Source organism: Nocardiopsis sp. CNS-639, assembly GCF_000381685.1.
In the GTDB taxonomy this organism is placed as follows: domain Bacteria; phylum Actinomycetota; class Actinomycetes; order Streptosporangiales; family Streptosporangiaceae; genus Nocardiopsis; species Nocardiopsis dassonvillei.
The window spans coordinates 1-114739 of the sequence record NZ_KB906856.1 but is presented as its reverse complement, the minus strand read 5'-3'; the positions used below and the strand labels follow the sequence as shown (position 1 = coordinate 114739).

Sequence of the window (114739 nt, the reverse complement as noted above, 5' to 3'; positions counted from 1 at the left end):
TGATCTCCGAGCTACACGAAGCGGTGTTGCCGAACCCCGGGTCCAGGGTCGTCATCCCCGTCGACCCCAGCAGGGTCTTCAGCTCGATGGTGCGCTCACCCTCGGTACCGGTGAACACCGGCAGCTTCAGCACGCCGCCCTCGTAGTGGAGCTCCACCGTGCGCTCTTTGTCGTCTTCGCTCATGCCCGAGGTCAACCTTTCCAGGCGGGGGATACGTGAGGTGCGTCATACGCGGGGCGGTCCGCCGCCACGTTCCTGCTTCACTCGTTATTGTTCTGTTTTGTTAAACGACAGTTAAGCAAAAGCATATAAGTTTCACCGATTCACGAACAGGTGACATGCAACACATACCCACACGTGCATCTAATTACCGCCAGGTGAAGATTTACAAACTTTGCCAGCCGTCGATTATTTCGTGATCGCCCTGAGACGTCGCAGCCGGAACCGGAAGGTCCTCCCGGCGCCCCGCTGCCTCCTTGTACCGGTCCCCTGGGCGGTCCGACATCCGCCCGAACCCTCCCCCTTCGGCCTGTCCTTCACAGAAGTGGACAGAGCCGGACGAAGCTCGGTGCGGCCGGGTGTCCGAACACGCCCTAGTGGCCTTCCCTCAGGGTACCTTCGCGCTGTTCACGGGGCCTGAGGCGGGGTACCCGCGCGCTGGTGATCTTGGCCTCTGCCTGGGCCTCGGGGATCACGGCGACCCCGCCGACCGCGGCGAACCGGGCCCGTCGTGGCAACGGACTGTGCGTGCGCCACGGGAGTTCACACCCGGCGGGCGCACAGCTCCGCCGCACCGCCGGGACGCCCTCCGGGAGGCGTTCCGCGAAGCGGCCAATTTCCCCGGGATCCGGGCCCGGTAACGACAGTGGGTAACCGCTATTCACCCGGGGTAAACGGCCCGGGCGCGCTTTGCCGTAAAGGGCGGCGGCCCGGACCGGTTCCTCCGGTCCGGGCCGCGGCGCGGCCGAGGGGCCTCGCCGCCCGGGGCCTCACTCGGCCTCGTCGACGCCTCCGGCCAGCAACGGCTCCATGAACAGCGTCGGGTGGTCGCGCTCGATCACCCTCAGGCGCCACTTGTTGTGCACCAGTACCAGAAGCTCGCCGTCGCCCCGTCGCCGCAGCACCTCCGCGCCCGACAGCGCGTGCAGGGCGGGCGCCGACTCGGCGTCGGTGCGCCGCGCCACGGAGTAGTCCAGCGGCGAGGCCTCGATCGGGGCCCGGAACTCGTGCTCCATGCGGTGCTTGACCACGTCGAACTGGAGGGGGCCCACCGCCGCGAGCACCGGCGCCTGCTCACCGCGCACGTCCGAGGACAGCACCTGCACCACGCCCTCGGCGTCCATCTGGGCGATGCCGCGCTGGAACTGCTTGTACTTGCTCGCGTCCTTGGCCCGCGCCACCACGAAGTGCTCGGGGGCGAAGCTGGGGATCGGCGGGTAGGACACCTTGGGGCCGTCGTAGAGGGTGTCGCCCACGGCCAGCGCCTGGGCGTTGACCAGCGCGATCACGTCGCCGGGGTAGGCCGTCTCGATGGTGGTGCGGTCGGATCCGAACACCGCCTGGGTGTACTTGGTGGCGAACGGACGGCCCGTGGGCGCGTGGGTGAGCACCATGCCGCGGTCGAAGCGGCCCGAGCTGATGCGCACGAAGGCCATCCGGTCCCGGTGGTTCTTGTCCATGTTGGCCTGCATCTTGAACACCTGGCCCGAGAACGGGTCGGCCACGGCGCGCGGGCGCTCGCGGTCGTCCTCCTTGGGCCCGGGGGCCGGGGCCAGGCCCACCACGGCCTCCAGCAGCTGACCGACCCCGAAGTTGGGCAGCGCGGCGCCGAAGAGCACCGGGGAGGACTCCCCCGCCAGGAAGGACTCGGCGTCGAAGTCGGCGCCCAGCGCCTCCAGCAGCTCGATCTCCTCCTGGGCCTGGACCCAGGCGTCGGCCTCCACCTCGGCGGCGCGCTCGGGCTCCAGGACCTCCTCGATGGCCTTGTGGGCCCCTCCCGGGGTGCGCGACATCTTGGTGTAGACGCCCTCGCGGCGGTCGATGAGGCCGCGGAAGTCCCCGGCGATGCCCACCGGCCAGTTCATCGGGGTGGGGCGCAGCCCGATGCGCTGCTCGATCTCGTCCAGCAGCTCCAGGGGCTCGCGGCCGGGGCGGTCCCACTTGTTGACGAAGGTGATGACCGGCATCTTGCGGGCCCGGCACACGTCGAAGAGCTTGAGCGTCTGCGGCTCCAGGCCCTTGGCCGAGTCCAGCAGCATGATCGCGCAGTCCACCGCGGACAGCACCCGGTAGGTGTCCTCGGAGAAGTCGGCGTGGCCGGGGGTGTCCACCAGGTTGAGCACCCGGTCGTCGTAGTCGATGCGCAGCGCGGCGGAGGTGATGGAGATGCCGCGGTCCTGCTCCATCTCCATCCAGTCCGAGGTCACGCCCTTGCGGTCGCCCTTGCCGTGCACGGCGCCCGCCGAGGAGATCGCGGCGGCGTGCAGCGCCAGGGCCTCGGTCAGGGTGGACTTTCCGGCGTCGGGGTGGGAGATCACCGCGAACGTCCGCCGCCGGGAGGCCTCGCGTACGACCTCAGACTCCTGCTTGGTGGCGCCCGCCGTGTCCACGCTCATTTCCGCTGTCCGATCCGCCTCGTGTGACTACCCGTTTCCCGGCCCACCAGCCTACGCTCGTCGGAGCGCCGCCCCGACCGCGCGGGGCCCGGCCCCTCGAACCCCCTACGCCTTCGCGGGTCCCTCGGTTCCCTCCACCCTCTCCGGTTCCTCGGACTCCCGGACGGCCTCGGCGACACGGCGGAGCAGCTCCTCACGGCCGGTGCCACCGGGGTAGACCGCCACGAGCACCCGGTCGCGCCGCGGCTCCGGCGCGGTGTGCAGCATCGGCTCGGCGGCCCGGCGGACGAACTCCATGGCCTCGTCGAAGCGCGCCCACACCTCGCGGACGTCCTGCTCCGGGCCGCGCAGCCACCCGCGCAGGACGTGGTTGTGCGCCGCGATGAGCGACGCCGCCACCACCCCGGCGGCCAGTGAGCGGTCACCGCCTCCCCCGCGCCGCGCCAGGTAGCGGCTGAAGGCGGCCTGGTAGCGGGCGGTCATCGCCACCTCCCGGTCGCGCAGGCGGGCGTGAGCGCGGACCAGGCGGTAGCGGGGCACGGTGATCTCCGGATCGCCCAGGTACCCCTGGAGCACCAGCCGGGTGGCGGAGAGGACCGACGTCAGCGGGTCGTCCGGGGAGGCCTCCAGGAAGCCCTCGACCGTGGCGAACAACTCGTCGTGCTCGGCGAAGAGGATGTCCTCCTTCGAGCCGAAGCGGCGGAACAGGCTGCGTCGGCTCACGCCCGTGGCCGCGGCGATCTGGTCCATCGTCGTGGCCTCGAAGCCGTCCTCGGTGAACAGCCGCACCGCGGCCAGCACCACGGCGCGGGTGTCCCCGCGCGCCTGACCGCCCCGGCCTCCCGAGTTCTCCATGGGCCGCGCCCCCTTCGTCCGGTGTCTGGGAGGGCTGTGCGCCCCCATCTGTGTACTTCATCCCTTCCACCCCTTATCCTGGCACTGGATGCCAAAGAATGGCACGCGGTGCCATCTCCCGGGACCGCCGCCAGGGGAGGAATGCAGATGAGCGACTTCGACCTGTTCAGAACCACCGAGGAGCACGAGGAGCTGCGCGAGGCCGTACGCTCCGTCGCCGAGGACAAGATCGCCCCGCACGCGGCGGAGGTGGACGAGAGGAGCGCCTTCCCCCAGGACGCCCTCGACGCGCTGGTGGCCACGGACTTCCACGCCCCGCACATCGCCGAGGAGTACGACGGTGTGGGCGCCGACGCCCTGGCCACCTGCATCGTCATCGAGGAGGTCGCCCGCGTGTGCGCCTCCTCCTCCCTGATCCCCGCCGTCAACAAGCTCGGCACCATGCCGCTGATCCTGGGCGCCTCCGAGGAGGTCAAGCGGCGCTACCTGCCCGAGGTGGCCAGCGGCGGGGCGATGTTCTCCTACGGCCTGTCCGAGCGCGAGGCCGGTTCCGACACCGCGAGCATGCGCACCCAGGCCGTCGCCGACGGCGACGGCTGGATCCTCAACGGCCAGAAGTCCTGGATCACCAACGCCGGGGTCAGCAAGTACTACACGGTGCTGGCGGTGACCGACCCCGAGGGCGCGCGCGGCCGCAACGTCTCCGCCTTCGTGCTGCACGCCGACGACGAGGGCTTCACGCTGGGCGAGCCCGAGCGCAAGCTCGGCATCAAGGGCTCCCCCACCCGCGAGCTGTTCTTCGACAACGTGCGCGTCCCCGGCGACCGCATCGTCGGCGCCCCGGGCGAGGGCCTCAAGATCGCGCTGCGCACCCTGGACCACACCCGCGTCACCATCGGCGCGCAGGCCGTCGGCATCGCGCAGGGCGCGCTGGACCAGGCGGTGGCCTACGTCAAGGAGCGCAAGCAGTTCGGCAGGCACATCGCCGACTTCCAGGGCGTGCAGTTCATGCTCGCCGACATGGCGATGAAGCTGGAGACCGCGCGGCAGATGGTCTACGTGGCCGCCGCCAAGTCCGAGCGCGGCGACGACGACCTGCCGTTCTACGGCGCCGCCGCCAAGTGCTTCGCCTCCGACGCCGCCATGGAGATCACCACCGACGCCGTGCAGCTCCTGGGCGGCGCGGGTTACGTGAAGGACTTCCCCCTGGAGCGCATGATGCGCGACGCCAAGATCACCCAGATCTACGAGGGCACCAACCAGATCCAGCGCATGGTCATGGCCCGCCAGCTGCTCAAGTAGCGGCCCGGAGACACGGGAAGACCCTGCTCACGGCCGGTCTCCGCGAAGACGCGGGCCGTGGAGCGGGGTCTTTTCCGTGTGCTGCGCCGTGCCGTCGCGCGAGTCCGCCGGAAGCGGGCTGTTCCGGCCGTGTTCCGCCGGGAGTGCGCGAGCCCCCGTCCCACCGCGCGCCGGTCCCCCGGCGCGCGGCCGGGGGCCGCGTGAGGGGCCCGGCTCTCAGGAGCGGGAGGTCAGAGCGTGGCCTCGCGGACGAAGCGGCCCAGCGGGATGGGGTCGCGGCCGAGCGCCGCGCGCACGTCCTCGGTGACCTCGGCCGCCCTGCCCCGGACCGCGGCGGCGAAGCGCTCGTTGAGGGTGTCGATGAAGCGGTCGTTCCACCCCCGGTCCGCGGCGCGGAAGTAGAAGCCCGCCTCGTCGACGGCCTTGAACCGCCACACCGGGCTCTCGGTGCCCCGGGTCTGCTTGACCACCTCGCGGAAGGTGAGCGGCTGCGGGCCCGTGAGCGTGTACTCCCTGCCGCTGTGGTCGTCCAGCAGGGCCGCGACGGCGGCGTCGGCCACGTCGCGGGCGTCCACGAAGCTGACCTCGGTCCTCTTCTTGACCGGCAGTTCGAGGCGGCCGTTGCGCGAGCGCGCCAGACCGGCGAACATCCCCTCGGTGAAGTCCTGGAAGAGCCAGTTGGACCGCAGCACGGTCCACCGGCCGAACAGGTCCCTGGCCCGCAGCTCGGCGGCGCGCTGGTCGGAGTCCGACGGCGCGTACTCGCTGCCCATGGCGGTCAGGACCACGGCGTTGACGGCCCCGGCCGCGGCGGCCCTCTCCAGGAACCCGGCGACCCGGTTGCCCAGCGCGCTCCCGACCGGTGTCACCACGAGGACGTTCTTGACGCCGTCGAGGATCTCGTCCCAGTTGGAGGTGTCGGTCCAGTCCAGACGGGTCTTCGAGGTGCGGGACGCGCCCGTCGCGGGCAGGCCGCGACTCCTCAGCTGGGTGAGGACGCGGCGGCCCACCATTCCGGTGGCTCCGGTGACCAGAGTGCTCATCGTCTACAAGGTACCGACGCTCGGACCGGACACGAACCGTCCTCGCCGCGTCGGGCCCGGCGCGGACCCGCGCGGGCCGGCCCCGCCCTCAGGCCCGGCTCCGCGGCCGCCGCGCCTCCATCCCCAGGACCAGGACGGCGCCGACGGCGGCCACGACCAGGTTGGCGAGCACCTCGTGGCCCTCGAAGGCCGCCACGCGGGGCACGACGAAGCGGTTGAACGAGTTGAGGGCCACACCCAGGAACGGCTGGTACCAGAGGTGGTCGACGGCGCCGCTGACGCCGACGAGGACGAGCAGGACGCCGACGCCCTGGATGACCTTGCGCATACCCCCGACGCTAGAGCCGGGGCGCGCGCGGCGCATCGGCCGACCGTCCAGTCCCGCCCGGCCGCCCGCCGGGCGCGCGTCGGCCGAACGGCCGAGGGCGCTCGTCCCGCGCCCCGACCGCCCCCGCCCTCCGGGAGCGGTCCCGAACGTAGACTGCACGGCGATGAACGCTATGGCCGGGCGGTGCGGCGCGCGCGACTGGATCGTGGACTCCTCCATCTTCCTGATCGCCCTCCTCTCCGTGCTGATGAACGCCGCCGAGTTCCCCCACCTGCCCGTCCGGGAACCGGTCCTGCCCGTGTGGCTCAAGGCCGCCGACGCGGCCCTCTCCCTGCTGGCCTGCCTGGCGCTGTGGTGGCGGCGGCGCTGGCCGGTCCAGATCGCCGTCGTGCTCGTCCTGTACTCCGCCGTCTCCGGTCTGGCCTCGGGCGCGATGCTCATCGCCCTGTTCTCCCTGGCCGTGCGCCGTCCGCCCCGCACCAGCCTGGCGGTGTACGGGCTGAGCGTGGGCGCCTCGCTCGTGCACGCCGCGCTGTGGCCCGACCCGCACGCCCCGTTCCTGGTGATCCTCCTGCTGGGGGCCGCCCTCCAGGGCGCCGTGACCGGCTGGGGGCTCACCGTCCAGCACCGGCGCGAGCTGGTGGAGTCCCTGCGCGACCGGGCCCTGCACGCCGAGACGGAGGCGCAGCTGCGCGCCGAGCACGCCCAGCACCAGGTCCGCGAGGCCATGGCCCGCGAGATCCACGACGTGCTCGGGCACCGGCTGTCGCTGCTGAGCGTGCACGCGGGCGCCCTGGAGTACCGGCCCGGCGCCCCCGCCGAGGAGGTGGCCCGGTCGGCGAAGGTGATCCGCGAGAGCGCCCACCAGGCCCTCCAGGACCTGCGGGAGGTGATCGGCGTGCTGCGCGCGCCCGTCGGGGAGCTGCCGCAGCCGACCATGGCCGACCTGCGGCAGCTGGTGGAGGAGGCCGACGAGGCCGGGACCCGGGTGGAGTTCGTGCAGGAGTGCGCCGGGACGGTCCCCGAGCGCACCGGGCGCACCGCCTACCGGATCGTCCAGGAGGGGCTGACGAACGTGCGCAAGCACGCCCCGGGCGCCACCACGCGCGTACTGGTCCGGGGAGCCCCGGGCGACGGCCTGCTGGTGGAGGTGGGCAACGACCCCTCCCCCGGCGCCCCTCCCGCGGCGTCGGGCGGGGACGGCGACGGCCAGGGCCTGGTCGGGCTCGCCGAGCGGGTGTCCCTGGCCTCGGGGCGGCTGGAGCACGGCCCGGACGGTCGGGGTGGCTGGCGGCTGGCGGCATGGCTACCGTGGCCGACATGAGCGAGACGGAGCGGGAGATCGGGGTCGTGCTCGTCGATGACGACGCGCTGGTCCGGGTCGGCCTGGTGATGATGATGGGCGGCGCGCCCGACATCCGGGTGCTGGCCGAGGCCGAGGACGGGAGCGCGGTGGTCGACCTGGTGGCGCGCCACTCCCCCGACGTGGTCCTGATGGACATCCGGATGCCGACGGTGGACGGGCTGACCGCCACCGAGCGGCTGCGGGCCCTGGAGAACCCGCCCGAGGTGCTGGTGCTGACCACCTTCGACGCCGACGAGCACGTGCTGCGCGCGCTGCGGGCGGGCGCGGCCGGGTTCCTGCTCAAGGACACCCCTCCGGCGGAGATCGTGGAGTCGGTGCGCCAGGTGTCCCGGGGCATGTCGGTGCTCTCCCCGGCGGTGACGCGGCGGCTGGTCGAACGGGTGGGCGCCAACGACCGCGGCGAGCGGGCCCTGCGTGCGCGCGAGAGGCTCTCGGCGCTCAACGGCCGGGAGTTGGAGGTGGCCGTGGCGGTCGGCGAGGGCCGGTCCAACGCCGACATCGCCTCGGCCCTGTTCCTGAGCGTGCCGACGGTCAAGACGCACGTGTCGAGCATCCTCACCAAGCTCGGGCTCAACAACCGCGTCCAGGTGGCGCTGCTCGTGCACGACGCCCAGCTCCTGGACGGGAGGGGCTGACCCGCCTTCCGCCGCCTCCGCGGCCGTCCAGCGCCGCCTCACGGCCCCCTCCCGCCCCGCCGCGGCCGTCCCGAGCCATGCCCGGGCCCGTCCTGGGTAGCCGGGGGGTGAAGGGACACCGACACGGAAGGGGGCTGCGGCCGAGGTGAGTGACCGCGACGACTACGCAGAGGTGCTCGACGCCGTCATGGAGAGGGTGCGGTCGCACATCGGCGAGGGCCGGGTCGCCGACTACATCCCCGAACTGGCCAACGTGGACCCGGACGAGTTCGGGTTCGCCGTGGCCACGGTGGACGGCGACCTGTACAGCGTCGGCGACCATTCCCGGACGCGCTTCTCCATGCAGAGCATCACCAAGGTGTTCACCCTGGCGCTGGTGATGAGCAGGTCCGGGGACAGCGTGTGGAAGCGGGTCCACCGGGAGCCCTCGGGCAACTCCTTCAACTCCCTGTACCAGCTGGAGTTCGAGAGCGGTGTGCCCCGCAACCCGATGATCAACCCGGGCGCGCTCATCGTCACCGACCAGCTGCTGTCCGACACCGGGGACGCCGTCGGCGCCCTGGGGGAGCTGCTGTGCGCGGAGACGGGCGACCCCGACCTGCACACGGACAACCTGGTGGCGCGCTCGGAGGACGAGCACGGCGACCGCAACCGGTCGCTGGCCTACCTCATGTCCAGCTTCGGCAACATGCGCAACCCGGTGCCGGAGGTGCTGGACCACTACTTCCGGCAGTGCGCGATCACCGTCAGCTGTGAGGAGCTGGCCCGGGTGGGGCTGCTGCTGGCGCGCCACGGCAGGCGCGCGGACGGCTCCCAGCTGCTCAGCCGCTCCGACGCGCGCCGCGTCATGGCGGTGATGCTCACCTGCGGCACCTACGACGCCGCGGGCGAGTTCGCCTACCGTGTCGGCCTGCCCTGCAAGAGCGGGGTGGGCGGCGGCATCCTCGCGATCGTGCCGGGTCGCTGCTCCGTGGCGGCGTGGGGGCCCGGCCTGGACGCCAAGGGCAACTCGGTGACGGCGGCGCTGGCCCTGGAGGCCTTCACCGACATCACCAACTGCTCCGTGTTCTGACCGCTCCGACCGCTCAGTCGTCCCGGTCGGCCGGTTCGAAGCTGCGGGACATGTGGTCCAGCAGCGCCCGGTTCTGCTCGGGGTCGTCGTTGTCGGCGACCAGGAACAGGGCGTAGCCGATGTCCTCGGTGTGGAAGCCGCGGTTGACGGCGTGCATGTCGCCGTTGCCGAAGGTGAACTCCCAGTCGGCGGCGCTGACGTAGTCCTCCGCCCAGTCGGCCTCCACGTCCTCGATGCCGATCAACTCGTAGCCGCTGAAGTTGTTGCTGCCGACGGGCTCGAACTCGCGCCAGTCGTCCCCGGCGTCGGGGTTGGGGTCGTCGGTCTGGTCCACCAGCAGGTAGCCGCCGTCGGGGTTGCGGAAGTAGACCATGTGGCCCTCGCGCTCGACGTTCCAGCCCTCGGGGACGTCCACGGAGAAGCCGCTGGGGTCCTCGTGGCGGGTGAGGGGCCCCCAGACCTCCTCCACTGCGTCCTCGTCCCGCTCTTCCTCCGACTCCTCGTCCGAGGGCTGCGCGGACTCCCGCGGCGTCTCCTCGGCGGCGGACGCGCTCTCCTCGGCGGGGGGCGTCGGCTCCTCCGCGCCGGGGTCGGCGGCGGCCTCCTGGCCCGAGCCGTCGACCAGCCCGGTGTCGGCCCCGCCCGAGCGGTTCATGCTCACCAGGAGGCTGGTGGTGGCGCCCGCGACGAGGAGCACGAACACGGCGGCGGCGACCAGCAGCGTCCGCCGGACGGAACCGGGGCGCCCCTCACGGCGGGGGGCGGCCGGGCCGGGGACCGGCGGTTCGGCGCGGACGGCCGCCTCCGCGACCCCCTCAGGCTCCGGCGCGGGCACGGTGGTGACCATCGCGGGGGCGGCGGTCTCGGGGGTGTCGTCCGCGTCCCGGATCTCGCGCAGCAGGGCGCGCACCTCGCCGACCGACGGCCGGTCCTCCGGGCGCTTCTCGCACAGGGCCTCCAGGACCGGGCGCAGCGGACCGGCGTTGACCGGCTCGGGCAGGTCCTGGGTGACGATGGCGGTCAGCGTGGCCATCGGGGTCGGCCGCTCGAAGGGCAGGGCGCCCTCGACCGCCTGGTAGAGGGTGACGCCCAGGGCCCACATGTCCGAGGCCGGGGTGGCCGAGTGCCCGTGCGCGACCTCCGGGGCCAGGTAGCTCGGCGAGCCGATCAGCAGCCCGGTGCTGGTCAGGTGGGTGGCGCCGTCCAGGTGGGCGATGCCGAAGTCGGTCAGGACCGCGCGGTCGTTGCCCGCGATGAGCACGTTGCCCGGCTTGATGTCGCGGTGCACGATGCCGCGGGCGTGCGCCTCGGCCAGCCCCGCCGCCATCTGCTCGCCGATCCCGGCGGCCCGCCGGACCGGCAGCGCGCCCTCGTCGCGGACGAGGTCGCCCAGGGAGGGGCCGCGGACCAGTTCCATGACGATCCACGGACGGCCGTCCTCCTCGGCCACGTCGAACACCGTGATGATGGCGGGGTGGCTGAGCTGCGCCGCGCTGCGCGCCTCGCGCAGCATGCGGGTGCGCAGCACCTCGACCTCGTGCGGGGGCAGGTTCGGCGGTGTGGTCAGCTCCTTGACGGCGACCGGCCGGTCCAGGAGGGTGTCGGTGCCCTGCCAGACCCGCCCCATGCCTCCGGAGCCGATGACCTCGTCCAGACGGTACCGGTTGACCAGGAGGCGACGGGGGTCGGCTTCGGAACTGTTCATGAAGGCGCTGTTCCTCTGTGCGGAGGGGCGGTGCGGGGAGTACGGGGCGCGGCTGAGGAGGAGCCCCTGGGCGTTAGCGAGTCTAGGATCCCCCGGCCACTGTTGGCGCTCCCCGCCACGGTGTCATGTGCCTTCCCCCGGCGGGGGAGTCCGGGAGCACGCCCCTGACATGGGCGGATTCCGTCGGAGGCACCGCGCGGCGCCGGACCGGCGGGACGGGGATCACCGGGCGTGTCCGCCCGGCCCGCGCCGCACGGACTCGTGCGGGGGGCGGCGTCGGCCGTCGCCCGGGTCGTCGGGCGACACGGGCGTGCGGGGGCCGCCTCAGGACCCGCGCAGCAGCCGCGCCAGGAAGTCCGACAGGGACGACGGGCCGCCGGACGCCCGTCTCCCCGGCCCGGGCCCGTCGGCGGGCGGGAGCGGCGCCGCCTCCCCGGGCCCGTGCGGCAGGGGCTCCCGCGGGGCGAACTCGACGGGGAGCCGGACGGGGGACCAGGACAGGGCCGACAGCCGCCAGCGCAGCTGGTCGGGCGGGACGGCCAGGCGCAGCCCGGGCAGGCGGGTGAGCAGGACGCGGACCGCGACGGCGACGACGGTGGTCGCCTCCTCGATGGCGGGGCACCGGTGCGGCCCCGCGCCCCAGGCCACGTGCGCCCGGTTGGCGGTCTCCTCCATCCGCTCGGCGTTCTCCAGGGCGAAGAAGTGGTTCGCGGCGGCCAAGGCCATCAGCACGGGGGTCCCCGCCCCGATCACCCGGCCGTCGTCCAGGGGCACGTCCACGCGCGGGTAGAGGACGGGGAAGTTGGTGATCGGAGGGTCCCGCCACAGCACGCGGTCGAGGGTCTCCGCCAGGGAGGCGTCGGAGGGCGGGGGCGCGGCGGGCCCGGAGGGGCCGGTCAGGCAGGCGCGCAGGACCGCGTCGATCAGGTGCGCGGTCGGCTCGTTGGCGGCGGCGACCAGCAGGAGCTGCATGACCGACTCCTCGTCGCTGAGGGCGGCGCGGTGCCGGATCATCCGCGTCGTGAGGTCGTCGGCGGGTTCGCGGCGCCTGGCCGCCACCGCCTCCGACAGCACCCGCTCGGCCTCCGCGCCGGACCTCCGCGCGTCCACGCCGAGCCACAGGTCGCGCACGGCGGCGGCCAAGCGCGTGCCCTGGTCCTCGTCGAGGCCGAGGAGGTCGTTCATGACCAGCCGCGGCAGCACGCGCGCGTACTCGCCGAGGAGTTCGGCCCGCCCCCACGCGCAGAACCGGTCGATGAGCCGGTCGGCGCAGCGGCTGGTGGTCCGGCGCAGGCGTTCGGCGCCGACGCCGCCGAGGACGTCGGTGACGACCCCGCGGTAGCGCTCGTGCTCCGCGCCGTCGACGTACAGGGCGCTGGTGCGGGGGGCCAGCATCGGTGTCAGCGCGGATTCCGGGCCGACCCGCCCCTCGTTGAGGTCGCGCCACAGCCTGGAGTCGTGGCTGAACGCGGTGGTGTCCCGGGACCAGGAGATGAGGGTGGCGTAGTCGGTGACCAGCCACCCGTGCACGCCGGGTTCGATCTCGACCGGGACCACGGGCCCGTGGTCGGCGCGCATCCCGGCGTACACGGAGTAGGGGTCGGGGTGCGGCTCATCGCGGTGCAGCGCGGCTCGGGGACATCCAGAGGACACGGGTACCTCGGCGGGGGATCGGGTACGGGCTCGGCCCGCGTCCCCCACGCGGGAGGTCGGGGGCGGGGGGACTCGGCGGCCGGGGCGGGGACCGCGCGTGCGGGGCGTACGGGCACGGCGCCGCACGGGCACGCCCGGACCGTGCGGCCTCGCGCAACCCTAGCCGCCCGCCCCGGACGGGCGCGAGACCCGCCCTCGCGTCCTCCACCGGGGCGGAGGGCCCCTCGGAACCGAGACGGCCCTCCACGACCGGGGGGAGGGTCGCGGATGCTCCCCGCGCCCCTCCCCCTCGCCGTCCTCCGGTACTCCGGTCAGGAGTCGGCGGCCCCGTCCCGCGCCAGCGGGCGGAACCGGCGCAGCCGCTGGCTGTTGCTGACGACGAAGACGCTGGAGAAGGCCATGGCGGCTCCGGCGATCATGGGGTTGAGCAGCCCCGCCGCCGCCAGCGGGATCGCGGCGGCGTTGTAGGCGAAGGCCCAGAACAGGTTGCCCTTGATGGTGCTGAGGGTCCTGCGGGAGAGGCGGATGGCGTCGGCGGCGGCGCGCAGGTCGCCGCGCACCAGGGTCAGGTCGCTGGCCTCGATGGCCACGTCCGTCCCCGTGCCCATCGCCAGCCCCAGGTCCGCCTGGGCCAAGGCGGCGGCGTCGTTGACCCCGTCTCCGACCATCGCCACCGTGCGCCCCTCGCCCTGCAACCGCTGCACGACCTCGACCTTGTCGCGGGGCAGGACCTCGGCGACCACCTCGTCGATGCCGACCCGGTCGGCCACCGCACGGGTCACCGCACGGTTGTCCCCGGTGAGCAGGATCGGGGTGAGCCCCAGCTCGCGGAACCTGCGGACGGCCTCGGCGCTGGTGGGCTTGACCGTGTCGGCCACCACCAGCACGCCCCGGACGCGGCCCTCCCAGCCCACCGCCACGGCGGTGCGGCCCTCCGCCTCGGCGTCGGCGAGGGCGGTGGCCAGCCGGTCGGGCAGGACGGCGCCGTCCTCCTCCAGCAGCGCGACCCGGCCGACGGCCACGGCGCGGCCCCCGACGGTCCCCCGGACTCCCAGGCCCTCGGCGTTGGCGAAGTCCTCGGGGGACGGGAGCGCGCCCACGCGGTCGGCTGCCCCGGCGGCGACCGCCCGCGCGATGGGGTGCTCGGAGGCGTTCTCCAGGGCCCCGGCCAGGCGCAGGACCTCCTCCTCGTCCTCGCCCTCGGCGGTGAACACGCCGGTCAGGGTCATCCGGCCGGTGGTGACGGTGCCGGTCTTGTCCAGCACGACCGTGTCCACGCGCCGGGTGTCCTCCAGCACCTCGGGGCCCTTGATGAGGATGCCCAGCTGGGCGCCGCGCCCGGTGCCCACCATCAGGGCCATGGGCGTGGCCAGGCCCAGGGCGCACGGGCAGGCGATGATGAGCACCGCGACCGCGGCGGTGAAGGCGGTCGGGGCGGACGCCCCCAGCACGAGCCAGACGACGAGCGTGGCGAGCGCGACGAGGATGGCGATCGGGACGAAGACCCCGGAGACGCGGTCGGCCAGGCGCTGGACCTCGGCCTTGCCGTTCTGGGCCTCCTCCACCAGGCGCGCCATCTGGGCGAGTTGGGTGTCCGAGCCGACCCGGGTGGCGCGCACGACGAGGCGCCCGCCCGCGTTGACGGTCGCGCCGACCACGGAGTCGCCGGGGGCGACCTCCACCGGCACCGACTCACCGGTGAGCATGCTCATGTCCACGGCGGAGGTGCCCTCCTCCACCACGCCGTCGGTGGCCACCTTCTCCCCCGGCCGGACGAGGAAGCGGTCGCCGACGACGAGCCGGTCCACGGGCACCGACTCCTGCCGCGAGTCCGCGCCGCGCAGGACGGTGGCCTCCCTGACCCCGAGTTCGAGCAGGGCGCGCAGGGCGGCGCCCGCGCGCCTCTTGGAGCGGGCCTCGAAGTACTTGCCGAGGAGGATGAAGGTGGTAACCCCGGCGGCCACCTCCAGGTAGATGTTGCCCGACCCGTCGCCGCGGGCGACGGTGAACTCGAAGGGGTGGATCATCCCCGGCATGCCCGCGGTCCCGAGGAACAGCGCGTACAGCGACCACAGGAACGCCGCCGACACCCCGAGGGAGACCAGCGTGTCCATGGTGGCGCTGCCCAGCCTGAGGTTCTTCCAGGCGGCGACGTGGAAGGGCAGCGCGCCCCAGACGACCACGGGCGCGGCCAGGGTCAGCGAGGCCCACTGCCAGTGGGTGAACTGCAGGGCGGGGATCATCGCCATCGCGATGACCGGTACCGACAGGACCGCGCTGACGATCACCCGGTCGCGCAGCGCGCGGGTGGGGTCGGCGGGTTCCGCGGCGTCCTCGGCCGCCTCGGGTTCGGCCCGGGGGACGGTGGCGGTGTAGCCCGCCTTCTCGACCTGGGCGACGAGGTCCTCCACCGGGGTGGGCGTGCCGTCGAAGGAGACGCGGGCCCTCTCGGTGGCGAAGTTGACGGTGGCGGTGACCCCGTCGAGCTTGTTGAGCCGTTTCTCGACCCGGTTGGCGCAGGCGGCACAGGTCATGCCGCCGATGTCCAGTTCGACCGGTGCGGTGTCGGCCCGGCCCGCCGCGGCTGCGCTGCTGCTCATAGCCCTTCCTCTGCCCTGCGTGTCGTCCCCGTGCTCTCGTGGACGGTCCTGCGTTCCGGGGCCGGGCGGCCCCGGAGCCCGGTGCGGGCGGACGTCCCGCCCGCGCTCCGGAACTCCCCCGCGGGCCGGGGTCGGCGGTGCGCCGTTCCCGTCCGGACCGCGGGGTCCGGTGTGCGCGTCAGCCGCGCACCTCGTACCCGGCCTCGTCGATGGCGGCGCGGACCGACGCGTCGTCGACCGGGCCGTCGCTGGTGACGGTCACCTTCTTGCTGTCGAGGTCGACCTTGACGTCGGTGACCCCCGCGACCCCGCTGACCTCCTCGGTGACGGAGTTGACGCAGTGTCCGCAGCTCATGCCGTCAACGGTGTAAACAGCGGTGCTGGTGGCAGCCATTTCGCCTCCTGGGGCATGTGTGCTGTACCGGTCCTGCTGGGACCGGTCTCCGATGCACTCAACATACCCCTTGGGGGTATGGTGCTGTCAAATGTCCGCCGAGCGCGCCGCCCCCGGAAACGACGAAGGCCCCCGCACGCGACGTGCGAGGACCTCGGGCGGCGGCCACGGGGACCGGGGAGGCGTTCGGCGCCCCGGCGGGCGGTCCGGATACCCTCCCCCCGTTCTCCGGGGGCGGCCCGTGTTCGGACCGGAGAGCGGGGCGGTGGGTGCACCGGACTGCGCGCGGCGGGGCGGCCGGAAGCTGGAAGGGGGGACGGGGGGTCGGGGGCGGGACGCGGATCAGGAAAAGGGGAAAGAGGAGACGGGGACTACTCGGTTTTGAGTTCCAGGCGTGCGACCACGCGTTCGCTCACGTGGTGGTTGTTCAGCGTGAACCCGGCCCTGCGGAACATCTCCACCGTCCCGGTGTAGACCTCGGCGCTGGGCGCCCGCCCTCCGGCGGTGTCCACCGGATAGGCCTCCAGGACGCGCGCGCCGTTGGCCCGGGCGTACTCGATCGCCCCGTCCAGCAGGCGGCTGCCCAGGCCGCGCCTGCGCCGACGGGGCGGGAGCCAGAAGCAGACCAGCGACCACACGCCGGGCTCACGGGGATCGGCCGGGCGCAGGGACCGCGACCGCGACAACCGGATGAAGTCCTCCCGGGGCGCCACGGACACCCACCCGCAGGGGCCGTCCTCGTCGTAGGCGAGCAGGCCGGGCACCCGCCCGTCCAGGGTCAGGCGCCGCAGCTCCTCCTTGTTGTCCACACCGCGCTGGGAGCGGTCGCAGGAGGTGCTCGCCGTGTGGTCCTTGGCCCGCCTCCGGAAGAAGGTGCACCAGCAGTGCCCGTAGGCTCCGGTCGGTCCGAACAGGTTCTCCAGGTCTTCCCACCGCTCGGCGGTGGCGGGCTCGATTGAGACGATGGACATCGGACTCCCTCGACGAGACACACGGGCCGCCACAACTGTGATCCAGCACACTAGCGATTATTCGCCGTGACCGAAAGAACACAGATGCACTGAAAAGCCTTACCTGATGGGTTCTGTCATCGAATGACCCGTTGAAGACGCCGGTGGGGCGGGGGATGCGTTCTCCCCCGCCCCACCGGCGAACGGACCGGAACCCCGTCCGGAGCACGGGACGGCTCGGGGCCCGTGCGGCGCGGGCCCCGACCAGCGGCCCTCAGACCTTGTCGGTCTCGGCCGCCGCCTCCCTCTCCCTGGGCTCCCAGCACTCCACTCCGCGCAGGTCGGGCAGCCGGTCCCGCGTGAACACGGGGTCGATGCCCTGGCGCCGCTGGTCGTTGTAGTCCTTGAGCACCCGTGCCGCGATCGCGGCCAGCGGTGTGATGGCCACGAGGTTGATCAGCGCCATCATGCCCATGGTCGTGTCCGCCAGCGTCCAGACCAGGTCGATCGAGCCCAGCGAGCCGAGGAAGCTGGCCACGAGGAAGACGATCTTGTAGCCGAGCATGACGCGCCGGTCGGTGGTCAGGTACTCCAGGTTCGATTCGCCGTAGTAGTAGTTGCCCAGCACCGACGTGAACGCGACCAGGAGGATGATCAGCGTCATCAGGTGCAGCGCCCAGGGGCCCAGGGCCTCGGTGACCGCGATCTGGGTGAGGTCGCCCTCCAGCTCGCGTTCGGAGCCGCCCTCGTAGCCGATGAGGATGATGAAGGCCGTGATGGAGCAGACCACGAGGGTGTCGAAGTAGACGCCGAGGGTCTGCACCAGGCCCTGCTTGGCGGGGTGGGTGACGGCGGCGCTGGCCGCGGCGTTGGGGGCCGATCCCAGGCCCGCCTCGTTGGAGAACATGCCCCGGCGCACGCCCTGGATGATCACCGTGCCCAGACCGGCGGCGGCGAACTCGCGGATGCCGAAGGCGTGCTCGAAGATGAGCGCGAACATCCCGGGGACGCGCTCGAAGTTCATCCCCACGATGATGACGCCCATGATCAGGTAGATCAGCGCGAAGGCCGGGATCAGCGCCTGCGCGGTGTTGGCGATCCTGCGCACGCCGCCGAAGATCACCATCGCGGTGACCGCCACGAGCACGACCCCGACCGCGGCCGACAGCCCCAGGCCCGCGTCCACGTTCATGTTCTGGGCGGAGTTGGTGACGGCCCCGGCGATGGTGTTGCTCTGCACGGCGTTGAAGACCATCGGGAAGGTCAGGATGAGGACGATGGCGAAGAGCACGCCCATCCAGCGCTGGCCCAGGCCCTTCTCCATGTAGTAGGCCGGTCCGCCCCGGTAGCCGGTGGAGTCCCTGACCTTGTAGAGCTGGGCCAGGGTGGACTCGACGAAGCTGGCCGCGCAGACCACGATCGCCATCGTCCACATCCAGAAGACGGCGCCCGGGCCGCCCAGGGAGATGGCGACGGCCACGCCGACGATGTTGCCCGTGCCGATGCGGGCCGCGGCCGAGATCATGAACGCCTGGAGCGAGGAGACGGCCTTGCCCCCGTCGGGGGCGATCTCGGGCTTGCTCTTGAGCACCCGGAACATCTCCGGGAGCATCCGGATCTGGACGACGCCCGTCCGGACGGTGAGGTAGAGGCTCACCACCACGAGGAGCGGGATCAGGATCCAGGACCAGAAGAAGTCGTTGTTGAACGTCGCGATGGCGTCTGTCAGACGCGCGTCCAGGGTGGGCGCTTGGTCGGCAGGCAACACGGGGAGGGGCTCCTTCACTCCATAAGAGGACAACCGCTCCCACATACCCCTGAAGTACGCGGAATCACCATCCGGAACACGCCGTGCCCGGATGGTGATGTCCCCGTTATCCGCCTCCGGTCCGCGGAGCCGCCCCGGAGGACCCCGCGCGCGGCCGCGGGCTCAGCCCTCGTGGACCAGGTCGGCGTAGGACGGGTTCTTCTTGAGGTACGCCTGCGCGAAGGGGCAGATCGGCACGATCTTGAGCCCCCGCGACCGGATGTGGTCCAAGGAGTCGCGCATGAGGCGGCTCGCCACACCCTTGCCCTCGAAGGAGGGGTCGACCTCCACGTGCGGCAGGGCGTACACGCCCTTGTCGATCAGGTGGTAGGCGGAGAACCCCACCACCGCCCCGTCCGCGCTCACCTCGTAGCGCGAGCGTTCCGGAACGTCGACGACCGTCAGGTCCATGGCACTCTCTCCCACTCCCCGTGTTCGCGCACGCGGTGTGCGCGGGCCAATGACCACGTTCCCACACATAACCACCGCGCACACCCCGGTCACGCGGTCACCGTCCGTGACCGGGACGGGCCGCGGTCCGCCCGGACCGCCCCGGCCGGACGGACGGCCCGGGCCACACGGGGAACCGAGCAACGCGGGGGACCGGACCACACGGGGGCCCGATCCCCACAGGCGGCCGGGTCACACGGCGGGCCGCACGGACGGCCTCGGCGTCACGGGAGACCGGACCGCACGGGAGACCGGACCGCACTGGCGGGCCGCACGGGAGACCGGACCGCACTGGCGGGCCGCACGGGCGGCCGGGTCACCAGCCCCGGCGGGCGGGCCGCTCCGCCTGCCCCGAGGCGGTCGGGTACCGATCCCGCGTGCGGTAGACGACGTAGGGACGGAAGAGGTAGCCGATCGGCGCGCTGAACGCGTGCACCAGGCGGGTGAAGGGCAGCAGGGCGAACAGCCCCAGGCCGACGAGGGCGTGCAGCTTGTACGGGGCCTCGGCGGCGGACATCGCCGCGACATCGGGCTGGAGCACCCAGATGGAGCGGAACCACGGCGACACCGTCCGCCGGTAGTCCTGGGTGTGCCCGCCCGCCACCTCCACCCCGGCGAAGTAGGCGGTCATGCCCAGCCCGGTGACGATGGCCAGGACCAGCACCAGGTACATGAGCTTGTCGTTGCGCGTGGTGGCGCTGAACACCGGCCCCGTCGTGCGGCGGCGCCAGATCAGCAGGACGATCCCGCCGAGCGTGCACACCCCCGCCACGAGCCCGAGCGACAGGGCGGTGACGTGGTAGACGGTGTCGGACACCCCGAGCGCCCGGGTCCAGCCCTCGGGCACGAGCAGTCCCACCGCGTGGCCGCCGATCACCAGGAGCAGGCCGATGTGGAACAGCGGGCTGCCGATCCGCAGCAGTCTGGACTCGTACAGCTCCGACGAGCGGGTGGTCCAGCCGAACCGGTCGTACCGGTACCGCCAGACGAGGCCGCCCACCACCAGGACGAGGACCGCGTAGGGCAGGACGCCCCACAGCAGCAGGTCGAGCGCGCCGTACCCGTTCACCGCTCCTCCCGGTCGTGCCCGGGGGCCTCGGTCCGCGGCAGCGGCGCCCGCACCCCGTACGGTTCCAGGCCCACGTCCTCGGCGGGCGGCCCCTGGGCCGCGAGCCTGCGCACGGCCTCCAGGTCCCCGCGCTCCTGGGCGGGCAGGGTCATCCGGACCGCGTCCACGATCCGCGCGTAGGGCGTGCCGTGGTCGTGCAGGGTCCGGGCCATCAGCTCCAGACCCGGCCGGAAGCGCAGCAGCAGGGCCTCGCCCGCGCGCGCGTCGCCCCGGGCCGCGAACTCCAGGACCACCGCCAGGTGGTCGGGCAGCTCGCGGTTCTCCACCCGCCACCCGGCCTCGGCGTAGACGCGCTTGATCTCGGCCAGGGCGTGCCCCCTGCGGCGGGTGTCGCCGTCGGTGTAGTAGGTCATGTGCAGGGTCCTGCGCCTGCGCAGGTCGAACACGTCCACGTAGTGCTCGCACAGCTCCAGTTCGGAGACGGTGGAGGCGTGGTCGCAGAACTCCCGGAGCGCCGCGCGCACCCCTCCCCTCGGCAGCTCGGCGACCGCGCGGGCCACCAGCGGCAGGCGTTCGAAGAAGGCCTGGTCGGGGTAGCCGAGCAGGACCGAGGCGGCCTGGTGGGTGACCGCCACGCGGTGCGCCCGGCGGATGGCGCGCGCCTCCCCCAGCCACCCGGTGCCGCTCCGTACCGTCCCGTCCGCTCCCCCTGCGTCAGCGGTGGTGCTCATCCTCTCCCCCTCCTCGGCGGCGCGGTCTCGCCGCCACCGCCGCCTTCGTCGTCACCACCCCGTCGGGGTGGGAAGAGCCCTGCGGGTCGGCCGTTGCCGTCCCAGTTGAGGAGGTTGACCCGGCCGCTCGTGTCCGCCTGGGAGTCGCTGGTCTGGCGGGTGCGCAGGGCGTGGAAGTTCTCCACGGTCGCCGCCTGGGGCTGCCCGGAGGCCTCGCCGAAGGGCACGCCCCCGCCCATGCCGCCCATGCCCGGCCCGCCCTCGAAGTCGAGGCTGCACCCGATCTCGTCGATGACCCCGCGGTCGGCCTCGTCCACCCCGTAGGCGGTGGGGATGACGTAGCGCTCGTCGTACTTGGCCAGGGCCAGGAGCCGGTACATGTCCTCGATCTCGGTGCCGGTCATCCCGACGGAGGCGGCGATGGAGTCGTCGCGCTCCCGGCCCAGGTTGATCCGGCGCATGTGGGAGCGCATGGCCGCGAGCCGCCGCAGGACCAGGTCCACGGGGCCGGTGTCGCCCGCGGTGAACAGCTCGGCCAGGTACTCCACGGGGATGCGCAGGGTGTCGATGGCGGCGAAGAGGTTGTCGGCGTCCTCGCCGTCGTGCCCGGTGGAGGAGAGCGCGTCCACCACCGGCGACAGCGGCGGGATGTACCAGACCATCGGCATCGTGCGGTACTCCGGGTGCAGCGGCAGCGCCACCCGGAAGCGCTTGGCCAGCGCGTAGACCGGGGAGCGGGCGGCCGACTCCACCCAGCGGTCGGGGATGCCGTCGCGTCGGGCCGCGGCGCGCACGGCCGGGTCGGTGGGATCGAGGAACACGTCGAGCTGGGCGCGGTACAGGTCCCTCTCGTCCGCCACCGACGCCGCCTCGCGGACCCGGTCGGCGTCGTAGAGGACCACGCCCAGGTAGCGCAGCCGCCCCACGCACGTCTCGGAGCAGACGGTGGGCATGCCCACCTCCACCCGCGGGTAGCAGAACGTGCACTTCTCGGCCTTGCCCGTCTTGTGGTTGAAGTAGACCTTCTTGTACGGGCAGCCGGTGACGCACATGCGCCAGCCCCGGCAGCGGTCCTGGTCGACCAGGACGATGCCGTCCTCGACCCGCTTGTACAGGGCGCCGCTGGGGCAGGCGGCCACGCACGACGGGTTGAGGCAGTGCTCGCAGATGCGCGGCAGGTAGAACATGAAGGTCTCCTCGAAGGAGAACCGCACACTGTCGCCGAGCCTGCGCACGATCGGGTCCCGCCGGGTCAGCTCCGGTCCGCCGCCGAGGTCGTCGTCCCAGTTGGCGCTCCAGCTGACCTTCATGGGCTCGCCGGTGAGCGCCGACCGGGGCTCGGCCACCGGGAAGTCGTCGCCCAGGGGCGCGTTGGTCAGCGTCTCGTAGTCGTAGGTCCAGGGCTCGTAGTAGTCCTGGAGGGAGGGCATGACCGGGTTGGCGAAGATGGTGGCCAGCCGTTTGAGCCGCCCGCCCGCGCGGGGCTTGAGCCGCCCCCTGGCGTCGAGGACCCAGCCGCCCTTCCAGCGCTCCTGGTCCTGGTAGGTGCGCGGGTAGCCCTGCCCGGGCCGCGTCTCGACGTTGTTGAACCACACGTACTCGACGCCGCTGCGGTTGGTCCAGGCCTGCTTGCAGGTGACCGAGCACGTGTGGCAGCCGATGCACTTGTCCAGGTTCATCACCATGGCGACCTGCGCCATGACCCTGCCGACCGGCCGCTCCCCTCCGGAGCCGCCGGTCCCGCCCCCGCCGCCGTGGGCCTGTGCCATCAGTAACGCACCTCCGTGGTCCGCTTGCGCACGACGGTGACCTCGTCGCGCTGGTTGCCGGTCGGGCCGAGGTAGTTGAAGGCGTAGGAGAGCTGCGCGTAGCCGCCGATGAGGTGGGTGGGCTTGACCAGCAGGCGCGTGAGCGAGTTGTGGATGCCGCCGCGCCTGCCGGTGGTCTCGGACTTGGGCACGTCGATGGTGCGCTCCTGGACGTGGTACATGTACACGGTTCCGGCGGGCATCCGGTGCGAGACCACCAGCCGCGCCACCACCACGCCGTTGCGGTTGACCGCCTCCACCCAGTCGTTGTCGGCGGCGCCGATCGCCTCGGCGTCGGCGGGGCTCATCCAGATCGTGGGGCCGCCGCGGGAGAGGGTCTGGAGCAGCAGGTTGTCCTGGTACTCGGAGTGGATCGACCACTTGGAGTGCGGGGTCAGGTAGCGCACGACCACCTCGCGCTGGCCGGTCGGGCCGAGGCGGGGCTCGCCGAACAGGCGGCTGATGTCGAGCGGCGGCCGGTAGACGGGCAGTGCCTCGCCGAACTCGTGCATCCAGTCGTGGTCGAGGTAGAAGTGCTGGCGGCCGGTGAGGGTGTGCCAGGGCTTGTCGTGCTCGACGTTGATGGTGAACGGCGAGTACCGGCGGTCGGGGGCCTCCTTGCCCGACCACTCCGGGCTGGAGCCCACCGTCGTGGGGCCCCGGCTCGCGTCGGAGAAGACCACCCGGCGTTCGGCGGCCTGGTGGATCAGCTCGTCCATGTCGGTGCCGGTGCGCTCGGCCAGGAGGCGGAAGCCCTGCGCGGCCAGGCGGCCGTTGCTGGTGCCGGACAGCGCCAGGATCATCTCGCAGGCCTTGACGTCGGTGTCCAGGGAGGGGCGGCCGTCGGCGACCCCGCCCCGGACGGCGCCGTTGCGCTGGCGCAGCCACTCCACCTCCTTGTCCGGGGTGAAGGACACGCCCTTGACCGGCAGCCCCTTGGACTCGGCCAGCGGCCCCAGGGCGGCCAGCTTCTGCGCGACCTCGGAGTAGTTGCGGCGCACGGGCACGACGGCGGGCATGGTCCGGCCGGGGACGGGCCGTACTCCCTCCGCCTTCCAGTCCGTCGGGACGCCGTGCGGCTGGGCCAGCTCGCCGGGGGTGTCGTGCTGGTGGGGTACGGCCACCAGGTCGGTGACCTCGTCCAGGTGGTCGGCGGCCAGCGCGCTGAACGCCTTCGCCAGGGCGTGGAAGGCGTCGAAGTCGGTGCGGGTCTCCCAGGGCGGGTCGATGGCCGGGTTGAACGAGTGCACGTAGGGGTGCATGTCCGTGGTGGACAGGTCGTACTTCTCGTACCAGGTCGCGGCGGGCAGCACGATGTCGGACAGCAGGGTCGTGCTGGTCATCCGGAAGTCGATGGACAGCAGCAGGTCGAGCTTGCCCTCGGGGACCTCCTCGCGCCAGGTGACGTCGGCGGGCCGGTCCGCGGGCCCGGCGGGTTCGGCCAGCAGGTTGGAGCGGGTGCCGAGCAGGTGCTTGAGGAAGTACTCGTTGCCCTTGGCCGAGGAGCCGAACAGGTTGGACCGCCACACGGTGAGGACCCGGGGCCAGTTGGCGGGGGCGTCGGGGTCCTCTGCGGCGAAGCGCAGGTCACCGCTGTGGAGCTGGTCGGCGACGTACTCCGCGGGGTCCTGCCCGCGCTCGCGCGCCTCGCGTCCCAGGTCGATCGGGTTGCGGTCGAAGGTCGGGTAGGAGGGCATCCACCCCATGCGGGCCGATGCGGCGACCAGGTCGGCGGTGTGCTGGCCGCGCACCCGCCCCGGGCCGAGCGGCGAGGCGAGGGCGTCGGCGCGGTAGGTGTCGTAGCGCCACTGGTCGGTGTGCAGGTACCAGTAGGAGGTTCCGGCCATGAAGCGCTGCGGCCGGGTCCAGTCCGCGGCGGAGGCGAACGCGGCCCACCCCGCGGAGGTGCGGCACTTCTCCTGGCCGACGTAGTGGGCCCAGCCGCCGCCGTTGACGCCCTGGCAGCCGGTGAGCAGCAGCAGGGACAGGAAGGCGCGGTAGGCGTTCTCGCCGTGGAACCACTGGTTGGTGCCCGCGCCGAGGATGATCATGGCCCGGCCGCCGGACTCCTCGGCGGTGGCGGCGAACTCACGGGCGATGCGGGCCGCCCGGTCGGCGGGCACCCCGGTGAGTTCGGCCTGCCAGGCGGGCGTGCAGGGCTCGGCGGCGTCGTCGTATCCGGTGGGCCAGCTGCCGGGCAGGTCGTGGCGGTGCACCCCGTACTGGGCCAGGACCAGGTCGAAGACGGTGGTGACGAGGCGTCCGCCGACCCTGCGGACCGGGACGCCGCGGGTGAGGACCCCGGCCGTGCCGCCGGGGGTGTCGAAGCGGTTCAGGGCGACCTCAGCGGCCTCCCCGCCCTCCGCGTAGAGGGTGAGGGCGGGGACGCGGCCCTCCAGGTCCAGGTTCCACCGTCCGGTCCCGGCCTCGCCCCAGCGGTGGCCGACGGTGCCGTTGGGCGCGACGGGGGCGTCCTCGCCCTCCGGCCAGAACACCGGCTTCCACTCGGCGTTCTCCCCCGTGTCCCCCAGGTCGGCTGCGGTGAGGAACTTGCCGGGGACGAGGCGGCCGTCGCGGCTGTCCAGGGCCACCAGGAACGGCAGGTCGGTGTAGCGGCGCACGTAGTCGTCGAAGCGCGGCGTGGTGCGGTCGACGAACCGCTCCTTGAGGATCACGTGCCCCATGGCCATCGCCAGGGCCCCGTCCGTGCCCGGGTGGGGCGCCAGCCACTCGTCGGCGAACTTGGTGGCGTCGCTGTAGTCCGGGGAGACGACCACCACCTTCTGGCCCCGGTAGCGGGCCTCGGCCATCCAGTGGGCGTCGGGGGTGCGGGTGACGGGGACGTTGGAGCCCCACAGCACCAGGTAGGCGGCGTCCCACCAGTCACCGGACTCGGGGACGTCGGTCTGGTCGCCGAACACCTGCGGCGAGGCCACGGGCAGATCGGCGTACCAGTCGTAGAAGGACAGCATGGAGCCGCCGAGCAGGTTCACGAAGCGCGCGCCCACGCCGTGGGAGACCATCGACATCGCGGGGATCGGCGAGAACCCGGCGACGCGGTCCGGTCCGTACCTGCGGATGGTGAGCACGTGCGCGGCGGCGGCGATCTCCAGGGCCTCGTCCCAGCTGATCCGGACCAGACCGCCCTTGCCCCGGGCCCGCTGGTAGCGGGCGCGCCGGTCGGGGTCGGTGGTGATCTCCTCCCAGGCCGCCACCGGGTCGCCCAGACGGGCGCGCGCCTCGCGGTACATCCGCACGAGAACGCCGCGCGCGTAGGGATAGCGGACGCGGGTGGGCGAATAGGTGTACCAGGAGAAGGCGGCGCCGCGCGGACATCCGCGCGGTTCGTATTCGGGGCGGTCCGGGCCGACCGACGGGTAGTCGGTGGCCTGCGTTTCCCAGGTGATGATTCCGTCCTTGACGTAGACGTCCCAGGAACACGAACCCGTGCAGTTCACGCCGTGCGTGGAACGGACCACGCGGTCGTGGCTCCACCGGTCGCGGTAGAAGGAGTCGCCCTGGCGTCCACCCTTCCTGACCTGCGCACGGTCGCCGTCCAGCGGCTCGGAGCGGGTGAGGTGGTTGCCCAGCGCCAGAAGGGCGTTCCCCGCGCCGCCTTTTTTGCTTTCCGCCGCCATACGGACAACACCCCATTTACCGTTCCTTGGCCCCCAGCGGGGACGCAGGGCCAGAACCCACTGCATTCCGCCAACAAATATGCCTTCTCCGGCGTGAAAAAGACGCATCCCACACCGGATCGGGTGACAATCGCCTGGAACGGCGGAGGAAGGAATGCGCATATGCGTACGGAATCGGGAAAAAGGGTGTCGCACCGCGGCACGGCCGGCGGCAACCTCGCGTTGGCCACGGCGGCGTTCACGCTCACCTTCTGGGCGTGGAACCTCATCGGCCCCCTGTCGCGCACCTACACCGAGAACCTGGGGCTGACACCCACGCAGACCTCGATCCTGGTGGCCTTCCCGGTGCTGGTGGGGGCGTTGGGGCGCATCCCCGTGGGCGCGCTGACCGACCGCTACGGCGGGCGGCTGATGTTCACGGCCCTGTGCTTCGCGAGCATCGTGCCGACGTTCCTGGTGGGGGTCTCGGGCGACTCCTACGGGATGCTGCTGCTGTGGGGCTTCGTCCTCGGTGTAGCGGGCACGTCGTTCGCGGTCGGCATCCCGTTCGTGAACGCCTGGTACCCGGCGAACCGGCGCGGGTTCGCGACGGGCGTGTTCGGCGCGGGGATGGGCGGCACCGCCCTGTCGTCCTTCCTCACCCCCTGGCTGGTGGGCGCGGTGGGGCTGTTCACCACCCACCTGCTGCTGTGCGCGGCGCTGGCGGTCATGGGCGTGGTGATGTGGCTGATGTGCCGGGACTCGCCGGACTGGCGGCCGCGCACGGAGCCCGCGCTGCCGCGCATGGGGGAGGCCGTGCGGCTGCGGGCGACCTGGCAGGCGTCGCTGCTGTACGCGGTCGCCTTCGGCGGTTTCGTGGCCTTCTCGACCTACCTGCCGACTCTGCTGACGCTGGCCTACGACTACGCGCAGACCGCCGCGGGTCTGCGCACCGCCGGGTTCGCGGTGGCGGCCGTGGCGGCCCGGCCGGTCGGCGGCGTCCTGTCGGACCGGATCGGCCCGGTGCGGGTGTGCCTGATCTCGTTCCTAGGCACCTGCGTGTTCGCGGTCGTGCTGGCCCTGCACCCGCCCGCGGAGTTCCCCGCCGGCGCCGCGTTCGTGCTGATCGCGCTGTCGCTGGGTTTGGGCACCGGTGCCGTGTTCGCGCTGGTGGCCAAGCTGGTGGAGCCGTCGAGGGTGGGCACGGTCACGGGCCTGGTCGGCGCGGCCGGCGGGCTGGGCGGCTACTTCCCGCCGCTGCTCATGGGGGCGGTGTACCAGGCGACCGGGGCCTACACGCTGGGCTTCGTGCTGCTGGCGGCGGTCGCCCTGGCGGTGGCCCTGTACACCTGGCGGGCCTTCGCCCACGTGCGGGGATGAGGCGGCCGGAAGCGACCCCGGTTGTCAGGACGCCCCGCGCCGCGCCGGGGAGCCGTCCACGAGACCGGGAAGCGGAGGCCGCGCGCGGAATCGGGTGGGCCCGCGCGGAAGCAGAGGGATGCCGCACGGAAGCGGACGGGGTACTGCTCAAAAGCGGGCGGGCCCAGCGCGGAAACGGGTGGGCCCGCGCGCAAGCGGTCAGGGAGCCACGCGGAAGCAGAGGGGCACCGCACGGGAGCGAGCGGGCCCCGCACGACCGTCCACAGCCTGTGGACGAACACCGCAGTCGAAAAAGACAGGTGTCAGGTGACCGCGAAGGCTCGTCGGCCCCGCCCTCCGCCACCGCAAGTCAGGAACCCCGTGTCACCCCAGCGACGGTTCCGGCGGCCCGGCTCAGGGCGCGATGTCGCGGGCGCGCACCAGCACCGCGGCCCGGTTGCCCACCTTCACCCGCTCCAGCGCGCGCACGCCCTCGGGCAGGGAGACCCGCCGGGTGCGGGCGGTCACCACCACGACGGCGTGCTCGGGCAGCACCCGGCCCAGGGAGGCCAGCAACCCCCGCATCGGCTCACCGGCGCCGCCGGGAACGTTCCCCTCCCACCGCGTCATCTCGCCGTAGGGCACGTCCGTCACCACCAGGTCGGCTTCCACGCCCTCCTCCAGGGAGAACACGTCGGCCACGGCCGCCTCGTGGGGCAGGTCGCCGCCCTGCGCGGCCAGCCCCGCCGCCAGGTCGCGGGCGGCCTCGGCGCGCTCCACGAAGGCCACGCGGCCGAAGTCCCGGGCGGAGCGGCGCAGCTCCTCCTCGCGTTCGGCGAGCCCCTCGGCGGTCAGCAACCGGAGGTTGCGCGCGGCCAGGGCGACCGCGTCGGCGTCCACGTCGGTGGCGCGGACGCCGGTGAGCAGGTCGCGGTGGAGCAGGCCCAGCACCGTCGCCAGGTACCCGCTGCCGCAGCACGGGTCCCACAGGCGGACGGGCTCCCCTCCGGTGTGCACCATCGCGCGCTGGAACAGCTCACTGGCCAGCCGCACCGGAAAACCCGGAAAGCCCGGCGCGGACCGCAGCACGTGTCCGCCCGCCAGGGCCGAATGGTCGGTCCGCTCGACGGCGTACCGGTAACCCAAGGTCCCTCATGCCCTTCCGTGTCCGTGTCGGCCGCAGAACGCCGAAGGCCCGGTGTCTGATCGACACCGGGCCTCCATCATGCGGTCCTGACGGGATTTGAACCCGCGGCCTCCACCTTGACAGGGTGGCGAGCACTCCTAACTGCTCCACAGGACCTCGCTGCATGGATAACTCTAGCGCGACTTCGGAGTGCTTCGTACCGGCGGCCGCCTAGAGTGGCGGGAAACGCCCAGGAGAGTGGAAGGAACCGGCGTGAACGAGTTCTCGGCGCCCCTGCCGTCGGGCCCGGAGAGCACCCGGGTCGACCGCTGGCTGTGGGCGGTACGCCTCACGAAGACGCGCTCGGACGCGGCCCAGGCCTGCCGGGGCGGGCACGTGCGCGTCAACGACCGCCCGGCCAAACCCGCCACCACGGTCAAGGCCGGCGACGAGGTGCGCGTCCGGCTGCACGGGACCACGCGCACGGTCGATGTGGGCCATGTCATCGAGAAGCGCGTGAGCGCGCCGATCGCCGCGCGCTGCTACACCGACAGGACGCCGACGCCTCCGCCGCAGGCGGCCACGCCCGTCATCAGGCGCGACCGGGGAGCCGGACGGCCGACCAAGCGCGACCGCCGCATGCTGGACAGGCTGCGCAGCGACTTCCCGCCGGGTCCGCCCGCTCCGTAGCGCACGGTCGGTGAATGCGGTCGGCGGTCCTGGCCGGCGGGAACGAGCGCGGTCTGCGGGAACGTCCGCGCCCGGGGTCCGGACCCCGCCGGCCGGTCCCGCCGACCAGCCCCACCGGTCAGTCCCGCGCGGGAAGCGGGTGCTCCGCCAGGAAGTCCAGCACCTCGCGCGTGGCCTTGGCCGCGTCCTCGTGCAGGTAGCCGTGGCGCATGCCGGGCAGGACCAGCAGCCGGGCGTCGGGGACGCGCTCCGCCAGCAGGGCGGCGTTGCCGACCGGGGTGAGGACGTCGTCCTCACCGTGCACGACCAGCGTCGGCGCCTGGATGGAGGGCAGCAGGTCCCAGCCGTCGTAGCCCGAGCTGGCGCCGAAGTGCAGGCGCTGGGCGCGCAGCGGTCCGCGCGGCAGGACGCGGGTGACCGTGTCGGGGTGGGCGGCGGCCCACTCGGGGCCGTAGAAGAGTTCGGCGATCAGGTCGCGCCCCTCGGCCGTACTGGCCCGGCGCAGCGCGAGGGTGGCCGACCTGAAGCGTTCCACCTCGTTGCTCCCGCCCGGCGCCGTGGAGCCCAGCACGAGCGCGCCGAGGCGTCCGGGCCGGGTGGCCGCGAAGGTCTGGGCGACCTTCCCGCCCATGGAGAACCCGTAGACGTGCGTGCGGGGGATGTCCAGGGCGTCCAGGACGGTGAGGGCGTCGTCCACGAACAGGTCGAAGGTGTAGGGCTCGTCCAGGGGCGCGTCGCTGCCGCCGGTCCCCCGGAAGTCCATCCGCACGACCCTGTGGCGCCGGGCCAGGTCGGCGTGCACCCCGTCCCACATCTCGTGGTCGAGGGACTGCCCGTTGAGGAGCAGGAGCGGGTCGCCCTGCCCGAGGACGTCGTACCAGATCCGGGTTCCGTCAGCTGCGGTCACGTGGCTCACGGGTCCGGACACTACCCGAGGAGCCCCGCGCACGCCGTGGTCGGCGTCACCCTCGCCGCAAGGACCTTCCGTGCGCTCGGGGCGCGGTGCCCGGGACGGTCCCGGCCGTCCGCCGCCCCGAGCACGGGGCCGGGCGGTGTGCGGGTCAGTCGAAGGTCAGAGGCCGGGCGGGGTGTGAAGGAGAAGGTGTCCGGGTCCGCGTCCGGGTACTGCGGCTTGTCCTCCCCGAAGAAGGACGCGAAACGCAGGACCCCTCCCGGCGCCTCGTGCGCGCCCCGAGCGAAGTCGGCCACGTCGGTGTTGCCCGTGGAGAGGTTGGCGTCGACGTAGTAGACCATGTCCAGGCCCGTGCGGAACACCGTCTCCTCACGGGGGCGGGGGTTCCTTTCTACACACTGCCTGCGACGCTCCGGGGTCGCGAACCCTGGGAATCAGGAAGACCCGTACTTCGGAACTCCCGGAGTACGGGGCTTCGCGAGAGGGCACGAGCATGCAGCGGGCAGCCGCCGGAGGCGCCCACCGACCAACGCAAAGGCCCCGCCGCCTGCTTCCGCAGGTGGCGGGACCTTTTTGCATGTCTGCTGGTTGTGGCTAGGGGCGGGGTCGAACCGCCGACCTTCCGCTTTTCAGGCGGGGTAAGTGTGGAGTGGCCGTGCTGGCCTGCGGGATAGATGTCCGCTCGGGTCCGGGTGAGTCCATCCCCGGTTGCTGTCGTTGCTGTCACCACTGCTGTCACTTCGAGGTGTCTCCGGTCTGCCCTGACGTAGGGGAAGGCGGTCCGCCACAGCGGTGCCGCGCGTGCGCTCCCCCGTCTGCCGCCGCTCCCCCGGCCACGGGACTTCGGCAACCGCGGTTCCGGGCCGAGGTGCCCGATAGCGACGCGGCGGTTACCCAAGACAGTCGCACTCCGCTATCGGGTGCCTCGGGATCTGAGCACGTCAGAAGGCGATTTCCCCGAAACGGCAACCGTTCGTCGTCTGCCCGCGTCAAGATGCCAACCAGGGCGGCCATCGGCCGCGCTCGGGACCGGGCGGCAGCCCGCAGTCCGAGCGGCGGCCGGAGGCCGCTGCGACGGCGCTCGCGCCGTCGCCTTGATCCCATACAGCCCAACTCGGCAATCGCAATCATTCGGTTATAGATCGACCTCGAGAATCCCGCTTCTTTTTTGTCCCATCGAGCGTGACTCCCACGATCCCCATAAAGAGCGAAGGGATTAGGACTACCAGCGCCACGAGCCACCATCCACCAGCGCTAATAACCCAGATTCCACCAGCAGCGGAAAATATGATGAAACTCATGCCCAGAACAAGACCAAAAGGTTCGCGGCGATAGTTTTGCTCTTCACAAACCTGAACCACCATTGCATCGACATGCTGCAAGAGCTTGTCTTTTGCAGATCCATCGGGAAGGTTACTCGCTATCTCAAGATCTTCCTTTATATTGTCTCGAAGTGACCTATTTTGTCGCCTTGGGATCAACGGAAACACCACGCCAAGGAAACCAAATATCGCAATTATTATTTGGGATGCAAGTTCAAAGGTCATGAGGGAATTCTACTTGGATCCCAGGCCCCACATGGGAACATTGACCAAAGAACCGAGGGTCAGCTGCATTTGATATGCAACCAGGTCTTGCGGCCGGAGAGGGTGGCGTGGCTGCCCCATGAGGTGGCCAATGCGTCAACGAGGAACAGCCCTCGGCCGTGTTCGGCCTCGGGTTCGGGCTGCGCCACGTACGGGGCGTCGAAATACGAACCGCCGTCGTGCACGGTGACGCGCACGCTGCGGCCGTGCTCGTGCTCGATGAGGACGCCGAACCCCGCACCGGGAAGATTGGACGGCGTGTGCTGAACCGCGTTGGTCGCCAACTCGCTCGTGAGTAGTACGGCATCGTCCACCATCGGGCAGTCCGCCAACCGCTCGGTGACGAACGCCCGCACTGCGGCGATCTGGTCGAGTCGGCCGTAGAACCATAACGAGAGCAAGTTTCCGACGGCGTACCGCCCGGATCGGGGGTCATGCGGCGTCGGATCGAGAACGCCATCTTCACTCTGACCCCACGAGGCCGCTCGGTCGGCTTCGCAGTCCTGACCTCATCGCAGAACCCGCGCAACCTGTTCCCGGACAAAGTCACCCTGAGGTTGGACGAGGCCTCCGGCGTGAACACGGCCTTCGAAGAGAGTGCCGGGAACGCGGCGCTGGGGCGCACCTGACCGACCCCGTGCTTCCCGATGTCGGTCACCTCCGAGTGGAGATCCATCTTTACCTGTGTGGGTTCGCGCCCCTCGCGTCTTCGAGGACGAGATCACCGCGACGACGAAGAGCTACGGGAGTGACTCTTCCGCAGGTAGGGAGGTGGCCCGGCGGTGCTTCGAGCGACGGTGCCACCGCCCCAACCCGACCAGAAGGGCGAGAAAAACCATCTGCCCCAGGGCCACGAACAGGTTGGTGAAGAACCACATCGCGAGGAACACATAGGCGAAGATCAGGGACCAGCCGACGATCACGTTCCAACGAGGCTTTGTCACGATACGAGTCTAGAGACGGCCAGGCATCACGCCACGGGCGGGCGGTGGGCTGACACCGACGCCTACCGGAGTCCACGGGCTTGGCACGGGACTCCCCCAGAGAGCTTCCAGAAAGCCTGAGGCCCTCTCAGCGCCCGGGAGACGAGGGGCCGTCTCCCAGGGCCCGTCCGGGCGCGGCACGAGAGCGCTGAGGACGTCCCCATGCCACACGCCCCACGTGTGCGGACAGAACCTCACCAAGCGGAGGATCGAGGAAGCACACCTACTCCACCGAGACGCCACCGCTCAACGTCGCCAGTCAGTCTCTCCACCAGGACCCACGAGGACGGGATCGAACCCGAAGCCGGTCAGACACCACGACTCGTAGTTGGGATCCGGGTCCACCCCCAGCCCCGTGCCGTCGTCGAAGCCGAGGCGCAGGGTGCCGTACCCCGTGACCTCGACCGCGGTGACGATCCTGGTGAACAGGCCGAGCAACGGAGCCAGACAGGTACCGGTCCCCGGGGCCAGGGCGACCTGCCTTCCACCCGCGTCCGTGAGGGACAACGCGGTCTCGATGACGAGTTCGCCGTCGAGACGGACCCGGCCGTCGGGGCCGTGACCGGTGAAGGTGATCCTGACCTGGTGGTCGAAGGCCGTTCGCGTGACCTGGGCACCAACCAGCTCCACAGGGATCTTCACCGTGCCTCCGGCAGTGTGGGCAGGCGCTCGAACGTGGCCGCGCATTGGCCGTGGACATCCACCGGGGACCGCCGCCGTCCACCGACAACCACCGACCAACGCAAAGGCCCCGCCGCCTGCTTCCGCAGGTGGCGGGGCCTTTTTGCATGTCTGCCTGGAGTGGCTAGGGGCGGGGTCGAACCGCCGACCTTCCGCTTTTCAGGCGGACGCTCGTACCAACTGAGCTACCTAGCCGCACTCGCCGATCTCTCGGCGACGGCGGTCCTGACGGGATTTGAACCCGCGGCCTCCACCTTGACAGGGTGGCGAGCACTCCTAACTGCTCCACAGGACCTTGTTCAGTTGTCGCACCGGGCCTGGGCCCCGTGCTCTCGCTGCGGTTCTCATTCTGCCAGATGTCCGGGAGTGCTCGAACCGCCTCGTACCCCCAACGGGATTCGAACCCGCGCTACCGCCTTGAAAGGGCGGCGTCCTAGGCCGCTAGACGATGGGGGCCCGTGTGACACGTCAAGCATAGGGGAGATTCGCAACCAACACCAAAGTGATAAGCACGGCCAGTCGCCACCTCCTCCACCTGCGCTGACGCGCGGGTCAGGGAGTCCGCTGCCCGTCGCCGGCCTCCTCCGCGGGTTCCTCCTCCGGTTCCTCGGAGGGTTCGCCCACCGGGCGCTGCGGGTCGGTCTCGATGTGCCGCTCGACCTGTGCCGACGTCAGCCCGATGCCGCCCAGGTCGATGTCGTCGCGGGCCTGGAGGCGCCCGGTCTCGGCATCGAAGTACAGCACCGACGCCTGGTAGGGGGTCGGGCGGCCGGGACCGTGGTCCAGCCCGCGCAGACCGGCCCCTCCGGTGGACCCCTGCACGAGGAACCTGGTGCCCAGGTCGGTCAGCTCGGTGGACCTCAGGTGGTCGTCGCCCGTCAGCACCAGCGGCACCACCCCGTCGAAGGCCTCCGCCTGCGTGCGCGTGTGCATGACGACCACGTCCACGTCCTCGCGGGAGTCGACCACCTCCTCGGCCTCCTCCTCGCCCCGGGCGGCCACCTCGGAGGCGTCGGGGTTGAGCCGGGTCGCGTCCGGGACGTAGCGGGGGTCCCCCGACCCGTAGAAGGTCAGGCCGCCCACCTCCTGGACCTCGCCGTCCAGCACGACGGCGTTCTCCTGCGCCGCGACCGCGCGCTGCGTCCCCATGGAGTCGTGTCGGCCGCGCACCCACACGTACGGCACGTCCAGTTCGCCGATCTCGTCGGCGAAGGCGTCCTCGGCCGCGCTCCCCCGGTCGGTGAGGTCGCCCGAGTCCACGACCATGTCCGCCCCGTACTGCTCCCGGAGCGTGCGGATGATGCTCCACGAGGCCGGGTTCAGCTGGATGTCGGACACGTGCAGCACGGTGATGACCGACTCGTCCTTCTCGTACACGGGGAGGGTGGAGGTCGCCTCGTAGATCATCGCGACGTTGCCGACCAGCCCGGCCAGCTGTTCCTGGTACTGGCTGAACCGGCCCACCACCTCCTCCGCACTGCCCACCACCTGCGGGGCACCCGCGATCAGCCCGGTGTAGCGGGGCTCGGCGATGGCGCTGGGGTTGAAGGTGTTGGCGGCCACGGCCCCGGAGGCCACGAGCACGCCCAGCGACACCAGGGCGCTGGCCAGGGCCCGCCACACGTTGCGGAAGAGCAGCAGCCCCACCACGGCGGCCCCCAGGGCCGCGGCGAGCACCGCGCGCACCAGCAGGCCGATCACACCGGCGCGCAGGTCGGAACCGATCCCCGCGGCCATGCGGTTGATCGCCTCGGGGTCGGCGAACACCTCCTCGGCCGCGGACAGCCGGATGTTGGAGATCCTCGCCTCCAGCTTGATCGGGGCGCTGTGGGTGTCGAAGGCCAGCTGCCCCAGCGGGGCCACGTCGACGACCGTCTCACCCCGCCACTGGGGGCTCAGGCTCATCGTGACGTCCGCGGGACCGATGGGGGTGACCACCTGGCCGCCCAGGGCCAGACCCAGCCAGCCGCCGACCAGGCCCGCGACGACGACGCACCCCCACCGCCACGCGCGGCCGGAGCGCAGCCGGTCGAAGGTGCCGCGGAGCCGTCGGAGGGCTCCGCGAAGGTCGTATCCGCGGATCGCTTCCCAAGACAACACACCCCCATCATGCCCCTCCCGGGGAGACGTTCCCGTGTTTCATCCCCTTCGAGAGTGTTATGTCGCTTCCGGCGCGTCGCGGGGAGGCAGCACAATGGCAGGTGTGGTGGAACTGACGCGCAGGGACTTCGAGGAACTGGTCGCCGACGCCCTCGACCAGATCCCGCCCGAGCTGGCACAGCTCATGGACAACGTGGTGATCACCGTCGAGGACGAGTCGCCGGAGGGGCTGCTCGGCCTGTACGAGGGCATCCCGCTGACCGAGCGGGGCGACTCCTACTTCGGCGTGCTCCCGGACCAGATCTTCATCTACCGGCGCAACATCTGCGCCTTCTGCGAGACTCCCGAGCAGGTGGTGGAGGAGGTGCTCGTGACAGTGGTCCACGAGATCGCCCACCACTTCGGGATCGACGACTCCCGTCTGACCGAGCTCGGCTGGGGCTGAGCCCGGGACTCCCCCGATCCCCCGCCCCCGGATCGCGGTCTCCTTCGAATCACGCTTTTCGTCACTCTTCGCACATGTGAATCCACATTATGCTCATCAACAACATTCCGGCACAGCGGTACGTCTCCGCGCGCACGCGCCGCGAGCAGTGGAAACGATCCGTCCAAGGCGACCTGACAACACGGACGAATCCACCTGGCATTCCTTACCCACAGCAACGAATCAGACACGAATTTCCCCAAACGGCTTGCGACGAAGCTCACCATCCGGAACTGTTGGTTATTGGGACACGACACAGCGTGATTACAACCCTGTAACAGTAAGGGAGTGCCGGGTGGCCAATCCGCGCCTCGACAACACACCTGACAACGGAGACCACGAGTCTTCGAGCGCCCCCAACAACGACGACTGGCGGAGCAGCTACCGCGACGTCATGGCGATCGCCGAGTTCCGGTCCGTCTGGCTCGCCCACGCGCTCTCGGTGATCGGCACGAACCTGCTGAACATCGCCACCAGCGTGCTCGTCTTCCAGATCACCGGCTCCGCGCTGGCCGCGGGCGTCACCCTTGCCCTGACCTTCCTGCCCCCGGTCATCAGCCCTCTCATCTCCGGACTCGCCGACCTCCTGCCGCGCCGCCGCGTCATGATCGCCTGCGACCTCGCGCGCGCGGCCGTGATCGTGCTCATCGGCATCCCCGGCATGCCGATCTGGGCCGTCTGGATAATGCTCTTCTGCTCGGTGGTGCCGTCGGTCCCCTTCGCCGCGGCCCGCGCCGCGATGATGGCCGAGATCATCCAGGGCGAGCGCTACGTCGCCAGCACGGCCATCATCCAGCTCACCTCGCAGCTGGGCATGCTCGCCGGTCTGGTCGCCGGCGGCCTGATCGTCGCCGCCATCGGCCCCAACATCGCCGTGATGTCGACCGGCGTCCTCTTCGTGCTGTCCGCGCTCGTCGTACTGCTGGGTGTGGCCGCGCGGCCGGCTCCCCGCGGGGAGCGGTCGGACCGCCCGGGGTTCGTCGCGATGACCCGCGACGGGGCCAAGCTGGTCTTCGCCGACCGCAGGCTGCGCACCCTGGCGCTGCTCGCCTGGCTCGCCGGCCTGTACGGCATCCCCTACGGACTCGCCAACCCGATGGCCGAGGAGATCGGCGCCGGAGCGGCGGCGGCCGGGTTCATCATGGCGGGCTCGGCGATCGGCGGGTTCGTCGGCGGGTTCGTCCTGACCCGGTTCGTCCCGCCGCCCATCCGCATGCGCCTGCTCGGCCCGCTGGCCGTCCTCGCCTCGGCGCCGCTGCTGCTGTGGCTGACCGAACCGCCGCTGTGGCTGATGGTGACCGCCCTCGCGCTCTGCGGCGTCGCGGGCTCCTACCAGTTCGTGGCCAACGCGGCGTTCGTGCTGTGCGTGCCCAAGGAGGGCCGCAGTCTGGCCTTCGGGCTGGTCGCGGCCGGGCTCCAGGCCGCCCAGGGCGTGGGCATCCTGGTCGCCGGGTTCTTCGCCGAGAAGTTCGGCACCGGTGTCGTCATCGCCGCGGCCGGTGCCCTCGGCGTGGTCTGCGCGCTGCTCCTGGCCCTGCCGTGGTCGCGGATGGTCGGCGAGACCATCGACCGGATGAACGCGACCGGGGGCGGCGCCTAGGACCCCCAGCGCACCGTGTCCCTAGCGCTCCTCGCCGCGCTCCGCGGGGGCTTCGCGGGTCTGCTCGACCTCGCGCTCCTCCCGCGGGGTGCGCAGCTCGCGTCGCTTCCAACCCGGTTGTGCTCTGAGGGTCCACATCAGCTCTGGCTCGGCTTTCCCTGGAAGTTGCGGATGATCTGCTCCAGCAAGGAGCGCTTCTCGTTCTCGGCCGGCATGATCAGCCAGGCCAGGATGTAGACGAAGACGCCGCTGAACCCGAGGACCGTCAGGACCACGAAGACCAGGCGGACCAGCGTGGAGTCGACGTTGAGGAACTCGGCGATCCCCCCGCAGACGCCGGCGAGGTAGCGGTCGCTCCCACTGCGTCGGAAGCGCTTGCTCTGGAAGTTCTGGTTCATGTCTCCACCCTGCCCCCTCCTGACGACGATTCCCATCCGGGACAGCCCTGGGCGTCCCCTGACATCCCCCCGAGCCCCCGGAGGGGCCGGGCACGGGGTGCTGGCCCGCCCCGCAGGGGTTGGACGCGGACCGGGGCGCACGGCGTTCCGGCCGGGCGCTGAGGCGTGGGGCACACCGCGGGCGCGGACCGTGCCGCCGGAGGGGTCGGGCCCGGATCCCGGATCGGGGTCCGGCCCCGGGATCCGGGCGCGGAGCCGGGCGACGCGGGGTTCGGGCGAGGGCCCCGATCAGTCAGCGGTCCCGGACCGCCCGTAGACCTCGCCCAGGAAGCGGAAGTCGGTGCGAAGGCTGGCGCGGACGTCCGACGCCTCCTCGTTCTCCGAGAAGCGCAGACGCCTCATGGTGTGGCGCATCACCGCCATGGCCGCCGCCGCGACCACGACCGAGCGGTCGTCCTCGGCGGGGACGCCGGTCCGCTCGGCGATGGTGGCGGCGAGCTCCGTCTCCACGGTGTGGAAGCGGGCGAGCATCCTGGGGACGAGCTGGGGCTCGCGGTCCATGAGCTGTTTGCGCAGGCGCATGTCGTCGCGCTGGGTGTCGAGGTCGTCGGTGCTGACCAGGAACGCGATCAGCATGGTGATGAGGTCCTCGACGAAGTCACCGGTGGGGCCGCCCTCCGCGAACTGCCTGCGCATGTCCTCGTCGGGGCACCGCGGGACCTCGCCCAGGAGGGCGTCCTCCTTGGTGGCGAAGTAGTTGAAGAACGTCCGGGTGGAGACGTCGGCCTCGGCGGCGATCTCCTCGACGGTCACGTTCTCCAGGCCGCGCTCCAGCGTGAGGCGGACGGCCGCGTCCTGGAGGGCACGGCGCGTGGCCTGCTTCTTGCGTTCGCGAAGCCCCAATGGTCCTCTCCCGTACAAGGTCGATCCTTGCAGTCCATGCAAAGTTTCCCACAAGTATCCCCCAGGAACGGCGAACACGCGCGCCGGAGGGCGCGACCCCGCCGGGAGGCGGGGCCGCGCCCGTGTCCGAGGGCGTGTTCGGGGATGCCGCCCGTCGCGCAGCAGGGTACGTGTCCGCCGGGCACGCCCTAGCGGCCGACGAAGCGCTCCGGCCGGACGTAGACGATGACACGCTCCTCGTCGGGGCTGTCCCACGGGTAGGGGGTTCCGAGGTACTTCTGCGCCATCTCGTTGATGAAGGCCTTGTCCGGGTCCTCCTCCACCCGGTCGACCACGCCGCGGACCTCGACGTACATGTAGGGGTCGTCGGGGTCGGTGGCCGAGACCGAGATCCGGCCGTCGCGCCTGAGGTTCTGGAGCTTCTGCCGCGTCGTGGTCTGACTGAACCTGAGGAACTCGCCGTCCCAGTCGATCCACACGGGGCTGGACTGGGGGGAGCCGTCCGGGCCGAGCGTGGCCACGTGTCCGAACGCCGGTTTGCGCAGGACCGCCTGCTGCTTCTCCGAGAACGCCATGTCACTCCTTGTCGTCGGTTGACGCCGATGGTCTCGAGTACACCAACACGCCCCGCGGCGGACGCGGAGACGCGCCCGAGCCGGACGGACCGTATCGGAGAACGCCCCGGGGCCCGGGGACCGGCCGGTGCCCCGACGGCCCGGGACCGCCGGGAGGGCCCGCGGTCCCGGCCGCTTCCGCGCTCCCCCGCAGGGGCCGTGGCCCGCCGCGACCGCGCCCTCGCGGCATCCTCTTATTGCAGTTATTACTGCAATGACTGTAATCTCGTCGCATGAACGAACCCCCGGGCGAACCCCCAGAGGACGAACTGGCCTTCGTCGACGAGGTCGCCGTGTTCTTCGAGCGCGAGGGCCTTCCCCTCATCGCCGGGCGCGTCGTCGGCTGGCTGCTGATCTGCGATCCACCGGAACAGAGCGCCGCCCAGCTCGCACAGACCCTCCAGGTCAGCCGCAGCTCCATCAGCAGCGCCACGCGCCTGCTCACCCCCAGCGGCCTGGTCGAGGGAGTGCGCAGGCGCGGGCAGCGTCAGGAGTACTTCCGCATCGCCGCGAACGGCTGGAGCCGGATGCTGGAGCGCCGGTACGCCCAGACGGCCGCTTTCCGCGAGGTCACCGAGCGCGGGCTCAGCATGCTCCGGGAGGCCCCGGACGAGCGCCGCGAACGCCTGGCCAACGTCCACGAACTCTACGGATTCCTGGAGTCCGAGCTGCCCCCGCTCTTCTCGCGGTGGCGGAGCGAACGCGAGAGGAGCGATCGGCGCCCGTGAACCCTCCGCCGTCGGACCCCTTCCACCGCGTCAGCGTCGAGCAACCCGAGGGCGCCCTCAGCGTCATCACCGCGGGGCGGGGCACGAGCACCGTCCTGCTGCTGAGCGGCGCCGGTCTGGACAACGCCCTGCTGAGCTGGCGTCACATGATCCCGGCCCTGGCCCCCGACCACAGGGTCCTCGCCCTGGACTGGCCCAAGCAGGGGCACAGCAGGCCCTGGAACGGCACCGCCGACCACACCCGGATGCTCGCATGCGTCACCGCGGTCCTGGACCGCTTCGAGGTCGAACGAGCCTCCCTGGTGGGCCTGTCGCAGGGCGGCGCGATCGCCCTGGCCTACGCCATCGAGCACCCCGACCGGATGGACCGGCTCGTCGCCCTGGCTCCGGCCGGGATCATCTCGTTCCCTCCCCTGGCGCACCAGCTGCTGTGGCTGACCGCCAGGAGCCGCCTGCTCAACCGCACACTTCCCACGTGGCTGTTCCACAGCCGCGAGGGGGTGGCCCGGTTCGCGCGCACCAGCCTGTTCGCGGGTCCGGTCGACGACTTCGACGACATCGTCGAGGAGATCATGCCCGAGGTCCGGGCCAACGGCGCGGGCTCCTCCGACTGGCAGAACGCCTCCATCGGCCCGTGGCGGATGAACGTGGACCTGCGCCCCCGTCTGGGCGAGATCCGCTGCCCCACCCTGTTCGTCCAGGGGGACCGGGACGCCGGCGTGCACCCCAGGCACACGGTGGCAGCCGCGAAACGGGTTCCCCGGTCGCGTCTGGAGGTGCTGGAGGGTCACGGGCACTGGGTCAACCGGCAGTCGCCCGAGCGGGTCAACGCGCTGGTGCGCGACTTCCTCACCGGGCCGGGGGTCTGACCGGCCCGGAAGCCTGAACGTACCGGCCACGCCGACGCCCGTTCCGCACGGTACGCCTGCCAACCCCCGGACTCCCGGCCCCGGGGCGGCGGCGCGAGCGCCCGAAGCGCCCCGCCGCCGAACCCCGCGGGGGCCGCCGGGCCCGCCGGAGCGCCGTGTCCGGCTACGGGACGGCCGGGCCCCCGACGGGCGACACGGTGGTGGGAGCGAGCCGGGGAAGGTCCGCTCCCCGGACCTCACCCGCGGACGGCGGCCGCGACGATGTCCTCGACCTGGCCCACGATCGCCGCGCGGTTCCGCTCGAACTCGGGGTCGGTGACGCCGTCGCCGGGACCGAAGTCCAGGACCGGGGTGTGCACGTGACCGGCGGGGATGTCCAGGCCGGTGGCGTCGCGCAGCAGGGTGTTGCGGTAGGCGATCTCGTTGGAGAGGTAGTCGCCTCCGCCTCCGGCCCGCGCCTCGGAGCCGGGCGTGGGACCGTCCACGCGCACCACCGGTTCGGTCCCGCCCTCGGGGATCTCGGTCACCGTGGTGTTGTCGACCACGGGGAACGGCGCGCCGCTGGTCTGCTCGACGATCGCGGGGTGGTCGAGGGAGGAGTCCGACCACTGGGGCTGCGGCGTGACGGTGGGGACGCCGTCGGGGACGGGGACCATCTCCTCCGTGCCGACCGACTCGTTGTCCGCGGCGCCACCGCGCCAGGCGCCGTTGTGGGCCTCCAGATCGAACCGGCCCGGTCGGCCCTGGCTGACGGTGATGACCGTGTCGGCCGGCCGGTCGCCGGTGTAGTGCGGCAGGAGGGCCTCCTCGACCATGCCGTCGGTGAAGTCGCGCCAGCGCACCGGGAAGAGCATGGTCTCCACGACCGCGACCCCGGCGTCGGTCTCGATCACCGCCCCGTCCAGGGCGAGGGCGGCCGCGCCGGAGGGGTTGGCCTGGCGGATGTCGTTGTCGAGGCGGAACGGGTCGAACCCGGTCACGACGACGTGGAGGGCCTCGGGCTCCCCGGGGACCTCGGCGAAGTCGGTGTCGTCGTGGCCGCGGGAGCGGCGGTCCATGTCGGCCACGAGCCCGGCGCGGTCGACCTCGCTCAGCTCGAAGTCCGGCTGCCAGCGGTTGAGGGCCGAGGTCATGGCGAGCCGGGCCCAGTAGACCGGACGGTCGTCCCCGGCGCTCAGGCTCCCCTGGACCCCCGCGTTGCCCTGGACCCGGTCCACCGCCTCGCGCCAGAGCGCGTCGCCGTGGCGTTCGACGACCGCGCTCGCCTCCTCCGGGCCCGACGCCGCGCACAGTTCCCGCGTGAAGCGGTCCACGGTCATGACGAACCCGGATCTGCGCAGGATCTCCTGCGGGACCTCCTCGGTGACCCGCGCCTCCTCGACGGTGGCGCCGTCCCGGCTGAGGCAGCCGGTCGCCTGCTCGGCCTGGGCCGGGGCGCCCAGGGCGAGGACGGGGGCCGCGATGAGCGCCGACGCCGCGATGCGGGGGATGGTCTGGTGGATGCGCACGCTGGCTTCACTCCGTAGTTCGATGTGTTCGACGAGAGGGGGGGAAGTAGGAGGTTCCCTGTTTCACAGGAGTCACACCGCCCCCACGTCTCGAACAGGACCGGTCGGCGTCGCCTGCCGCGTCCGTGCGCGGATCGGGGCAGGTCGGGGCGGGTAGGGGCGGGTCGGGTCAGAGCGCGCGCGGGACACCGGTCCGGGCGGCTGGAGCGCCCCGTTCACGCCCACGGTCAGCGGGGCGGGTCCGGCCCGGGGCGCGACGGCCCGCCGCCCGCGGAGCGGACGGAGGAACGGGGTTACTCCAGGAGCGGGGTTACTCCAGGAGCAGGTCCGTCGCCTGTTTCCGCCGGGAGTAGGAGAGCGCCGTGGCCATCTCGTCCATGGCCAGCCGGACCCGCTCCAGCACCGCCGGATCACGGAACTCACCACGGGAGTCCACCCGGCTGGGAGCCCCGGAGACCGTGACCGAGTCGACCAGGACACTCCCCATCAGTGTCAGCGTGGGAACCAGCGCGAGGTGACCGCGCATACCGCCCGCCTGTCCCGGTGACGCGCTCATGAGGAGGGTCGGTTTCCCGGCGAGTCCTCCGGAGCCGACCAGCCAGTCCATGGCGTTCTTGGTGGCTCCGGAGGGGCCGTGCGCGTACTCGGGGTCGCGATGATCACGCCTTCGGCCCGGTCGGCGCAGGACCGGAACCTCGTGACGACCTCCGGCAGCTCCTCGTCGTTGTCCAGGTCGGGGTTGAACAGGGGCAGGCGTCCGGCCAGGTCACCGCCGACCACGCAGACGTCGGGGTTGCTGCGGCCCGCCAGGCGCAGCAGTGCGGCGTTGTGGGAGTTCCGGCGCAGGCTGCCGCAGATACCCAGTACCGCCCACATGGCCGCTCCCCCGATCCGAAGTCATCCGCACAGTACCTCCCGAAGCCCCGGCGTGTGCGCGGAAGCCACCGGAGACGGCGGATCGGGGATCCGGCCCTCCGCGCCGCCCCGGGCCGGTCGCGCGTCTCAGCCGTGCGGGGCCGTGGCGCGGATACCGGCGAGGACCACGGCGACGATGCGCTCGGCATCCGTGCGGGTGAACGCGCGCAGGCCGCGGTTGAGGATGAGGTGCACCGGGCCGGAGATCATCTCGCCGAGGAAGGCGCTGTCGACCGGGGGCAGCTCACCCCGTTCGACCGCGGTGTCCACCCGCCGCCGCATGACGGCCACGCGCTGGTCGAGGACCCTGGACAGCGCCTGCCGGACGGTGGGGCTCTGGTGGGCGGGCTGGACGGCCTGTTCGAGCGTCCGGCCGAAAGGCGTCTCCAGGCCACCGGCGAGGCCCATCAGGAAGTCCGCCAGGTCCCGGTGGAGGTCACCGGTGTCGGCGACCGACGCGAGGTTCTCGGCGTAGCTCAGTACGGCGTCGACGACCAGTTCCTCGCGGTCGGGCCAGTTGCGGTAGACGCTGGTCTTGTGCACACCGGCGCGCTCGGCGACCTCCTCGTAGCGAAAGCCCACGACGCCGTCGCGCGCGACGAGCTCGGCGGTCGCGGTGAGGACCCGCTCCCGCACCCGCGCGTTGCGGCCGCCGGGGCGCCGTGCGGGCGGCCGGTCAGCGGTCCCGTCGGCCATCTCCACGCCCACCTCCTGTTCTCTGCTCGGGTGCCGATTGTCGCCAGGCGCGGCATTGCGGTGCAAGCCGACCGTGGGTAGGCTTTCTTAAAGCAACAAATAGTTGCTTTAGTTGCCAGGTGCCGCGACCGCGACCCTTGCGCCGACCGCGCCGCCGCGCCCCCTCCCCTGCTCCGGAGCACCGCCACCCATCCGACCGGCACGTCCGCCCAGACCCACCTGGAGCACATCCCGTGAACATCCTCGTCTCCGGAGCCGGTATCGCCGGCCTCGCCGCCGCGCGTGAACTCGGCACCCGCGGCCACGACGTCACCGTCGTCGAGTACGACCACGGCCTCCGCCTCGCGGGCACACCCATCGACATCCGCGGTGACGCGGTCCGGACCGTGGAGAGGATGGGCCTGCTCGCCGAGATCCGGAAGCGACGGCTGCGGATGACCGAGTCCACCTGGTTCGTCGACGGCGACGGCGAACCGGTGGGCCGCATCCCCATCGCCCAGATCAGCGACTCCGACGACGACATCGAGATCCTCCGCGAGGACCTCGTGCGCGTCCTCGCCGACGCGCTCCCCGACACCGCGGCGATCCGTTTCGGCGACTCGATCGCGGAGCTGACCGACGGCGGCGACGGTGTCGGAGTGCGCTTCGCCTCCGGCCGCACCGGGCGGTACGACCTCGTGCTCGGTGCCGACGGCCAGCACTCCGCGGTACGCAGGCTGGTGTTCGGGCCCGAGGAGGACTACCTCCGCCACCTCGGTGTCTACATCGCGCTCGCCGCCCTGCCCGGCGAGGCCCGGTCCGAGGGCGTCAACTCGATACACAACGTCCCCAGCCGAATGGCGGGCACCTTCTGGTACAAGGACAGGGCCGTCGCGGTCTTCCAGTTCCGCTCGGAACCGCTCGACTACGACCGCCACGACCTGGACGCCCAGAAGAAGATCGTCATCGACGCCTTCGCCGGGCACCGGTCGTGGAGGATCCCGGAACTGCTCGACGCGGTCCGAGCCGATCCCGGCTTCTTCTTCGACTCCGCGGGCCAGATCCACCTGCCCTCCTGGCACCGCGGCCGCGTCGCCCTCGTCGGCGACGCCGGGTACAGCCCGGCCTTCCTCTCCGGCCGGGGCACCTCACTCGCGCTCACCGGCGCGCACATCCTCGCCGAGGAACTCGACCGGTGCGGCGGCGACCACACCGCTGCGTTCGAGCGGTACGAGGTCCGGCAGCGCCCCTACGTCACCTTCGCCCAGGCCAGCGTCGACCGCGGCCGCGACCGCATACTGCCGACCAGCTGGGCCGCCATCGCCGCCCGCGACGAGGCCCTGCGGGCAGCGGACACCGGCACACGCTGAACCCCGATGCGAGGAGTTCCCGACCCCTGACGCGCCGGAAAGGCGCGCTGGAGAGGATAGATGTGAAGGACACGCCGGAAGAGTCCGCTGCCGACACCCCGGAGCACCGATGGAGCGGGCGACTCGTCCTCTGGGTCGCCGTTCTCATCCTCGCCAACGTCCTGGCCGACGTGGCCATCGCCTCCCCCCTGCTGGTCCTGCCCCAACTGCTGGAGCACTTCGACACCGACCAGGCCGCGTGGCTGAACGCGAGCGCGATGCTGGCCGGGGCCATCTGGTCGCCGCTGCTCGCGAAGAGCTCCGACGTCTTCGGCAAGCGGCGGCTGCTCGTCGTCACGCTGGTGACCGCGTGCGCGGGCGCGCTGGTCTGCCTCGTCGCCCCCAACGTCTGGATCTTCCTGGTGGGGCGCTTCCTCCAGGGGGCCGCCCTGGCCGCGATCTTCATCACGGTCGCCCTCGTACTCCAGATCTGCGCCCCGCGGGTGGCCATGCCCGTGATCGGGCTCGTGACGTCGGGATCGGCGATCGTCGGAATCATCGAACCGTTCGTGATGGTGCCGGTCATCGACCTGTTCGGCTACCGCAGCGTGTTCGTCGTGGCGGCGCTGCTCGCCGCGGTGGCCGCGCTCTGCGTGCGTGCCCTCATCCCGGAGTCGCCGGTCCGCGGCACCGGCCGGATCGACGTGGGCGGGGCGCTCCTGCTGGGCGGCGGCCTCGGCTCCGTGCTCGCCTACGTCAGCCTCGGCGGAGACGCCGGGTGGCTGTCCGCGGGCATGGTCGTGCTGCTGGCGGCCGGTGTCGCCGCGTTGGCCGGTTGGGCGGTCCTGGCCCTGCGGGTCGCCGAACCCATCATCGACATCCGGGCCCTCAGCCGACCGGTCCTGCTGACGCTGCTGGCCCTGGTCCTGGCCGCGGGCTCCTTCCGGAGCATGCTCCAGCTGACGAGCATCGTCGCCCAGGTGCCTCCCGAGCTGGGACTCGGCTACGGGTTGGGCGACGGAGGTGCGGTGGCGGTCCTGCTCGCCGCGCCCTCGCTCGGCATCATGGTCGGCGGCACCCTCGCCGGATGGGTCGCGGGGCGGTTCGGTGCCGCACGGCCCCTCCTCGCCGCCATCGCCGTCGGTGCGGCGGCGACCCTCATGATGCTCGTCGGCGTGTCGGTCCTGCCGCTGGCGATCGCCTGCGGGGCCCTGGTCGGCATGGCCGCCGGCGCGATCTCGACGTCCGGCTACAACCTGGCGACCAGCCTGGCACCGCCGGAACGGCAGGGCACGATCTCCGGCCTGGTGTCGGTCGTGTTCGCCCTCGGCTCGGTCGTCTTCAGCTTCGCCGGAGGCGAACTCCTCAAGGCCACCCAGGTCCCCGGGGTCGTGGCCGACGGCGCCCCGGTGAGCACGGCGACCGGCGTGTACCTCTACGTCCTGACGGCCGGGGTGCTCTTCGTCCTCGCCGCGGTGCCCGCGGGCATGGTGGTGCGCGGCGGGCGCGCGGCGCCCGCGCCGGTCACGGCCGAGGCGCCGTCGTAGCGTTCGGGTGCCCTGTCCGGTTCCCGGGTGGCCGGGGACCGGACAGGGCCGGGTGGAGCCGGGCAGGGCCGAGCGGGACCGGGTGGGGGACGTACCCCGGTGCGGGCGGGCCGACTCGCCGCCCCCGCACGGGCCCGGCCGTCCCGGAACGTGGCACGGGAACGGCTGTCAGCCGAGGCCGTCCGGGACGATGCCGAGTTTTTCCGCGATGCGGGCGAGGGCCTTCAGGTCGGTCGTGTTGAGCGGGTCGAGGACGGTGCGGCGCACGGAGCGCAGGTGGGTGGGCGCTGCCGAGCGCACGAGGTCGAGGCCGACGTCGGTGAGTTCGGCGAGGGTGTAGCGGCCGTCGTCCGGGTCGGGTGTCCGCACGACCCAGCCGCGCTGTTCACAGCGTTTGACGACGTTGGACAGACGGGAGAGCGAACCGCTGGCGAGAAAGGCGAGCTCCCCCATCCGCAGCCTGCGCCCCGGGGCCTCGGAGAGGTGGCTGAGCGCGAGGTACTCGAACAGGGTGAGGCCGTTCTCCTGCCGCAGCGGCGACTCCAGCTTGCCGGGCAGCAGCAGGACGAGGGAGACCAGGCCCGTCCACGCCGCCTTCTCCTGTTCGTCGAGCCACCGCGGCTCCTCGTCGTCCCCGTGCCCGTGTGTGCCGCTCATGGACCCTTCCGTATCGCTCATGGAGCGTCCCGCCCTTCCAGTGAATCCCGTCATCACTTGACGCTTGAAGTCATCGCTTGCTACTGTCAATTTACGCTTGAAGTCATCGAAGGGGAAACGCACCCCTGCGGCAAGGAAGAAGGAGCATCATGAGCACCGTCACCTTCGGCATCGCTCCGGGCTACGGCGAGAAGCTGCACGCGGCCCTCGGCTACAGCGGGGCCGTCCGCGTCGGCGACCGGGTCGAGATCTCCGGCCAGGCCGGAGTGGACGACGACCTGGCCATCCCCGACTCGCTGGAGGACGAGATCGTCCGGGCCTTCGACAACGTGGAGAGCACGCTCGCCACGGTCGGCGCGACCTGGAAGGACGTCATCCACGTCAACTCGTACCACAAGGTCGCGCCGGGGGACGACGTCATCGGCGACGACCACAACAGGGTCATGGCCGAGCAGTTCCGCCGCCGCCTCGGCGGCCGTGCGCCGATCTGGACCGAGACCGGCGTCACCGTCCTCGGCCTCGCCGCGATGCGCGTGGAGATCCGCGTCACCGCCATCGTCGGCTCCGGGAGCTGAACCGCCGCCGCGCACAGCGGCCATGCCACCGGGGTTCGGGGCCTCGCCGATCGGGCCCCGAACCCGGTGACAGCGCTTTTCAGTCGGCCGTTTTCGTCGCGCCGTATCTGGCCTCCATCATCAGTACGGCCTCGTCCACGACGCGTGCCATCGACGCGTCGTCAGGTGACCAGTCGACGAGCAGCATCCGGGGCCAGAGGACGTAGTTGGAGATCATCCCCAGGAACTGGGTCGCCGCCAGTTCCGTGTCGTCCAGCCTGGCCGTACCCAGAGCGTTCTCGGCGTCGAGATAGCGGCGTACCGAGTCGAAGTAGGGCATCTTGCCGCGCTCGAAGTGGGCCTCGCCCAACTCGGGGAAGCGCGGCAGTTCGGCGATGACGATGCGGAAGAGGGCCGCCATTCCGGGCCGGGTGAGGAGGGTGACGTACCGGCGGCCCAACGCCGTCAGGCCCGCCCGCAGGTCGCCCGTCGGCGGGCGGAGGTCTCCGTCGTCCTCAACCGTCCAGGACTCCGTCACGATCGCGTCGAACAGCGCCGCCTTGGTCGGGAACTGCTTGAACAGAGTCGCCTTCGACACCCCGGCCGCCTCGGCGACCTTGGCCAGTGAGGTGCCGGCGTACCCGGCGTCGAGGAACAGTCGGGTGGCGGCCCTGATGATGGCCGCCCGCTTCTGCTCGGCGACGCGCCGGTGGTAGGGCGAGGGCTCCGTCGTCATGGGCACCACTCTACGCGAGGCGAGCCACTTGACTCACCATCTGTCATGCACGTAGCTTTGGCGAGGCGAGTCACTCGACTCACCATTGTTCCGCAGGAAGGACCGCGTCATGGGACGCTTCGACAAGCAGACCGTTCTCGTCACCGGTGGCACTGGCGGACAGGGGGCCAGCCACGTTCGGGCCTACCACGAGGAGGGGGCGAACGTCGTCATCGCCGCGCTCTCCGAAGGGCCTGGCAAGGAGCTCGCCGCCGAACTCGGCGAGCGGGCACTGTTCGTCCGTCTGGACGTCACCGACGAGGACGCCTGGGCGGCGGCGGTCACCGAGACCGAACGCCGGTTCGGTCCGATCGCGGTCCTGGTCAACAACGCCGGCGTCCAGAACCCCGCGGCGCCGATCGAGGCCACGGAACGGCGGGTCTGGGACCGCGTACTCGACGTCAACCTCACCGGCACGTTTCTCGGCACCAAGACCGTGACCCCGTCACTGCGCCGCAACGGCGGCGGAGTGATCGTCAACATCGCCTCCACGATGGCCCACGCCGGCACCTCGCTCTACGCGCCGTACGTCGCCAGCAAGTGGGCGTTGCGCGGGCTCACCAGGACCGCCGCGATGGAGCTGGGTCGGGACGGCATCCGGGTCAACTCCATCCACCCCGGCGTCGTCTCCACCCCGTTGGTCAACGAACCGATCGCCGGCCAGCCGCCCATCGCGGACTTCTACTCGCCCGAGCCGTACGCCGTCCCCCGAATGGGAACCCCGGCCGACATCACCGCACTCCTCCTCTACCTCACCTCGGCCGACGCCTCGTTCGTCACGGGCTCGGAGTTCGTCGCGGACGGCGGGCTCCTGCTCGGCCCCGCCCTGCAACCCGCCACGGCGGCAGCCTGACCGGATCGCCAGCCGCCCCGAACGGCCCCGCTTCCTCACCGACACCACGGCGAGGCGCACACGCCCAGGACGTGGACGAAGAGGTCCGGTTAGGTTCCTGCGGGGCCCGGTGGCATGCGGATAACAGGGTGCGGACATTGTTCGCGCTCGCGGCGGTGCGCAGCCGGGTGTTCCCCTATTCCAGGGATGGTGGTGTCCGCGAACCCGGTCCCCGGTTCACCGCCCGTCCCGGGGCGGCGTTGGGGGGCGAGCTGGGGTGTGCAGGAACTCCCGATGGGGTTCACCGAGTTCCCCAGGGTCGCGTTCTCCCGGATGATCGTCGCTTCTGGAGCGCTGCTCATGGTCCTCACGAACGCGCGGATCGGACCACGTCGCTCTCGCATGAACCGTATGGTCCGCCTCGTACAGAACGTCTCGAAGTTCGGCCGTCGTCCTGCCACCACGGCCGAAGCCGCCGAAGTCGTCCACGCGGTGCGGCGGCTCGGCCTGTTCTCGCCCGTACGGGTCGCCTGCTTGGAAGAATCGGTGGCCGCGGCACTGGCCCTGGCCCTCCTCGGACGCGGCGTGCGCTGGTGCCACGGCGTGATCGCCGACCCCATTCGTCTGCACGCCTGGATCGAGGCGGAGGGGCGCCCGGTGGCCGAGCCCGACAGCACGCGGCGGTGCACGGCACTGCTGACCATCCCAACAATGGAGGAGACCACGTGAGCCACCCCCTGATCTGGCTGCGCGGCGACAAAACCGGAATCGGCCCGCTGCGCGCCGACCTCGTGGAGGAGTACTGGAAGTGGGAGCAGTCGATCCCCACCATCGTCGGATACAACCGGCAGACCCCGCAGCCGTTGGAGTCCACGCGGGAGATCCTCGTGGAGGGCTACGGTCGCGCCTCGGATAGGGAGCTGCGGTTCACCGTCTACGACCTGACCGGGGAGAGCCCGTGCCCGGTTGGCCTGGCCCAGGTGTACATCGACCAGATGCGGCGCAACGGCGAGTACGTGGTGGCCCTGGGCGAGTCCCGGGGCAGGGGCGTGGGCACCGAGGCCACTCGGCTGGTGCTGGACTACGCCTTCCACGTGACCAACCTGAGGTGCGTGTACCTGACCGTCATCGAGCCCAACGCCGGGGCGATCCGCGCCTACGAGAAGGCGGGGTTCAAGCGGCAGGGGATGCGGCGCAACTCCAACCAGTGGCTGGGTGAGACCGTCAACGAGGTGCTGATGGACGCCATCCCCGAGGAGTTCGAGGGTCCCTCACTCGTCAAGGCCCAGTTCCGGATGTGAACCTCCGGTGCCTGCTGTGCTCGGCGAGCGTATGCTTCCGTGGGGTGCGGGCCGTGACCAGCGAACTTCGGACCGACCGAGGAGATAGGGACCGCTCTGAGTGGGTTCGGGCGGGCTGTCGCTCCGGCGAGTCGGAGGCCGAAGAGCACACATGGAGCAGCCAGTCGGCACTGGGCACACGAAAACCCCAGGGTGAGGACCTTGAAAACAGCCTCTGAACTGGGGTTTTGCGGGTAGGCCCCCAGGGGCTCGAACCCTGAACCCACGGATTAAAAGTCCGTTGCTCTGCCAATTGAGCTAGAGGCCCGCGACACGGCTCGGAGCAGGGTCCCAGCCATCGCCGGAGCCAACTCTACCGCAGCCATACGGGCTCTGGACGGCCGGTACACCCGGCGGGGCAAGGGCTTACCCGCCGGTCGGGCGGACCCGGGCCGCCAGGCCCCGCGACGGAACAGCACGGTGACGTGGAGCACACCCACGCGGCAGGGGAATCCGCCGGTTTCCCGGCACCACGCGCACCCTCGGCCCCACCACGAGCGCGGTGTCGTTCCCGAGCCCGGCCGCGACCACCCTGACTACCGTGGCTACGGCATAGGCACGGCCTCCGGCAGGGCCCCCGTGCGCCCCGTCACGGAGCGGTGGCGATCGTGCGTCTCACCCAACCGCTCCCCACCGCTCCGCGCCGCCGGGATCAGGCGGGCGGGCAGCCCGAACCGTCGGCGCGGGGAACCTCGCCGGGCCCGGCGCCCTCCTCCGGGCGCCGCCGCTCCAGCAGGACGGTGTCGCGCCAGATCCCGTGGTGGCGGGCGACGCGCTCGCGCACGCCCACGGTGCGGTAGCCCGCCTGGTGGTGCAGGGCCAGGCTGGCGCGGTTCTCGGGGAAGACCGAGGTCTGGAGCGTCCACAGTCCGGCGGCGTCGGCCTCGGTGACCTGCCGGTACAGCAGCGCCTTGCCCACGCCCCGGCCGCGCGCGTCCTCGGCGACGTAGACCGAGGTCTCGGCCACCCCGGCGTAGACCTCGCGGGCGGAGACGGGCGAGGCGGCGGCCCAGCCGACGACGCGGCCGCCGGACTCGGCCACCCAGCGGTGCCCGGGCGTCCACCGGTCCTTCAGCGCGTCCGCCCCGGGGACCTCGGTCTCGAAGGTGGCGTGGCCGCTGGCGATGCCCTGGGCGTAGATCTCCCGGACCGCGTCCAGGTCGGCGTCGGCCATGGCGCGGGTGGTGACGTCGGCGGGCAGGTCGGTGGGGCAGCACGGGCGGGCGTTGAGCATGCCCATCACCGCGTCGGCGGCGTGCGGCAGGCCGGTGCAGCAGGCGGGGTTGACGGCGACCCGGGTGGAGGTGCCCACCTTGGTGAGGGTCACGAACCCGACGTCGGCGAGCTTGCGCAGGTGGTGGGAGACGGTGGGCTGGCGGACCTCCACCATCTCGGCGAGCTGGCCCACGCTGACCGAGCCGGGGGTGGTGGCGATGGCGTGCAGGAGCCGGACGCGCATGGGTTCGGCCAGGCAGGCGAACCAGGCGGCGTAGGTCTCGGCGTCAGCGGCGGGGAGGAGGCCGCCTTCGCGCTCGGGCGTCGTCACAGTCATGGCACCCATTATCGACGAAGATCTATGGTTGCATCCATCGACTTCCGTCGATAGAGTCCCGATCCATAGACGCCAGTCAATGAAAGAGGAGGGCGTCATGGACGCACAACGTCCGGTCGTGGTGATCGGCGCCGGTCCGGTGGGACTCGCGGCCGCGGCGGAGCTGGTCGCGCGCGACCTGCCGGTCCTGGTCCTGGAGAAGGGCGGTCGAGCCGGTGCCGCCGTGTCCGAATGGGGCCACGTGCGCCTGTTCTCGATGTGGCGCGACCTGGTGGACCCGGCCGCGGAGAAGCTGCTCACCGCCACCGGTTGGCGGCGTCCGGACGACGCGGGCTACCCGACCGGCCGCGAGTGGGTCGAGGCCTACCTCGCTCCCCTGGCCGGGGCCTTGGGCGAACGGGTCCGCTTCGGCGCCGAGGTGACCGGCGTGAGCCGCACGGGCCGGGACCGGGTCGTGGACGCCGGGCGCGGGGAGCAGCCCTTCACCGTGCGCCTTCGCACCGACCGGGGCGAGGAGCGGATCCCGGCCCGCGCGGTGGTCGACGCCTCCGGCACCTGGGGCACGCCCAACCCGGTGGGCGGCGACGGGCTGCCCGCGCTGGGCGAGTCGACGGCCGCCGAGCACGTCTCGTACCGCATTCCCGACACCGCCAGCCCAGCCGGACGGGCCCGGTACGCGGGTCGGACCACGGCGGTCGTCGGCAAGGGGCACTCGGCGCTGACCGCCCTGGTCGGCCTGACCGCGTTGGCCGGGGAGGAACCCGGCACCGAGGCGGTGTGGGTGCTGCGCCGGGAGGAGATCGGCGATGCCTTCGGCGGTGGCGCGGCCGACCAGCTGGCCGCGCGCGGCGCGCTCGGCCAGCGCGCCCGCGAGGCCGTGGAAGCCGGGCACATTCGAGTGGTCACCGGGTTCCGTACCGCCGGGGTCCGCACGGAGCGGGACGGACGCCTCGTGCTGGCCGACGAGGAGGGCCGCGAACTGGAGCCCGTGGACGAGGTGGTCGCCCTCACCGGATTCCGCCCCGACCTGTCCTTCCTGTCCGAGATCCGCCTGGACCTGGACAGCGCCCTCCAGGCACCGGTGGAGCTCGCCCCCCTCATCGACCCCAACGTGCACTCCTGCGGCACCGTCTACCCCCACGGCGCCGCCGAGCTCTCCCACCCGGAGGAGGGGTTCTTCCTGGCCGGGATGAAGTCCTACGGGCGGGCCCCGACCTTCCTGGCCCTGACCGGCTACGAGCAGGTCCGCAGCATCGCCGCCCATCTGGCCGGGGACCGCGAGGCGGCCGCCCTCGTGGAGCTGGTCCTGCCCGAGACGGGGGTGTGCAGCGGCGGAGGCCTGTCCGAGGAGCCGGACGCGGCGGCCGGCAGCGGCGGCTGCTGCGGCCCCGCGCCCGAGGCCGCGCGGGAGTCCGCGGCGCGGTAGGCGCCCCCTACCTCCGCTCCGGGGCGAAGCGCCTGCGCCAGGCCAGGGACACGTACACCAGGGCGATGAGCACGGGCACCTCGATCAGCGGGCCCACCACCCCGGCCAGGGCCTGGCCCGAGGTGACGCCGAAGGTCGCGATCGCGACCGCGATGGCCAGCTCGAAGTTGTTGCCCGCCGCCGTGAAGGCCAGCGTCGCGGTGCGGTCGTAGTCCATCCCGACCGCCTTGCCGAAGGCGAAGGTGCCGAACCACATGAGGGCGAAGTAGGCCAGCAGCGGCACCGCGATGCGCGCCACGTCCAGCGGTTGGCTGGTGATCCGGTCCCCCTGGAGGGCGAACAGCAGCACGATGGTGAACAGCAGCCCGTACAGCGCCCACGGGCCGATCCGGGGCAGGAAGGCCGACTCGTAGCGCTCGCGTCCCATCCTGCGCTCGCCGATCCGGCGGGTGAGGAACCCAGCCACGAGGGGGATTCCGAGGAAGACCACGACGTTCAGGACGATGGTCCAAGGGGAGACATCGAGTCCGTCGGTGTCCAGGCCCAGCCACCCGGGCAGCAGGTCCAGGTAGAACCAGCCCAGCAGGCCGAAGACCAGCACCTGGAAGACCGAGTTCAGCGCGACCAGCACCGCGGCGGCCTCGCGGTTACCGCAGGCCAGGTCGTTCCAGATGATGACCATCGCGATGCAGCGCGCCAGGCCGACGATGATCAGGCCGGTGCGGTACTCGGGCAGGTCGGCCAGGAAGATCCAGGCCAGCGCGAACATCACCGCGGGGCCGACGAGCCAGTTGATCACCAGGGAGGAGACCAGCAGCCGGGTGTCGCGGGTGACGGTGTCCAGACGGTCGTAGCGGACCTTGGCCAGCACCGGGTACATCATGACCAGCAGACCGAGAGCGATGGGCAGGGAGACCCCGCCGACCTCCATGGCCGCCAGAAGTTCGTTCAGCCCCGGGACCAGGCGTCCCAGACCCAGGCCGACGGCCATGGCGAGCAGGATCCACACCGCGAGGAACCGGTCGAGGAACGACAGTTTCGCGACGACGGACTCGCCCGTACCACTGGTGGTCCTGTCGGTCGAGGCCATCAGCAGGGCCTCCTGTTCGCGGCGGCGCCGCTGGTACGGGCGGTGGCGGCGAGCCCGGCCAGGGCCCCGGAGAGGTCCTCGATCCGGTCCGGGCACAGCCGGTAGTAGGTGAACCGGCCGCAGGGCTCGGTCTCCACCACCCCCGCCTCGCGCAGGATCCGCAGGTGGTTGGACAGGTTGGTCTGGCGCGCCCCGGTCTCCTCGACCAGGTGCGTCGTACACAGGGTCTCCCGGGCGAGCAGGGTCACGATCCGCAGCCGGAGCGGGTCTCCCAGCGCCCTCATGAGGTCAGTGTCTACTGATATCAGCATGCGCTGATATTATCCTGCCGGTTGTCGCCGACAAGCCCGTCGGACGCCCTCCCCCTTTCCCGGGAACCCGTTTTTCCCGGGGAACGCGGTCCGCGTCCGGTCCGGCGCCCGTCCGCTCCCGCACGGACCCGATTCCCCGCCGACCGCGCGGAGTCCGGTTCCCGGCGGCGCCCGTCCACCACCGAAACGAAGCAGAGGCGAGTGACCGTGACCAGTTCCGACAAGCCGTCCGTCCTGTTCGTGTGCGTCCACAACGCGGGCCGCTCCCAGATGGCCGCCGCCTGGCTGTCCCACCTGGCCGGGGACCGCGTGGAGGTCCGCTCCGCCGGATCCGCGCCCGCCGACGCGCTCAACCCCGCCGTGGTCGAGGCCATGGCCGAGGTCGGCGTGGACATCACCGACCAGCACCCCAAGATCCTCACCACCGAGGCTGTCGAGGCCTCCGACGTGTGCGTGACCATGGGCTGCGGCGACACCTGCCCCGTCTTCCCGGGCAAGCGCTACCTGGACTGGCCCCTGCCCGACCCCGCCGGTCAGGGCGTGGCGGCCGTCCGCCCCATCCGCGACGAGATCAGAAGGCGCGTCGAGGAGCTGATCGGGGAGCTCTCCCCGGGCGCGCGGCCGTAGGGTCGTTCGGCGCACCCGGCCGCCGCGGTCCGGCACACCCCTCGGGTGCGCGGCCGCGGGACATGCCCGCGCCGGACGGTCCTGGAGGGCCACCGACGCCCTCTTGGAAACCCCCGCCGGGCGATCCCGAGGCACGTCGGCATCGCGCAATGAGACGCGCACGTGAACTGCGCCCAACGGTGACCGGTACGAAGGTCAAAGGCTTGACCGTGTTCCCGGGCCGCGCCCGGAGATGTCGCCGTGTCCGCCACCCGTGATTTCCCGCCGGGAAGGCGCATTTCACCGATCGCCCCCCGAACCACCCGCGAGCCGGAAAACCCCGTGCGAGGTTCCCTCTCCGGTGCGCGGGGCGGTCGCCGTCCGGACGGCCCCGTACTCCCTCCGCACGCGTGTTCGCACCCTCCCGACAGCGGAGGCGGAACGGCGTCGCCTCGGCCCCCGGCGATGCCACGCCGACCCGGAGACCTCAGTAAGCTTCGTGGGCCGCCCCCTTTTCCCCGAGCGCGCCCCCGCCGTGCCCTGTCCACCGTCGCCGTGTCCCGCCGAGGGAGGCGACCGAAGCAGCTGGAGCAGACTCTGCCGTGTCCCTCTTCGAAGCAGTCATCCTTGGCCTCGTCCAGGGACTGACCGAGTTCCTACCGATCTCCTCCAGCGGACACCTGCGCGTGGTGTCGGCCTTCTTCGGCTGGCCCGACCCCGGCGCCGCCTTCACCGCCGTCAGCCAGATCGGCACCGAGCTGGCCGTGGTGATCTACTTCCGCCAGAGGGTCTGGGCGATCCTGTCCACGTGGACCAGGTCGCTGTTCAACCGCGAACTGCGCAGCGACATCAACGCGCGCATGGGCTGGTACGTCATCCTCGGCTCCGTCCCCATCGTGGTCCTGGGACTGCTCCTGGAAGACCAGATCGACAGCGTCTTCCGCGACCTGCGCCTGATCGCGCTGAACCTCATCATCTTCGGCGTGATCCTCGGCATCGTCGACCGGTACTCGCGCAAGCACCGCACCCTGGAGGACCTCAACGTCTCCCGGGGCATGACCTTCGGTCTGTTCCAGGCGCTCGCCCTCGTCCCGGGCGTCTCCCGGTCGGGCGGCACCGTCACCGGCGGGATGCTGCTCGGCTTCAAGCGCGCGGACGCGGCCGAGTACGCCTTCCTGCTGGCACTGCCCGCCGTCTTCGGCTCGGGCCTGTACAAGCTGACCGACATCGGTGAGAACGAGTACGCCGGGTGGGGCGCCACCATCGTGGGCACGCTCATCGCGGGCGTCGTCGGCTTCATCGTCATCGCCTGGCTGATGCGCTTCATCTCCACGCACAGCTTCATGCCCTTCGTCTACTACCGTGTCGGCCTGGGCATCCTCATCCTGGCCCTGGTGAGCTGGGGCGCGCTCGACCCGCAGGGCGGCGCGGGTGCGCAGCCCGCCGAGAGCGAGATCGTCAGCGAGCAGGAGACGCCGAGGGAGGAGTCCGAACCCGAGACCGACACCGAGGCCGACGCCGGGACCGGCCCGTCCTCCGAGACGGCCACGGAACCGTCCGAGGAGCCCTCCGAGCAGGCCGTGCCGACCGTCGACCCGGTCACCGGCTGGGAGATCGACCCCGAGGTGGGTCTGCCCCGCAACCCCGAGACCGGGCTCTACCACGACTCGGACCTGGGCATGGACGTGGACTACGACCCGGTCACCGGCCTGGCCACCAACCCGGTGACCGGTGAGGCCTACGACCCCAAGGCGGCCGGTTAGGGGTCCCCACCCCCGAAGGCCCGGGCACGCGGCGGAAGCAGGGCTCCGCGCCGGGGCCCGCCGCCCGGGGACACGGTGCCCCTACACCCGAAGGCACAGCAGGGGACCGGCGGATGTCCGCCGGTCCCCTTCGTCATCCGCCGAGGCCCTGAACGGCGGTGTCCAGCCGCCGCGCGAGGGCCTCGGTCTCCTCCGGCCCCGGCCGCGCGCCGCCGCGCTCCTCCAGCAGGTCGGCGCGGCCGATCACGCGCAGCGCCCCCGCGTAGCGCGGACCGTCGAGGTCGGCCTCCTCGACGACGTCGGCCCGGCCCTCGTGGACGACCAGCACCGGGTCGCCGCCCTCCGTACTCAGCAGCCGAGCCACGTGCTCGGCACGGACGATCTCCACCGCCGCCTCCTCGTGCTCCTCGTGGGACGCCTGTCATCCCCGCCTGCCCGGGGACGGCCGCGGTGAACATGGCGGCCCGCCCACCGCTCCACCGACCGGCGCCTCCGGCACGTCGATCCCCCTCCCGCCGGGCGGAGCGCGGCTCGTCCCCGCGCCCCCAGAGCACGCGGGGCGCGGCGCCCTCTGCGCCGGGAGCGCGGAACCGAGCACGGGACCGGAGACGCGGTCGGCCACAGGACCGGGCCCGGAACTCGATGCGCCGCGTAAATCGCAGTTCCCGCGCATATCATCATCAGGTGAACAACGGTTGACATCGGTCCACTGTGTGGACCCGCGCACCGCGAACTGGAGTTGTCCAACCGCGTTCTCCCGCGCAATTACCGGGATATCCCTCCCCGGCACCCGCTTCGACCAGGGGATACGTTCAGGGCCGCACTCCCCGGGGACGGCGCGCGGACGACGGGCGCGCCGGGAGGTCCTACCGGAACGGGACTTCGGTCACGAGTTCGCTCCGGGAAAGGCCGATGTGAAGCACAACACGGGAGCTTCCCACAAAACCGCAGGTCACGGAGTCGATACTGTCTCCGACCTGGGGCGCGCCGAGGCAAGCGCGATGCCACTGGGGCCCATGTGCACTAAAGTTTCCTTGCTATGGGGCATTCAGCGAGAAGTCCGTCATCGGGGGACATAATCCGATCGACCCGGGAGGGTAATCCCGAGCTCACCAGGGCACTCTCCGCGTACCTGGGTGTCGAGCTCGCCCCCCGGGAGTTCACCCTCGCGGACGGGACCCGGGTCGGGGTCGACTGCGCCGACGACGGTCGGCCGACCGTCCTCGCCCAGTTCTCACCCCTGCACGGGCCGATGAAGTCGGCCCAGCGCAACAAGGTCATCGCGGACGCCTTCAAGCTGGCCTGGCTGCGGGACCAGCACTTCCCGGACGCACGTCCGCTCGTGGTGCTGGGCGAGCCCCTCGCCAAGCTCTTCGGGCGCGGCGCGTGGCTGCCCGTGGCCTTCGCCTCGCACCAGATCACGGTCGCCCTCGTTGACGACCGTCTCAGGATTCGGGCACTCGATATCAGTATGTGATCAACACTTCATAACGCGTTAATCAGCAATCCCTAACGTTTGACACGTCAAGATTCCCGCGGGCCGTCGCCATGCTTGCTTCCACCCGCTCTCCATCGAAGGTCCTCGGGCACCCATGTCCGAAGACAGCCATCCGGAGGGTGTCCCATGGGCCTTCCCCATGCGGTCGTCGTCGCAAGCACCGTCGTCACAGCAAGCACTGTCGGCCCGCACACCGCCGCGTCCCCCAGCGGCTCCGCCACGCGTTCCGCGGCGCCCCCGTCGCGCTTCGCACCCCGCTCCGGCTCCGTGCCGCCCGGCCCCCTCCTCGGTCGATGACGCCACACCCCTGTGACCTGCGCGCCCGTTTTCGCCCCTCCAGCACCCATTCACCGCCAGGACACGTTGTGCAATCATCCGATCACACATCCCGAGGAGAAGGTATGGCACGTCCAGCACGGCCGGAGACGGGCCCGGGGCCCGCGGCCCGGCGCACCGAACACACGTACCGAAGGCGGGACGCCGCGTGAGCGACGACCGTATCGAAGTACGCGGACTCAGCAAGACCTACGAGGGCGGTGACCCGCACCGGCCCGCGCTCGACCGCATCGACCTGGACATCCCCCGAGGCGAGTTCGTCAGCCTCATCGGCCCCAGCGGCTGCGGCAAGTCCACCCTGCTGCGGGTGATCGCCGGGCTGGAGGGCCACGACAGCGGTGACGTCACCGTCTTCGGCTCCACGCCCAAGCGCATGTGCGAGGCCAAGGCCGTGGGCCTGGTCCCGCAGACCCCCGCCCTGCTGCCGTGGCTGAACGTGCGGCGCAACATCTCCCTGCCCTCGCGGGTCAACCGCCGGGCGGGCAGGGGCAGCGAGGACCCGGACCAGCTGCTGCGCATGGTCGGCCTGGACGACTCCGCCCGCAAGTACCCCCACGAACTGTCCGGCGGCATGCAGCAGCGCGTGGCGATCGCCCGCGCCTTCGGTCTGCGGCCCGACCTGCTCCTGATGGACGAGCCCTTCTCCGCGCTGGACGAGTTCACGCGCGAGGCGCTCCAGCTCCAGCTCCTGAACATGTGGGAGCGCATGTCCACGACGGTCGTGTTCGTCACCCACTCGGTGCGCGAGGCGGTCACGCTCTCCGACCGCATCGTCGTGATGTCGGCCCGGCCCGGCCGGGTGCACGAGGTGCTGCCCGTCGACCTGCCCCGCCCCCGCGACAAGGCCGTGGTGACCGGACCGCACATGCACGCCCTGGAGGACCGGGTCCGCGCGTCCCTCCAGTCCGCATGGGAGGCCGGAGCCGCCCCCGACGACCTCGTTCCGCTGTGAGAGGAGGAGAGACCATGGCCACCAGCACACCCGTCCGGCCCCGCCCCGAGGGCGAGGCCTCCCCGAAGCGCGGTGCCGCGCGCCGGCGCCGCTTCGGCCTCAGGCTCAGCGTGTGGCTGCCCACCGCCGTGGCGGTGGTGATCGTCGGCTTCGCCTGGTCGGCGACCGCCGAGGACCAGCCCTACCTCCTGCCTCCGCTGGCGGAGGTCGGGGGGATCCTGGTCGAGGATCCGCTGCTGTTCGTGAACAACGCCTGGGCCACCCTCAGCATCGCCCTGACGGGCGTGGCCTTCGGCGCGGGCACCGCGTTCGTCCTGGCCCTGCTGATGTCGGAGATCCCGCTGCTGCGGCGCGCGATCATGCCGCTCGCCGTCATCCTGAACGTGACCCCGGTCATCGCGATCGCCCCCGCCCTGGTGGTGGCGTTCGGCTTCGGCATGACCCCCAAGGTCATCGTCACCGCGATCATCACGTTCTTCCCGGTGCTCATCAACGTGACCACGGGGCTGCGGTCGGTCTCCCGGCCCGTCCTGCACGTCTTCTCCACCCTGCACGCCTCCCGCCTGGAGGTGCTGCTCCGGCTGCGTATCCCCAGCAGCCTCCCCTACACCCTCGCCGCTCTGCGGGTGGTGTTCCCCCTGTCCATCGTGGGCGCCGTGGTCGCGGAGTTCGTCGCCGCCGGATCCTCAAGCGGGCTCGGCACGATGATCCGCAACTCGGCCGCGACCGCCCGGTTGGAGTACGTCTACGCGGCCGTCGCCTGTCTGGCCGTCATGGGCGTGCTGATGCTCGCACTCATCACCGTCCTCGAACGCAGACTGCTGTTCTGGCACGAGTCCCAGCAGCGCACCACCTCCTAAGGAACCCCCAATGACCAATCCGCCCCACCGCCCCAGTCCCCGGCGCCGACGCTCCCTCGCGGCGGCCGCCGCGGCATCGGTCCTCCTCCTCACCGCCGCGTGCAGCGGAGGGGAGGCGGCCGAGGAGGACCCCCAGGTCGCCACCGTCATCGACGAGGAGCGCTGCCAGACCAACCGCGACGCCGGTACGGTCACCTACATCACCGGTTACCAGTACCAGGCCTCGGTCTCCATCCTGGAGGCCGTCGCCGCGGACGCCCTCGGCTACTTCGAGGCCGTCTGCCTGGACGTGGAGATCCAGCCCGGCAGCGGTGACACCATCGGCAACTCCCAGCTCGTGTCGGCCGGCACCGCCCACTTCACCTCCCTGGGCAACGAGGCCGAGGTCCTCCAGGCCAACGACGCCGGACACGAGGTCATCGGCGTCTCCACCTACGGGCACGTCCCGATCGCCAGCCTGCTCACCGGCACCGGCATCGAGGAGCTCAAGGACCTGGAGGGCACCACCCTCGGCCACAAGGGCATGCTCCCCGCGCCGCTGGAGGCCATGCTCGTCGCCGACGGCGTGGACATGGACTCCATCGAGATCGTCGAGGTCGGCTACGACCCCAGCGTGCTGCCGCGCGACCAGGTGCAGGCGCTCACCGCGTTCCGCTCCAACGAGCCCTTCCTCCTGTCCGACATGGGCGAGGAGTACAACGAGTGGCTCCCCGAGAACTACGGGGTCGTGGGCTCGTTCGGCGTGATGGCCACCAACCCCACGTGGGCCGAGGAGAACCCGACGGTCGTCGAGGACTACCTGCGCGCGATCGCCAAGGCCTTCGAGTACTGCCAGGAGAACGGCGAGGAGTGCGTCGGCTACGCCGCCGAGCTGGCCGAGGCCGGATACGACACCGAGCACAACCTGCGGATCTGGAACTCCGAGCAGGAGCTGGTGACGGCCTCCACGCCCGACGACTCCACCCCGGGCTACATCGACCTGAGCCTGACCGAGGCCGAGGGCCAGACCCTCGTCGACAACGGCCAGCTGGACGAGCTGCCCGACGTGGAGCCCCTGTTCGACCCCCGCTACCTGGAGGCCGTGCACGTGGCGACCGAGGTGTCCTGGCCGTCCGAGTAGGACCGGGCACAGCCCACACAGCAGGACCGCGCGGACAGCGCCGCGCACCGAGCGCCCAGAGCGCCTGGGCGCGGCGCACGGACCGCACTGCGCACGGGCGACCGCAGTGAGCGGCGCCCGAGAGTGAATGAGGAGCCAAGGATGGCAGCAGAAGGCGGGCCACAGGCCGCCGAAACCGAGTACGGCATCTTCCTGCCCATCGGCAACGGGGGGTGGATCGTCTCGGAGACCGCACCGCACCCCGAGGCGACGTACGAGTACAACAAGAAGGCCGCGGTCCTCGCCGACGCCTACGGACTCGACTTCGTCATGTCCATGGGCAAGTGGCGCGGCTACGACGGCGCGACCGACCACTGGGGGCGCACCCTGGAGTCGATCACGATGATGTCGGGGCTCGCGGAGGCCACCGAGCACGTCAAGGTGTGGGCGACCGTCCACACGAACCTGTTCCACCCGGCCCTCGCCGCCAAGATGTACACCACCCTCCAGGACATCAGCGGCGGACGCGCCGGGATGAACATCGTGGTGGGCTCCTACGTGGACGAGTTCGCCCAGATGGGCCTGTGGCGCGAGGACATCGGCCACGGTGACCGCTACCGGTACACCGAGGAGTGGACCAGCGTCCTCAAGCGGCTGTGGACCGAGGACTCGGTCACCCACGACGGCGAGTTCTTCAAGCTCGACGACTGCCGCTCGCGGCCGCACCCCACTCCGGCGCCGACCCTGATCAGCGCGGGCCGCTCCGACACGGGCCTGAACTTCCAGGCGCGCCACTGCGACGGCTCGTTCCTGACCGCGGAGGACCTGCCCGGCCTGCGCGACGCCAGCCGCGACGTCAAGGAGCGCGCCCAGAAGGAGGGGCGCAGCATCAAGACGTACTCGATGCTGACCGTCGTCATGGACGACACCGACGCCGCGGCCGAGGAGCGGCGGCTGGAGTACGGGCGCGGCGCGGACATCGACGCGCTGGTCAACATGAAGCGGTCCTGGGGCCTGCCCCTGGACAAGGCCCTGTCGCTGACCTCCGAGCGGCCCGAGGACGAGGCGTTCCAGACGCCGTTCGTGACCGGGTCCCCCGAGACGGTGGCCGGACGCATCCGCGAGATCGTGGAGTACGCCGAGCTCGACGGTCTGATGCTGATCTTCCCGGACTACCACGCCGACCTCGCGGCGTTCGGTGAGAAGGTCATGCCGCTGCTGCGCCCCGCCGGGGAAACGGCCGCGGAACAGGGCTGAGGCCCTCCGCCGCGGACGCCCGCGGCGGTCGACGCGCGGTCGCTGCGGTGCGAGACGCCCCCGCTCGGGGTTTCGCACCGTGGTGACCTGGGGCCGCGGCGCCCCGCCGGACTCCGCGCCCGGCCCGGCCGCGCTCCCCAGCGACGGTTGGGCTTCCCTCCGACCGGGTAGGCGCCCCCAGTGTCCTCGCAGGTCGGGCGGCACGCCCCCGGTGACCGGGGCGCAGACGCCCGGCCCTCGCACGAGTCGGAGGGACTGACGATGAGCGTCAAGCGTGGCATCGAGGGGCTACAGGACGTCCTGGGGGAAGTGGACTTCCCGGCGGACAAGGACCGGATCGTGACGCACGCCCTGGACGCGGGCGCCGACGAGGAACTGCTCAGCGCCCTGCGGGCGATGCCGCCCGCCCAGTACAACGAGGCCAACGAGGTGCTGCGCTCGGTGCCCCTGCCCCGCTCCGAGACGGACTCGCACACCGAGTCCGCCCGCGCGCAGCTGCGCAGGGAGCACACGAAGCCCGGCATGGCCGAGTCGATGAAGGAGAGCCGCCCGGTCAACCCCATCGAGGAGGAGCTGGGCGAGAACCGCAAGTCCTGAGGCCCCGAGCCGTGGTCCCGGCGCCCTAACGGGCCCCGGGGCCCTTTCGTGCGCGGGCTGGGAGCGGTCACGGGTCCGCGGCGTCCGGTGCTCCGGGAAAAGGCGCACAATGGTCCTACCCGTGCGAGAAGACCCCCGGAGTGCGACCGTGAGCGAGACCGGCCTGACCGTCAAGGCCCTGTTGAAGGCACTGGACAAGGCCGTCCACGGACTCGCCGCCGCGCCCCGGGGGCTCGGGGACGTGGTCCGCTCGGTGGTCGTGGCCGGGAACGGCGCGCCCGTACCCGCCGGTGCGCTGGTCGTCGTCCCGCCCGGGGAGGCCGCCGCCCTGGCCGCGCGTCCCGGGCAGCTGGCCGCCAGCGCCGTGGCGGCCGTGGACGGGGACGCCGACGGGCTGCGCGGTCTGGGCCTGCCCGTGCTCTGCGTGGACCCTGCCGTGGGCACCGACGAGTTCGCCGCCCTGGCCCGGTCGGTCCTGGAGGCGGCCGCCACCGGGTCCGGCCACGGCGACCTGTTCTCCCTGGCCCAGACCGTCGCGACCCTGACCGGCGGCATCGTCAGCATCGAGGACGCCGCCGGTCAGGTCCTGGCCTACTCCGCCTCCAGCGAGGGGGCCGACGAGCTGCGCAGGCAGACCATCCTCGGCCGCGGCTGCCCGGAGTCGTTCCTGGCGCACCTGCGCGAGTGGGGCGTCAACGAGCGGATACGGGACGGCGAGGTGGTCGAGGTCGCCGAACGCCCCGACCTGGGCGCCGCACGCCGCCTGGTGGTGGGGATACAGGCGGGTGAGCGCGCGCTCGGCACCATCTGGGTGCAGGTGGGCGGCAGGCCCCTCGCGGAGACCAGTCCCCAGGTGCTGCGCGGCGCGGCACGCCTGGCCGCGCTGCACGTCATGCGCGCCCACAGCGAGGCGCGCAGCACCTGGCGCGACACCGAGGGGCTGGCCGTGGGCCTGCTCACCGGCGCCTTCGACACCGACGCCCTCGCCCGCCACCTGGGCGCCGACCCCACGACGCCGGTGGCGGTGGTCGCGCTCGCCCTTCGGGAGGGGGAGGTCGACCCGCCCTGGCGGCTGGACCAGGCCGCGGAGATCACGTCGGTGTACGCGGCGGCCTACCGCCGCGAGGCCCTGGTCATCCCGGCCTGCGGCCTGCTGTACGTGTTGGTCCCCGCGCCCTCCGGACAGGCGCCCACCGCGTGGACGCGGGAGCTGGTGTCGGTGCTGCGCGAGAACCTGGGCACGCCCGTCCAGGCGGCGGTGGCGGGCGTGGCGCCCAGGATGCGTGCGGTGCCGTCGCTGAAGAAGGTCGCCAGCCGCGCCCTGGAGGTGGTCGCGGACCGTCCCGAGCGGCTGGTGACCGCGTTCGAGGAGGTCCGTTCCTCGGTGGTGCTGCGCGAGCTGTTCGACGCCCTGGCCGACCGCCCCGGGCTGCGCGACGACCGGCTCGACGCCCTCGACGACGAGCAGCGCCGCTCCCTGTCCGCCTACCTGGACGCCTTCGGCGACGTGTCCGGGGCGGCTGAGCGGCTGCACGTGCACCCCAACACGCTGCGGCACCGGATCAGGCGGATCCGCGAGCTCACCGGGCTCGACCTGGACGACGCCGACCAGAGGCTCCTGGCCACGCTCACACTGCGGGCGTGAGCCGCGGGCCGCGTCCGCCGCCGAGGCGTCCCCCCGGCGGCGGCGCTCCGCCCCGGCGCGGTCTCCGTGCGCCTCCCGTCGGCGTCGCACCGGCCCCCTCCCAGGACACCGGCCGTTCCCTCCATGGTCGCGGTACGGCTCCCGCCAGGTCTCCGGCCGGTCACGGTCACCCGGCCGACGCGCCCCGGCGGGACCGGATTGTCCGAAGCGACACCGCTCCGCCGCCCATGTCGTCCGTTCGCACAACGGTGGCGCACGCCACCCGCGTCTAGGCTCCCGGCAATGTACGCAGGCCACGCCCCTCGGCCCGCGCGATCCCCGACACCCCACCAGGAGCCCTGCACATGAGTGTGGACACCGCACAGGCTCGGCCGCCGAGGGCCAAGGTCCTCATCGCCAGCCTGACCGGAAGCACGATCGAGTGGTTCGACTTCTTCCTCTACGGCACCGCCGCCGCCCTCGTCTTCGACGAGCTGTTCTTCCCCTCGGACGACCCGTTCGTCTCGCTGATGCTGTCGTACCTGACCTTCTCGCTGACGTTCTTCATCCGTCCGCTGGGCGGCGTGGTCTTCTCCCACATCGGTGACCGGATCGGCCGCAAGAGGACCCTGATCATCACGCTGACCCTCATGGGCGGCGCGACCATGCTCATCGGCCTGCTGCCGACCTACGACAGCGTCGGGATCCTCGCCCCGATCCTGCTCGTCGTGCTGCGGATCATCCAGGGCCTGGGCATCGGCGGCGAGTGGGGCGGCGCCCTGCTGCTCGCCTACGAGTACGCGCCCGAGAACCGGCGCGGCCTCTTCGGCAGCGTGCCGCAGATGGGCATCACCTCGGGCATGCTGCTGGCCAGCCTGGTGCTGACCCTGATGTCGCTGCTGCCCGACGACCAGTTCGCGACGTGGGGCTGGCGCGTGCCGTTCGTCGGCAGCGTCCTGCTGGTGCTGCTGGGGCTGTGGATCCGCTCGGGGATCGACGAGACCCCCTCGTTCAGGAAGGCCAAGGAGGAGGGCGAGGTCGCCAAACTGCCGGTGGTGGAGACCTTCCGGTTCCACTGGCGGGCCGTGCTGGTCGCCGTCGGCGCCAAGGTCGTGGAGACCGCCCCCTTCTACATCTTCGGCACCTTCGTGGTGAGCTACGCGACGGGCACGCTGTCCTTCGACAACACCTCCACGCTCAACGCCGTGACCGCCGGGGCGATCGTGGCCACCGTGTGCATCCCGATCGCCGGACGCCTGTCGGACACCTTCGGCAGGCAGCGGGTGTACCTGGTCGGCGCGGTGCTGCTGGCCCTGTTCATCGCGCCCTACTTCCTCATGCTGGGTACCGGCAGCACGCTGATGCTGGTCCTGGCGACCGTGATCGGGCTGGGCGTCCTGTGGGCGCCGGTCACCGCCACCATCGGCACCCTGTGCTCGGAGATCTTCTCCACCCGGGTGCGCTACACCGGCGTCACCCTGGGCTACCAGATCGGCGCGGCGGCCGCGGGCGGCACCGCCCCGCTGATCGCCACCTGGCTGCTGTCGCGGTTCGACAACTCGTGGGTTCCGGTCGCGGGCTACCTGGTTCTCACCGCGGTGGTGTCCATCGTCGCCGTGTCCCTGGCCGGGCGGGCCTCCAACGCCGAGGAGAGGCACCTGGCGGCCTCCGAGAAGGGCTGACGCGCGCCCTCACCGGGCGCACGGTGTGAGGGGGCGGCGTCGACCGCCCCCTCACCGGCCTCCTCCGCCCCGGAACGGACACATGGCCCCTGGGCTGGACATTCATCCCATCTTCCGCCAGCATGGGCGAGGCGCGCGCCCGCGCCTAGGTGTGCCGGGAAGACTGGTCGGCGAGTCCCTGTCAGTCGTACGCCCGGAAAGTTGCACATGAGCATCGACCCGATTCTGCGCTCCGAGCGCCACGGCCCGCTCTCACGGTTGGCCGACACCCTGCGCAGCGACAGCGTCGGCGGCTTCCTGCTGATCGGCGCCGCGATCCTCGCCCTCGTCTGGATCAACTCGCCCTTCGGCGAGGTCTACGAGAACCTGCGGGCGGTCACCTTCGGGCCCGAGTCGCTGCACCTGAACCTGTCCCTGGAGACCTGGGCCGCCGACGGCCTCCTGGCGGTCTTCTTCTTCGTCGTCGGCAACGAGCTCAAGCAGGAGTTCGTCCACGGGGAGCTGCGCGACCCCCGCCGGGCCATGCTGCCGATCGTCGCGGCGATCTGCGGCATGATCGTGCCCGCCGCCATCTACGCCGCGATCAACTTCACCTCGCCCGACACCCTCCACGGGTGGGGCATCCCGATGGCGACCGACATCGCCTTCGCCCTCGCGATCCTCGCGGTGATCGGCCGGGGACTGCCGCCCGCGCTGCGGACCTTCCTGCTGACGCTGGCGATCGTGGACGACCTCGGCGCGATCATCGTCATCGCGGTCTTCTACACGTCCGGCATCAACTTCGTCGCCCTGCTGGCCGCCGCCGCGGGCCTGGCGGTCTTCTGGTACCTCCAGCGCGGCAAGGGCCTGGCCGCCAGGCTCAACGCGTCGGTGGTGCCCAACTGGCTGGTCTACGTGCCCCTGGCCCTGGTGATCTGGGTCCTGGTCCACGAGAGCGGCGTGCACGCGACCATCGCGGGTGTGGCCATGGGCCTGCTGATGCGCACCAACAAGCTGCCCGGCGAGCACCACGACCCGAGCCACGGCGTGGAGCAGCTGCTGCGCCCCTGGTCCGCGGGACTGGCCCTGCCGATCTTCGCCTTCTTCTCCGCGGGCGTGGTCTTCGACGGCTTCGGCGAGGTCCTCACCGACACGGCCGCGCTGGGCATCCTCGCGGGCCTGGTCGTCGGCAAGGTGATCGGCATCGCGGGCGGCTCGTGGCTGACCACCAAGGTGACCAGGGCCGAGCTCAACCCCAGCCTGAAGTGGATCGACATCGTCGGCATGTCGCAGCTGGCCGGTATCGGGTTCACCGTGTCGTTGCTGATCAGTGAGCTGACGTTCGCCGACGACCCGGGGCACCTGGCGCACGCCAAGACGGGCGTGCTGGTGGCCTCCGCCATCGCGACGCTGCTGGCGACGGTGATCCTGGGTGCGAGGGCGCGGCACTACCGGAAGCTGGAGCGCCAGAGCACCGCGGGCGCGGACTCCGAGTAACGACAGGGCGGCGGCCCGTCTCCCCCGAGCGGGGAGGCGGGCCGCCGCCGTGTGACACGGGGGCGGGCCCCGCGGCGGGGCCCGCCTTCCACCGCGGGGCGGACCGCCGCGGCAACGGAAAACGGGCGGCCCCCGGAACCACAGGGGGCCGCCCGCGACGCGTGGTACTCCTACAGACTGACTCCCAGGAACCAGGTCACCACGGTGTACATCGTGGCCAGGATCAGGAACAGCGCGATGAGGTTGAGCCACACGCCGCCGCGCATCATCTGGCCGATCCGCACATGGCCGGAGCCGAAGACGATCGCGTTCGGCGGTGTGGCCACCGGGAGCATGAAGGCCATCGTCGCGGCCAGGGCCACCGGGATCACCAGGGACAGGATGTCGATCTGCATGCCCACCGCGACGCCGCCGAGGATGGGCAGGAAGGTGGCCGCGGTGGCGGTGTTGCTGGTGAGTTCGGTCAGGAAGAGGACCAGCCCGGCCGCGACCAGGATCAGCACCCAGGTGGGCACGCCCTCCAGGACGGCGACCTGGCCGCCGATCCAGGTGCTCAGGCCGGACGCGGTGAACTGCCCCGAGATGGCCAGGCCGCCGCCGAACAGGAGCAGGACGCCCCACGGCAGCTGCACGGCGGTCTCCCAGTCCAGCAGGCGGGTCCCGCGCCCGACCGGGATCAGGAACAGCAGGACCGCCACGGTCATCGCGATCCCGGCGTCGCTGACGCTGGACAGCCACGGGAGGAAGTTGTCGGCCAGGACCGGGACGAAGATCCAGGAGAGCGCCGCGAAGGCGAAGACCGCGAGCACGAGCTTCTCGCCGCGCGCCATCGGGCCCATCTCGGCGAGCTCGGAGCGGATGAGGGCCTGGGCGCCCTCCACCTTCTTGACCTGCGGCGGGAAGATCTTGATCAGCACGAACCAGGCGATGAGCAGGAAGACGGCGGCCAGCGGCAGGCCGACCAGCATCCACTCGCCGAAGCCGATGTGGATGTCGTGGGCGTCGGCGAGGTAGCCGACCATCAGCACGTTGGGCGGCGTGCCGATGATGGTGGCCACCGAGCCGATGGAGGACGAGTAGGCGATGCCGAGCATGAGCGCGGTGGCGAAGTTCGCGTCGGTCCTGCCGTCGCGGAACTGGGTGATCAGCGTGATCACCGACAGGCCCACGGGGAGCATCATCACGGCGGTGGCGGTGTTGGACACCCACATCGTGATGAACCCGGTGGCGAGCATGAAGCCGCCGACCAGCCCCGCGGTGTTGGAGCCCACCTTGGAGACGATGACCAGGGCGATCCGCTTGTGCAGGTTCCACTTCTGCATCGCCAGGGCGAGCATGAAGCCGCCCATGAACAGGAAGATGGTGTCCGACCCGTAGGAGGAGGCGACGTCCCCGACGGGGGTGCCCTCCAGCAGGAGGGGGAAGAGCACCAGCGGCAGCAGCGAGGCGACGGGGATCGGGATGGCCTCGGTGGCCCACCAGATGGCGATGAAGGCGGTCACCGCGGCCACCGCGCGGCCGTTGGCCGACAGGACCGTCTCGCCGTCCTCGCCGTCGACGACGGGCATCGGCATGTCCGGCATGAGGAAGTAGACCAGGAGCCCGACCAGCGGGCCCGCGATCAGGCCGATCACGCGCGAGGGCGGGGCGCCCCTGGCCGCTCTGCCGTCCTGCGTGGGGGATGCGGTGTCGGGCGCGTCGACACCCTTCTCGGACGCCATGGAATCCTCCTGTTGTGGGTCACCGGGAAGTGACACTGGGCTTACCGTCGGGTTTCTCCCCGATTACCCCGAATTGATACAGCGATGGTGTGGGTCTCTTTCTCGCGTGTTCAAGGTCTCAAGGAAGATTTGAGATTCCTCTGACATTTCGGAACCTTGGGTCGTCGCCTTGGCACGAAAGGTAATCACGCGCAAGGTGTGACCTGGGGGTCTGAACCGCCGTCCCCCTCGCCTAAGCTGCGGGTATGCATGGACCCAACCGGCGCACAGCCCTGAGGGGAGCCGCCGGCGTGTTCACCGCGGCCGCGCTGGGCGGCTGCGCGTGGCGCGAGCCCTCCACCGCTCCGGCGTCGCTCGTCGTGGCCACGGGCCCGGCCGGGGCCGTCTACCGGGAGATCGGCTCGGAGATCGCGGAGCTGCTGGACGCCCGGTTCCCCGACATCCGGGTGGAGGCCGTCGAGACCGGCGCCTCGCACGACAACCTGCTGCTCATCGAGTCTGGCGAGGCCCACCTGGGCCTGACCAGCCTCGACGCGGTCCTGGCCGACGAGGAGGCCGACACCGGCCCCTTCCGCGCGATCGGGCGCCTCTACGACAGCTTCCTGCACCTCATGGTCCTGGACGCCTCCCCCGTGCGCTCCCTGTCCGACCTGGAGGGCCGCCGCGTCTCGGTGGGGGCGGTCAACTCCGGCACCGAGTTCACCGTGGCGCAGGCCGCCGAGGAGACCGGACTGGCCATGGAGACGGTGCGCCTGGACCAGGCGGCCTCCGCCGACGCCCTGGCCCGGGGGGAGATCGACGCGATGTTCTCCCTGACCGGGCTGCCCACGCCCGCGGTCGCCGACCTGGCCCGTGAGCACGTGACGCGCCTGGTCGACCTCGGGGACGTCGCCTCCGCCATGGCCGAGGCCCACCCCGAGAGGTACTTCCCGGCCGCCATCCCGGCGACCACCTACGAGGGCGTGCCCGCCTGCCCCACCCTGTCCATCCCCAACCTGCTGCTGTGCGCCGCCGACCTGCCGGACGACCTGGCCTACTCCGTCACCGACACCGTCTACACCGGCGCCGCGCGGATCGCCGACTCCCGTCCCGAGGCGGCGCAGATCAACGTGCGCACCGGCATCTCGACCGGCGTGGTCCCCCTCCACCCCGGCGCCGCGCGCTGGTACCGGGACAACAAGCCCTCCTGAGGCCCTCCCCGCCGGGGGCTCAGTCCGCGGACGGCAGCGTGATGGTCACACCGAAGCCGGGCCGCTCGCCGGACAGGCCCTCGCCCAGCGCCAGTTCCCCTCCGGCCTCGCGGACCAGGTCGGAGACGATCGCCAGCCCCATGCCGGTGCCCTCGGTGTTCTGATGGCGGGGAGAGCGCCAGAAGCGGTCCAGGGCGGCGCCGCGCTCCTCCTCCGGGAGGCCCTCCCCGTCGTCGAGCACGCTGATCCGCGCGGGGTCGCCCGCCGAACCCCGCACCTGCACCCGTGTCCCCCCGGACAGGCGCAGGGCGTTGCTCACCAGTTCGTCGAGGATGCTGCCCAGGCCCCCGGCCGGGGCGCAGACCCGCATCCCGGCGGGGACGTGCACGGTCACGGTGATCCCCCGGGCCTGGCCCAGGGCGCGCCAGCGCTCCACCCGGGTCTCCAGCAGCTCGGGGACGTCCACGGCCTCGGTGCCGGTGACGCTCTCCAGGCGCGTCGCGGCCAGCAGGGAGTTGAGCATCCGGTGCATGAACGTGGTCTCGTCCACGGCCACGGCGTGCGCCTCCCGGGCCTCCTCCGAGCCGAGGTAGGGCGCGAGGTTCTCCACCGCCAGGCGCAGGCTCGCCAGGGGGTTGCGCAGCTGGTGGGAGGCGTCGGAGACGAAGGAGCGCTGACGCTCCAGGGCCCTGCGCACCACGTCGACCATCGTGTTGAAGGACTCGGTGAGGCGGCGCAGCTCCGGAGGTCCCTGCTCGGCGTCCACCCGCACGTCCAGGTCCCCCGAGGCGACGGCGGTGGTCGCGGCGTCGAGTCGGCCGATGGGGCGCAGGACCCAGCGCGACAGCGGCAGCGAGGCCGCCACCAGGAGTGCCAGGGGCACCAGGCTGAGCAGGGCGAGCCATCCCCACGAGCCGAGGATGTCGGTGCCGAGCTGGTCGGTGGGGGCGGCGACGATGACCGCCCCCGTCACCTCGCTGTCGCGGCCGATGGGCTCGGCGACCACGAGGGGGTCGGACTCCCAGGGCCAGACGGTGGTCGGAGGGGCCGGGCGCTCCCCGGCCAGGGCGATGGTGAGGGCCTCCGGCGCGGCCAGTTCCGCGAGCACGTCGCGCTGGTGAGCCGTGCTGCCGGACCCGGCGATGATCTCTCCGTCGGGGGCCACCACGACCACCGGGATGCCGTAGAGCGCCTCGTAACGGGCCATCTCCTGGAGGAGCGCCTCCGTGCGGTCGGCCTCCAGCGCGGTGCGGGCCAGGGCGGCGAAGCGGCCCGCGTCCCCGAGGCGGTCGACGTAGACCTGCTGGGTCAGCTGCTGGGCGATGACCGTCCCCAGGGGGATGACCGCCGAGGCGACCAGGACGAACGCTGCGGGGAGCAGGATGGTGAGCAGTCTGCGGAGCACGGGTTCAGGACCGGTCGAGGAGGTAGCCGACACCGCGCACGGTGCGGATCTGCACGGCCCGGCCGAGCTTGGCGCGCAGTGAGCCGATGTGGGTGTCCAGGGTCCGGGAGGAGGTCTCCCAGGCCGTGCCCCACACCTGGTCGAGGATCTGGTCGCGGGCGACCACCGACGGGGAGCGGGAGGCCAGGAGTGCGAGCAGGTCGAACTCCTTGCGGGTCAGCTGGAGTTCGGCGCCGCCGACGCTGGCCGCGCGGGAGCCAGGGTCCACGGTGAGCTCGCCGATCCTGACCTCGGGCTCCTCCTCCGCGGCCTCGGCCCGCGCGGCGCGGGTGCGGCGCAGGACCGCGTCGATGCGGGCGAGGAGTTCGGCGACGCCGAAGGGCTTGACCACGTAGTCGTCGGCTCCGGCCCGCAGGCCGCGCACACGGTCGCGTTCCTCGCTGCGGGCCGTGACGGCGATGATCGCGGTCTGCGGGCGGTCGCGGAGCTTGCGGAGCAGGTCGATGCCGTCGGCGTCGGGGAGGCCGAGGTCGAGGAGGACGACGTCGGCGGGCGGGGCGCTCAGGGCCCGTTCGGCGGTGGCGACCCTCTGGACGTCGAAGGACGCCGCCCGCAGGGCGGTCACCAGTCCGCGGGCGACCCGGTCGTCGTCCTCGACCACGAGAATGCGCATGTCCAGCATGTTAGGCAGTGTTCGCCCCGGTCACGGCACACCGCCGGGGCGCTCCCCGGCACCGGACACTGCTCCCGGTCCCCGTGGGACGGGTCCGCCGCCCGCCGGCGGCGCGGCACGGAGTTCCGTGCGGGCGGGCCCGGCCGCCATTTCCGCGGACATAAGCGGTCATAACACCAGAGACGGAATTGCGCCCGCACCGAGGCACCCGCTTCCCCCGAAGCACACGGGGCGACCGCGGAGCGGTCCGCCCCGGGCACAACATCCTGACCCCGAGCCGCAACGGAAACGAAAAGGGATCGGAGTCACGGGCCGCCGACACCCGCCCTTTTCCCGCACGCGCTTTTCGGCGGGCCGGAGAGGGGGTAATCGCCCCTTCGCCCCGCGGCCTCTTACCGGCCGATCCTCTCATGCCCTTCCCGGCAGGTGACCGCTCCCGCCCTCCGGACGGAGCCGGGCCCGCAAAGCCCGCGGGCACAGGCTTTGCGCGCGCTGGCCCGAGAAGGGCCCGCCGCGGCGCCGCCCCGGCGGGCACAGTACGGACCCGGCGCCCGCGAAACCGAAGTGGAACCGCTTCCCGGCATATCATTCGCGTCTTTTTCCGGGCCATCCGGAGAACGGCCGCGCCCGGACAACATGAACACCACTCCAGTGGGCATGTACAAGTCGGCGCCTGTGACCAACCGAATACATAACTGAACCGGAGTCGGACCCGATCGCACTTTCAGAACTGCTCGGGAAACAGGAGCGACCAATGGTGGAACTGGGAGAATCGAGGCCGCCGCGTGCGTAGCGACAACCAGCGGGGACAGAGCGGACGGGAGTGCCCGTGAGAGGGCTGGGACACGAACCCGGTCGGTGGCGGAAGTCGAGCTACAGCGGTGGCGGCAACGGCGACTGCGTCGAGGCCGTCCTGGGCGCGCCGCGGACGGTCGGCCTGCGCGACTCCACGCACCCCGACCGCGCGGCGCTCGCCCTGCCCGCGCACCAGTGGGCCGCGCTGCTCCGGCTCGCCGGGCGCCGCTGAACGCCGGGGTCGGCCCGGGGAGCGCGGCCCCGGACCGCGACCGGTCACATCTGGGCGAGGTAGATGTCGGCGTCCCCCCGCACGGTCCTGCGGAGGCTGAGCGTGGCGGGGTGATCCGACCCCATCACCTCGCGGTAGCCGTCCTCCACGGCGACGAACTCGGCCTCGACGTCCTCGCCCTGGGCCCTGCGGTCCACGAGCAGGTTGCGGCGGGCCAGCAGGGCCAGCGGATGCGGGGCCCCCAGCGCCTCCTCGCAGCCGCGCAGCGCCTCCTCGTCCCGTTCCCGGGCACCGGCCACGTCGCCCATGAGGAAGTGGTCGTTGGCCAGGTTCACCAGGCAGGCCAGGGTGCTGGGGTGGTGGGCGCCGAGCCGGTCCAGGAACAGCTCCAGGGAGCGCTCGTCCAGCTGGCGGGCCTCGGCCGCCCTGCCCAGGCGGCGCAGGATGATCGCCCGGTTGACGTCGGCCGCGCCCACGTAGGGGTGGCGTTCGCCCAGGAGCTTGACGTAGCGCTCCCCCGTGGTCTGGGCCAGCTCCAGCGCCTCGTCGTGCTGGTTGACCGCGCTCAGGGACATGGAGTGCACCAGAGCCGCGTACATGGTCTCGTTGTCGTCCACGCCGTGCTTGACCCGGAAGCGCTGCCAGGCGCGTTCCGACAGGGCGAGCGCCTCCCGGTGGTGGCCGACGCGCCGGCGCATGACGGCCAGCGTCCGCTGGTTGCGCAGGACGCGGTTGTCGTCCTCCCCGATCAGGCCGATGGCCCGCTCGACCTGGTGGGCCTGGATCTCCTCGGCCTCCCGGTAGCGGCCCTTCTCCATCAGGGCCTCGGCGTAGCCGTTGTTGGTGCCCAGGGTGCGCGGGTGGTCCGGGCCGAAGACGGCCTCCAGCCGGGCCAGCGTGTCGCGGTACTGGTCGGCGGCCGACTCCGGGTCGCCGCTGAGCAGGAGGTTGAAGGCGCGGAAGTGGGCGGTGACCAGGGTGTGCGGGTCGTCCTCGCCGAAGAGGCGCACCCGGCGGTGGTAGGCGTCGGCCGCGGCCGTCAGCGAGTCGCGGAACCGGCCCAGGAAGCGCAGGGTGCGGATGTACTCGATCTCCGCCTCCAGGGTCTCGGAGTCCCCGGGGTCCTGTGTCTCGCGCAGGGTGCCCAGGGTGGCCTCGCACAGCGCCAGGGCCTGCTCCAGGTACCCCTGCCCGCGCATCGCCGTGGAGATCTGGATCGCCATGCCCAGGGTGGAGGGGTGGTTCTCGCCCAGTTGCAGACGCCACCACTCGTGGGCGGTCTCGCCCAGGCTGCGGGCCTCGTCGAACTCCTGGCGCAGCACGGCGACCCGGCACATCTGCACCACCAGGTTGCGCGCCCAGGGGTCGGTGCAGTTCCACAGTTCGGAGGCCCACACGTGCGGCAGCAGCTCGGTGTAGCGCTCGGAGGCGTCCACGGCCACCACCTGGAGGTCGTTGCGGCCCAGCAGCTGGTGGGCGCAGTGGCGCATCTCCTCGCGCTCCTCGTCGCTCATCGGCGCCTGGACGGCGCGCTGCACCAGCCGGTGCAGGGAGACCGTGTTGCGCTGGTGGTCGATGTGGGCGAGGCTGTTGCGCCCGATGTCGCGGATCGCCATGCCGAGCCTGGCCGGGTCCTCCAGGGCGCCGCGCAGCTCCGCGGGGCCCTCGATGCCCCGGGCGAAGTTGAACAGCGTCCGGGGGATGGGCGCCGTCGACATGAAGGAGCAGAGCTGGAGCAGCTGGAGCGCCGCCGGGTTGGTGGTGGCCAGCCGGTCCAGGGACACGTTCCAGGCGGCGGCGACGGCCACCGGGTAGGCGCTGTCCACCGGGCGCAGGAGGTCGAGCATCTCCTGGCTCTTCTCGGCGAACTGGCGCAGGTACTCCTCGGTGGCCATCCCGCTCTCGTGCAGCCACACGGCGGCCTGGTTGAGGGCCAGCGGCAGGTCGCCCAGCTCGTGCGCCAGCTGGTCGGCCTCCTCGGTGGTCAGCGACGCGGGTCCGCGCCGTTTCAGCAGCTCGATGCTCTCCGCCCGGTCGAACTCGCGGACGGAGAGGTAGGCGTCGCCGCCCCGCACCGTCCAGCTGGAGTCCCGAGAAGTGATGATCACGTGGCCCTCGCCCCCGACAGGAAGATACTGATCCAGTTCGGACCGGGCCTGCGCGTTGTCGAAGACGAGGAGCCAGCGCGGATAGTCCACGCCCTGGCGCAGTGCCTCCAGGACGTTCTCCAGGACGTGTCCGCTGCCCGCGCCCGCGCTGTCCAGCCTGAGCCTGGACGCGAGGACGGAGAAGCTCTCCCTCAACTGGTTGCTGTGGGCCGCGGGGATCCAGCAGATGAGGTCGTAGTCGGACGCGTACCGGTACAGGTACTCCTTGGCGAGCTCGGTCTTGCCGACCCCCGACATCCCGTTGAGGGCGGTGATGACCTGGCGCCGCCCCTTCAGGAGCTGTCCCCTCAGCGCGGAGAGGAGTTCCTCCCGGCCGGTGAAGGCGCTGTTGCGGCGCGGAACCTGGACCCAGACCGCGTTGAGCGGTCGGCCACTCATGGACGATCGGGACGTACGACCGCTGGACTGGCCGCCAGATTCTTGCATCATATCCTCATTTGACAGTTTTGTGGCCATATGAGTTTCTTTCCCCGACCGTTCAGAAAAGGGTGCTCTGTTCCGCGCCTTCCAGCCGTTGTTCCCGCCCACACGCGCAGATCCGGAAACCTTCGGTAATACTAGACCAGCGGACGACGGCGTACCCGCCTCATGCGTTTCTTCCGCACCGCGGGTCGCACCCGCCCCGGAGATATCGGCGTATTCCTTGATGGGTGCGGCATAACGTCGGGTGAGGGCCGCGCTCTCCACCGCCGGAAGCATGGAATTCGCCCAGTGGTGGGACAGCCGCGTCCTTTTCGGGAAGTCGTCGTGCCCGCCCCGCAGCATCAGGCGCAGGGCGTCGAACCAGGGGTCCACCCGGCGCAGGCGCTCCGCCGCCAGGCCCAGCACCCGGCGGATGTCGGAGACCCGGCCGCCCAGTGACAGCAGGGCCCTCCGGACCCCCGGGCGGAAGTCCCACCCGACCGGCCCGTCCTCCTCCCCCCCGCCGCCCCCGCGCACCAGCCCGCTGAAGAAGACCTCCGTCAGCTCCGAGGGCGTGGTGCGGCCGAGCACGTCCTCGCAGACCGCCTCCACCAGACGCGGGTCCAGCGGCACGGCGGCCAGGGCCACCGCCAGGTCGAACGCCTCGGGACTGGCCAGCTGCCGGAAGCGCCGTGCCTCCCGTTCGGCGTCGAAGCCGGGTTCCCGGGTGTCCGGAGCCCCGGCGGGGGCGGGGTCCTCTCCCGCGGGGAACCGCGCGGTGTGCGCCCACAGGCGTCCGGGACCCCTGCCCATCGCGAAGACCGCCCAGTCGCGGATCGTCCCGGGGTCCAGCGTCAGCACCGGCACGAGCACCCCCGGCTCGCGCTTGTCCTCCCCCGGGTCGGTGAGCGTGCGCTCCCGCGCGTACCCGGTGTTCGCGGCGCAGGGACCGGCGGCCCGGGGCGCGGCCAGCTCCATGGGGACGGTGGCGATGGCGCCGCGCCGCCACAGGAGGGGCTGGAGCAGATGGAGGATCGCGACCGCGCCGCGGTCCGCGGCCGCGGCGACCCAGTCCTGGAAGCCGCGGTCGCGCCAGGCGCCGCCGAGCCCGTCGGTGAGGAACAGGACCACGTGCGCGCGGCCGCCGCCGAGGCGGCCGGGGCGTCCGCGGCCGTCGCGCAGCCTGGGGACGCCGGGCCGCGCGGAGTCGAAGTACAGGGAGGCGACCTCGCGGAAGATCCCGCCGGAGCGCGCGAGCCGGACGAACTCGGCGGCCAGACCGCGCTGGAAGGCCATGGTGACGCCGTCGTCGACGAGGAGGGTCAGGTTGACCGCCCGTTCCCGGCGCGCGCACGGCCGCGGCACCACCGGGACGCCGGCGCCCTCGCGCTCGTCCTCGGACCAGTGGAGGCTGTCCAGGAGGGAGCGCGCGTAGTTGCGCGCGGTGCCCTCCGGGTCGACGCCGTCCGGCCGCCCACGGGGTTCGGTCAGGTGGAAGGGCCCCAGCGCGGCTACCAGTTCCTGGCGCCGTTCCAGGACCGGCTGGACGAACCCGTGGGGCTCCGTCGGCGGCCCGTCGTCCCCCGGGTCCCGGTGCGGCCACGGGAGCGTCCCCTCACCGCCGTGCGGCGGGGCCGGGGCCCGCCCACGGGGCACGCGCCCGGAGGCGGAACCGCCCCCGCCGGCGGGGAGCCCCGAGGGCCGGGCGGTCCCGGTGTCCGTGCCGGGCGGAGGGGAGGACCGCTCGGTCCCCGGCGCGTCCGTCCCCGTCCCGGCCTCCCGCGGGGGCGGACCGGAACCGGCGGCCTCCCCGGGCGGCGGACCGTCGGCGGGCGGCGCCGGGAAGATCGGGCGGTCGCGGCGCGCGGCCTCGGCACGCGCCTGGAGGGCCGCCAGGTGGAGCGCGTCCGCCCACTCCGTGGGCGTGAGGCCACCCGGGGAGCCGCCCGACCGGTCGCCGGAGCCCCGGGGGCGGTCGTCCCCCGGCTGGTGCGCGGGGCTCATCCCGGGGTTTCCGTGAGGCGGTGCCAGAGCAGGTCGGAGAGGTGGCGGACCTGCTCGGGCCCCGGCTCGCCCCGTCCCATGGCGCCGACCAGGTGCACGGCGTTGAGCAGCTGGTCCACGGCGAGTCCGTGGCCGTCGGCGCTCCTGCGCAGGAACTCGGTGACCAGGGTCCGCGTGCCGGTGGGCGGGTCGCCGTCGAAGTGCCCGGCCACGGCGGCCACCAGCTCGTCCTCGTCCGGCAGCCCCATCCGGACCGGGATGCAGCGGCGCAGGAAGGCGGGCGGCAGGTCCCGGTCGTCGTTGCAGGTCACCACCGTGACGGGAAAGGCCGAGCACAGGACCTCGCCACGTTCGACCGCCGCCGTGCGGCCGGGGTCGTCGGTGGCCACGCGGATCCTCCCGGCCACGTTGGCCAGTCGGCCCAGCTCGGGGACGGTGTATCCGCCGTTCTCGAACAGGTCGAGCAGGTCGCCGGGCAGGTCGAAGTCGCCCAGGTCGAAGTCGTCGACCAGGAGCACGCGGGGCAGCCGGGTGGGCAGGAAGGCGGTGCCCAGGGGGCCCAGGGTGAGGTAGCGGCCGATCGACTCGGCGCTGCTGCGCAGGTGGGCGTCGGCCTCCGTGCCGTCGGCGCTCGCGTAGCGGCGGTCCCGGGCGCCCAGGGCCCGGTTTCGGGCGTTCTCCAGGTTGAGGTCGTGGATCTGGGTGAGGGGGTCGTAGGCGTACAGGCCGTCGCGCACGGTGCTGCGGCTGGTGACGGCCCAGCGCAGGACGCGGCCCAGGCCCAGCTCGCGGGAGATCTGGTGGGCGAGGCTGGACTTGCCGATCCCGGGCGGGCCCACCAGCAGCAGGGGGCGGCGCAGGCAGATGGCCGCGTTGACCTTGTCCAGCAGCTGGCGGCGGTGCGGCCCCAGGGGAATGGGGAAGCTCCAGGGCCGGACGGGGCCCAGGTGGCGCTCGCTCTCGGCGGCGGGGCTCCCGGCCCGCGGCCCCGGGTCGTAGAACGGGGGGTCCGCGCCGGTTTCGTCGGGGTCCGGCCCGCCGCCGTAGGTGCGCCACCGGGGAGGCGGGGGGAGCTGGGCGGCGAGGTCCAGGTGCGGGCGGGGCTGACCTGTGCCGTGGAAGATCCACCACTCCGGCGCGGAGCTGGTCGATCCGGGTTCGGCTGGTGTGGTCATGGCAGGCCCTTCGAGCCGCGCCCAAGGGGGGCTGTCGGATGCTGTGGGGGGGTCATCGGTCTGGGGGCGGGCAGAACCGGAAGGGTGTCGTGGTAGAAGACGGCGACCTCGAAGCTTTCTTCGATGTACCCGGTATCGTCCGGGGAAACGCATCCGGAACGCGATTGGTGGAGCGCCTTGGGAAGCGCTCGTATTCTTTCGGGTGGCACCATTACCTCCCGCCCCACCTTCCCCAGATTGAGCCACGGACTTGCTCCAGGGCCATTGTCGGCGGAACGCCAGATCACGACCGGAACCCCGATCATGAGCGCCGACCAGACCGACATGTGGTATTCATCCAGATGGGAGGGAACGGAGAGGGCGACGATCCGGTCGTCCTGGAGCCTTTCGACCAGGGGTTCGCGGTAGGTCCGTCCGCCCCTGCGCCTTCTCTGCCCGGCCTCGTGCGCGGTGTCCAGGTGCAGGACCTCGCACGCGCTCGCGAGCCCCTCCCACCGGCGGGCGCAGGTACGCCGGGCCTGCGCGGTGTCGCCGCGCGCGGGGTCCACCAGCTCCTCCGCCCGGTAGACCACCTGGGCCCGCGCGCCGAGCCTGCGGTCGCCCTCACCGGCCTCCTGCCAGCGCTCGGCCTCCAGGCGGCGGAGCAGGTCCAGCCGTGCGACCAGCTCGACCCGCACCCCCTCGTGGTATCCCGTGCGGTGGTCCACCTCCAGCAGGGTGAGCAGGCCGCCGACGTGGGCGCCGATGCGCTCGGCCTCCATGTGCGGGGTGTGGCCGTGGCCGCAGAAGTCCGGGGCCCTGCCCCGTCTCTCGCTGAGCACCGTCCAGTACTCGACGTCGTAGCGGTCCCGGCTCCGGCCCTGGGTGACGTGCACGACGAGCCGGGCCGGCGCGCGTATTCCGGGCGGCGCGGCCGTGCCCTCGCGCCGCCCGCCGCCCCAGAGCAGGAGCAGGTCGGCGCAGTCGCGCAGCGGGAGGGCGCAGGGCAACAGGGCGCAGAAGACCCGCAGCGGGAGTTCGACGCCCTCGGGCACGGTCATCTCGGCCAGGTCCACGAGCCGGTCCCAGGCCGTGTGCGGTGGTGCCTCGGCCGGGGCGAGCTGGTCGGTCCGGGCGGCCTCGAAGGCCTCCGCGACCAGGTCCGGGGAGTGCTCCGCCAGCTCCCGGCGGACGAGGGCGACGTCGGCGTCGGTGGTTCCCTCGGGCAGGAGGCGGTACAGCTGCTCCCACTCCTCGGCGTGGACCAGCGGCTCCGCGGCCCGGGCCGCCGCCAGCGAGCTGCGGCCGCGCTCCTCCAGGTAGAGGATCCAGCGCACGAGGCAGCCCAGGCGCACCTGCTCCCGGCACAGGCGTACCAGGTGACGGGCGAACTCGACCGGTGAGCCCTCCAGGCGCAGGTTGCGGCGGACCCGCGTCGGCAGCTGGTAGGCCAACTGCTCGCGCGCGTCCGGGAGGAGGACGCACCGGAGCGCGCAGAGGGCGTCGACCAGGTCCTCCATACCGCCGTCGGCCGGGAAAGGCCGTCCGGCGCCCTCCGGGAGGAGCCGTCCGCCGGGAGGGAGCCGTCCGCCCTCCGATGGCGGACGCCCTCCGATCGGGGCCTGGTCCCCCGCCGTGGTCGTCGTCTCGCTCACCCGGGCGGGCTCCCCAGGAGCGGGGCCGCGGCCTCGCGGACCCGGAGCATCCCCGCGCTCCCGTCCTCCCTCGCGTCGAGGAGGGCGAGCACCTCGTCGAGGATTCCGTACTCACCGTGGGCGAGGGCGACCAGCTGCGCGGCGAAGGAGAGCAGGTCCTGGTCGGCGCGGAGCCTGCGGCGCAGGCGGGGGTCGAGCGCGACGTACAGGTCCAGGCGCAGGTCGGGCAGGAGCAGCGTGCGCAGATCGGTCATCGCCCTGGCGGTGAGCGTGAGCGCCTCCCGTTCGCCGTTCGCCGCCGCGCCCGCGGCGGTCCGCTCGGTCGGCCACACCCGGGGGATCGCCTCCATCGGAATCATCCAGCCCGCCCTGCCGCTGCCGGTCGCCTCGCAGAGCAGACCGAGGAGGGCGTTCCCCCTCTCCTCTCGGACGCCGCTGCCGCTGAAGCCGGGCAGGACGGTGAACCCCGCGCGGGAGTCGACGTCGATCTGGACGTAGCCGAAGCGGCTGCCCCCGGTACCGGTGGCCCGGCCGGTCACCCACAGGCCGGTCTCGGCGCGGGGGAAGCCGAGGACGCGGACCCGGTCGCCGACGCGGTACCGGGCGGGGGCGGCGGGAGGGATCGGGGCGGGCTGGTCCAGGCGCAGCACCGCCGCGTCCCAGGGCGCGGCCTCCTCCCACCACCAGCCGTCGGCGACGACCGTGGCGGCGGCCTCCCAGCCGGGGAGGCCGCGCGGAGCGTCCAGGCGTACGGCGGCGCCGGGTCCGGCGGGGACGCCGGACCCGGCGAGGGCCTCGCGGACGACGTGCGCGCAGGTGATCGCGTATCCGGATGCGACCAGTACCGCGGCTCCGTGCAGGGCCGTGCCGCCGCGGTCGGTGACGCGCAACTGCCAGTCGGGGGCGAGGGGGCGGGGGGCCAGGTGGGACACGGCGCTCCCGTTCGGCGGGCGGGGCACACGGGACGGGCCCGAACGCGCGGTCCCGCTCAGTGTTTCGGGTGCACCGAATTCTACCTGTCGTTCATGAAAATGTGTTGCCGTGAAGGAGAGCGAAAGATTTGAGTGTTTTTCGTGAGGGATAGGTGAATTTGGATAAATAAGTTAAGAAAAGGGGGTTATGTGCGGTACCCGGGCCGTCCGCCTCCGGCGACGGACGGACCGGACGCGCTGGTCAGGAAGCCGGTACCGGTTCAGGGGTCCGACGGCGGGGGCGACCCCACGGCATGAGGCGGTCCACGGAGAGGCGGCCGCCCGTGAACCCGAGGGCCAGGGCGACGGCGCCGAGGACGAGCACGAACTCGAAGCCGCCGACCAGCGGGTCGCCGGCGTGGGCGAAGAAGTAGGCACCGGCCATCATGAAGGCCAGGAGGATCCCGGCCAGGGGCAGGGCGAACCCGACGATGAGGGCCAGCCCAGCGCCCACCTCGATGCTCGCCCCCAGGAGGGCGGCGAACTGCGGGAAGGGGATCCCCATGGACGCGAAGCCCTGGGCGGTGCCGTCGAGGTCGGACATCTTCGGCCAACCGTGTGCGATGAAGACGACGCCGACCACGACTCTGGCGAGCAGCGCGACGACGTCCCCCACGCGGGACATGAGCGGATTCTCGGTCATAGCGGTTCCTGTTCCTGTGAGCGGGTAACCCAGGAGGAGGTCGTGGCCTCACACCGTTGCTTGAGACTACAACCTTTTCCCGGGAAAGCAGATGATAGTACGCACCCGCCCAGACACATAGAGTGCCAATGAGGGTTATTTCTCCCCCACGGCGTCCGCCCTGGTGAGAGCCGACAACAGAACGCGCCTCACTCCCGGCGCGCCGTACCGGTCGGCCCCGTGTACCGCGGCTCCTCGCCCCCGGGGTCGAGCACGCCGAGCATGGACTCCGCGATCCCCCGCAACTGCTTGACCTGGTCGCCGGTGAGCGCGTCGAAGAGCACGCGCCGGACCTCGTGCACGTGGCCCGGCGCCGCCTCGCGCAGCACGGCCGCCCCCTCCGGGGTGAGCTCGGCCAGGGTGGTGCGCCGGTCTCCCGGGCGCTTGGTCCTGCGGACCAGGCCGTCCTCCTCCAGGCGGGCGATCGCGTGCGAGAGGCGGCTGGGCGAGGAGCGCAGCCTCCTTGCCAGGTCGGTCATCGTCATCACGCGCTCGGGAGCCTCGGACAGCTTCACCAGGATCTGGTAGTAGGCGTGGGACATGCCGGAGTCCTGTCTGAGCTGCCGGTCCAGCGCCCCGTCCAGCAGGTGGACGGCGGCCAGGAAGGCCCGCCACGTCTGCTGTTCGTCCTCGTCGAGCCACCGCGTCTCGGCCATCGGGCCCGTGCCCCCAGGAGTAACTTGAGAGTTCAACTGTGTTCTGGTCAAAGATCCATCTTCCAGGCATAGGAGAGCGGCCACGGCACAGCGGCCGAGGCGCGTCCCGACCCCGTGCCCCAGCCGCGGGGTGTCGCCGCCGACGGGCGAAACCGGGTGGACCCGCCAGTCGGCCGACCGGTCCGGCGGCCTCACCCGCCCGAGTGCGGTCCTCCGGTGCCGGCGCACTCGAAGGACGCTCCGTCCACCGTCGGCGCCACGGCGGACGGGGTCCCTCTGACCTACGGCTCCTGGGGTTTCCCGCAACGCTACTACGGAGTCACATACGCCGCCCCGGGTGCGCACCGCCCTCGTTCGAGGCCCCCGCGACCGCCGCCGCACGCCCGCGCGCGTCGGTGCTGTCTGGGACACTCTCCCCCATGACGGACACACGCGATCCCGCGGACGCGCGCACGGTCGAGGAGCTGGTGGCCTCGGCGGGCGGAGCCAAGTACCTGTGCTTCTGGGGCCACCAGCCGCCCGCCTCCGGAGGCGTGTCGGCGAGCTGCCTGTCGCAGTGGTGGCCCGCCGACTTCACGGTGGAGGGGGTCGGCTACCGCACCGCGGAGCACTACATGATGGCCGCCAAGGCCCGCCTGTTCGGTGACGCCGAGGCGGAGGAGCGGATCCTCGCGGCGGGCCACCCCCGGGACGCCAAGGTGATCGGCCGCCAGGTGCGCGGCTTCGACGAGCGCGAGTGGGAGGCGGCCCGCTTCGGGATCGTGGTCGAGGGCGGTCTCGGCAAGTTCGGCCAGAACCCGGAGCTGCGCGAGTTCCTACTCGGCACCGGCAGACGGGTGCTGGTGGAGGCCAGCCCCCGCGACCGGGTGTGGGGCATCGGACTGGGCGCCAAGAACGACGACGCGCGGGTCCCCGAGCGCTGGCGGGGCCTCAATCTGCTGGGGTTCGCCCTGATGGAGACCCGGGCCCGCCTGGCCGCGGCCCAGTGACGCCGGGTCCGGCCTCCGCCGGACCCGCGCGGCGGGCATCGCCGCGGTCGGACCCGCGAGCGGGCGGAACCCGGGGCACGGGTTCGCGCTCACCACTGGCGGGAGCCGCGGGACCGGCGTCGCCGCCGCGCCGCGGCTGACGCGTGAGGGCGCCGACGTCGCCCGCTCGGCCGGTCCGGGCGGCCGGTTCGCCACGGGCACAAGCGTGGACGGGGGGACCAGCGCCTGAACCCGGGTCGGGGCACGCCGGAGCCGTGCGCCCCGACCCTTGGCTCCCGTGGCCCCCGTTGACGCGTCAAAAAAGACGTATCGCGCGTGGTGTGTAGTTATCAGGCGCTTTTTCCGAATCACCTCCCGCGATTACCGTCGGATCACCCGGATTTCATCCGCAGTATCCGCGGTTACGGCTCCGGCGTGCTCACGACAGGAGTAGAGTCCACAACGCGGACAGCATGGTGCTTCCGGCACCGCACCCGTTCTTTGGAGCACTCCGGGTCTCGGCGTTCCCGCCGCCACCCGTCAGACGCTCGCGCGGCCCGACCACGTACGCCCGCCGCACGCTCCGGGAGACCGGTTCACCCACGCGCACCCGCCGGTGCCGCGCGCGGTCCGGGAACGCACCGTCCTTCTTCCATCCAGGACGAACCACACTCCAGGGACTTCCCATGGCCTATTACCGCATCCAGTTGCGCGACGGCTCCAACCACACGCTCCAGGCGGTGCGCATGCGCACCGACGCACGCAGCCTCTACCTGGAGGAGCGCACCGCCGGGGCGTGGACCGAGGTGTTCTCGAACCCGATCACGGAGGTGGAGCGCGTCCAGCGCCGCTTCACCGAGAACGACGGCACGTGGACCTGGCTCAGCGAGCGCCTGCCCGCCCCCGTCGGCGGCGTCCGCGCCTGGTGAGGCCCCGGCCGGGCGGAGGGATCCGCCCGGCCCCCGGGCCCTCCGCGGAGCGGTCGATGGCGCCCCGGGGAGGGCGGTCCCGCCCGAACTCCGCAGGCGTCCCGGCCCTCCGCTTCCCGTTCCCTGTCGGGTCCTTCCGTTGACGTGCCCGGAGCAGGCGCCCGCGCCCGGTACTGCGCGCACGAGGGCCGCGCACGAGCCCACCGGCGGAAGCCGGGCGCGGCGGGCGTAAAGGTCCGGAGTCACGAACCCCCGACCCTGTGCCTCACTCCTCTTGGACCGAAACCCCTCTTACTTAACATTCATTAAGCAAGGGGGAAGGGAAAGCTGGATACCGTGGACGGCGGGTCCCCGCCCCCCGCATGGGCCCGGAGTACCCGACGGGTACAGGAAGTGGAGAGACCAGGATGAGCGAGACGACCCCGGCGCCGGACACCCGCGCCTCCTCCGGCTCCGAGGCGCCAGCGCCGCGGAGGCGGGTGAACCGGCGCGAGCAGATCCTGCGCACGGCGGCCGACGTGTTCGCCTCGCAGGGCTTCCACAACACCTCGCTGGCCGACATCGCGGCGACGCTCAACATCACCCCGGCGGGGGTCCTGCACCACTTCGGCTCCAAGACCGACCTGCTCACCGCGGTCCTGGAGCTGCGCGACGACACCGACCCGGCACCGGAGGGGAGCCGGATGCTGGACCACCTGGTGTCGACCGCCGAGCGCAACGCCGAGCGGCCGGGGACCACGCAGCTGTACGCGGTGCTGTCGGCGGAGAGCGCCACCGACGGGCACCCGGCGCAGGACTGGTTCCGGGACCGCTACACCGTGCTGCGCGGGGAGATCGGGGACGCCGTGCTGGACCGGCTCGGGCCGGGGCACCGGGAGGCCGCGGACACCCCGGGGCCGGACGGGCACACCCCGGCGGAGGCCGCGGCGTCGGCGGTCATCGCCGTGATGGACGGGCTCCAGGTGCAGTGGCTCCTCGACCCGGGTGCCGTGGACATGGCCGCCGTCACCGAGCTGGTGATCGACTCCGTGGTGGCCCGGTTGTCCCGGCAGGACTGACCGGGCGGGCGCCCGGCGCGGGACGGTCGTCTCCCGCGGGGACCGCGGAACGCCGAAGGGGCGCCCGGAACCGCGTGGTCCCGGGCGCCCCTTCCGTCGTCGGGCGGGCGGTTACTGCTCGCCGTGGACGGAGCCGGGGGTGCCCGAACCGTCGGTCACCTGCGGCTCGCCGGTCGCGCTCTCGGCCAGCCACTCGTCCCAGGACATCTGCCAGAAGCCCCAGCCGTTGTTCCACTCCAGCTCGCGGTCGGTACCGGTGGTCTCCAGGACGTCGCCCATGAGGGTGTTCTCGAAGATCCAGCGGGCGTCGTCCATGCGCAGGTTGGTGCAGCCGTTGGAGGTGTTGGCGCTGCCGATGTTGCCGTTGTAGGAGGCCTCGTGCAGGAACTCGCCGCTGTCGCTGGTGCGGACCGCGTACTGCACGTCCACGTTGTAGGCGCCGGGGGTGCCCTCGGGGATGCCCACGGTGGAGGAGTCCATGGTCATCTGCTCGTAGCGCTGCATGAGCACGTGGGTGCCGGAGGTCGTGGTGTCGAAGCGGCGGCTGGCCTTGCCGTTGCTCACCTCGATGGTGCGGTCGTGCTCACCGTCGATGTTGACGACCAGCTCGTGGTCGGGCACGTGCATGGTCATGATCAGCTCGCGGCCGATCTCGAAGTCGATGCGGTGGTTCTCCACGCCGTAGACGCCCTCGGAGGCCTCGACGCCGGCGAGGTGCAGGTCGACGCTCACGGACTGGTGGGGCTCCCAGTACTCCTCGGGCCGGAACACGGCCATCGTGTCGGTCTCCCAGTTCCAGGCGCCCTGGACGCCCTGCTCGGAGATGACCTCCATGGAGTTCTCGACCTGCGCCTTGTTGGTCACCGGCAGGTCGAAGTTGATGACGATCGGCATGCCCACACCGACGGTGTCACCGGAGACGGGCCAGTTGGAGGCCAGTTCCAGGCGCTGTCCGGCGACCGCCTCCAGGGTGGTGAACTCCTGGACGACCTCGGTCTCCTCACCGGCGTCGTTCTCGGCGGTCGCGGTGACCACGACCTCCGCGCCGGGGCGCAGGTTCCAGTCGCTGACCCACTCGGTCGCGTCGCCGTTGAGGGTGCCGGTCATGGCGTAGAGGTCGGCGTCCTGCGCCTCGCCCTCACCCTCCGCCGCGGCCTCGGTGGCGACGACCTGCTCCACCTGGACGTCCGTGATGACACCGCTCTCCGCGGTGACCCGGATGGGGGAGTTGGGCGCGACCTCCTCGGCACCGCTCTCGGGAGTGATCACCAGCTCCGCGGGATCGGCGCTGGCCGCGTCGGTACCGCCGCCCTGGGTTTCGGCCTCACCCGACGTGCAGGCCGTGGCGGCCAACGCCAGCGCCGCCAGTCCGATACCGAAACGACGCGCCACCGCCGGAGGTGTCTTGCCCGTCACGTCTGGTTACCTCCATGTCATGCCTGAAACGCCATCCACGCAAGTAAGACGCACACCCACCGAAAAGGTTCTGAAATCTCATGCATCGGTATAGAGCGGTTATCTGGGGCGTGGGACGTGGGGGACGCCGGAACCGAAGACGATACACCCCGGGGGTACACCTCGATTCCCTACGGGTATGAGGTTACGGCCACCCATAACTCGCCTTGGACACCGGGTTGGCCCTGCGCCTAGAATCTTGTCCGAACGCTCAGGTTTCTTCTCCGGAGGAACCTGGTCAAACGCCCAGTTTTCCGTCTGGAGGAACGCCGTGCCGTGGCTCTGGCTGGCCGGAGCGATCATCGCCGAGGTGATCGCCACCACCTCGCTCAAGCTCTCCGAGGGCTTCAGCCGACCGCTGCCCTCGGTCGTCGTGGTGGTCGGTTACGTCGGGGCCTTCCTCATGCTCAGCCAGTCCCTCACCCGGGGCATCAACCTCGGCGTGGCCTACGGCGTGTGGGCGGCCGTGGGCATCGCGCTGGTCGCGGTGATCGGCACACTGCTCTTCGGCGAGTCGCTCACCTGGGTCCAGATCGGCGGAATCGCGCTGATCATCGCGGGCGTCATGGCCCTGGAACTGGGCGGGCGGCACTGAACGGCCACGACACGGCGGCCGTCGGCGAGGACATCGCCGACGGGCGCAGACGCAAGGGCGAGCGGCGCCGCCGACAGCTCCTGGACGCCACCATGCGCGTCATCGAACGCGACGGTGTGGCGGCGGTCAGCCAGCGGCGCGTGGCCGCCGAGGCCGGGGTGCCGCCCAGCACCGTCACCTACTACCACGCGACCGTCGACGACCTGCTCGTGGACACCCTGACCCGGGTCAACGACACCTACGTGGCCGCGCTGGCCGCCGTGCCCGAGGACGCGGACGCGGCCCTGCGCGCCCTCGCCGGGATGATCGCGGTGGGCTCGGGCCCCGCACGGGCCCAGGTGATGGCCGAGTGCGAACTGTTCCTGCTCGCCGCGCGCCGCCCGGCCCTGCGCCCGCAGATCGAGCGCTGGAACCGGGCCGTGGACGCCTTCCTCGCGCCCTACCTCCCCCGTCCGGAGGACCGCGCGGGCGTGGGCGCCGCCATCGACGGCCTGTTCGTGCGGGCCTGCGCCGACCCGGAGCTGACGGCCGAGGACGTGTACCGCACGCTCAGCCGCCTGGTGTCGCGCGTGCCGCGTAGCGCGCGGGAGGGGTCCCCAGAACTGCGGTGAACTCCCTGGTCAGGTGGGACTGGTCGCTGAACCCGAGTTCGGCGGCCAGGCTCCCCCAGTCGGGCGCCGCGCCCTTCCTGGCCCGCTCGGCGGCCTCGTAGAGCCGGTACCTGCGGATGACCGCCTTGGGGCTCAGGCCGACGTGGTCGGCGAAGCGGCGCTGGAGCAGCCGCACACCCATCCCCTCGCGCCGGGCGAGCCCGGACACGTTGACCACCGAGGGGTCGGCGGCCACCCGCTCCACGACGTCGCGGGTGTCCTCAGCCGGGTGACGGTCCGCGGGGAGCAGCCCGGCCAGGGCGCGGTCGACCGCGGCCATGAGGTCGAGGGGATCGGACGTCTCGGACGTCAACGCGCCGTCGGGGGCCCCGCTCCCGTCGGCATTGGGTACCCCTCCCCTGCTGAGTGCCTCGCCCGCACCGGGAATCGCGTCGGCGCCGAGAACCCCGCCCGCACCGGAGGCCCCGAACACCTCCGACGCGGGGAGAGCGGCGTCCACGATCGTGTTCATGGGCCTGCCGAGGAACGGACGGAACCCCGCGGGCCGGAACATCACCCCGAGCGCCCAGCCCTCGCCCTCCAGGCGGCGCTCGGTCACCTCGGTGGTCGGACCGTGCACCGTCGCGGTCCCACCGGTGAACACCAGGTTCACGACGGGGTGGGCCAGGACCCGCTGGGTGTGCGGCTCGCGTCCGGTCAGGTTCCACGAGGCCAGCCAGTAGCGGTCCACGAAGCGGGCCACCCGCTCCGAGGGCGCGTGTCGGTCCAGGCGGAACCGGGACAGCCCGGCGGCCGGGTCGAGAATGCCGCGCGCGTCCCCCTCCACCCCCACGGAGTACGGTCTCACGGCTCCAGGGTAGTCCTCCGCCTCCGAACACACGTGCGGTTCGTCGTGTTTGTTCAAGACGGCGCCCGGTCGAGGGGGTGAGGATGGCGGACACCGAGACGCACCCGAGGGGAACACGATCATGAGCGACATCTCCGAGCGCTACGCCCGCCTGTCCGAGGACTTCGCCGGGACGGTGGCGGCCGTCCCCGCCGACCGCTGGTCGTCGGCGTCCCCCTGCGAGGGGTGGGACGCCCGCGACGTGGTCCGCCACGTCGTGGACACCCAGGGCATGTTCCTCGGCCTGGTCGGCCGCGAACTGGGTGACATCCCCTCCGTGGACGAGGACCCCCGCGCCGCCTGGGACGCAGCCCGAGCGGTGGTCCAGGCCGACCTGGACGACCCGCGGCGCGCGAAAACAGAATTCGACGGGTTCTTCGGCCGCACCACCTTCGCCGAGGCGGTGGACCGGTTCCTCAGCTTCGACCTCGTGGTGCACCGCTGGGACCTGGCCCGGGCCACCGGCCTGGACGAGCGCCTGGACCCCGGCGACGTCCGGTGGGCGCACGAGGCCACCGCCTCCTTCGGGGAGCAGCTGCGCGGGAACGACGTCTGCGGGCCCGAGCTCACCCCGCCCGAGGGCGCCGACGCCCAGACCCGGTTCCTGGCCTTCGTCGGCCGCCGCGCCTGGTAGCGGCCCGGGGTTCCGCCGCCCGGGGGACCCGTGGGAGCCGACCAGTACGCCGCCCAGGACGGACCCCGGGCTCCCCCGCCCCGGGGACCGGCGCGGGCCCGTCCCGGGGAGGCGGCCGGGCCGAGCCGCCCCGGGCGACCCGGCCCGGGGGCGGCACACGAGCAGGGCCGGGAACCGGGCGATTTTCTCGCTGAAGTAGGACACGATCGGAACGCTCTCTTTCCGGGACTCCACGCGGGCGGAGCATGCGGTCAGGGGGTGCGACGCGGATCGTGTGCTGCGGGGAGGCGGCGTCGTCCACTCCCAAGATGCCACCTTCGGAGCCGAAGCGGCGGAGTTCGTCCACACCTGTGGAAAACCCGGAGGGCCACGGGGAGTCGTCCCCGTGGCCCTCCGGCCGGGTTTTCGCGCCTCACGCGCGGACGCCGTTGAGCGCGGTCGCGCCGCCCGAGCATCCCGTGCGTCCTGTGCCTCACGCGCTGACGGTACGGCCGGGCGGCGAGTCGCCGCCCGGCCGTGGCGTCAGCAGGTCAGCGGATCAGCAGGTCAGCTCCCAGGAGCACTCCAGCTCACCGCCGGGCTCGCTCGGCGCGCTCTGGGACCGGACGCTCACGGGCGTCTGGTGGCCCAGGTACTCGGCCAGCCGGACGGCGATCGCGTCCTGCACCGGCGTGGGGGCCGGGCCGCCGTAGCCGTTGTTGACGACGCTGAACGCCAGTCCGTCGCCGCCCTCCTGTCCGGCCACGTATCCGGACAGCGCGCTGATGCCCGTCATGGTGCCGGTCTTGGCGGAGACGACGCCCGCGGCCGCGGTGCCGCCCATGCGGAACCGCAGGGTTCCCCCGGTGAACGGGTCGCTCTCGCCCGCCAGCGGCAGCGAGTCCGCCCAGACCCCGTGCCAGGACGCGTCGCGCGTGCTCACGAGCAGGTCCACGACCGTGTCGGAGGTGACCAGGTTGCCCCGGGACAGGCCCGAGCCGTCGTTGAGGACGAGGTCGGAGGTGTCCACCCCCAGCCCGGCCAGGGACCGCTCGACACCGGTCAGCCCGGCGTCCCAGCTCCCCTCGCCCGCGACCTCCTGGCCGATGCTCTTGACGAGCATCTCGGCGTGGCCGTTGTTGCTGAACTTCATGAAGGGGACGAGGATCTCCGCCAGCTCGGGGGACTCGTGGTCGGCCACCAGCCGGGCGCCGTGGCGTCCCCGACCGGGCGCCTCGCCGAACTCCACGCCGCCCTCGACGGTGACGCCGTGCCGCTCCAGCGCCTGCGCGAAGAGGTGCCCGGCCAGGCCCGCGGGCTCGTCCACCGTGCGCAGGGCGGTCACGGGGGCGGCGTCGGCCGGGATCGTGCCGGTCACCGTGATGGTGTTGGTCCCCGCGGGCCGGTCGACGACCACGCTGCTGGTGCCGCCCGGAGGGCCGGTCACGGCCTGGTTGTCGAGTTCGGCGTAGCCCTCGGCGGCGCCCAGGTCCACGGTGGCGGGCGCACCCGCCGCGCCGGGGGTGACCACGACCTCGGTCACGCCGGTGTCGTAGCGCTCCCCGTGGGCGACGGTGAGGGCCGAGATCTGCGCGGAGTAGGCGTAGGGCTCGTCCTCGGGCCACCAGTCGTCCACGAGGCGCTGGGAGTCGAACCAGGTGTCGTCGGCGAGGACGTCGCCCCGCACGGTCCTGACCCCGGAGGCGGCCACGTCGGCGGCCAGCGCGTCCAGGTCCTGCTCGGACAGGGTGGGGTCGCCGCCGCCCACCAGGTACAGGTCCTCCACGGAGCGCCGCTGCCTGTGCCCCTCGGCCACGACCTCGGTGGAGAAGGTGTGGTCGGCGCCCAGGACGTCCAGGGCGGCCGCCGCGGTGAACAGCTTCATGTTGGAGGCGGGCACCAGCTGCTCCCCGCTGTCTCGCGAGTACAGCACCGCGCCGGTGGCGGGGTCGGTGACGGTCACCCCGGACACCCCTCCCTCCAGGGACGGGTCCGCCAGGAGGGCGTCGATGTCCGCGCGCAGGTCGGTCAGGCGCTCCTCGGCTGCCGCCGGGTCGGCGTGGGCCGGGAGTGCGCCCAGCGGCGCCGCGACGAGCACGGGGACGGTCGCGAGGGCCGCGGTCCAGGCGGCGCGTCGCCGGACCGGGGCACGGCGCCTCCCGACCGGGGGTTCACTGGAAACGGTGGGGGTTCTCAACGGTGTGTCTCCTAGCGGTCACGGACACGAAGGGGCACCGCACCCTAACCCGCTACGGATCCCCGGCACCAGCACCCCGGGCGCGGGTCGGACACGGGAGGGGCGCGTGGGGACGTCTAAGCCCCAGGTGACACATGTGCACCTAAATACACTACGGACAAAATCGTCTGGTTTCGGTCTCCTTCGCGGGCCCGGCGGGGGAACGCGGCGTCCGGGAGCCGGTACCGGAAGCGCCCCCTCCGCGCCCCGTCCCGGTGCGGCGGTGTGCGTCCGGGCCCGGAGCGAACCCCGGGCACCGGGCCCCTCCGCCGCCGTGTGCGGCGCGAACGGCGATCGGGCCGGTGCCGGGGACGCACTCCCCCGGCACCGGCCCGTCACGGCCGCCGCGCCCGGATCACCCGGACGGCGCCCCGGTCAGAACAGTTCCCTGGCCCGCGAGTAGTGGCAGGCGTCCAGGTGGCCCGCCCCCCGGTCCATCAGTTCCGGCGGCTCCTCCACGCACTTGGCGCGCTCGCTCTCCGACAGCTCGTTCGCGAACTTCGGGCACCGGGTCCGGAACCGGCAGCCCGAGGGCGGGTCGGCGGGGCTGGGCACGTCGCCGGTGACGACGATCCGCTCCCGGGTCCGCTCCTTGACCGGGTCCGGCAGGGGGATCGCCGAGATCAGCGCCTGCGTGTACGGGTGCGAGGGCGCCCCGAACAGCTCCGCCGTCGTCCCCGTCTCCACGATCTTGCCGAGGTACATCACGGCCACCCGGTCGGCGATGTGCTTGACCACCGACAGGTCGTGCGAGACGAACAGGTACGACAGGCCCAGGTCGTCCTGGAGGTCCTCCAGCAGGTTGATCACGCCCGCCTGGATGGACACGTCCAGCGCCGAGACCGGCTCGTCCAGGATGAGCACCTTGGGGTTGAGCGCCAGCGCGCGGGCGATGCCGATGCGCTGGCGCTGGCCGCCCGAGAACTCGTGCGGGTAGCGCGAGCCGTGCTCGGCGTTGAGCCCCACCAGGTCCAGCAGCTCCCTGACCCGCTTCTTGGCGGTGCCGTTGCCCTGGCCGTGGATCCGCAGCGGCTCGGCGATGATGTCCGAGACCGTCATGCGCGGGTCCAGGGAGGCGAACGGGTCCTGGAAGACCAGCTGGAGGTCGCGGCGCAGCGGCCGCATCTGCCGCGGGGACAGCGTGTGCAGCGGCTGCCCCATGTAGCTGACCTCGCCCGAGGTCTGCTTGATCAGCTGGAGCATGAGGCGGGCGGTGGTGGACTTGCCGCACCCGGACTCGCCGACCAGGGCGAGGGTCTCGTGCTCGCGCAGCTCCAGGGAGACCCCGGAGACCGCCTGCACCTCGCCGATCCTGCGCCGCAGGAGGCCCTTGGAGCGGATGGGGAAGTTCTTGACCAGGTCCTTGACGGTCAGGATGGCCTCACGGGGTTCCCCGTCCACGGGGGCGGCGGTCTCCGCGCCGATCTGGGCGCGCGCCTCCTGCGCCTGCTTCTCGGCCTCCTCCACCTCCGTCACGGTCTCGGCCTCCACCGCCGTCCCCCGGAACAGGTCGGCCGGTGCGGCGCCCCCCAGTTCCTCGCTGAAGTGGCAGGCCGCCGTGTGCGCGGAGGTGTCCGTCACCGGAACGCGCACCCGCTCCCCGTCTCCGCCGACCGCGAGCAGGAGGGGCTCCCGCTCGCGGCACAGGTCCCGGGCCATCGGGCAGCGCGGCGAGAACGCGCACCCGGTGGGCAGGGAGAGCAGGGAGGGCGGGGTGCCCACGATGGGGGTGAGCCGCTCGTGGCGATCCTCGTCCAGGCGGGGCAGCGACCCCAGCAGGCCGAGGGCGTAGGGCATCCGAGGGCGGTAGAAGACCTCCTCCACGGGACCCATCTCCACGAGGCGGCCGCCGTACATCACGCCGATCCTGTCGACGTGCCCGGCCACCACGCCGAGGTCGTGGGTGATCAGCACCAGGGCGGCGCCGGTCTCCTTGCGGGCCGCCTCCAGCGCCTCCAGGACCTGGGCCTGGACGGTCACGTCCAGGGCCGTGGTCGGCTCGTCGGCGATGATGACGTCCGGCTCGTTGGCCATCGCGATGGCGATCACCACGCGCTGGCGCATGCCGCCCGACAGCTCGTGCGGGTACTGCTTGATCCGCTGCTCGGGACTGGGGATCCCCACCAGCTCCAGCAGCTCCAGCGCCCGGGCCATCGCCGCCTTCTTGCCCACCTTGCGATGGGCCAGGACGGCCTCGGCGATCTGGTAGCCGACGGTGTAGACGGGGTTCAGCGAGGTCAGCGGGTCCTGGAAGATCATCGCGATCTTGTTGCCGCGGACCTTGCTGATCTGCGCGTCCTTGAGGCCGATGACCTCCTGGCCCAGCACCTTGGCCGAGCCCTCGACGCGGGCGTTCTTGGGCAGCAGCCCCATGATCGCCATCGAGGTCACGGACTTGCCCGATCCGGACTCGCCCACGATCCCCAGCGCCTCGCCCCGGCGCAGGACGTAGGACACCTCACGCACGGCGGGCAGCGGCCCGTCGTCGGAGGGGAAGGTGACGCTGAGGTCGCTGACCTCCAGGACCACGTCGCCGGTCCCGGCCGGGGCGGTCTCCTCGTTGCTCATCTGGTCAGTCGTGGTCATCGCCGCACCATGGTCTGTCGTGGGTCGAGGGCGTCGCGCAGCCCGTCGCCGATGAAGTTGATCGTCAGGCAGATCACCAGCAGCAGCAGGCCCGGCGGGTAGAACAGCCAGGGCCTGGTGGAGACGGCCGTGCGCGCGTCGCTGATCATCTGGCCGAGCGAGATGTCGGGGGGCTGGATGCCGAACTGGAGGAAGGACATGCCCGCCTCCAGCAGGATCGCCACCGCGATCAGCAGCGTGGCGGCCACGATGATCGGCCCGGCCGCGTTGGGCAGCAGGTGGCGGACGATGATCCACCCGGGCGAGGCCCCCGCGGCCTTGGCCGCCTCCACGAACTCCTGCTCGCGCAGGGACAGGACCACGCTGCGCACCACGCGGGCGATCTGCGCCCACGAGAAGAAGCCGATGATGAGGGCCACCGCGTACCAGGTGGTCCCGGCGCGGGCGTTGCCCGCGATCGCGGCGACCATCACCAGCAGGGGCACGATCATGAACACGTCGGCCACGCGCATCATGAGCGTGTCGATCCGGCCGCCGTAGTAACCGGCCGTGGCGCCCCACAGGGAGCCGATGACGGTGCCCATGACCGACACCGTGAACGCCACCTTGAGCGTCTGCTGGGCGCCGCGCATGAGCTGGCCCAGGACGTCGTGCCCGGCGGTGGTGGTGCCCAGCGGGTGGTCCGCGTTGGGCGGCACGCTCGGCGGGATCTCCAGGTGGACGGTGTGGTCCCACCTCCACAGGAGCGGGCCCACGAAGGCGGCCAGGACGACGACCACCAGGACGACCAGGCTGATCATGGCGGCCCGGTGGCGCAGGAACCGGGACAGGATCATCTGGAACTGGGTGCGTTCGGCACCTCCGACGCTCTCGGCGTCGGCGCTCCGCGGCGCCTGGGGCGCCCTCTTCTCACTCATAGCGAATCCTCGGGTCGAGCACGCCGTACAGGAGGTCGGCGATGAGGTTGGCCACGATGACCATGACACCGCTGAGCAGCAGCCACGCCATCAGCGCGTACGAGTCGTTCTTCTCGACCGCGGTGATGAAGAACTCGCCCAGGCCGCGCCACTGGAAGACGCGTTCGGTCAGGACCGCGCCGTCGATGATCCCGGCGATGCCGACGGCGACCACCGTGGTCAGCGGGATGAGGGCCGTGCGCAGCGCGTGGCGCCGGATGACGACGCGGTTGGGCAGGCCCTTGGCGCGTGCCAGGCGGACGTAGTCGCTGTTGAGCACCTCGAGCATGGAGGTCCGCTGGTACCGGCTCCACGAGGCGAAGCTGGTCAGCATCAGCACGATCGTGGGCAGGGTCATGTAGGCGAAGGCGTTGGTGACGAGCCCCCAGAAGTCCTCGCCCTGTGCCTGGTAGACGCCGTCGCCGATCGTGGCGAGGACCTGGTCGCCCACCAGGTCGTTGAAGCTGACACCGGCCTGCTGCATGATGCCCGCGAACCAGAAGACGGGCATGGACAGGGCCAGGAAGCCGATGAACGTGAGCGTGTAGTCGAGCTTGGAGTACTGGCGCATGGCGCTGACGACGCCGGCCAGGATGGCCAGGCCCAGCGCGAAGACCATGGACGCGCCCACCAGGCGCAGGGTGGTGCCCAGCCGCTCGGCGATGTTGGCGCCGATGTCGTAGCTGTTGCTCTGCGTGGAGGGGCCGAACTCGCCCTGGAGGAGTCCGATGTCCCCGTTGCCGCCGATGCCGGTGATCCAGAGCCAGTAGCGCTCGGGCATGGACCGGTCGAGGTAGAGCCGCTCCTCCTGGAGCTGGATGACCGAGGGGTCCGGGGGCGGCTGCTGCATCCTGAGCTCTGTCAGGGGATCACCGGAGATGTCGATCAGGACGAAGGTGAGCACGGACGCGAGGATCAGGATGGGTATCGCGCCCAGGACGCGCCGCACCGTGTAAACGAGCATGAGTGTGATCCTTCAGGGGTGGACGAGGACCAGCCCGGGCCCGGGAGGTTCTCCCGGGCCCGGGCCACGGGCCTTGTGCCGCGAACTACTCGGCGAGGTCCCACTCACCGATGTTGTAGGTGGCGCGGTAGCTGGACTGGAGGTTGTCCTCGACGTTGGCGAGCCTGTCGTTCACGAAGAAGTAGTTGGGCTCGGCCACGATCGGCAGGACGTAGGCGTCCGGGACCACGGCGGCCACGGCGGCGTTGGCGTGCTCGGCGGCCTCGTCCAGGTTGGCGGCCGTCGCGGTGGCCTCGGCGTGCTCGTCCACCTCGTCGTTGGAGTAGCCGCCGAAGTTGCTGGTGCTCTCGGAGTGCCAGAACTGCTCGGGGCTGGAGGCGAAGTACGGGCTGCCGCTCCAGCCGAACTGGACGATGTCGTAGTCCTGCTCGGCCAGCATCGTGCCCAGGTCGTCGGTCATCTCGATGGTGGTCTCGATGCCGATCTCGGCGAGCTGGGCCTGGATCAGCTGCACGGAGTTGTTGCGGATGACGGTGTCGGTGCTGCGCAGGCGGAACGGGCCGACCTGCTCGCCGTCGAGCATGAGGGTGTCCCCGTCGAGCTCGTAACCGGCCTCCTCCAGGATCGCGGTGGCGGCCTCGACGTCGCCGCTGCCCTGCCCGGACTCGGAGACGAGGTCCTCGAAGTACTCGCTGTCGCTGCCGAAGATGTGGTTGTTCTTCAGCTCGTACTCGGGGTATCCGGCCTCGAAGTTGCGGCTGGCGATCTCGTCGCGATTGATCGCGGTGAACACGGCCCTGCGGAGCTCGACGTCCGAGAGCCACTCGTTCTCGGTGTTGATGTCGATGTGCTCCCAGATGTTGCCCTCGCCGATGGTGAGCGTGGCGGTCTCCATCCCCTGGAGCTGGGTGATGATGTCCTCGCTGTACTGCGCGGGGTTGGCGCCGTCGATCTCGCCGTTCTGGAAGGCGGGGATGAAGGTGCCCTCGTCGGTGTTGTACGGCATGATGATGCGGTCGAGCGCGGGCTGCGTCTCACCGAACCACTCGGGGTTGGGCTCCTTGACGACCTGGTTCTCCAGGTCGCCGTCCACGATCTGGTAGGGGCCGCCGGACCACTCGGGGCGCGTCTCGTGCAGCCAGGCGTAGTACTCGCCGAGCTGCGCGGGGTCGTCGACGTCCCAGCCGTTCTCCTCGGCCAGGTGCGCCGGGTAGAAGCCGCCCGCCACGCTGTGCGCGTCGAACATGCCCATCCACTCGGGGTTGGACAGGCCCTCCTTGAGGGTGAAGGTCGCGGTCTTGCCGTCGACCTCGACCTCCTCGACCATGTCGGCGCCGGTGGTGCCCCGGGAGTCGCAGGTGTCGCAGTAGCCCTCGGTGGGGGAGGCGGACATCATGTTGGTGACCCGCAGGTCCTCGCCGGTCATCGGCGTGCCGTCGTTCCACACGGCGTCCTCTGCGAGGGTGAAGCTGAACTGGAACGGTCCCTCGTCGAGGTTGTCGTTGATGAGGGTGGGCTCCTCGGCGAGGACGTCCATGTTGTACTCGTACGTCGCGTCGGGCTGGTACTGCCCGGTGAAGGGCACGACGCCGGAGAGTGCCTGGATGACGTAGACGCTGCCTCCGGCGCTACTGATGGCTCCCCAGGCGGCGGGAAGGCTGTTGATCACCCATGTGACCTCCTTCTCCTGCTCGCCTTCGCCACCACCGCCGCCGCTGCAGGCGGTCAGCACCATCAAAGCGGAGGTGCCCGCCGCGGCGAGCGCGAGCGTCTTCCTTCGTTTGTGCATCAGTTACACCCTTGATCACTAATACGAGCCGAACCTCGGGGTTGTGTGGTTCGCACACGCCCCGCAGAACTAGGCGATTAGTCGATCAGAAGACCATTGAGCGAAATGTCTGTATAGCCCTACTGCTGGATTCGTGACCCATCCGCAACCGGTTCGCGCCCATCGCACCGAGCCGCCGACACAAAGTTCATACCCCGTCCAGACATGGGGGTCACCGCAGGTCAGAGCCCAGAACCAGGAGAACGGACCCTCTCTCCGGATTCGGACAAGCCAGAAATACATTGCGGGCTAGTTACGTCGGCGAACAACAACCAAGGTAAAGTAAACGTCGTTTAACTACCCGGACGTCCCAAATGACTACACAGAGGAAAACGGACAAAAGTCCCCAAAGTGCACATATAATCCCGAATGTTCGCGACAGCTCCCCGTTCGCCTTCACGGCGACTCCCACAGGAAACAGAATGCGACAAACATAGGATGACGTGATGTTAATCAGACACGAGCGCCCTAACCCCTCAGGCAGGTGCAGACCACACCAGGCAGGTACGGAAATCCACAGCTCCGGTTGTCCGAAACCACCGTCCACGCGCCGCCGGAGCCGATAGGGTTTTGAACGGCGATTGCCGTCATCCCACCCGCGGTGCCCACTGAGAGAGGCTTGTGCCGTGTCCGAAACAGTTCGCCTGGTCTGCCCCGTAGGCCGCAAGCACCTGGAGCTGTGGGGCGGCTACGGTCTGGTGGCTCTCGGCGCCCTGGCGATCGCGGTCGACGTCTCGCACTGGGCCAACATCACCCTCGGCGTCCTCCTGGCCCTCATGGGCGCCGCCCTGGCCGCGCACGGCCACATGATCAAGGCGCCCGTCCTGGAGGTCTCCGACGGCGAGTTCCGCTACCAGCGGGGCCGCTACATCGTGCGCGTGCCCTTCCACGACATCGGCTCCTACTACGTGCTGCCGGGCCGCATCCGCTCCCTGGGCCTGTACGACAACGCCGGGCGCCCCAAGCGCTTCCCCTCGCTCCAGAGCCGCCGCACCTCGCGTGCCTACCTCCCCCTGACCGGGATGACCAGCCCGGCCCGGGTCGAGTCGTTCATGGCGGTGGCGGGCATCCCGCCGCGCGGGCGCTCCCTGACGTCCTGAGCGCGGCGGCCGCCCCCTCGGGGCGCGCGCCCACCCCTGCCGGGGACCGGGACCCCCTCCTCCGCGCGGAGCGGCACCACTCGCGCCGACCCGCCGCGACATATACCGACACTTCGGGCAATTACCCACCACGCCCCGTACGGACATACCGCCGCAAGGCAGTGTCCTCTACTCTCGATGGGGTGAAGCAGTCCAGAATCACCGCCATCCTGACCGTAGCGGGGATGCTCGCGGCCATGTGGGTCTTCGAGATCCTCGACAGCTTCGTGCTCCTCGGAAGGCTCGACCAGCAGTACGGTCTGCGCGCCTGGGACCTCCAGGGGCCCTGGACCGTGTTCACCGCGCCGTTCATGCACGGGAACCTGGAACACCTCATCGGCAACTCGCTGCCGTTCCTCGTGCTGGGCTCGCTCGTCGCGTTCAGCGGCCTGGGGCGGTTCCTGCTCACCACGCTGATCATCATCCTGGTCAGCGGTGTGGGCGTGTGGCTGTTCAGCTCACCGTTCTCCCTCACCGTGGGCGCCAGCGGCCTGGTCTTCGGTTACTTCGGCTACACGGTCCTGCGCGGGATCGTCGAGCGCAAGACCATCGACATCGTCATCATGATCTGCGTGGTCCTCTTCTACGGGACGATGATCTGGGGGGTCCTGCCCCAGTACCCCGGCGTCTCGTGGCAGGCGCACCTCTTCGGGTTCGTCGGCGGCATGCTCGCGGCCTACCTGCTGCCCAGGCGGGAGCGCCGCAGGCAGCTCGACCAGGGCTACGGAGGCGCCCAGGGCGGCTACTACGCGCCCTGACGGCGCGTCCGGGGCCGCGTGCGTGCGGCCTCCGGGAACGCGGACGGGCCGCCCCCTCGGGGCGGCCCGTTCTCGTATGCGCGGTACCGGAGTGCTCTCCGGGGCCGGTGCGCGTGCGGGGGAAACCGCCCCGCGCGCCTCTAGAACTCCAGGCCCTCGGCGTCCCCGCCCAGGGTGCGCTCCAGGAACTCGGGGTTCTCCGCGAGCCAGGCGCGGGCGCCCGCCTCCGGGTCGTCCTGGTGCTCCTGGAGGGTCTGGACCTCCAGGGTGGCCAGCTCGTCATCGCTGAGCTGGAAGTTCTCCAGCCAACCGGTGAGCTCGGGGTACTCCTCACCGAAGCCGTCACGGCCGACGGCGTGGATGGTCTCCGCGTCGCCCATCAGGCCCTCGGGGTCCTCCAGGTCCTTCAGGTCGTACTGGGCGTAGGCCGGGTGGGGACGCCACAGGGTCACCACGATGGGCTCCTCCTCGGTGATCGCCGAGTCGAGCTCGGCGAGCATCGCGGCGGTGGAGGAGGTGACCAGCTCGAAGTCCTCGTCCAGGCCGTAGCCCGGCATGGCCTCCTCCTGGGTGACGCGGGTCAGCCCGGCGCCCGGGTCGATGCCCACGATCCGGCCGCCCAGCTCGTCGGCGTGGTCGGTCAGGTCGGAGATGCTGTTGACGTCCTCCATGTAGGAGGGCACGGTGATGGTCAGCTTGGCGTTGTCGTACCAGGCGCCGAGGTCCTCCAGCTGGTCCCCGTAGTCCTCCCAGTAGTCGGCGTGCGTCACCGGCAGCCAGGTGTCGAGGAACAGGTCGACGTCGCCGTTGGCCGCGCCCTGGTACATCGGGGCGACGTCCACGTCGGTGATCGTGACGTCGTAGCCCTTCTCCTCCAGGATGGCCTGCCACATGTGCGTAACGGCGATGCCCTCCTCCCAGGCGATCAGCGCGATGTTGATCTCCTTGGCGTCCTCGCCGCCGCCCTCCTCCGGGCCGGTCAGGCTCTCACCGCCACCGCCACCGCAGGCGGTCAGGAGGAGCGCGGCGCTCATGCCGGCGGCGGAGAGGGCCGCCATGCGCTTACGGCTGTACATCGTGGGGTTCCTTCCCTCGGGGAATTCGGTGTGCGGGGCTGGACGGGGCGGGCACGCCGCTCAGGCGGCCGACGCGGCCGCGCGCGGGCTGTTGCGGGTGACGGCCGCGGTCAGGCGGTCGAGGAAGATCGCCAGGATGACCACGGCGATACCGGCCTCGAAACCGAGGGCGCCGTCGTTGCGGGTGATGCCCTGGTAGACCTCGCTGCCCAGGCCGCCCGCGCCGACCATGCCCGCGATGACGACCATCGACAGTCCGAGCATGATGACCTGGTTGACCCCGGCCATGATGGTGGGCAGGGCCAGCGGCAGCTGGATGCCGGTGAGGACCTTGGTCGGGGAGGCGCCGAAGGACTCGCCCGCCTCCACCAGCTCCTTGTCGATCTGGCGGATGCCCAGCTCGGTCAGGCGGACGCCGGGCGGCATCGCGAACACGATGGTGGCGACCACGCCGGGGACGGCGCCGATGGAGAAGAAGAAGATCGCCGGGATCAGGTACACGAACGCGGGCAGCGTCTGCATCAGGTCCAGGACCGGCTTGACGATCTTGCTGACCAGGTCGTTGTAGGCGGCCAGGACGCCGATCGGGATCGCGATGACCACGGCGATGGCGCTGGCCACGAGGACGAGGCCGAGCGTGTCCATGGCGTTGGTCCACTGGCCGACCGAGGCCACCAGGGTGAGGGCGATCAGGCCGAACAGGCCCATGCGCCACCCGGCCACCGAGAGCGCCAGAAGGCTCAGCAGCAGGATCATCAGCAGTGCCCCGGGCCGGGTCACCAGCATCGGGAGCACGAGCCAGCCGAGCAGGACCAGCACGAGCCAGCCGCCCGCGACGACGCCGGTGCGCACCCGGGTGCCCCGGTCGAGCACGCCCAGGACGGTGACGGCGACCAGGAAGACCAGCGAGATGCAGAAGTAGGCGTCCACGTACTGCTGGTCGAACAGGTTCATCGCCCACAGGAAGAGCTGCGGCGGCAGGCTGTTGACGATGGTGTTGCCGAGCGCGAACTGCGCGTGCAGCACGTAGAGCAGCGAGACCGCGGCGACGATCACCACCAGCGGCAGCCGCCGGCGGCGCAGCAGCGGAACGGCGATGATCACGGCGGCCACGAAGGCGAGCTGTCCGGCGGCCGGTTCGGTGAAGAAGCCGGACAGGGCGCTCACGGCCCAGCGGATGAACTCGCCGACGGCGTCGAAGAAGAGGCCGAAGGTGCTCTTGAGCCAGGCGTTGAGGGCCTCGAAGCCGTCACCGATGGGCAGGGACGGCGGAAAGTCAACGGGTGTCACGGGGTCTCCTTCCCGCCCGCGAGCGCGGCCAGTACGGAGTTGCGGGTCACCGTGCCGAGCACGGTGCCGTCCTCGTCGACCACGCGGAGGCGGTCGGAGGCGGCCGCGCTGGCGTACAGGTCGGCGACCAGGGTGTCGGCGCCGACCTCGGGCGCCGAGGAGTCGGCCGCGGGGGCGCTCGGGTCGAGCACCGACGCGGCGGTGAGCACGCGGGTGCGGTCGACGTCCTCGATGAAGCGCTCGACGTAGTCGTTGGCGGGCGCGCTGAGGATCTCCTGCGCGCTGCCGATCTGGGCGACGCGGCCGTCCCGCAGCACGCAGATCCGGTCACCGAGGCGCATGGCCTCGTTGAGGTCGTGCGTGATGAAGACGATGGTCTTGCCCAGGCTCTTCTGGAGTTCCAGGAGCTGGGTCTGCATGTCCCGCCGGATGAGCGGGTCGAGGGCGCTGAACGCCTCGTCCATGAGGATGATGTCGGTGTCGGCGGCCAGTGCCCTGGCCAGGCCCACACGCTGCTGCATGCCTCCGGAGAGCTGGTGCGGGAGCTTGTCCTCCCAACCGCCGAGCCCCACGAGTTCGAGGGTCTCCCCCGCCCTGCGGCTCCGCTCGGCGCGGGACAGGCCCCGCAGCTCCAGGCCGTAGGCGGCGTTCTCCAGGACCGTGCGGTGCGGCAGGAGCGCGAAGTGCTGGAAGACCATGCTGATCTTCTCGCCCCGCAGCTTCAGGAGGCTTTTCCTGCTGAGCGCGGTGATGTCCACGCCGTCGACCTCGACCGTCCCCGCGGTGGGTTCCAGGAGGCCGTTGAGCATCCGGATCAGGGTGGACTTCCCCGATCCGGACAGGCCCATGACGACGAAGATCTCGCCCGGTTCGACCTCGAAGGACACGTCGATGACGGCGGCCGTCACGTCGAGGTCGGCGATGGTGTCCCGGTGGCTGCCGTCCGAGAGCCGCTTGACGGCGGCTCTGGACTGTCTGCCGAACACCTTGTACAAGTGGTCTGCGCGTACTGCTGGCACGGTCTCCTCTAGGGGGCTGTCCCGACCGCGAGGCGTGCCGGGGCAACAGTTCCGCCCCATCGCCGACCCGCGGTTCCCACAGGTAGTCGGCGTGCGCGGAGCCCCCTTGCGCGCCCCTCATCAGGGCGGAACCGCTACCTGGTTCACGTCGGGGCGCAACCTTACCGAGGTGTGTACGTACAGTTCAGGCGCTAAGTAACCACCAAATAACATGTTTAAACGTCGCAAAAACGGTCCGCCGACCTGTGGCAGCGGATGCCGGAGCCCCGAAAGGCTCCTTTGTGATTTACACCACACACGGAAAAATAGTGACCTTAGTCACATACTAGTGACAGGGGGATCAAACGACAGTCCGTGTCCGTTCAGGACCGTACCGTAAACAAAACGCCCTGTCTGCCCCCGGTCCCGGCTAGACGCTCTCCGGGCTGATCGGGGTGCGGATGAAGTTCTGGTGGGACCTGGACGGCGTCGGCCCCCGCTGCCCCTGGTAACGCGATCCGTAGCCCGCGGAGCCGTAGGGGTGCTCGGCCGGGGAGGACAGGCGGAACATGCACAGCTGGCCGATCTTCATGCCCGGGTAGAGCTTGATCGGCAGGGTGGCCACGTTGGACAGCTCCAGCGTGACGTGCCCGGAGAAGCCCGGATCGATGAACCCGGCCGTGGAGTGGGTGAGCAGCCCCAGGCGCCCCAGCGAGCTCTTGCCCTCCAGGCGGCTCGCGATGTCGTCCGGGAGGCTGACGACCTCGTAGGTGGACGCGAGCACGAACTCGCCCGGGTGCAGGATGAACGCGTCCTCACCGTCGGTCTCGACCAGCCGGGTGAGATCCGGTTGCTCGGCCGAGGGGTCGATGTGCGGGTACTTGTGGTTCTCGAACACCCGGAAGAAGCGGTCCAGCCGGACGTCGATGCTGGAGGGTTGGACGAGGCCGGGGTCGAAGGGGTCGATCCTGACCCGCCCGGCGTCGATTTCGGACCTGATATCGCGATCGGAGAGCAGCACGGTCCGAACCTACCGCCTGGGGCAACGCAGCGTAGCGGCGCTCCCCGCCCGGGTGGCGGTCCGCGCCGAGTTGCCCACCCGCCCCGGAGTTGGGCTAGGATGGCATCCGTTGCCAGCCGGGTTCTTCCGGCGGTGCCGCGCGGATGTAGTTCAATGGTAGAACTTCAGCTTCCCAAGCTGATAACGCGGGTTCGATTCCCGTCATCCGCTCCAGACACACAGACGGCCAGGTCGTTCGGGGTTTTCCGAACACCTGGCCGAATTGCTTTCCGGGGTCCTGTCCCGGTCGCCGTGCCACACGCGCGGACGCCGACCTCAGACTTCTCCCCCTGACGCTCGACAGCCTCACACCTTTCTGTGGAGACACCCACCCCGGAAGCTCAGGCACGCCACAGCTGGGAACTCACTCCGCGCCGAAGCGCAGGTCGGTGATGGCGGACAGGTCGATGCCGTAGCGCGCGTAGACCTTGGTGGTGTTCTCGCCCGTCAGGTCCGCCTCGGCGTAGCCGAGCAGGGCCGCGACGCGCACCACCTCGGCGGGGCTGTCGGCCTCGATCTCCAGGTAGGCGGGGATACGCGGCCAGGAGTCGATCTCCAGTTGGGCGCCGTCCAGGGTGAAGCTGTGGCGGCGGTTCTCCTGGTAGGCCTTGGGGGTGTAGCCGAGCTTGCCCAGCAGCGCGTTGGCGGTGGTGAAGTCACCGACCTCGGTCTCGGTCTCGCGAGTGCCGCCGATGGCGTCGGAGTCGATCTCCTTGACCGTCAGCGTGACCTGACTGCCGGTGTCGCGCAGGCGCACCCAGCGGGAGGCGTCGCCGGGTTCGATGTCGTAGACGTAGCGGCGCTGAAGCGCCTCGCCCAGGTCCGTGCCGCCCTTGTCGAGAATGCGTTGGGTCACCTGGTCGACGTCGATGTCCAGGACCTTGGCTTCGTACTCGATCGCGCTCATGGCGTCGGGTTTCCTTCCGTGCTGTGTGTCGTGGTGGGAAAAGACGCGGGGGCCCGATGGGCGGCTTCCAGCCTGTCACGGTCGGTCTGGCGAAGGCGGAGGATCTCGTCCTTGACGGGGGAGCGAAGGAAGTCCTCGATCGGCTGGCACAGGTCCATGCGTTGCAGGCACACACCCACCAGGTAGCGCCCATGACGATCGCGGTACAGGCGCAGGCCGTAGAAGCCTTCCTGACAGTCGGTGTCGTTGTTGAACCGACACCCCTGGCAGGTGGTGGGCAGGCGTACCGGGCGGATCCACTTGACGTGGATACGGCGTTGCCCGCCGTCGATGCGGTAGGCGGTGCGTGCTCCGGAGGCTCCGGCGGTGAGGTGGTGGGCCTCGGTGACGGCACCGCGTTGGGCCAGGAGCTCGTGGATGGCGTTGATGGAGTTCTGCCCGTGGTCGAGGGAGTTGAGTAGGCGCACGGACAGTTCGGGGGCGTAGGTGTCCAGGAGCCGGTGGACGCGGTCGATGTGCGTGTGGTCGAGGACGACGATGTTGGCGCTGGCCCGGACCCCGTGGTCGACGCAGGCCCGGATGGAGGCGTGCAGGGCCTCGATCTTGGTGGCGGCCTTGGCCGGGTCGCGGAAGCGGACGTGCTGGACCTGGGCGAGTTCTTCGGGTGTGGTGCCGAAGACGGAGAAGTTGACACGGTCGAGCCCCGCCCCGGCGCAGGTAGGGATCTGCCGGGCCCCGTTCTCGCCGTTGGAGGTCATGCACACCTGGTAGCCCTGGGCAGTGGCCAGGCGGACCAGCTCGGGCAGGCGCGGATGGAGTGTGGGTTCTCCTCCGGTGAGGTGGAGCTCGGTGAACCCCATGCTCCGGCGTAGCTGCCGCAGGGCATGAGCGAAGTTCTCATCGGGCGCGATGGTGGCGGGCAGGAAGGCTGCTCCGTTGGTGGCGGCGTAGATCGACATCCGCCCCGAGGTACCGGAAGCGATGAAAGGTCCAGGGCCGCGGTTGCGGTTGTCGACCACGACGGGTGTGCCCTCGTTGTGGCAGAAGGTGCAGGTCATACCGCAGGCGTCGAGAATTTTCACCCGCAGGGTGGTGTCGGTGCCGATGTAGGTCGGCACGGGCTCGAGGATCGGGGGAACGTCCATGGACAGGCTCCTGTGACGGCGCTCGCGATGGAGCGGGGAGGTTGCGTCACAGGCGACGATTCCGTTGCGGGTACCGCTCCTCCCATTCCTGATGGATATCCCCCTCAGAGATAATCGGGGCCGAGTCCGCGTCGGCCGAAGGGAATCCATGCCTGGTCGTTCCTGGGAACAGATCACCATCCCGGCGTGGGCCTGGGGACGTCAGGAGACACAGCGGGCCCTGCGTGAGCGCGACATCGCCGGCCTGCTCCGGCTGGCCCAGGCACACGGTGCGAGCCAGACACGGATCGCCTCAGTGACTGGCATCGCCCAGGGACGGGTGAGCGAGATCCTGAGCGGCAGGCGCACGGTCAGTTCACTGCGGTTGATCGAGCGGATCGCCGACGGGCTCGACATGCCCGACCCCTCACGTGTCCTGCTCGGCCTGGCACCCCGACAGCCGCTCACAGACACGGAGAAGTCTGTCGCTGGTGACCGCGTCGCTGCCGTCGCCCCGTTGGGCGCACAGGCTCTCGGTCACCAGGTGGGGGAGCGCTTGGAAGTCGCCTCAATCGACCAGACGCTCATCACCCTGTTCGAGGAACAGACACAGAACCTACGCCTGATCGACCGGAAACTGGGTGCTCACTACCTCCTGGCGCAGAGTCAGGCCCATGTCCAGCAGATGGAGGAGCTGCTACGCCAGTCCATCCCGGGGGCCGCACGGCGCGGCCTGGCCCGCGCCTTGGCCGAAGCAGCGTCCCTGACCGGATGGCAGGCCCTCGATTCAGGACGCGCGGCGACGTCCTGGCGCTACTACGAACTCGCCAAGGCGGCGGCTCGCGAGAGCGGGGACCCCGTAATCCTGGCCCACGTGAGCGCCGAACAGATCTACGTACTGCTGGACAGCGGCCAAGCACCGGAAGCACTCACCGTGCTCAGAGCCGCGCACAAGGACGGCGGTGGAGCGCTGCCACCGCTGCTGCGCTCGTGGATGTGGGCCGCCGAAGGAGAGGTGCACGCCTGTCTGGGGCAGAAGGTGGAGTCCCAGAAGGCCTTGGAACGGGCCTTCGCTCTTCTCCCCCAGCAGCCGGATGATCCCGCGTTGCCATTCCTCATGCTGGACCAGACCCACCTGCTGCGCTGGCGGGGCCACTGCCTTGCACGCCTCGGTGTGCCCGAGGCAGTCGAGGACCTGACCCGGGCGTTGGCGGACATCGCGTCCCTGGGGCTGGGGCGCGCCGAGGCCGGCCTGCGCACCGACCTGGCCATGGCCTACGCCGCCTACGGCGACCTCACCCAGGCCCGTGGACAGGCACAACGCGCCGTCGAGCTGTCGAAGCGCTCCGGTTCGGTCCGCCAACGCGCCCGTCTGGCCCGGTTACTGGAACCTCGGGCTCTGTCAGGAGGCGAGCAGGTGGAGTAGGGCGATGAGGGTGCCTGAGCTCTGCACACGCCCCTCAGCGATCAGGGCACGGGCCTTGGCCAGGGCCACCCACTCATAGACGCCCTCGTCGAACTCGGTCGGGTCCGCGATCAGTTCGACGTCACGTCCGACGAAGACGTGGTGGGGGCTGCGGACCGTGCCGATCATCGGCTCGAACGTGGCCACGTGCTCCATCAAACCGACCCGGTGCCCGGTCTCCTCCAGAGCTTCGCGAACGGCGGTCCGTTCCGGTGTCTCCTCGGGATCCAGGAGCCCGCCGGGCAGCTCCCAGCCCCACACGTCGGGCACGAACCGGTGCCGGTAGCTCATCAGCACGTGCTCTTCGGTGCGGTCCAGGATCGCGATCACCGCGGCCGAGGGCAGAGTCACGGTGTGGTGCTCGAACCTGTTGCCCGAGGGTGTGGTGATGTCGGCCTTACCCAGTTGCACCCACGGGTTGTCGTACAGGGTGCGCTCGCCGTGCACCACCCACCGGCCCTCACCGTCCTCGTCACCGCTCATAACCCGAAACTACCGCGATGGGGCACCTGTACTCGCGGCTGGGCTCACGGTGCCGCCCACCACCGCATGATCGACACCCCACAAGGCGCCCGCACCCTGGTCCCCTTCCGCCAAACGCTCTACGCCCTGTGCTGGTTCCGTGAAGCCGGGTGCATACACCGCCTGGCCCGCGATGAGCACATCTCCCAGGCCACCGGCTACCGTTACCTGCGCGAGGCCATCGACGTCCTAGCCGACCAAGTCTCCGATCTGCACTAGGCCCTCCAACAATGCCAAGGGCAGGACATGGACCTCCTGGTCCTGGACGGCACCCTCATCGACTGCGACCCCGTCGCCGACAGCAACTACAACGACGCCTGGTACTCGGGCAAGGCCAAGCACTTCGCAGACAACCTCCAGTTCCTCGAGGCCCCTGACGGCACCTCGCTGTGGGTCTCCGAGGTCGAACCCGGTTCCTGACACGTCCTGGCCTGCACCCGCATCCACGCCTTGCCCGTGCTCTACCCAGCCGCGGCACGAGGGCTGTTCGCCCTGGCGGATGCGAGCTACCTCGGAGCCGGAATCGGAGTTCACACTCCGCTGCACCCGCACCCGCACCCGCACCCGGACATTCCTAGCCCACTGACCAGCGACAACCGTGCTCGCAGCCAGCTACTGCGCAGTAACCACGCGCTGGGAGAACGGGCCGCCGCCGAACTGAAGCAGCGCTGGTGAGCCCTGAAACACGTCACGTTGAGCTCGAGCCGGATCGGAGCCATCGCTCAAGCCGTCCTCGTCCTTAACAACGCATGGAAATAAAACTCGCTGAGACAACCTCAATTAATCCAAAAAGACTGCAAGAATCGAATCCGATGTCAACTGGAGCCAACAGCAGCACCAAGACCCCTGAGTCTAATCATTACATTATGCAGAGAGTCCACGATTTTATACTTCCCCTTATTTTCTTCGAGTGCCCCGACCATAGGACTACACAGAAACTCAAGAACTTCTCTGACATCATCCGAGGAAGGACGCGGATCCATCTCTTTCCTAAGAACATAGGATATATTCTCCTCACTAATCATACCGCCAGAAAGCGGATCTTCATCATTCGCTTCCTGAAAAGACAGATCCATCACCTTGGAGGTCAGCAAGGACCTATGGCTAAAAATCTGATAGCGCTCTCTCATCTCCTCAACGTGAAGCTCACTCCTACCAAGGACATCCTTAAAATCCATAAGCCCCAATGGGCTCAACGAATGCATTCTAATAATGTCAATTAGATCGTCAACAAGAAATAGTGCAACTCCATGATCCACGGCCCATTCTTTAACGCGAGCCGCAAACCCGGGGCCGACAACCACTATAAAATCTGCTCCATTCTTTTTCTTGTGATCCTTAAGTGCATCAAACTTAACATGCGATTCAGAGATCACACCAGAACCGGAGCTTTTGGCGTCGATAATGACTTTATATCTATCTGCAGGAGCCAACTCTGCGACGGCGACCACGTCTGTATTACCGGATCCTCCTATGTGCTCGACTTTAAAGCCGAGCACGCTGAAGGCTGCAGCTACTGTTTTCTCAAAAGCAAGGCTGTCCGTACCGCTAGTGCCAAATTTTCGAAGACCTTTCTCAATATCGGGCACGCCAGAAAAGGTATCTCGATTGAGATCTTCGATATTCTCAGAGTCATCAGTTACACTTGACTTATTATCGAGCCCCAGTTCTCGCTGCAGCGTTACCCTATCCGCAAAATTTTTCCCTGAACTATTTCGCGAGAACCTTTGCCAGTCCAGTCTGAATACAAGACCAGCATTCTCTAGAATCCCCAACCTAAGCCGGACTTCACTATTAGTTAGCTGTTTTACCCCATAGCGCTCCTCGGCTATTTCCACGAGCGCACTGGTAGCCTTCGGATTATCCAAATACTTCAGTATCTCTCCAAAAAATGAGTAATTTGAATGGAGATACCCTACAAGATCGACTTCCCTCCCTGGATTTAGTAGCTCAGAAATACCTACAGAAACTGCATATTTATTCATCGCAACTTGTTCAAGCAGACCCATGCCACGAGCAGCGTGCAGCATCGAGTTAAAAGAAGCCTGGCTAATCCCAAGAGCCTCCTTGCTGGCTTCTTTAAAATCTTCTTTATTCGGATTCTCCCGCACCAGACGAGCAATCTCACGCATCGCCTGAATCGGAGAGAGAACCGACTCCTCAGTAGCTTCTCCTATGGCTTTTTTGCCTCGCGGGATATACCCGATTGTAGCTTTCCTTTTCCTGAGCTCTTCCTGGGTAATATCAGGAAAGTCAATTGAGCCAACATGGGAATAATCGCCAATTTCTTGCGGCCCCACTTCCCCTCGTGCAACTTCGGGAGAGCACAACTCTAGGCCTCCTAGAAGTGAGTCACCCTCACTAGTCCGAACAATCCTTTGCCCCCAGAGCTCAACAAAACCAAGACTCCTTAGCCATCCAATCCTTCGCCGAACCTGATCAGAACTATTCCATGGCAGCCCATATATCTCGCGGGCTATACGCAAAAGGTCCGCATGTGACGTGTTAGAGTCAATTGCTTCAAGAGCCTCTCCGAAAAACTTCACATTTGAGTGAATATGGCTGGCCAGATATTTATCATCTTCAGACTCTTTCCACTTCAAAGATTCGGCACTTGGGGCCCAAGATCCCCCTTTCCCTTTTACCGCGAACTTTGCCGTGGAGAGTTGATGGACAGCCAACTTTTCACATTGCATAGCTATCTCTTTTCCGTTCGGCGCCTTAAAATGAAGGACTGCTTCCCCAGGAGCCGGCAAAAGATCTATCACCTGCTTCAACAGGAAGGCCTGAACTGCCATACCACCCGAAATGTACCCAATTGTATTCGATCGATCGCTCCACGAACGAAGCGAAATTTCGCTTTTCCATGGCAACTCTGACACAAGACCACCTCTCATAGGAACTAATGCCTTGGGACGTTACTTCAGCCCACAGACACTCCGCCCATCCCAGTCGATCCCAGGAGCCATCTTTACCGAATTGAAACTAAAATACGACACAAGGCAGGATTAATAGCAAATGTTACTATTTTCACAAATATCAATTATTAACCCAAGGCCTTGTTCAAAAGTACAAATCACCCATTATACTCATTTCTTCACAAAAAACCTTGGTGAATCGGACAGCCCTCGTCGGGTCTGGATCTACTCACGGTGGGTTAGTGCTGCAACGACAGGTTGTTGCAGCACTAGGGCCTGTTTTTTAGAAGTGGGTGTGTGGCAGGGCCTGTTCTGGCACCGTGGATGGCGTGCCCGGACGTCATGAACTCTCCGATGCCGAGTGGGCTCTGCTCGCCCCTCTCATGCCCGCCGACCCGCACAAGGGCAAGAAGTGGGCCGACCACCGCCGCATCGTCAACGCCATCCTGTTCCGCGCCCGTACCGGCATCCCCTGGCGGGACCTGCCCGACCGCTACGGCCCCTGGGAGACCGTCGCGGGCCGTCACCGCCGCTGGTCCCTGGACGGCACCTGGCAACGCATCGCCGACCGGCTGCGCATCGACGCCGACAGCGGCGAGGAACTCATCGTCGGCATCGACTCCACCACGGTGCGGGCCCACCAGCACGCCGCCGGAGCGGCGAAAAAGGGGAAACAGCACGGGACGAACCGGACGGGGCCGAGGCCCTGGGCCGCTCCCGGGGCGGGCTGACCACCAAACTCCACCTACTCGCCGACCAGCACCGGCGACCCC

The 114739-nt window shown here is 70.9% G+C and carries 102 protein-coding genes, 6 tRNA genes and 2 pseudogenes (1 of these 110 cut by a window edge); 45 read left to right on the top strand and 65 right to left on the bottom strand.

From position 1 onward, the window contains the following. From G011_RS0105910 to G011_RS0105900, 3 genes are all read right to left on the bottom strand, one after another. On the bottom strand, positions 1-184 hold the beginning of the coding sequence (locus G011_RS0105910; protein ID WP_013155406.1) for a citrate synthase. The gene continues 1106 nt to the left of window position 1, outside the view; only the first 184 of its 1290 coding nucleotides appear in the window; it begins with the start codon at positions 182-184; its stop codon lies beyond the left edge, outside the window. Between the two features lie 806 nt (positions 185-990). Continuing rightward, positions 991-2616, bottom strand: coding sequence for a peptide chain release factor 3 (locus G011_RS0105905; protein WP_013155407.1), 1626 nt, complete (start codon positions 2614-2616; stop codon positions 991-993). Between the two features lie 105 nt (positions 2617-2721). Beyond that, positions 2722-3471: a TetR/AcrR family transcriptional regulator gene (locus G011_RS0105900; RefSeq protein ID WP_019607682.1), complete on the bottom strand. Its 750-nt coding sequence runs from the start codon at positions 3469-3471 to the stop codon at positions 2722-2724. 147 nt (positions 3472-3618) lie between these two features. On the opposite strand from G011_RS0105900, the gene G011_RS0105895 reads away from it, so the two are divergent. Continuing rightward, positions 3619-4773, top strand: coding sequence for an acyl-CoA dehydrogenase family protein (locus tag G011_RS0105895; protein ID WP_019607681.1), 1155 nt, complete (start codon positions 3619-3621; stop codon positions 4771-4773). Positions 4774-5003: 230 nt separating this feature from the next. Here G011_RS0105895 and G011_RS0105890 read toward each other — a convergent pair whose 3' ends face one another. After that, a complete protein-coding gene (locus G011_RS0105890) occupies positions 5004-5816 on the bottom strand; it encodes an NAD-dependent epimerase/dehydratase family protein (RefSeq protein ID WP_026338058.1) in 813 nt (270 codons plus the stop codon). An 88-nt stretch (positions 5817-5904) separates the two neighbouring features. Beyond that, complete coding sequence (locus G011_RS0105885) at positions 5905-6144, bottom strand: hypothetical protein (RefSeq protein ID WP_019607679.1); 240 nt, start codon at positions 6142-6144, stop codon at positions 5905-5907. A gap of 172 nt (positions 6145-6316) precedes the next feature. On the opposite strand from G011_RS0105885, the gene G011_RS0105880 reads away from it, so the two are divergent. From G011_RS0105880 to G011_RS0105870, 3 genes are all read left to right on the top strand, one after another. Further along, the gene (locus G011_RS0105880) at positions 6317-7468 is read left to right on the top strand and encodes a sensor histidine kinase (RefSeq protein ID WP_019607678.1); all 1152 of its coding nucleotides are present in this window, start codon (positions 6317-6319) and stop codon (positions 7466-7468) included. Beyond that, complete coding sequence (locus G011_RS0105875) at positions 7447-8145, top strand: response regulator transcription factor (protein ID WP_026338057.1); 699 nt, start codon at positions 7447-7449, stop codon at positions 8143-8145. Before G011_RS0105880 ends, G011_RS0105875 begins: the two co-directional genes overlap by 22 nt. A 145-nt stretch (positions 8146-8290) precedes the next feature. Continuing rightward, a complete protein-coding gene (locus G011_RS0105870) occupies positions 8291-9217 on the top strand; it encodes a glutaminase (RefSeq protein ID WP_013155414.1) in 927 nt (308 codons plus the stop codon). 13 nt (positions 9218-9230) lie between these two features. Here G011_RS0105870 and G011_RS0105865 read toward each other — a convergent pair whose 3' ends face one another. The 11 genes from G011_RS0105865 to G011_RS0105815 all read right to left on the bottom strand — a co-directional run bounded on the left by G011_RS0105865 (position 9231) and on the right by G011_RS0105815 (position 26022). Next, entirely contained in the window at positions 9231-10922 is a 1692-nt protein-coding gene (locus G011_RS0105865; protein WP_019607676.1) for a serine/threonine-protein kinase, read from the bottom strand. A gap of 324 nt (positions 10923-11246) precedes the next feature. Beyond that, complete coding sequence (locus G011_RS0105860; RefSeq protein ID WP_019607675.1) at positions 11247-12512, bottom strand: cytochrome P450; 1266 nt, start codon at positions 12510-12512, stop codon at positions 11247-11249. Positions 12513-12886: 374 nt separating this feature from the next. Next, a complete protein-coding gene (locus tag G011_RS0105855) occupies positions 12887-15175 on the bottom strand; it encodes a cation-translocating P-type ATPase (RefSeq protein WP_019607674.1) in 2289 nt (762 codons plus the stop codon). A gap of 178 nt (positions 15176-15353) precedes the next feature. After that, a complete protein-coding gene (locus G011_RS0105850; RefSeq protein ID WP_013155418.1) occupies positions 15354-15569 on the bottom strand; it encodes a heavy-metal-associated domain-containing protein in 216 nt (71 codons plus the stop codon). Between the two features lie 371 nt (positions 15570-15940). Next, entirely contained in the window at positions 15941-16540 is a 600-nt protein-coding gene (locus G011_RS0105845; protein ID WP_013155419.1) for a GNAT family N-acetyltransferase, read from the bottom strand. Between the two features lie 253 nt (positions 16541-16793). Beyond that, positions 16794-18287: a sodium:alanine symporter family protein gene (locus G011_RS0105840; RefSeq protein WP_019607673.1), complete on the bottom strand. Its 1494-nt coding sequence runs from the start codon at positions 18285-18287 to the stop codon at positions 16794-16796. Positions 18288-18449: 162 nt separating this feature from the next. Further along, a complete protein-coding gene (locus G011_RS0105835) occupies positions 18450-18737 on the bottom strand; it encodes a GNAT family N-acetyltransferase (RefSeq protein ID WP_017563820.1) in 288 nt (95 codons plus the stop codon). A gap of 355 nt (positions 18738-19092) precedes the next feature. Then, complete coding sequence (gene narI / locus G011_RS0105830) at positions 19093-19845, bottom strand: respiratory nitrate reductase subunit gamma (protein ID WP_013155422.1); 753 nt, start codon at positions 19843-19845, stop codon at positions 19093-19095. Continuing rightward, complete coding sequence (narJ, locus tag G011_RS0105825) at positions 19842-20576, bottom strand: nitrate reductase molybdenum cofactor assembly chaperone (protein WP_019607672.1); 735 nt, start codon at positions 20574-20576, stop codon at positions 19842-19844. The genes narI and narJ overlap by 4 nt, the downstream gene beginning before the upstream one ends. Then, a complete protein-coding gene (gene narH, locus G011_RS0105820; protein WP_019607671.1) occupies positions 20573-22345 on the bottom strand; it encodes a nitrate reductase subunit beta in 1773 nt (590 codons plus the stop codon). Before narH ends, narJ begins: the two co-directional genes overlap by 4 nt. After that, positions 22345-26022: a nitrate reductase subunit alpha gene (locus G011_RS0105815; protein WP_019607670.1), complete on the bottom strand. Its 3678-nt coding sequence runs from the start codon at positions 26020-26022 to the stop codon at positions 22345-22347. The genes narH and G011_RS0105815 overlap by 1 nt, the downstream gene beginning before the upstream one ends. 162 nt (positions 26023-26184) lie before the next feature. Between G011_RS0105815 and G011_RS0105810 the strand changes: the two genes are divergently transcribed. Then, positions 26185-27381 (top strand): nitrate/nitrite transporter, encoded by a 1197-nt coding sequence (locus G011_RS0105810; RefSeq protein WP_026338056.1) that lies wholly within the window; start codon positions 26185-26187, stop codon positions 27379-27381. A gap of 393 nt (positions 27382-27774) precedes the next feature. Here the strand turns inward: G011_RS0105810 and G011_RS0105805 are convergent, their stop codons facing one another. Together G011_RS0105805 and G011_RS0105800 are read right to left on the bottom strand one after the other, a co-directional pair. Further along, on the bottom strand, positions 27775-28506 hold the full coding sequence (locus G011_RS0105805; protein WP_013155427.1) for an rRNA methyltransferase: 732 nt from the start codon (positions 28504-28506) through the stop codon (positions 27775-27777). 82 nt (positions 28507-28588) lie between these two features. Then, positions 28589-28663, bottom strand: a tRNA-Asp gene (locus G011_RS0105800). A 96-nt stretch (positions 28664-28759) separates the two neighbouring features. Here G011_RS0105800 and G011_RS0105795 point away from each other — a divergent pair. Beyond that, positions 28760-29176 carry an RNA-binding S4 domain-containing protein gene (locus G011_RS0105795; RefSeq protein WP_019607668.1) on the top strand — a complete coding sequence of 139 codons (417 nt, stop codon included), beginning with the start codon at positions 28760-28762 and terminating at the stop codon, positions 29174-29176. Positions 29177-29294: 118 nt separating this feature from the next. On the opposite strand, the gene G011_RS0105790 is transcribed toward G011_RS0105795, so the two are convergent. From G011_RS0105790 to G011_RS0105780, 4 genes are all read right to left on the bottom strand, one after another. After that, on the bottom strand, positions 29295-30104 hold the full coding sequence (locus G011_RS0105790; protein ID WP_019607667.1) for an alpha/beta fold hydrolase: 810 nt from the start codon (positions 30102-30104) through the stop codon (positions 29295-29297). Beyond that, positions 30104-30451 carry a hypothetical protein gene (locus G011_RS0105785; protein ID WP_019607666.1) on the bottom strand — a complete coding sequence of 116 codons (348 nt, stop codon included), beginning with the start codon at positions 30449-30451 and terminating at the stop codon, positions 30104-30106. The genes G011_RS0105790 and G011_RS0105785 overlap by 1 nt, the downstream gene beginning before the upstream one ends. Before the next feature lie 765 nt (positions 30452-31216). Further along, a complete protein-coding gene (locus tag G011_RS31630; protein WP_155979726.1) occupies positions 31217-31636 on the bottom strand; it encodes a hypothetical protein in 420 nt (139 codons plus the stop codon). A 59-nt stretch (positions 31637-31695) separates the two neighbouring features. After that, positions 31696-32076 (bottom strand): ATP-binding protein, encoded by a 381-nt coding sequence (locus tag G011_RS0105780; RefSeq protein WP_019607665.1) that lies wholly within the window; start codon positions 32074-32076, stop codon positions 31696-31698. Between the two features lie 33 nt (positions 32077-32109). Here G011_RS0105780 and G011_RS0105775 point away from each other — a divergent pair, with 33 nt between their 5' ends. Then, positions 32110-32304: a hypothetical protein gene (locus G011_RS0105775; protein ID WP_019607664.1), complete on the top strand. Its 195-nt coding sequence runs from the start codon at positions 32110-32112 to the stop codon at positions 32302-32304. Positions 32305-32415: 111 nt separating this feature from the next. Here G011_RS0105775 and G011_RS0105770 read toward each other — a convergent pair whose 3' ends face one another. The 6 genes from G011_RS0105770 to G011_RS0105745 all read right to left on the bottom strand — a co-directional run bounded on the left by G011_RS0105770 (position 32416) and on the right by G011_RS0105745 (position 35436). Continuing rightward, positions 32416-32619 (bottom strand): hypothetical protein, encoded by a 204-nt coding sequence (locus tag G011_RS0105770; protein ID WP_155979725.1) that lies wholly within the window; start codon positions 32617-32619, stop codon positions 32416-32418. 285 nt (positions 32620-32904) lie between these two features. After that, positions 32905-33300 (bottom strand): DUF6188 family protein, encoded by a 396-nt coding sequence (locus G011_RS0105765; protein WP_019607662.1) that lies wholly within the window; start codon positions 33298-33300, stop codon positions 32905-32907. Positions 33301-33460: 160 nt separating this feature from the next. Next, a tRNA-Phe gene (locus G011_RS0105760) sits at positions 33461-33534 on the bottom strand. 25 nt (positions 33535-33559) lie between these two features. Then, positions 33560-33634 (bottom strand) — tRNA-Asp (locus G011_RS0105755). Positions 33635-33722: 88 nt separating this feature from the next. After that, positions 33723-33795, bottom strand: a tRNA-Glu gene (locus G011_RS0105750). Positions 33796-33891: 96 nt separating this feature from the next. Further along, complete coding sequence (locus tag G011_RS0105745; RefSeq protein WP_019607661.1) at positions 33892-35436, bottom strand: metallophosphoesterase; 1545 nt, start codon at positions 35434-35436, stop codon at positions 33892-33894. Between the two features lie 97 nt (positions 35437-35533). Here G011_RS0105745 and G011_RS0105740 point away from each other — a divergent pair, with 97 nt between their 5' ends. Beyond that, on the top strand, positions 35534-35884 hold the full coding sequence (locus G011_RS0105740; RefSeq protein ID WP_013155455.1) for a metallopeptidase family protein: 351 nt from the start codon (positions 35534-35536) through the stop codon (positions 35882-35884). Positions 35885-36218: 334 nt separating this feature from the next. Next, positions 36219-37523 carry an MFS transporter gene (locus tag G011_RS0105735; protein ID WP_019607660.1) on the top strand — a complete coding sequence of 435 codons (1305 nt, stop codon included), beginning with the start codon at positions 36219-36221 and terminating at the stop codon, positions 37521-37523. Between the two features lie 137 nt (positions 37524-37660). On the opposite strand, the gene G011_RS0105725 is transcribed toward G011_RS0105735, so the two are convergent. The 3 genes from G011_RS0105725 to G011_RS0105715 form a co-directional block, all read right to left on the bottom strand. Continuing rightward, positions 37661-37921, bottom strand: a complete 261-nt coding sequence (locus G011_RS0105725; RefSeq protein WP_013155458.1) for a PspC domain-containing protein — start codon at positions 37919-37921, stop codon at positions 37661-37663. A gap of 288 nt (positions 37922-38209) precedes the next feature. Further along, on the bottom strand, positions 38210-38824 hold the full coding sequence (locus tag G011_RS0105720; protein ID WP_019607659.1) for a TetR/AcrR family transcriptional regulator: 615 nt from the start codon (positions 38822-38824) through the stop codon (positions 38210-38212). Positions 38825-39012: 188 nt separating this feature from the next. Continuing rightward, positions 39013-39399, bottom strand: a complete 387-nt coding sequence (locus G011_RS0105715) for a PPOX class F420-dependent oxidoreductase (protein ID WP_013155460.1) — start codon at positions 39397-39399, stop codon at positions 39013-39015. A gap of 272 nt (positions 39400-39671) precedes the next feature. Between G011_RS0105715 and G011_RS0105710 the strand changes: the two genes are divergently transcribed. Together G011_RS0105710 and G011_RS0105705 are read left to right on the top strand one after the other, a co-directional pair. Further along, positions 39672-40166: a GbsR/MarR family transcriptional regulator gene (locus G011_RS0105710; RefSeq protein ID WP_019607658.1), complete on the top strand. Its 495-nt coding sequence runs from the start codon at positions 39672-39674 to the stop codon at positions 40164-40166. Continuing rightward, positions 40163-41035 carry an alpha/beta fold hydrolase gene (locus tag G011_RS0105705; protein WP_019607657.1) on the top strand — a complete coding sequence of 291 codons (873 nt, stop codon included), beginning with the start codon at positions 40163-40165 and terminating at the stop codon, positions 41033-41035. The genes G011_RS0105710 and G011_RS0105705 overlap by 4 nt, the downstream gene beginning before the upstream one ends. Before the next feature lie 236 nt (positions 41036-41271). Here G011_RS0105705 and G011_RS0105700 read toward each other — a convergent pair whose 3' ends face one another. The 3 genes and pseudogenes from G011_RS0105700 to G011_RS0105685 form a co-directional block, all read right to left on the bottom strand. After that, positions 41272-42543, bottom strand: coding sequence for a hypothetical protein (locus tag G011_RS0105700; RefSeq protein ID WP_019607656.1), 1272 nt, complete (start codon positions 42541-42543; stop codon positions 41272-41274). Positions 42544-42853: 310 nt separating this feature from the next. Further along, positions 42854-43419, bottom strand: a pseudogene (locus G011_RS30980) (NADPH-dependent FMN reductase). A gap of 126 nt (positions 43420-43545) precedes the next feature. Then, positions 43546-44154, bottom strand: coding sequence for a TetR/AcrR family transcriptional regulator (locus tag G011_RS0105685; RefSeq protein ID WP_026338054.1), 609 nt, complete (start codon positions 44152-44154; stop codon positions 43546-43548). Positions 44155-44387: 233 nt separating this feature from the next. On the opposite strand from G011_RS0105685, the gene G011_RS0105680 reads away from it, so the two are divergent. Both G011_RS0105680 and G011_RS0105675 read left to right on the top strand, forming a co-directional pair. Further along, positions 44388-45503, top strand: a complete 1116-nt coding sequence (locus tag G011_RS0105680) for an FAD-dependent monooxygenase (RefSeq protein WP_019607653.1) — start codon at positions 44388-44390, stop codon at positions 45501-45503. Between the two features lie 62 nt (positions 45504-45565). Next, positions 45566-47029: an MFS transporter gene (locus tag G011_RS0105675; RefSeq protein WP_019607652.1), complete on the top strand. Its 1464-nt coding sequence runs from the start codon at positions 45566-45568 to the stop codon at positions 47027-47029. A gap of 168 nt (positions 47030-47197) precedes the next feature. Here G011_RS0105675 and G011_RS0105670 read toward each other — a convergent pair whose 3' ends face one another. Further along, complete coding sequence (locus G011_RS0105670; RefSeq protein WP_019607651.1) at positions 47198-47686, bottom strand: MarR family winged helix-turn-helix transcriptional regulator; 489 nt, start codon at positions 47684-47686, stop codon at positions 47198-47200. A gap of 149 nt (positions 47687-47835) precedes the next feature. Between G011_RS0105670 and G011_RS0105665 the strand changes: the two genes are divergently transcribed. Next, on the top strand, positions 47836-48261 hold the full coding sequence (locus tag G011_RS0105665) for a Rid family hydrolase (protein ID WP_019607650.1): 426 nt from the start codon (positions 47836-47838) through the stop codon (positions 48259-48261). Positions 48262-48340: 79 nt separating this feature from the next. Here the strand turns inward: G011_RS0105665 and G011_RS0105660 are convergent, their stop codons facing one another. After that, the gene (locus G011_RS0105660; protein WP_019607649.1) at positions 48341-48976 is read right to left on the bottom strand and encodes a TetR/AcrR family transcriptional regulator; all 636 of its coding nucleotides are present in this window, start codon (positions 48974-48976) and stop codon (positions 48341-48343) included. Positions 48977-49085: 109 nt separating this feature from the next. Here G011_RS0105660 and G011_RS0105655 point away from each other — a divergent pair, with 109 nt between their 5' ends. The 3 genes from G011_RS0105655 (at position 49086) to G011_RS0105645 (ending at position 51148) form a co-directional block, all read left to right on the top strand. Then, entirely contained in the window at positions 49086-49868 is a 783-nt protein-coding gene (locus tag G011_RS0105655; RefSeq protein ID WP_019607648.1) for an SDR family NAD(P)-dependent oxidoreductase, read from the top strand. Positions 49869-50141: 273 nt separating this feature from the next. Beyond that, the gene (locus G011_RS30520; RefSeq protein ID WP_019607647.1) at positions 50142-50576 is read left to right on the top strand and encodes a lasso peptide biosynthesis B2 protein; all 435 of its coding nucleotides are present in this window, start codon (positions 50142-50144) and stop codon (positions 50574-50576) included. Then, positions 50573-51148, top strand: a complete 576-nt coding sequence (locus G011_RS0105645; protein ID WP_019607646.1) for a GNAT family N-acetyltransferase — start codon at positions 50573-50575, stop codon at positions 51146-51148. The genes G011_RS30520 and G011_RS0105645 overlap by 4 nt, the downstream gene beginning before the upstream one ends. 234 nt (positions 51149-51382) lie before the next feature. On the opposite strand, the gene G011_RS0105640 is transcribed toward G011_RS0105645, so the two are convergent. After that, positions 51383-51455, bottom strand: a tRNA-Lys gene (locus G011_RS0105640). A 384-nt stretch (positions 51456-51839) separates the two neighbouring features. Then, positions 51840-52739, bottom strand: a complete 900-nt coding sequence (locus tag G011_RS0105635) for a metalloregulator ArsR/SmtB family transcription factor (RefSeq protein ID WP_036552313.1) — start codon at positions 52737-52739, stop codon at positions 51840-51842. 97 nt (positions 52740-52836) lie between these two features. Between G011_RS0105635 and G011_RS0105630 the strand changes: the two genes are divergently transcribed. Next, positions 52837-54165, top strand: coding sequence for an NAD(P)-binding domain-containing protein (locus G011_RS0105630; protein WP_019607644.1), 1329 nt, complete (start codon positions 52837-52839; stop codon positions 54163-54165). A gap of 7 nt (positions 54166-54172) precedes the next feature. Here the strand turns inward: G011_RS0105630 and arsB are convergent, their stop codons facing one another. Both arsB and G011_RS0105620 read right to left on the bottom strand, forming a co-directional pair. Further along, positions 54173-55255, bottom strand: coding sequence for an ACR3 family arsenite efflux transporter (arsB, locus tag G011_RS0105625; RefSeq protein WP_019607643.1), 1083 nt, complete (start codon positions 55253-55255; stop codon positions 54173-54175). Further along, positions 55255-55539 carry a helix-turn-helix transcriptional regulator gene (locus G011_RS0105620; protein ID WP_019607642.1) on the bottom strand — a complete coding sequence of 95 codons (285 nt, stop codon included), beginning with the start codon at positions 55537-55539 and terminating at the stop codon, positions 55255-55257. Before G011_RS0105620 ends, arsB begins: the two co-directional genes overlap by 1 nt. Positions 55540-55773: 234 nt before the next feature. Between G011_RS0105620 and G011_RS0105615 the strand changes: the two genes are divergently transcribed. Together G011_RS0105615 and G011_RS0105605 are read left to right on the top strand one after the other, a co-directional pair. Beyond that, entirely contained in the window at positions 55774-56193 is a 420-nt protein-coding gene (locus tag G011_RS0105615; protein WP_036552310.1) for an arsenate reductase ArsC, read from the top strand. A gap of 581 nt (positions 56194-56774) precedes the next feature. Then, entirely contained in the window at positions 56775-57935 is a 1161-nt protein-coding gene (locus G011_RS0105605; protein WP_019607640.1) for an undecaprenyl-diphosphate phosphatase, read from the top strand. 133 nt (positions 57936-58068) lie between these two features. Here G011_RS0105605 and G011_RS0105600 read toward each other — a convergent pair whose 3' ends face one another. After that, a complete protein-coding gene (locus tag G011_RS0105600) occupies positions 58069-58323 on the bottom strand; it encodes a hypothetical protein (RefSeq protein WP_019607639.1) in 255 nt (84 codons plus the stop codon). 864 nt (positions 58324-59187) lie between these two features. Here G011_RS0105600 and G011_RS32320 point away from each other — a divergent pair. The 9 genes from G011_RS32320 to nhaA all read left to right on the top strand — a co-directional run bounded on the left by G011_RS32320 (position 59188) and on the right by nhaA (position 69316). Then, entirely contained in the window at positions 59188-59412 is a 225-nt protein-coding gene (locus G011_RS32320; protein ID WP_231391387.1) for a hypothetical protein, read from the top strand. Positions 59413-59917: 505 nt separating this feature from the next. Then, positions 59918-60721 (top strand): ABC transporter ATP-binding protein, encoded by an 804-nt coding sequence (locus G011_RS0105590; RefSeq protein ID WP_013155498.1) that lies wholly within the window; start codon positions 59918-59920, stop codon positions 60719-60721. Positions 60722-60735: 14 nt separating this feature from the next. Further along, on the top strand, positions 60736-61581 hold the full coding sequence (locus G011_RS0105585) for an ABC transporter permease (RefSeq protein WP_013155499.1): 846 nt from the start codon (positions 60736-60738) through the stop codon (positions 61579-61581). A 10-nt stretch (positions 61582-61591) separates the two neighbouring features. Then, a complete protein-coding gene (locus G011_RS0105580) occupies positions 61592-62701 on the top strand; it encodes an ABC transporter substrate-binding protein (protein WP_019607637.1) in 1110 nt (369 codons plus the stop codon). 141 nt (positions 62702-62842) lie between these two features. Continuing rightward, positions 62843-63937, top strand: a complete 1095-nt coding sequence (locus tag G011_RS0105575; RefSeq protein WP_019607636.1) for an LLM class flavin-dependent oxidoreductase — start codon at positions 62843-62845, stop codon at positions 63935-63937. A 261-nt stretch (positions 63938-64198) separates the two neighbouring features. Next, positions 64199-64534, top strand: coding sequence for a DUF2795 domain-containing protein (locus tag G011_RS0105570; protein WP_013155502.1), 336 nt, complete (start codon positions 64199-64201; stop codon positions 64532-64534). A 148-nt stretch (positions 64535-64682) separates the two neighbouring features. Next, entirely contained in the window at positions 64683-66179 is a 1497-nt protein-coding gene (locus G011_RS0105565; RefSeq protein WP_019607635.1) for a CdaR family transcriptional regulator, read from the top strand. A 344-nt stretch (positions 66180-66523) separates the two neighbouring features. Continuing rightward, the gene (locus tag G011_RS0105560; protein ID WP_019607634.1) at positions 66524-67840 is read left to right on the top strand and encodes an MFS transporter; all 1317 of its coding nucleotides are present in this window, start codon (positions 66524-66526) and stop codon (positions 67838-67840) included. A gap of 207 nt (positions 67841-68047) precedes the next feature. After that, positions 68048-69316: a Na+/H+ antiporter NhaA gene (gene nhaA / locus G011_RS0105555; protein ID WP_013155505.1), complete on the top strand. Its 1269-nt coding sequence runs from the start codon at positions 68048-68050 to the stop codon at positions 69314-69316. A 170-nt stretch (positions 69317-69486) separates the two neighbouring features. Here nhaA and G011_RS0105550 read toward each other — a convergent pair whose 3' ends face one another. Then, a complete protein-coding gene (locus tag G011_RS0105550) occupies positions 69487-71037 on the bottom strand; it encodes a DASS family sodium-coupled anion symporter (RefSeq protein WP_019607633.1) in 1551 nt (516 codons plus the stop codon). A 245-nt stretch (positions 71038-71282) separates the two neighbouring features. Between G011_RS0105550 and G011_RS0105545 the strand changes: the two genes are divergently transcribed. Next, entirely contained in the window at positions 71283-72227 is a 945-nt protein-coding gene (locus G011_RS0105545) for a TAXI family TRAP transporter solute-binding subunit (protein WP_051104325.1), read from the top strand. A gap of 19 nt (positions 72228-72246) precedes the next feature. Here G011_RS0105545 and G011_RS0105540 read toward each other — a convergent pair whose 3' ends face one another. Both G011_RS0105540 and G011_RS0105535 read right to left on the bottom strand, forming a co-directional pair. Next, positions 72247-73632 (bottom strand): HAMP domain-containing sensor histidine kinase, encoded by a 1386-nt coding sequence (locus G011_RS0105540; protein WP_019607631.1) that lies wholly within the window; start codon positions 73630-73632, stop codon positions 72247-72249. Positions 73633-73636: 4 nt separating this feature from the next. Continuing rightward, entirely contained in the window at positions 73637-74314 is a 678-nt protein-coding gene (locus G011_RS0105535) for a response regulator transcription factor (protein ID WP_019607630.1), read from the bottom strand. Between the two features lie 820 nt (positions 74315-75134). Here G011_RS0105535 and G011_RS0105530 point away from each other — a divergent pair. After that, complete coding sequence (locus G011_RS0105530) at positions 75135-75332, top strand: DUF397 domain-containing protein (RefSeq protein WP_019607629.1); 198 nt, start codon at positions 75135-75137, stop codon at positions 75330-75332. 44 nt (positions 75333-75376) lie between these two features. On the opposite strand, the gene fxsT is transcribed toward G011_RS0105530, so the two are convergent. From fxsT to G011_RS0105500, 6 genes are all read right to left on the bottom strand, one after another. Further along, positions 75377-79906: an FxSxx-COOH system tetratricopeptide repeat protein gene (fxsT, locus tag G011_RS0105525; RefSeq protein WP_019607628.1), complete on the bottom strand. Its 4530-nt coding sequence runs from the start codon at positions 79904-79906 to the stop codon at positions 75377-75379. After that, positions 79903-81081 (bottom strand): AAA family ATPase, encoded by a 1179-nt coding sequence (locus tag G011_RS0105520; protein ID WP_013155512.1) that lies wholly within the window; start codon positions 81079-81081, stop codon positions 79903-79905. The genes fxsT and G011_RS0105520 overlap by 4 nt, the downstream gene beginning before the upstream one ends. Then, positions 81078-82715, bottom strand: a complete 1638-nt coding sequence (locus G011_RS0105515) for a hypothetical protein (protein ID WP_231391386.1) — start codon at positions 82713-82715, stop codon at positions 81078-81080. The genes G011_RS0105520 and G011_RS0105515 overlap by 4 nt, the downstream gene beginning before the upstream one ends. Continuing rightward, positions 82712-83647: a serine protease gene (locus G011_RS0105510; protein ID WP_019607626.1), complete on the bottom strand. Its 936-nt coding sequence runs from the start codon at positions 83645-83647 to the stop codon at positions 82712-82714. Before G011_RS0105510 ends, G011_RS0105515 begins: the two co-directional genes overlap by 4 nt. Positions 83648-83888: 241 nt before the next feature. Beyond that, positions 83889-84329: a DoxX family protein gene (locus G011_RS0105505; protein ID WP_019607625.1), complete on the bottom strand. Its 441-nt coding sequence runs from the start codon at positions 84327-84329 to the stop codon at positions 83889-83891. Between the two features lie 188 nt (positions 84330-84517). Beyond that, positions 84518-85024, bottom strand: coding sequence for a MarR family winged helix-turn-helix transcriptional regulator (locus G011_RS0105500; RefSeq protein ID WP_019607624.1), 507 nt, complete (start codon positions 85022-85024; stop codon positions 84518-84520). Between the two features lie 419 nt (positions 85025-85443). On the opposite strand from G011_RS0105500, the gene G011_RS0105495 reads away from it, so the two are divergent. The 3 genes from G011_RS0105495 to G011_RS0105485 all read left to right on the top strand — a co-directional run bounded on the left by G011_RS0105495 (position 85444) and on the right by G011_RS0105485 (position 87979). Then, a complete protein-coding gene (locus G011_RS0105495) occupies positions 85444-86013 on the top strand; it encodes an NADAR family protein (protein WP_019607623.1) in 570 nt (189 codons plus the stop codon). A gap of 665 nt (positions 86014-86678) precedes the next feature. Beyond that, complete coding sequence (locus tag G011_RS0105490) at positions 86679-86921, top strand: hypothetical protein (protein WP_013155518.1); 243 nt, start codon at positions 86679-86681, stop codon at positions 86919-86921. Between the two features lie 407 nt (positions 86922-87328). Then, positions 87329-87979, top strand: a complete 651-nt coding sequence (locus G011_RS0105485) for a TetR/AcrR family transcriptional regulator (RefSeq protein WP_019607622.1) — start codon at positions 87329-87331, stop codon at positions 87977-87979. Positions 87980-88090: 111 nt separating this feature from the next. Here the strand turns inward: G011_RS0105485 and G011_RS0105480 are convergent, their stop codons facing one another. Further along, a complete protein-coding gene (locus tag G011_RS0105480) occupies positions 88091-89395 on the bottom strand; it encodes an Ig-like domain-containing protein (RefSeq protein WP_019607621.1) in 1305 nt (434 codons plus the stop codon). A 310-nt stretch (positions 89396-89705) separates the two neighbouring features. Here G011_RS0105480 and G011_RS0105475 point away from each other — a divergent pair, with 310 nt between their 5' ends. Continuing rightward, a complete protein-coding gene (locus tag G011_RS0105475) occupies positions 89706-90029 on the top strand; it encodes a multidrug efflux SMR transporter (RefSeq protein WP_013155521.1) in 324 nt (107 codons plus the stop codon). Positions 90030-90061: 32 nt separating this feature from the next. Next, entirely contained in the window at positions 90062-90640 is a 579-nt protein-coding gene (locus tag G011_RS0105470; protein WP_255342111.1) for a TetR/AcrR family transcriptional regulator, read from the top strand. Here G011_RS0105470 and G011_RS0105465 read toward each other — a convergent pair. Beyond that, a complete protein-coding gene (locus tag G011_RS0105465) occupies positions 90579-91487 on the bottom strand; it encodes a helix-turn-helix domain-containing protein (RefSeq protein ID WP_155979724.1) in 909 nt (302 codons plus the stop codon). The two genes, G011_RS0105470 and G011_RS0105465, sit on opposite strands and share 62 nt — an antisense overlap. Before the next feature lie 121 nt (positions 91488-91608). On the opposite strand from G011_RS0105465, the gene G011_RS0105460 reads away from it, so the two are divergent. Beyond that, positions 91609-92160, top strand: a complete 552-nt coding sequence (locus G011_RS0105460; protein ID WP_019607618.1) for a TIGR03086 family metal-binding protein — start codon at positions 91609-91611, stop codon at positions 92158-92160. A gap of 538 nt (positions 92161-92698) precedes the next feature. On the opposite strand, the gene dacB is transcribed toward G011_RS0105460, so the two are convergent. The 5 genes from dacB to G011_RS0105435 form a co-directional block, all read right to left on the bottom strand. Continuing rightward, positions 92699-94237 carry a D-alanyl-D-alanine carboxypeptidase/D-alanyl-D-alanine-endopeptidase gene (gene dacB / locus G011_RS0105455; RefSeq protein WP_019607617.1) on the bottom strand — a complete coding sequence of 513 codons (1539 nt, stop codon included), beginning with the start codon at positions 94235-94237 and terminating at the stop codon, positions 92699-92701. Positions 94238-94750: 513 nt separating this feature from the next. Further along, positions 94751-96961: an ABC transporter ATP-binding protein gene (locus G011_RS0105450; RefSeq protein ID WP_026338051.1), complete on the bottom strand. Its 2211-nt coding sequence runs from the start codon at positions 96959-96961 to the stop codon at positions 94751-94753. Further along, positions 96958-97878 (bottom strand): ABC transporter permease, encoded by a 921-nt coding sequence (locus tag G011_RS0105445; RefSeq protein ID WP_019607615.1) that lies wholly within the window; start codon positions 97876-97878, stop codon positions 96958-96960. Before G011_RS0105445 ends, G011_RS0105450 begins: the two co-directional genes overlap by 4 nt. Further along, positions 97871-98881 carry an ABC transporter permease gene (locus tag G011_RS0105440; RefSeq protein ID WP_019607614.1) on the bottom strand — a complete coding sequence of 337 codons (1011 nt, stop codon included), beginning with the start codon at positions 98879-98881 and terminating at the stop codon, positions 97871-97873. The genes G011_RS0105445 and G011_RS0105440 overlap by 8 nt, the downstream gene beginning before the upstream one ends. Before the next feature lie 85 nt (positions 98882-98966). Continuing rightward, positions 98967-100670, bottom strand: a complete 1704-nt coding sequence (locus tag G011_RS0105435; protein ID WP_026338050.1) for an ABC transporter family substrate-binding protein — start codon at positions 100668-100670, stop codon at positions 98967-98969. A 665-nt stretch (positions 100671-101335) separates the two neighbouring features. Between G011_RS0105435 and G011_RS0105430 the strand changes: the two genes are divergently transcribed. Then, positions 101336-101809, top strand: a complete 474-nt coding sequence (locus G011_RS0105430; protein ID WP_013155530.1) for a hypothetical protein — start codon at positions 101336-101338, stop codon at positions 101807-101809. A 182-nt stretch (positions 101810-101991) separates the two neighbouring features. Continuing rightward, positions 101992-102606, top strand: coding sequence for a rhomboid family intramembrane serine protease (locus G011_RS0105425; protein WP_026338049.1), 615 nt, complete (start codon positions 101992-101994; stop codon positions 102604-102606). A gap of 140 nt (positions 102607-102746) precedes the next feature. On the opposite strand, the gene G011_RS0105420 is transcribed toward G011_RS0105425, so the two are convergent. The 4 genes from G011_RS0105420 to dcd form a co-directional block, all read right to left on the bottom strand. Beyond that, entirely contained in the window at positions 102747-103682 is a 936-nt protein-coding gene (locus tag G011_RS0105420) for a glycine betaine ABC transporter substrate-binding protein (RefSeq protein ID WP_026338048.1), read from the bottom strand. A 60-nt stretch (positions 103683-103742) separates the two neighbouring features. Then, entirely contained in the window at positions 103743-104972 is a 1230-nt protein-coding gene (locus tag G011_RS0105415) for a proline/glycine betaine ABC transporter permease (RefSeq protein ID WP_013155533.1), read from the bottom strand. Next, on the bottom strand, positions 104969-105967 hold the full coding sequence (locus tag G011_RS0105410; RefSeq protein WP_019607610.1) for a glycine betaine/L-proline ABC transporter ATP-binding protein: 999 nt from the start codon (positions 105965-105967) through the stop codon (positions 104969-104971). The genes G011_RS0105415 and G011_RS0105410 overlap by 4 nt, the downstream gene beginning before the upstream one ends. 433 nt (positions 105968-106400) lie before the next feature. Continuing rightward, positions 106401-106991 (bottom strand): dCTP deaminase, encoded by a 591-nt coding sequence (dcd, locus tag G011_RS0105405; RefSeq protein ID WP_019607609.1) that lies wholly within the window; start codon positions 106989-106991, stop codon positions 106401-106403. 139 nt (positions 106992-107130) lie between these two features. On the opposite strand from dcd, the gene G011_RS0105400 reads away from it, so the two are divergent. Next, positions 107131-107204 (top strand) — tRNA-Gly (locus G011_RS0105400). Between the two features lie 190 nt (positions 107205-107394). Here G011_RS0105400 and G011_RS0105395 read toward each other — a convergent pair. Further along, positions 107395-107937: a class IV adenylate cyclase gene (locus G011_RS0105395; RefSeq protein WP_019607608.1), complete on the bottom strand. Its 543-nt coding sequence runs from the start codon at positions 107935-107937 to the stop codon at positions 107395-107397. Then, on the bottom strand, positions 107934-109082 hold the full coding sequence (locus G011_RS0105390; protein WP_019607607.1) for a radical SAM protein: 1149 nt from the start codon (positions 109080-109082) through the stop codon (positions 107934-107936). The genes G011_RS0105395 and G011_RS0105390 overlap by 4 nt, the downstream gene beginning before the upstream one ends. A gap of 91 nt (positions 109083-109173) precedes the next feature. Here G011_RS0105390 and G011_RS32940 point away from each other — a divergent pair. Continuing rightward, positions 109174-109482: pseudogene (locus G011_RS32940) on the top strand (helix-turn-helix domain-containing protein); the annotation flags it as partial. A gap of 135 nt (positions 109483-109617) precedes the next feature. After that, positions 109618-110487 (top strand): XRE family transcriptional regulator, encoded by an 870-nt coding sequence (locus tag G011_RS0105385; RefSeq protein WP_231391385.1) that lies wholly within the window; start codon positions 109618-109620, stop codon positions 110485-110487. Here the strand turns inward: G011_RS0105385 and G011_RS0105380 are convergent. Beyond that, positions 110464-111009, bottom strand: coding sequence for an NUDIX hydrolase (locus tag G011_RS0105380; RefSeq protein ID WP_019607605.1), 546 nt, complete (start codon positions 111007-111009; stop codon positions 110464-110466). The two genes, G011_RS0105385 and G011_RS0105380, sit on opposite strands and share 24 nt — an antisense overlap. Before the next feature lie 66 nt (positions 111010-111075). Between G011_RS0105380 and G011_RS32020 the strand changes: the two genes are divergently transcribed. Continuing rightward, positions 111076-111267: a hypothetical protein gene (locus tag G011_RS32020; protein ID WP_019607604.1), complete on the top strand. Its 192-nt coding sequence runs from the start codon at positions 111076-111078 to the stop codon at positions 111265-111267. A 27-nt stretch (positions 111268-111294) separates the two neighbouring features. Further along, positions 111295-111468: a transposase family protein gene (locus G011_RS32015; RefSeq protein ID WP_019607603.1), complete on the top strand. Its 174-nt coding sequence runs from the start codon at positions 111295-111297 to the stop codon at positions 111466-111468. 395 nt (positions 111469-111863) lie between these two features. Here the strand turns inward: G011_RS32015 and G011_RS30965 are convergent, their stop codons facing one another. Continuing rightward, entirely contained in the window at positions 111864-113846 is a 1983-nt protein-coding gene (locus G011_RS30965) for a restriction endonuclease (RefSeq protein ID WP_196808492.1), read from the bottom strand. A 449-nt stretch (positions 113847-114295) separates the two neighbouring features. Between G011_RS30965 and G011_RS0105370 the strand changes: the two genes are divergently transcribed. After that, positions 114296-114697 (top strand): IS5 family transposase, encoded by a 402-nt coding sequence (locus G011_RS0105370; protein WP_026338047.1) that lies wholly within the window; start codon positions 114296-114298, stop codon positions 114695-114697. Positions 114698-114739 lie beyond the last annotated feature (42 nt).

Bases quoted from the DNA above. Each gene is read 5' to 3' on its own strand.
- G011_RS0105850 (WP_013155418.1), bottom strand. From the start codon at position 15,569: ATGGCTGCCACCAGCACCGCTGTTTACACCGTTGACGGCATGAGCTGC.
- G011_RS0105890 (WP_026338058.1), bottom strand. From the start codon at position 5,816: ATGAGCACTCTGGTCACCGGAGCCACCGGAATGGTGGGCCGCCGCGTC.
- G011_RS0105660 (WP_019607649.1), bottom strand. From the start codon at position 48,976: ATGACGACGGAGCCCTCGCCCTACCACCGGCGCGTCGCCGAGCAGAAG.
- fxsT (WP_019607628.1), bottom strand. From the start codon at position 79,906: ATGAGCCCCGCGCACCAGCCGGGGGACGACCGCCCCCGGGGCTCCGGC.
- G011_RS0105535 (WP_019607630.1), bottom strand. From the start codon at position 74,314: ATGCTGGACATGCGCATTCTCGTGGTCGAGGACGACGACCGGGTCGCC.
- G011_RS0105520 (WP_013155512.1), bottom strand. From the start codon at position 81,081: ATGACCACACCAGCCGAACCCGGATCGACCAGCTCCGCGCCGGAGTGG.
- G011_RS0105810 (WP_026338056.1), top strand. From the start codon at position 26,185: ATGCGTACGGAATCGGGAAAAAGGGTGTCGCACCGCGGCACGGCCGGC.
- G011_RS0105560 (WP_019607634.1), top strand. From the start codon at position 66,524: ATGAGTGTGGACACCGCACAGGCTCGGCCGCCGAGGGCCAAGGTCCTC.
- G011_RS30965 (WP_196808492.1), bottom strand. From the start codon at position 113,846: ATGGCAGTTCAGGCCTTCCTGTTGAAGCAGGTGATAGATCTTTTGCCG.
- narJ (WP_019607672.1), bottom strand. From the start codon at position 20,576: ATGAGCACCACCGCTGACGCAGGGGGAGCGGACGGGACGGTACGGAGC.
- G011_RS0105570 (WP_013155502.1), top strand. From the start codon at position 64,199: ATGAGCGTCAAGCGTGGCATCGAGGGGCTACAGGACGTCCTGGGGGAA.
- G011_RS32015 (WP_019607603.1), top strand. From the start codon at position 111,295: ATGGACCTCCTGGTCCTGGACGGCACCCTCATCGACTGCGACCCCGTC.
- G011_RS0105390 (WP_019607607.1), bottom strand. From the start codon at position 109,082: ATGGACGTTCCCCCGATCCTCGAGCCCGTGCCGACCTACATCGGCACC.
- G011_RS0105635 (WP_036552313.1), bottom strand. From the start codon at position 52,739: ATGACTGTGACGACGCCCGAGCGCGAAGGCGGCCTCCTCCCCGCCGCT.
- G011_RS0105460 (WP_019607618.1), top strand. From the start codon at position 91,609: ATGAGCGACATCTCCGAGCGCTACGCCCGCCTGTCCGAGGACTTCGCC.
- G011_RS0105545 (WP_051104325.1), top strand. From the start codon at position 71,283: ATGCATGGACCCAACCGGCGCACAGCCCTGAGGGGAGCCGCCGGCGTG.
- G011_RS0105865 (WP_019607676.1), bottom strand. From the start codon at position 10,922: ATGAACAGTTCCGAAGCCGACCCCCGTCGCCTCCTGGTCAACCGGTAC.
- G011_RS0105905 (WP_013155407.1), bottom strand. From the start codon at position 2,616: ATGAGCGTGGACACGGCGGGCGCCACCAAGCAGGAGTCTGAGGTCGTA.
- arsB (WP_019607643.1), bottom strand. From the start codon at position 55,255: ATGGCCTCGACCGACAGGACCACCAGTGGTACGGGCGAGTCCGTCGTC.
- G011_RS0105435 (WP_026338050.1), bottom strand. From the start codon at position 100,670: ATGCACAAACGAAGGAAGACGCTCGCGCTCGCCGCGGCGGGCACCTCC.
- G011_RS0105420 (WP_026338048.1), bottom strand. From the start codon at position 103,682: ATGTACAGCCGTAAGCGCATGGCGGCCCTCTCCGCCGCCGGCATGAGC.
- G011_RS0105855 (WP_019607674.1), bottom strand. From the start codon at position 15,175: ATGAGCAGCAGCGCAGCCGCGGCGGGCCGGGCCGACACCGCACCGGTC.
- G011_RS0105440 (WP_019607614.1), bottom strand. From the start codon at position 98,881: ATGCTCGTTTACACGGTGCGGCGCGTCCTGGGCGCGATACCCATCCTG.
- G011_RS0105710 (WP_019607658.1), top strand. From the start codon at position 39,672: ATGAACGAACCCCCGGGCGAACCCCCAGAGGACGAACTGGCCTTCGTC.
- G011_RS0105485 (WP_019607622.1), top strand. From the start codon at position 87,329: ATGAGCGAGACGACCCCGGCGCCGGACACCCGCGCCTCCTCCGGCTCC.
- G011_RS0105740 (WP_013155455.1), top strand. From the start codon at position 35,534: ATGGCAGGTGTGGTGGAACTGACGCGCAGGGACTTCGAGGAACTGGTC.
- G011_RS0105775 (WP_019607664.1), top strand. From the start codon at position 32,110: ATGCGGCGTCGGATCGAGAACGCCATCTTCACTCTGACCCCACGAGGC.
- G011_RS0105715 (WP_013155460.1), bottom strand. From the start codon at position 39,399: ATGGCGTTCTCGGAGAAGCAGCAGGCGGTCCTGCGCAAACCGGCGTTC.
- G011_RS32020 (WP_019607604.1), top strand. From the start codon at position 111,076: ATGATCGACACCCCACAAGGCGCCCGCACCCTGGTCCCCTTCCGCCAA.
- G011_RS31630 (WP_155979726.1), bottom strand. From the start codon at position 31,636: ATGACCTTTGAACTTGCATCCCAAATAATAATTGCGATATTTGGTTTC.
- G011_RS0105495 (WP_019607623.1), top strand. From the start codon at position 85,444: ATGACGGACACACGCGATCCCGCGGACGCGCGCACGGTCGAGGAGCTG.
- G011_RS0105620 (WP_019607642.1), bottom strand. From the start codon at position 55,539: ATGAGGGCGCTGGGAGACCCGCTCCGGCTGCGGATCGTGACCCTGCTC.
- G011_RS0105550 (WP_019607633.1), bottom strand. From the start codon at position 71,037: ATGGCGTCCGAGAAGGGTGTCGACGCGCCCGACACCGCATCCCCCACG.
- G011_RS0105395 (WP_019607608.1), bottom strand. From the start codon at position 107,937: ATGAGCGCGATCGAGTACGAAGCCAAGGTCCTGGACATCGACGTCGAC.
- G011_RS32320 (WP_231391387.1), top strand. From the start codon at position 59,188: ATGAAGTCGGCCCAGCGCAACAAGGTCATCGCGGACGCCTTCAAGCTG.
- G011_RS30520 (WP_019607647.1), top strand. From the start codon at position 50,142: ATGGGGTTCACCGAGTTCCCCAGGGTCGCGTTCTCCCGGATGATCGTC.
- G011_RS0105835 (WP_017563820.1), bottom strand. From the start codon at position 18,737: ATGGACCTGACGGTCGTCGACGTTCCGGAACGCTCGCGCTACGAGGTG.
- G011_RS0105445 (WP_019607615.1), bottom strand. From the start codon at position 97,878: ATGAGTGAGAAGAGGGCGCCCCAGGCGCCGCGGAGCGCCGACGCCGAG.
- G011_RS0105875 (WP_026338057.1), top strand. From the start codon at position 7,447: ATGGCTACCGTGGCCGACATGAGCGAGACGGAGCGGGAGATCGGGGTC.
- G011_RS0105380 (WP_019607605.1), bottom strand. From the start codon at position 111,009: ATGAGCGGTGACGAGGACGGTGAGGGCCGGTGGGTGGTGCACGGCGAG.
- G011_RS0105490 (WP_013155518.1), top strand. From the start codon at position 86,679: ATGGCCTATTACCGCATCCAGTTGCGCGACGGCTCCAACCACACGCTC.
- G011_RS0105500 (WP_019607624.1), bottom strand. From the start codon at position 85,024: ATGGCCGAGACGCGGTGGCTCGACGAGGACGAACAGCAGACGTGGCGG.
- G011_RS0105580 (WP_019607637.1), top strand. From the start codon at position 61,592: ATGACCAATCCGCCCCACCGCCCCAGTCCCCGGCGCCGACGCTCCCTC.
- G011_RS0105685 (WP_026338054.1), bottom strand. From the start codon at position 44,154: ATGGCCGACGGGACCGCTGACCGGCCGCCCGCACGGCGCCCCGGCGGC.
- G011_RS0105630 (WP_019607644.1), top strand. From the start codon at position 52,837: ATGGACGCACAACGTCCGGTCGTGGTGATCGGCGCCGGTCCGGTGGGA.
- G011_RS0105670 (WP_019607651.1), bottom strand. From the start codon at position 47,686: ATGAGCGGCACACACGGGCACGGGGACGACGAGGAGCCGCGGTGGCTC.
- G011_RS0105585 (WP_013155499.1), top strand. From the start codon at position 60,736: ATGGCCACCAGCACACCCGTCCGGCCCCGCCCCGAGGGCGAGGCCTCC.
- G011_RS0105885 (WP_019607679.1), bottom strand. From the start codon at position 6,144: ATGCGCAAGGTCATCCAGGGCGTCGGCGTCCTGCTCGTCCTCGTCGGC.
- G011_RS0105575 (WP_019607636.1), top strand. From the start codon at position 62,843: ATGGCAGCAGAAGGCGGGCCACAGGCCGCCGAAACCGAGTACGGCATC.
- G011_RS0105895 (WP_019607681.1), top strand. From the start codon at position 3,619: ATGAGCGACTTCGACCTGTTCAGAACCACCGAGGAGCACGAGGAGCTG.
- G011_RS0105900 (WP_019607682.1), bottom strand. From the start codon at position 3,471: ATGGAGAACTCGGGAGGCCGGGGCGGTCAGGCGCGCGGGGACACCCGC.
- G011_RS0105655 (WP_019607648.1), top strand. From the start codon at position 49,086: ATGGGACGCTTCGACAAGCAGACCGTTCTCGTCACCGGTGGCACTGGC.
- nhaA (WP_013155505.1), top strand. From the start codon at position 68,048: ATGAGCATCGACCCGATTCTGCGCTCCGAGCGCCACGGCCCGCTCTCA.
- G011_RS0105845 (WP_013155419.1), bottom strand. From the start codon at position 16,540: ATGTCCATCGTCTCAATCGAGCCCGCCACCGCCGAGCGGTGGGAAGAC.
- G011_RS0105725 (WP_013155458.1), bottom strand. From the start codon at position 37,921: ATGAACCAGAACTTCCAGAGCAAGCGCTTCCGACGCAGTGGGAGCGAC.
- G011_RS0105880 (WP_019607678.1), top strand. From the start codon at position 6,317: ATGGCCGGGCGGTGCGGCGCGCGCGACTGGATCGTGGACTCCTCCATC.
- G011_RS0105505 (WP_019607625.1), bottom strand. From the start codon at position 84,329: ATGACCGAGAATCCGCTCATGTCCCGCGTGGGGGACGTCGTCGCGCTG.
- G011_RS0105450 (WP_026338051.1), bottom strand. From the start codon at position 96,961: ATGACCACGACTGACCAGATGAGCAACGAGGAGACCGCCCCGGCCGGG.
- G011_RS0105815 (WP_019607670.1), bottom strand. From the start codon at position 26,022: ATGGCGGCGGAAAGCAAAAAAGGCGGCGCGGGGAACGCCCTTCTGGCG.
- narH (WP_019607671.1), bottom strand. From the start codon at position 22,345: ATGGCACAGGCCCACGGCGGCGGGGGCGGGACCGGCGGCTCCGGAGGG.
- G011_RS0105665 (WP_019607650.1), top strand. From the start codon at position 47,836: ATGAGCACCGTCACCTTCGGCATCGCTCCGGGCTACGGCGAGAAGCTG.